Origin of the sequence: Paraburkholderia sp. BR10936 (assembly GCF_040965735.1) — a bacterium.
GTDB lineage: Bacteria > Pseudomonadota > Gammaproteobacteria > Burkholderiales > Burkholderiaceae > Paraburkholderia > Paraburkholderia nodosa_A.
The window spans coordinates 56,839-170,282 of sequence record NZ_JBFRCM010000014.1 but is presented as its reverse complement, the minus strand read 5'-3'; the positions used below and the strand labels follow the sequence as shown (position 1 = coordinate 170,282).

Annotated in this window: 100 protein-coding genes and 2 pseudogenes (1 of these 102 running past the window's edge); 47 read left to right on the top strand and 55 right to left on the bottom strand. The window is 64.1% G+C overall.

What is annotated here, in order from left to right; genetic code table 11:
* Window positions 1-99 precede the first annotated feature (99 nt).
* Window positions 100-984 (top strand): oxaloacetate decarboxylase, encoded by an 885-nt coding sequence (locus tag AB4Y36_RS27015; RefSeq protein WP_368684619.1) that lies wholly within the window; start codon window positions 100-102, stop codon window positions 982-984.
* Window positions 985-1,027: 43 nt separating this feature from the next.
* Entirely contained in the window at window positions 1,028-2,353 is a 1,326-nt protein-coding gene (locus tag AB4Y36_RS27010) for an MFS transporter (RefSeq protein ID WP_368684618.1), read from the top strand.
* A gap of 6 nt (window positions 2,354-2,359) precedes the next feature.
* Here the strand turns inward: AB4Y36_RS27010 and AB4Y36_RS27005 are convergent, their stop codons facing one another.
* The gene (locus AB4Y36_RS27005; protein WP_342948761.1) at window positions 2,360-3,340 is read right to left on the bottom strand and encodes a helix-turn-helix domain-containing GNAT family N-acetyltransferase; all 981 of its coding nucleotides are present in this window, start codon (window positions 3,338-3,340) and stop codon (window positions 2,360-2,362) included.
* A 162-nt stretch (window positions 3,341-3,502) separates the two neighbouring features.
* Between AB4Y36_RS27005 and AB4Y36_RS27000 the strand changes: the two genes are divergently transcribed.
* Entirely contained in the window at window positions 3,503-5,476 is a 1,974-nt protein-coding gene (locus AB4Y36_RS27000; RefSeq protein ID WP_368684617.1) for a potassium transporter Kup, read from the top strand.
* A gap of 21 nt (window positions 5,477-5,497) precedes the next feature.
* On the opposite strand, the gene AB4Y36_RS26995 is transcribed toward AB4Y36_RS27000, so the two are convergent.
* Window positions 5,498-6,052: a type 1 glutamine amidotransferase domain-containing protein gene (locus AB4Y36_RS26995; protein WP_342948876.1), complete on the bottom strand. Its 555-nt coding sequence runs from the start codon at window positions 6,050-6,052 to the stop codon at window positions 5,498-5,500.
* A 222-nt stretch (window positions 6,053-6,274) separates the two neighbouring features.
* Between AB4Y36_RS26995 and AB4Y36_RS26990 the strand changes: the two genes are divergently transcribed.
* Complete coding sequence (locus tag AB4Y36_RS26990; RefSeq protein ID WP_368684616.1) at window positions 6,275-6,655, top strand: hypothetical protein; 381 nt, start codon at window positions 6,275-6,277, stop codon at window positions 6,653-6,655.
* Between the two features lie 117 nt (window positions 6,656-6,772).
* Here AB4Y36_RS26990 and AB4Y36_RS26985 read toward each other — a convergent pair whose 3' ends face one another.
* Together AB4Y36_RS26985 and AB4Y36_RS26980 are read right to left on the bottom strand one after the other, a co-directional pair.
* Complete coding sequence (locus AB4Y36_RS26985; protein WP_368684615.1) at window positions 6,773-8,077, bottom strand: MFS transporter; 1,305 nt, start codon at window positions 8,075-8,077, stop codon at window positions 6,773-6,775.
* Window positions 8,074-9,264, bottom strand: coding sequence for a M20 aminoacylase family protein (locus tag AB4Y36_RS26980; RefSeq protein ID WP_069266669.1), 1,191 nt, complete (start codon window positions 9,262-9,264; stop codon window positions 8,074-8,076). The genes AB4Y36_RS26985 and AB4Y36_RS26980 overlap by 4 nt, the downstream gene beginning before the upstream one ends.
* A gap of 164 nt (window positions 9,265-9,428) precedes the next feature.
* Here AB4Y36_RS26980 and AB4Y36_RS26975 point away from each other — a divergent pair, with 164 nt between their 5' ends.
* The 4 genes from AB4Y36_RS26975 (at window position 9,429) to AB4Y36_RS26960 (ending at window position 11,845) form a co-directional block, all read left to right on the top strand.
* The gene (locus AB4Y36_RS26975) at window positions 9,429-10,382 is read left to right on the top strand and encodes a LysR family transcriptional regulator (RefSeq protein ID WP_256094890.1); all 954 of its coding nucleotides are present in this window, start codon (window positions 9,429-9,431) and stop codon (window positions 10,380-10,382) included.
* Between the two features lie 192 nt (window positions 10,383-10,574).
* The gene (gene tssD / locus AB4Y36_RS26970) at window positions 10,575-11,057 is read left to right on the top strand and encodes a type VI secretion system tube protein TssD (protein ID WP_368684614.1); all 483 of its coding nucleotides are present in this window, start codon (window positions 10,575-10,577) and stop codon (window positions 11,055-11,057) included.
* A gap of 12 nt (window positions 11,058-11,069) precedes the next feature.
* Window positions 11,070-11,552, top strand: coding sequence for a DUF2778 domain-containing protein (locus tag AB4Y36_RS26965; RefSeq protein ID WP_368684613.1), 483 nt, complete (start codon window positions 11,070-11,072; stop codon window positions 11,550-11,552).
* Complete coding sequence (locus tag AB4Y36_RS26960) at window positions 11,549-11,845, top strand: hypothetical protein (RefSeq protein ID WP_368684612.1); 297 nt, start codon at window positions 11,549-11,551, stop codon at window positions 11,843-11,845. Before AB4Y36_RS26965 ends, AB4Y36_RS26960 begins: the two co-directional genes overlap by 4 nt.
* Window positions 11,846-11,926: 81 nt before the next feature.
* Here the strand turns inward: AB4Y36_RS26960 and AB4Y36_RS26955 are convergent, their stop codons facing one another.
* Window positions 11,927-12,634, bottom strand: a complete 708-nt coding sequence (locus AB4Y36_RS26955; protein WP_368684611.1) for a GntR family transcriptional regulator — start codon at window positions 12,632-12,634, stop codon at window positions 11,927-11,929.
* A 163-nt stretch (window positions 12,635-12,797) separates the two neighbouring features.
* Here AB4Y36_RS26955 and AB4Y36_RS26950 point away from each other — a divergent pair, with 163 nt between their 5' ends.
* The 3 genes from AB4Y36_RS26950 to AB4Y36_RS26940 all read left to right on the top strand — a co-directional run bounded on the left by AB4Y36_RS26950 (window position 12,798) and on the right by AB4Y36_RS26940 (window position 18,468).
* Window positions 12,798-14,015: an alanine--glyoxylate aminotransferase family protein gene (locus tag AB4Y36_RS26950; protein WP_368684610.1), complete on the top strand. Its 1,218-nt coding sequence runs from the start codon at window positions 12,798-12,800 to the stop codon at window positions 14,013-14,015.
* 136 nt (window positions 14,016-14,151) lie between these two features.
* Window positions 14,152-15,438 carry an MFS transporter gene (locus AB4Y36_RS26945; protein ID WP_368684609.1) on the top strand — a complete coding sequence of 429 codons (1,287 nt, stop codon included), beginning with the start codon at window positions 14,152-14,154 and terminating at the stop codon, window positions 15,436-15,438.
* 6 nt (window positions 15,439-15,444) lie between these two features.
* Entirely contained in the window at window positions 15,445-18,468 is a 3,024-nt protein-coding gene (locus tag AB4Y36_RS26940) for an FAD-binding and (Fe-S)-binding domain-containing protein (protein WP_368684608.1), read from the top strand.
* Here AB4Y36_RS26940 and AB4Y36_RS26935 read toward each other — a convergent pair.
* Genes AB4Y36_RS26935 through AB4Y36_RS26925 form a run of 3 tightly spaced genes read right to left on the bottom strand, consistent with a single transcriptional unit; the run spans window position 18,465 to window position 22,335 of the window.
* Entirely contained in the window at window positions 18,465-19,559 is a 1,095-nt protein-coding gene (locus AB4Y36_RS26935; RefSeq protein ID WP_069266664.1) for a serine hydrolase, read from the bottom strand. The two genes, AB4Y36_RS26940 and AB4Y36_RS26935, sit on opposite strands and share 4 nt — an antisense overlap.
* 39 nt (window positions 19,560-19,598) lie before the next feature.
* Complete coding sequence (locus AB4Y36_RS26930) at window positions 19,599-20,906, bottom strand: MFS transporter (protein ID WP_069266663.1); 1,308 nt, start codon at window positions 20,904-20,906, stop codon at window positions 19,599-19,601.
* Between the two features lie 10 nt (window positions 20,907-20,916).
* Complete coding sequence (locus tag AB4Y36_RS26925) at window positions 20,917-22,335, bottom strand: M20 family metallopeptidase (protein WP_368684607.1); 1,419 nt, start codon at window positions 22,333-22,335, stop codon at window positions 20,917-20,919.
* Window positions 22,336-22,469: 134 nt separating this feature from the next.
* On the opposite strand from AB4Y36_RS26925, the gene AB4Y36_RS26920 reads away from it, so the two are divergent.
* A complete protein-coding gene (locus tag AB4Y36_RS26920) occupies window positions 22,470-23,378 on the top strand; it encodes a LysR substrate-binding domain-containing protein (RefSeq protein WP_368684606.1) in 909 nt (302 codons plus the stop codon).
* Between the two features lie 6 nt (window positions 23,379-23,384).
* Here the strand turns inward: AB4Y36_RS26920 and AB4Y36_RS26915 are convergent, their stop codons facing one another.
* From AB4Y36_RS26915 to AB4Y36_RS26905, 3 genes are all read right to left on the bottom strand, one after another.
* A complete protein-coding gene (locus AB4Y36_RS26915; RefSeq protein ID WP_368684668.1) occupies window positions 23,385-24,674 on the bottom strand; it encodes a type II toxin-antitoxin system HipA family toxin in 1,290 nt (429 codons plus the stop codon).
* A 38-nt stretch (window positions 24,675-24,712) separates the two neighbouring features.
* Entirely contained in the window at window positions 24,713-25,111 is a 399-nt protein-coding gene (locus tag AB4Y36_RS26910) for a helix-turn-helix transcriptional regulator (RefSeq protein WP_368684605.1), read from the bottom strand.
* A 295-nt stretch (window positions 25,112-25,406) separates the two neighbouring features.
* A complete protein-coding gene (locus AB4Y36_RS26905) occupies window positions 25,407-26,240 on the bottom strand; it encodes an NAD-dependent epimerase/dehydratase family protein (protein ID WP_368684604.1) in 834 nt (277 codons plus the stop codon).
* A 173-nt stretch (window positions 26,241-26,413) separates the two neighbouring features.
* Between AB4Y36_RS26905 and AB4Y36_RS26900 the strand changes: the two genes are divergently transcribed.
* From AB4Y36_RS26900 to AB4Y36_RS26885, 4 genes are all read left to right on the top strand, one after another.
* A complete protein-coding gene (locus tag AB4Y36_RS26900) occupies window positions 26,414-27,406 on the top strand; it encodes a LacI family DNA-binding transcriptional regulator (protein ID WP_069266659.1) in 993 nt (330 codons plus the stop codon).
* A gap of 440 nt (window positions 27,407-27,846) precedes the next feature.
* On the top strand, window positions 27,847-28,806 hold the full coding sequence (locus AB4Y36_RS26895) for a TRAP transporter substrate-binding protein (RefSeq protein WP_368684667.1): 960 nt from the start codon (window positions 27,847-27,849) through the stop codon (window positions 28,804-28,806).
* 78 nt (window positions 28,807-28,884) lie between these two features.
* Window positions 28,885-29,364 carry a TRAP transporter small permease gene (locus AB4Y36_RS26890; protein ID WP_069266657.1) on the top strand — a complete coding sequence of 160 codons (480 nt, stop codon included), beginning with the start codon at window positions 28,885-28,887 and terminating at the stop codon, window positions 29,362-29,364.
* Window positions 29,365-29,371: 7 nt separating this feature from the next.
* Complete coding sequence (locus AB4Y36_RS26885) at window positions 29,372-30,724, top strand: TRAP transporter large permease (protein ID WP_069266656.1); 1,353 nt, start codon at window positions 29,372-29,374, stop codon at window positions 30,722-30,724.
* 68 nt (window positions 30,725-30,792) lie between these two features.
* On the opposite strand, the gene AB4Y36_RS26880 is transcribed toward AB4Y36_RS26885, so the two are convergent.
* Window positions 30,793-31,809 carry an NAD(P)-dependent alcohol dehydrogenase gene (locus AB4Y36_RS26880; protein WP_368604435.1) on the bottom strand — a complete coding sequence of 339 codons (1,017 nt, stop codon included), beginning with the start codon at window positions 31,807-31,809 and terminating at the stop codon, window positions 30,793-30,795.
* 110 nt (window positions 31,810-31,919) lie between these two features.
* Between AB4Y36_RS26880 and AB4Y36_RS26875 the strand changes: the two genes are divergently transcribed.
* Window positions 31,920-32,834 (top strand): LysR family transcriptional regulator, encoded by a 915-nt coding sequence (locus AB4Y36_RS26875; RefSeq protein ID WP_069266654.1) that lies wholly within the window; start codon window positions 31,920-31,922, stop codon window positions 32,832-32,834.
* Between the two features lie 143 nt (window positions 32,835-32,977).
* Here AB4Y36_RS26875 and AB4Y36_RS26870 read toward each other — a convergent pair whose 3' ends face one another.
* Window positions 32,978-34,489 carry a CoA-acylating methylmalonate-semialdehyde dehydrogenase gene (locus AB4Y36_RS26870; RefSeq protein ID WP_368618851.1) on the bottom strand — a complete coding sequence of 504 codons (1,512 nt, stop codon included), beginning with the start codon at window positions 34,487-34,489 and terminating at the stop codon, window positions 32,978-32,980.
* A 185-nt stretch (window positions 34,490-34,674) separates the two neighbouring features.
* Between AB4Y36_RS26870 and AB4Y36_RS26865 the strand changes: the two genes are divergently transcribed.
* Both AB4Y36_RS26865 and AB4Y36_RS26860 read left to right on the top strand, forming a co-directional pair.
* A complete protein-coding gene (locus tag AB4Y36_RS26865; protein ID WP_342948781.1) occupies window positions 34,675-35,616 on the top strand; it encodes a LysR family transcriptional regulator in 942 nt (313 codons plus the stop codon).
* A gap of 110 nt (window positions 35,617-35,726) precedes the next feature.
* Window positions 35,727-36,923, top strand: coding sequence for a phytanoyl-CoA dioxygenase family protein (locus tag AB4Y36_RS26860; protein ID WP_368684603.1), 1,197 nt, complete (start codon window positions 35,727-35,729; stop codon window positions 36,921-36,923).
* A 63-nt stretch (window positions 36,924-36,986) separates the two neighbouring features.
* Here AB4Y36_RS26860 and AB4Y36_RS26855 read toward each other — a convergent pair whose 3' ends face one another.
* Window positions 36,987-37,892 (bottom strand): SDR family oxidoreductase, encoded by a 906-nt coding sequence (locus AB4Y36_RS26855; RefSeq protein ID WP_069266720.1) that lies wholly within the window; start codon window positions 37,890-37,892, stop codon window positions 36,987-36,989.
* A gap of 112 nt (window positions 37,893-38,004) precedes the next feature.
* Here AB4Y36_RS26855 and AB4Y36_RS26850 point away from each other — a divergent pair.
* Both AB4Y36_RS26850 and AB4Y36_RS26845 read left to right on the top strand, forming a co-directional pair.
* Window positions 38,005-38,250, top strand: a pseudogene (locus AB4Y36_RS26850) (transcriptional regulator); the annotation flags it as partial.
* 195 nt (window positions 38,251-38,445) lie between these two features.
* Window positions 38,446-39,927 (top strand): alkaline phosphatase family protein, encoded by a 1,482-nt coding sequence (locus tag AB4Y36_RS26845; protein WP_368684602.1) that lies wholly within the window; start codon window positions 38,446-38,448, stop codon window positions 39,925-39,927.
* Between the two features lie 38 nt (window positions 39,928-39,965).
* Here the strand turns inward: AB4Y36_RS26845 and AB4Y36_RS26840 are convergent, their stop codons facing one another.
* The 4 genes from AB4Y36_RS26840 to AB4Y36_RS26825 form a co-directional block, all read right to left on the bottom strand.
* Complete coding sequence (locus AB4Y36_RS26840; protein WP_083245426.1) at window positions 39,966-40,574, bottom strand: membrane integrity-associated transporter subunit PqiC; 609 nt, start codon at window positions 40,572-40,574, stop codon at window positions 39,966-39,968.
* Complete coding sequence (locus AB4Y36_RS26835; RefSeq protein ID WP_342948784.1) at window positions 40,574-41,872, bottom strand: MlaD family protein; 1,299 nt, start codon at window positions 41,870-41,872, stop codon at window positions 40,574-40,576. The genes AB4Y36_RS26840 and AB4Y36_RS26835 overlap by 1 nt, the downstream gene beginning before the upstream one ends.
* Window positions 41,869-43,074, bottom strand: a complete 1,206-nt coding sequence (locus AB4Y36_RS26830) for a paraquat-inducible protein A (RefSeq protein WP_368684601.1) — start codon at window positions 43,072-43,074, stop codon at window positions 41,869-41,871. The genes AB4Y36_RS26835 and AB4Y36_RS26830 overlap by 4 nt, the downstream gene beginning before the upstream one ends.
* Window positions 43,075-43,175: 101 nt before the next feature.
* Entirely contained in the window at window positions 43,176-43,445 is a 270-nt protein-coding gene (locus AB4Y36_RS26825; RefSeq protein WP_069266645.1) for a CsbD family protein, read from the bottom strand.
* 416 nt (window positions 43,446-43,861) lie between these two features.
* Between AB4Y36_RS26825 and AB4Y36_RS26820 the strand changes: the two genes are divergently transcribed.
* Window positions 43,862-44,110 carry a hypothetical protein gene (locus AB4Y36_RS26820; RefSeq protein WP_069266644.1) on the top strand — a complete coding sequence of 83 codons (249 nt, stop codon included), beginning with the start codon at window positions 43,862-43,864 and terminating at the stop codon, window positions 44,108-44,110.
* Between the two features lie 46 nt (window positions 44,111-44,156).
* On the opposite strand, the gene AB4Y36_RS26815 is transcribed toward AB4Y36_RS26820, so the two are convergent.
* Window positions 44,157-44,621, bottom strand: a complete 465-nt coding sequence (locus tag AB4Y36_RS26815; protein WP_368684666.1) for an LEA type 2 family protein — start codon at window positions 44,619-44,621, stop codon at window positions 44,157-44,159.
* 331 nt (window positions 44,622-44,952) lie between these two features.
* Between AB4Y36_RS26815 and AB4Y36_RS26810 the strand changes: the two are divergent.
* Both AB4Y36_RS26810 and AB4Y36_RS26805 read left to right on the top strand, forming a co-directional pair.
* Window positions 44,953-45,093, top strand: a pseudogene (locus AB4Y36_RS26810) (GGDEF domain-containing protein); the annotation flags it as partial.
* 651 nt (window positions 45,094-45,744) lie between these two features.
* Window positions 45,745-46,524 carry an ABC transporter substrate-binding protein gene (locus tag AB4Y36_RS26805; protein ID WP_069266641.1) on the top strand — a complete coding sequence of 260 codons (780 nt, stop codon included), beginning with the start codon at window positions 45,745-45,747 and terminating at the stop codon, window positions 46,522-46,524.
* Between the two features lie 77 nt (window positions 46,525-46,601).
* On the opposite strand, the gene AB4Y36_RS26800 is transcribed toward AB4Y36_RS26805, so the two are convergent.
* On the bottom strand, window positions 46,602-47,498 hold the full coding sequence (locus tag AB4Y36_RS26800) for an AraC family transcriptional regulator N-terminal domain-containing protein (protein ID WP_368604428.1): 897 nt from the start codon (window positions 47,496-47,498) through the stop codon (window positions 46,602-46,604).
* Between the two features lie 154 nt (window positions 47,499-47,652).
* Here AB4Y36_RS26800 and AB4Y36_RS26795 point away from each other — a divergent pair, with 154 nt between their 5' ends.
* A complete protein-coding gene (locus AB4Y36_RS26795) occupies window positions 47,653-48,432 on the top strand; it encodes an SDR family oxidoreductase (protein ID WP_342948788.1) in 780 nt (259 codons plus the stop codon).
* A gap of 21 nt (window positions 48,433-48,453) precedes the next feature.
* On the opposite strand, the gene AB4Y36_RS26790 is transcribed toward AB4Y36_RS26795, so the two are convergent.
* Window positions 48,454-48,657, bottom strand: coding sequence for a DUF3079 domain-containing protein (locus AB4Y36_RS26790; protein WP_368684600.1), 204 nt, complete (start codon window positions 48,655-48,657; stop codon window positions 48,454-48,456).
* Window positions 48,658-48,889: 232 nt separating this feature from the next.
* Between AB4Y36_RS26790 and AB4Y36_RS26785 the strand changes: the two genes are divergently transcribed.
* The 3 genes from AB4Y36_RS26785 to AB4Y36_RS26775 all read left to right on the top strand — a co-directional run bounded on the left by AB4Y36_RS26785 (window position 48,890) and on the right by AB4Y36_RS26775 (window position 53,053).
* The gene (locus AB4Y36_RS26785; RefSeq protein WP_368684599.1) at window positions 48,890-51,412 is read left to right on the top strand and encodes a penicillin acylase family protein; all 2,523 of its coding nucleotides are present in this window, start codon (window positions 48,890-48,892) and stop codon (window positions 51,410-51,412) included.
* A 265-nt stretch (window positions 51,413-51,677) separates the two neighbouring features.
* A complete protein-coding gene (locus AB4Y36_RS26780) occupies window positions 51,678-52,238 on the top strand; it encodes a hypothetical protein (protein ID WP_368684598.1) in 561 nt (186 codons plus the stop codon).
* 302 nt (window positions 52,239-52,540) lie between these two features.
* On the top strand, window positions 52,541-53,053 hold the full coding sequence (locus tag AB4Y36_RS26775; RefSeq protein ID WP_368684597.1) for a hypothetical protein: 513 nt from the start codon (window positions 52,541-52,543) through the stop codon (window positions 53,051-53,053).
* A 279-nt stretch (window positions 53,054-53,332) separates the two neighbouring features.
* Here AB4Y36_RS26775 and AB4Y36_RS26770 read toward each other — a convergent pair whose 3' ends face one another.
* From AB4Y36_RS26770 to tssJ, 7 genes are all read right to left on the bottom strand, one after another.
* Entirely contained in the window at window positions 53,333-54,232 is a 900-nt protein-coding gene (locus AB4Y36_RS26770) for a transporter substrate-binding domain-containing protein (RefSeq protein WP_368684596.1), read from the bottom strand.
* Window positions 54,225-55,085 (bottom strand): ABC transporter permease, encoded by an 861-nt coding sequence (locus AB4Y36_RS26765; protein WP_256094886.1) that lies wholly within the window; start codon window positions 55,083-55,085, stop codon window positions 54,225-54,227. Before AB4Y36_RS26765 ends, AB4Y36_RS26770 begins: the two co-directional genes overlap by 8 nt.
* On the bottom strand, window positions 55,066-55,914 hold the full coding sequence (locus AB4Y36_RS26760) for an ABC transporter ATP-binding protein (RefSeq protein WP_368684665.1): 849 nt from the start codon (window positions 55,912-55,914) through the stop codon (window positions 55,066-55,068). The genes AB4Y36_RS26765 and AB4Y36_RS26760 overlap by 20 nt, the downstream gene beginning before the upstream one ends.
* 2 nt (window positions 55,915-55,916) lie before the next feature.
* Complete coding sequence (locus AB4Y36_RS26755) at window positions 55,917-57,002, bottom strand: ABC transporter substrate-binding protein (protein WP_368684595.1); 1,086 nt, start codon at window positions 57,000-57,002, stop codon at window positions 55,917-55,919.
* Window positions 57,003-57,236: 234 nt separating this feature from the next.
* On the bottom strand, window positions 57,237-58,019 hold the full coding sequence (gene icmH, locus AB4Y36_RS26750; protein WP_368684594.1) for a type IVB secretion system protein IcmH/DotU: 783 nt from the start codon (window positions 58,017-58,019) through the stop codon (window positions 57,237-57,239).
* Window positions 58,016-59,362 (bottom strand): type VI secretion system baseplate subunit TssK, encoded by a 1,347-nt coding sequence (gene tssK, locus AB4Y36_RS26745; RefSeq protein WP_069266632.1) that lies wholly within the window; start codon window positions 59,360-59,362, stop codon window positions 58,016-58,018. Before tssK ends, icmH begins: the two co-directional genes overlap by 4 nt.
* 114 nt (window positions 59,363-59,476) lie before the next feature.
* Window positions 59,477-60,091: a type VI secretion system lipoprotein TssJ gene (tssJ, locus tag AB4Y36_RS26740; RefSeq protein ID WP_342948796.1), complete on the bottom strand. Its 615-nt coding sequence runs from the start codon at window positions 60,089-60,091 to the stop codon at window positions 59,477-59,479.
* Window positions 60,092-60,445: 354 nt separating this feature from the next.
* On the opposite strand from tssJ, the gene AB4Y36_RS26735 reads away from it, so the two are divergent.
* From AB4Y36_RS26735 to AB4Y36_RS26670, 14 genes are all read left to right on the top strand, one after another.
* The gene (locus tag AB4Y36_RS26735) at window positions 60,446-61,129 is read left to right on the top strand and encodes a tetratricopeptide repeat protein (RefSeq protein ID WP_368684593.1); all 684 of its coding nucleotides are present in this window, start codon (window positions 60,446-60,448) and stop codon (window positions 61,127-61,129) included.
* Window positions 61,130-61,189: 60 nt separating this feature from the next.
* Complete coding sequence (tssB, locus tag AB4Y36_RS26730) at window positions 61,190-61,744, top strand: type VI secretion system contractile sheath small subunit (protein WP_342948797.1); 555 nt, start codon at window positions 61,190-61,192, stop codon at window positions 61,742-61,744.
* Between the two features lie 18 nt (window positions 61,745-61,762).
* Complete coding sequence (tssC, locus tag AB4Y36_RS26725) at window positions 61,763-63,256, top strand: type VI secretion system contractile sheath large subunit (protein ID WP_368684592.1); 1,494 nt, start codon at window positions 61,763-61,765, stop codon at window positions 63,254-63,256.
* Between the two features lie 140 nt (window positions 63,257-63,396).
* Window positions 63,397-63,900 carry a type VI secretion system tube protein Hcp gene (locus tag AB4Y36_RS26720; protein WP_028206760.1) on the top strand — a complete coding sequence of 168 codons (504 nt, stop codon included), beginning with the start codon at window positions 63,397-63,399 and terminating at the stop codon, window positions 63,898-63,900.
* An 81-nt stretch (window positions 63,901-63,981) separates the two neighbouring features.
* A complete protein-coding gene (gene tssE, locus AB4Y36_RS26715; protein WP_069266628.1) occupies window positions 63,982-64,461 on the top strand; it encodes a type VI secretion system baseplate subunit TssE in 480 nt (159 codons plus the stop codon).
* Between the two features lie 69 nt (window positions 64,462-64,530).
* Complete coding sequence (tssF, locus tag AB4Y36_RS26710; protein WP_368684591.1) at window positions 64,531-66,369, top strand: type VI secretion system baseplate subunit TssF; 1,839 nt, start codon at window positions 64,531-64,533, stop codon at window positions 66,367-66,369.
* The gene (tssG, locus tag AB4Y36_RS26705; RefSeq protein WP_368684590.1) at window positions 66,333-67,418 is read left to right on the top strand and encodes a type VI secretion system baseplate subunit TssG; all 1,086 of its coding nucleotides are present in this window, start codon (window positions 66,333-66,335) and stop codon (window positions 67,416-67,418) included. Before tssF ends, tssG begins: the two co-directional genes overlap by 37 nt.
* Window positions 67,419-67,449: 31 nt before the next feature.
* Window positions 67,450-70,110 (top strand): type VI secretion system ATPase TssH, encoded by a 2,661-nt coding sequence (tssH, locus tag AB4Y36_RS26700; protein ID WP_368684589.1) that lies wholly within the window; start codon window positions 67,450-67,452, stop codon window positions 70,108-70,110.
* 69 nt (window positions 70,111-70,179) lie between these two features.
* On the top strand, window positions 70,180-71,301 hold the full coding sequence (gene tssA / locus AB4Y36_RS26695; protein WP_368684588.1) for a type VI secretion system protein TssA: 1,122 nt from the start codon (window positions 70,180-70,182) through the stop codon (window positions 71,299-71,301).
* Between the two features lie 2 nt (window positions 71,302-71,303).
* A complete protein-coding gene (locus AB4Y36_RS26690) occupies window positions 71,304-73,832 on the top strand; it encodes a type VI secretion system Vgr family protein (protein WP_368684587.1) in 2,529 nt (842 codons plus the stop codon).
* A 73-nt stretch (window positions 73,833-73,905) separates the two neighbouring features.
* Complete coding sequence (locus AB4Y36_RS26685) at window positions 73,906-76,836, top strand: hypothetical protein (protein ID WP_368684586.1); 2,931 nt, start codon at window positions 73,906-73,908, stop codon at window positions 76,834-76,836.
* On the top strand, window positions 76,833-77,888 hold the full coding sequence (locus AB4Y36_RS26680; protein WP_368684585.1) for a hypothetical protein: 1,056 nt from the start codon (window positions 76,833-76,835) through the stop codon (window positions 77,886-77,888). Before AB4Y36_RS26685 ends, AB4Y36_RS26680 begins: the two co-directional genes overlap by 4 nt.
* Before the next feature lie 182 nt (window positions 77,889-78,070).
* A complete protein-coding gene (locus tag AB4Y36_RS26675; protein WP_368604414.1) occupies window positions 78,071-78,784 on the top strand; it encodes a hypothetical protein in 714 nt (237 codons plus the stop codon).
* Window positions 78,785-79,254: 470 nt separating this feature from the next.
* Window positions 79,255-79,539, top strand: a complete 285-nt coding sequence (locus tag AB4Y36_RS26670; protein ID WP_368604413.1) for a PAAR domain-containing protein — start codon at window positions 79,255-79,257, stop codon at window positions 79,537-79,539.
* Window positions 79,540-79,581: 42 nt separating this feature from the next.
* On the opposite strand, the gene AB4Y36_RS26665 is transcribed toward AB4Y36_RS26670, so the two are convergent.
* From AB4Y36_RS26665 to AB4Y36_RS26650, 4 genes are all read right to left on the bottom strand, one after another.
* The gene (locus AB4Y36_RS26665; RefSeq protein WP_368684664.1) at window positions 79,582-80,484 is read right to left on the bottom strand and encodes an OmpA family protein; all 903 of its coding nucleotides are present in this window, start codon (window positions 80,482-80,484) and stop codon (window positions 79,582-79,584) included.
* Window positions 80,485-80,512: 28 nt separating this feature from the next.
* Window positions 80,513-81,523 (bottom strand): type VI secretion system-associated protein TagF, encoded by a 1,011-nt coding sequence (gene tagF, locus AB4Y36_RS26660; protein ID WP_342948813.1) that lies wholly within the window; start codon window positions 81,521-81,523, stop codon window positions 80,513-80,515.
* A complete protein-coding gene (tssM, locus tag AB4Y36_RS26655) occupies window positions 81,520-85,365 on the bottom strand; it encodes a type VI secretion system membrane subunit TssM (RefSeq protein ID WP_368684584.1) in 3,846 nt (1,281 codons plus the stop codon). The genes tagF and tssM overlap by 4 nt, the downstream gene beginning before the upstream one ends.
* Before the next feature lie 132 nt (window positions 85,366-85,497).
* On the bottom strand, window positions 85,498-86,355 hold the full coding sequence (locus AB4Y36_RS26650) for a M15 family metallopeptidase (RefSeq protein WP_069266615.1): 858 nt from the start codon (window positions 86,353-86,355) through the stop codon (window positions 85,498-85,500).
* A gap of 144 nt (window positions 86,356-86,499) precedes the next feature.
* On the opposite strand from AB4Y36_RS26650, the gene AB4Y36_RS26645 reads away from it, so the two are divergent.
* Entirely contained in the window at window positions 86,500-87,417 is a 918-nt protein-coding gene (locus tag AB4Y36_RS26645; RefSeq protein WP_368604411.1) for a hypothetical protein, read from the top strand.
* Between the two features lie 39 nt (window positions 87,418-87,456).
* Here AB4Y36_RS26645 and AB4Y36_RS26640 read toward each other — a convergent pair whose 3' ends face one another.
* From AB4Y36_RS26640 to AB4Y36_RS26630, 3 genes are all read right to left on the bottom strand, one after another.
* Entirely contained in the window at window positions 87,457-88,905 is a 1,449-nt protein-coding gene (locus AB4Y36_RS26640; protein ID WP_368684583.1) for a 3-deoxy-D-arabino-heptulosonate 7-phosphate synthase, read from the bottom strand.
* Between the two features lie 65 nt (window positions 88,906-88,970).
* A complete protein-coding gene (locus AB4Y36_RS26635; protein ID WP_069266612.1) occupies window positions 88,971-89,498 on the bottom strand; it encodes a DUF6496 domain-containing protein in 528 nt (175 codons plus the stop codon).
* Between the two features lie 66 nt (window positions 89,499-89,564).
* On the bottom strand, window positions 89,565-90,476 hold the full coding sequence (locus AB4Y36_RS26630; RefSeq protein WP_368684582.1) for a LysR substrate-binding domain-containing protein: 912 nt from the start codon (window positions 90,474-90,476) through the stop codon (window positions 89,565-89,567).
* A 124-nt stretch (window positions 90,477-90,600) separates the two neighbouring features.
* On the opposite strand from AB4Y36_RS26630, the gene AB4Y36_RS26625 reads away from it, so the two are divergent.
* Window positions 90,601-91,536 (top strand): alpha/beta hydrolase, encoded by a 936-nt coding sequence (locus AB4Y36_RS26625; protein WP_368684581.1) that lies wholly within the window; start codon window positions 90,601-90,603, stop codon window positions 91,534-91,536.
* Between the two features lie 7 nt (window positions 91,537-91,543).
* On the opposite strand, the gene AB4Y36_RS26620 is transcribed toward AB4Y36_RS26625, so the two are convergent.
* The 6 genes from AB4Y36_RS26620 to AB4Y36_RS26595 form a co-directional block, all read right to left on the bottom strand.
* Window positions 91,544-93,091 carry a transporter substrate-binding domain-containing protein gene (locus AB4Y36_RS26620; protein ID WP_368684580.1) on the bottom strand — a complete coding sequence of 516 codons (1,548 nt, stop codon included), beginning with the start codon at window positions 93,089-93,091 and terminating at the stop codon, window positions 91,544-91,546.
* Window positions 93,092-93,185: 94 nt separating this feature from the next.
* Complete coding sequence (locus AB4Y36_RS26615; RefSeq protein ID WP_069266608.1) at window positions 93,186-93,566, bottom strand: hypothetical protein; 381 nt, start codon at window positions 93,564-93,566, stop codon at window positions 93,186-93,188.
* Between the two features lie 109 nt (window positions 93,567-93,675).
* Complete coding sequence (locus AB4Y36_RS26610) at window positions 93,676-94,077, bottom strand: hypothetical protein (protein WP_069266716.1); 402 nt, start codon at window positions 94,075-94,077, stop codon at window positions 93,676-93,678.
* A gap of 117 nt (window positions 94,078-94,194) precedes the next feature.
* The gene (locus tag AB4Y36_RS26605) at window positions 94,195-94,458 is read right to left on the bottom strand and encodes a pentapeptide MXKDX repeat protein (RefSeq protein WP_368604406.1); all 264 of its coding nucleotides are present in this window, start codon (window positions 94,456-94,458) and stop codon (window positions 94,195-94,197) included.
* Between the two features lie 105 nt (window positions 94,459-94,563).
* Window positions 94,564-95,340 carry a molybdopterin-dependent oxidoreductase gene (locus tag AB4Y36_RS26600; RefSeq protein WP_069266606.1) on the bottom strand — a complete coding sequence of 259 codons (777 nt, stop codon included), beginning with the start codon at window positions 95,338-95,340 and terminating at the stop codon, window positions 94,564-94,566.
* Between the two features lie 55 nt (window positions 95,341-95,395).
* A complete protein-coding gene (locus tag AB4Y36_RS26595) occupies window positions 95,396-96,034 on the bottom strand; it encodes a cytochrome b/b6 domain-containing protein (protein ID WP_368618883.1) in 639 nt (212 codons plus the stop codon).
* A gap of 420 nt (window positions 96,035-96,454) precedes the next feature.
* Between AB4Y36_RS26595 and AB4Y36_RS26590 the strand changes: the two genes are divergently transcribed.
* On the top strand, window positions 96,455-97,000 hold the full coding sequence (locus AB4Y36_RS26590) for a sigma-70 family RNA polymerase sigma factor (RefSeq protein WP_069266604.1): 546 nt from the start codon (window positions 96,455-96,457) through the stop codon (window positions 96,998-97,000).
* Window positions 96,997-97,638: a DUF1109 domain-containing protein gene (locus AB4Y36_RS26585; protein ID WP_069266603.1), complete on the top strand. Its 642-nt coding sequence runs from the start codon at window positions 96,997-96,999 to the stop codon at window positions 97,636-97,638. Before AB4Y36_RS26590 ends, AB4Y36_RS26585 begins: the two co-directional genes overlap by 4 nt.
* Before the next feature lie 33 nt (window positions 97,639-97,671).
* Here AB4Y36_RS26585 and AB4Y36_RS26580 read toward each other — a convergent pair whose 3' ends face one another.
* The 14 genes from AB4Y36_RS26580 to AB4Y36_RS26515 form a co-directional block, all read right to left on the bottom strand.
* Window positions 97,672-98,979 carry a chloride channel protein gene (locus AB4Y36_RS26580; protein WP_368684579.1) on the bottom strand — a complete coding sequence of 436 codons (1,308 nt, stop codon included), beginning with the start codon at window positions 98,977-98,979 and terminating at the stop codon, window positions 97,672-97,674.
* Window positions 98,980-99,107: 128 nt separating this feature from the next.
* A complete protein-coding gene (locus AB4Y36_RS26575; protein ID WP_069266601.1) occupies window positions 99,108-99,854 on the bottom strand; it encodes a glucose 1-dehydrogenase in 747 nt (248 codons plus the stop codon).
* A gap of 216 nt (window positions 99,855-100,070) precedes the next feature.
* Window positions 100,071-101,066 (bottom strand): aldo/keto reductase, encoded by a 996-nt coding sequence (locus AB4Y36_RS26570; protein WP_069266600.1) that lies wholly within the window; start codon window positions 101,064-101,066, stop codon window positions 100,071-100,073.
* Between the two features lie 218 nt (window positions 101,067-101,284).
* Window positions 101,285-102,097 (bottom strand): hypothetical protein, encoded by an 813-nt coding sequence (locus tag AB4Y36_RS26565; RefSeq protein ID WP_368684578.1) that lies wholly within the window; start codon window positions 102,095-102,097, stop codon window positions 101,285-101,287.
* Window positions 102,098-102,245: 148 nt separating this feature from the next.
* Window positions 102,246-102,539 carry a gamma-butyrobetaine hydroxylase-like domain-containing protein gene (locus AB4Y36_RS26560; protein WP_342948825.1) on the bottom strand — a complete coding sequence of 98 codons (294 nt, stop codon included), beginning with the start codon at window positions 102,537-102,539 and terminating at the stop codon, window positions 102,246-102,248.
* Window positions 102,536-103,531: a HEAT repeat domain-containing protein gene (locus AB4Y36_RS26555; protein ID WP_368684577.1), complete on the bottom strand. Its 996-nt coding sequence runs from the start codon at window positions 103,529-103,531 to the stop codon at window positions 102,536-102,538. Before AB4Y36_RS26555 ends, AB4Y36_RS26560 begins: the two co-directional genes overlap by 4 nt.
* 34 nt (window positions 103,532-103,565) lie before the next feature.
* The gene (locus AB4Y36_RS26550; protein WP_368684663.1) at window positions 103,566-104,336 is read right to left on the bottom strand and encodes an ABC transporter ATP-binding protein; all 771 of its coding nucleotides are present in this window, start codon (window positions 104,334-104,336) and stop codon (window positions 103,566-103,568) included.
* 44 nt (window positions 104,337-104,380) lie between these two features.
* A complete protein-coding gene (locus tag AB4Y36_RS26545; protein ID WP_368684576.1) occupies window positions 104,381-105,241 on the bottom strand; it encodes an ABC transporter permease in 861 nt (286 codons plus the stop codon).
* 49 nt (window positions 105,242-105,290) lie between these two features.
* Complete coding sequence (locus tag AB4Y36_RS26540; RefSeq protein ID WP_368604400.1) at window positions 105,291-106,718, bottom strand: ABC transporter substrate-binding protein; 1,428 nt, start codon at window positions 106,716-106,718, stop codon at window positions 105,291-105,293.
* Window positions 106,719-106,764: 46 nt separating this feature from the next.
* The gene (locus AB4Y36_RS26535; protein ID WP_069266595.1) at window positions 106,765-107,010 is read right to left on the bottom strand and encodes a ferredoxin family protein; all 246 of its coding nucleotides are present in this window, start codon (window positions 107,008-107,010) and stop codon (window positions 106,765-106,767) included.
* Between the two features lie 11 nt (window positions 107,011-107,021).
* Complete coding sequence (locus tag AB4Y36_RS26530) at window positions 107,022-108,761, bottom strand: fumarate reductase/succinate dehydrogenase flavoprotein subunit (protein ID WP_368684575.1); 1,740 nt, start codon at window positions 108,759-108,761, stop codon at window positions 107,022-107,024.
* Complete coding sequence (locus AB4Y36_RS26525; protein ID WP_069266593.1) at window positions 108,758-109,528, bottom strand: GntR family transcriptional regulator; 771 nt, start codon at window positions 109,526-109,528, stop codon at window positions 108,758-108,760. Before AB4Y36_RS26525 ends, AB4Y36_RS26530 begins: the two co-directional genes overlap by 4 nt.
* Window positions 109,529-109,800: 272 nt before the next feature.
* Window positions 109,801-111,159, bottom strand: a complete 1,359-nt coding sequence (gene dctA / locus AB4Y36_RS26520; RefSeq protein WP_083245411.1) for a C4-dicarboxylate transporter DctA — start codon at window positions 111,157-111,159, stop codon at window positions 109,801-109,803.
* 105 nt (window positions 111,160-111,264) lie between these two features.
* Complete coding sequence (locus tag AB4Y36_RS26515) at window positions 111,265-112,431, bottom strand: mandelate racemase/muconate lactonizing enzyme family protein (RefSeq protein ID WP_368684574.1); 1,167 nt, start codon at window positions 112,429-112,431, stop codon at window positions 111,265-111,267.
* A 138-nt stretch (window positions 112,432-112,569) separates the two neighbouring features.
* Here AB4Y36_RS26515 and AB4Y36_RS26510 point away from each other — a divergent pair, with 138 nt between their 5' ends.
* Window positions 112,570-113,444, top strand: the 5' portion of a protein-coding gene (locus tag AB4Y36_RS26510) for a LysR substrate-binding domain-containing protein (RefSeq protein ID WP_069266591.1). 55 nt of this gene lie beyond the right edge of the window; the window shows 875 of its 930 coding nt (coding positions 1-875); its start codon is at window positions 112,570-112,572; its stop codon lies beyond the right edge, outside the window.

Here is a 113,444-nt window from a genome sequence, read left to right as displayed (position 1 = left end):
AAGTATTGTTTTATATGGTTTGCGCCCAGTTTCCGCTGGTTGGCACACATCGTGCAATTGTCTGAGCCATCTCAAAACCCACTGAACGGAGTCATCGCGATGACCACTTCCACGGCAGCACGCCGCGCCGCGTTCCGCGCCAAGGTCAACGAGCGCCGCGGCCTGCTCGTGCCGGGCGCCTTCAACGCCATGAGCGCCCGCGTGATCGAGGACGCCGGCTTCGAAGCGCTCTACCTCACGGGCGCGGGCGTCACCAACATGTCGTTCGGCCTGCCCGATCTCGGCTTCATCGGCTTGAGCGACATTGCAGAGCACACGGCGCACGTGCGCGACGCGGTCAACCTGCCGCTCATCGTCGATGCCGACACGGGCTTCGGCAACGCGCTCAATGTGCGCCAGACCGTGCGCACGCTCGAGCGCAGCGGCGCCGACGCGATCCAGTTCGAAGACCAGGTGATGCCGAAGAAGTGCGGCCACTTCGCTAACAAGGAAGTGATCGGCGCGAGCGAGATGGTGGGCAAGATCCGCGCCGCCGTGGATGCGCGCGAAGATGGCAACCTGCTCATCATGGCGCGCACCGACGCGGCCGCCGTGCACGGCATCGAAGACGCGATCGCGCGCGGCCACGCGTTCATCGAGGCGGGCGCGGACATTCTCTTTATCGAAGCCACGGAAAAGCTCGAAGACATCGAGCGCCTGCCCAAACTCATCGACGCGCCGCAACTCATCAACATCGTGATTGGCGGCAAGACGCCGGTGCAGTCGCGCGAGGCGCTGGCGGGCCTTGGCTATGCGCTGGTGCTGTACGCGAACGCGGCGCTGCAGGGCGCCGTGGTCGGCATGCAGCGCGCTCTCGGGCAATTGCGCACGAACGGCCGGCTCGACGAAGACGCGACGATCGTCGCGCCGTTCGCCGAGCGTCAGCGCCTCGTGAACAAGCCGCTCTTCGACCGGCTCGATCGCGAGTACGCACCGAAGGACTGAACGCCACAGCGCACAATTTGCAAAACAAGAGGAGGAGACACGCATGTCGAACGACACGGATTTCGGAGTCCGAATCGAAAACCAGCCGGCAGAAACAGCACCGATCGCGCGGCCGCGCATCCGTTCGATCGTCGGGGGCCTGGCCGGCAACCTGATCGAGTGGTACGACTTTCTGGCGTACAGCATCTTTTCGATTTACTTCGCGAAGTCGTTTTTCCCGAGCGACAAGCCGACCGTGCAGCTCATGAACACGGCGGCCATCGCGGCCGTGGGTTACGTTGCGAGGCCGCTCGGCAGCTGGCTCGTGGGCTTCTACGCCGACCGCCACGGGCGCAAGTCGGCGCTCACGTGGTCGGTCACGGCCATGTGCATCGGCTCGCTGATGATCGCGCTCACGCCCGGCTACGCGAGCATCGGGGTGTTCGCGCCTGTCGTGCTGATCGCGGCGCGCCTGCTCCAGGGCCTGAGCATGGGCGGCGAGTACGGCACCAGTGCGACTTACCTCAGCGAGATCGCGCCCGCCAACCGGCGCGGCTTCTATCTTGGCTTTTTGCAGGTGAGCGTGGTGGCCGGCCAACTCGTTGCGCTCGCACTCATGCTCGTCATGCAGAACCTGCTGATGACGGCCGGGCAGATCGAGCGTTGGGGCTGGCGCGTGCCGTTTCTGCTGGGTGGCGCGCTCGCGCTGTTCGCGCTTTATATGCGCCGCAACGTGACGGAGACCGAAGCGTTCGAGCGCGGCCGGCGTGAGGCCGGTCCGCCCGTGCTCAAGCAACTGCTGTTGCACTGGCGGCAGATTCTGCTCGCTATCGGCATGACTGTGGGCGGCACGGTGGGCTTCTATACGTTCACGATTTACATGCAGAAGTACCTCGTGAACACCGTGGGCCTTTCGAAGGAGATGTCGACGCTCGTCTCCACCGGCGCGCTGCTGCTGTATATGCCGCTCCAGCCGCTCTTCGGGCTCGCCTCCGACGTGTTCGGCCGCCGCCCGGTGCTGATCTGCTTTGGCCTGTCGACCACGCTGTTTTCCGTGCCGCTTTTCACGGCGCTCAGTCACACGCGGGATCCGCTGGTGGCGTTCCTGCTGTCGTTCGCCGGCCTCGTGATGTTGAGCGGCTTCACCTCGGTGCACATGCTCGCGAAAACGGAGCTGTTCCCCACGCGCATCCGCGCGCTCGCGGTGGGACTGCCGTACGCGCTCACCACGGCGATTCTCGGCGGCACGACGGAGTTTGTCGCGCTGCGCTTCAAGGCGAGCGGCCACGAGCAGTACTTTTACTGGTACGTCACGGCCTGCGCGGCGATTTCGCTGATCGTGTATCTGCGCATGCCGGAAACGCGCGGGCGCCCGGCGAGTTCCGCGTGATGCGAGTCAATCGGCACGGCGCCTCACGAAGCGCTGCTCCGTGACCTTCGTGCCCCACTGGTCGCCTTCGGACGCCTGCGCGAGGTGAAAGCCGAACGACTCGTACAGATGCCGCGCGGCGTCGAGGCCCTTGAAGGTCCACAGGTAGGTCTCGGCGTAGTGCGCATCGACGAACTGCATCGCGTTGGTCATCAACTGCCGGCCGATGCCGGTACCGCGCAGTGAGTCGTCGACGATGAACCAGCGCAGGTGAGCGACACCTGCGTTGCCGCTCTCGTTCCCGTCGATGGCAAGCGAAGCGAGGACGCGATCGCGCTCCACCGCGAGCCAGAGCGCCTTGCCAACGGCTGGCAAGGCGCCGGTGAAGTCGGCGAGTTCCGTGGCCACCTTCTTCTCGAAGTACGAGCCGAAGCCCCAGTTCGCGGCGTAGAACCGCGCGTGCAGGCTCGCAATGTCGCCAATGCAGCCGGGCCGGTAGCCTTCCACGATCTGCACGCCCGCCGCCGGCGCTGTTGCGCGGGTCTCGTTGGGGTTGTCGTGCGCGAGCGCGTCGGCGTAGAGCGCGAGCGCACGCACGAGCGTCTGCTGGTCGGCAGGAACGAGCCTGCGCAGCGCATTGGAAACCTGATCCGTGGCGAAGCGGTCGATCTTCGCGCGCAGCTTCTGGCCTGCCGCGCTCAGGGTCAACTCGGTAGAGCGCGCGTCATCGTCGGCGGTCTTGCGTTTGACGAGACCGGCCGCCTCGAGCCGCGCGACCTGGCGGCTCGTGTTCGACTTGTCGAGCCGCAGGATGTCGCCGAGCGCCCGTGCATTGATGCCCGGCTGCGCGCCGATCTCGATGATGGCGTGTACGGCGGATGGGGCGAGATCGCTGTCGGCGAGCGTGGTGCGCATGAAGCCCAGCTCGCGCACGAGCCGCCGCGAGAACTCGCGCAGTTCGAGGATGGTCGTCTCGCGAGGCTGCGCGGGCACGTCGACAAAATCCATGATGGTCTCCGTTATGGTCTGCATGGTCTTCATGCAAATGGTTGCGACTCGCAACCATCCGGACTCAATATAGGCGTGCCCGACGGATAAGGCAAGTTCGCCACGCGGCCGGGAAATTGACGTTCGACCCTTCCACTGGCTCAGGCGCCAGAGGAACGCCAATTGCGAGAGGTCAAAGCCTCCACCGAACGCCGCGCAGCCATGCTCAAGGAACGCCTCAACCCGTACGGAAACGCGCCCAAAGAGCAGGCGCGCAGGCAGGACGACGACGCCGGCCAGCGCGCACTGGTGCTCGGCTCGCTCGGCGTGGTGTTCGGCGACATCGGCACGAGCCCGATCTACGCGCTGCGCGAAGCCGTGCAGACGGCGCATTCCTCGGCCCAGCCGGTGGTGATGGGCGTGCTCTCCATGATCCTGTGGGCGGTGCTGATCGTGGTCGTGCTCAAGTACGCCTGCTTCGTCATGCGCGCCGACAACGAGGGCGAGGGCGGCATCGTTGCGCTCACGGCGCTGGTGTGCGCCGGATTCGCGAAGGCGGGGCGGCCCGCGCCGCGTCTGCTCGTGCTCGCGGGTCTCGTCGGCGCGGCGATGTTTTACGGCGACTCGATGATCACGCCTGCCATTTCGGTGCTTTCCGCGGTGGAAGGGCTCAAGGAAATCAATCCCGCATTCGACAGCGCCGTGCTGCCGGTTTCATTGGCGATTCTCGTGGCGCTCTTCCTGTTCCAGGCGCGCGGCACCGCCGTGGTCGGGCGCACCTTCGGGCCCGTCATGGCGCTCTGGTTCCTGAGCCTCGGCGCGGTGGGCGTTTATCACATCGCGCTCTATCCGGCGATTCTCGCCGCGGCGTCGCCGGTCTGGGCCGTGCGGCTCGCGCTCGCGCATCCGGGGCTCGCCTTCGGCGTGCTCGCTGCCGTAATTCTTGCGTTGACGGGCGCCGAGGCGCTCTACGCCGACATTGGCCACTTCGGCACGCGCTCCATTCGCATTGCGTTCTTTTGCGTCGTGCTGCCGGCGATCGTCGCGGGCTATTTCGGCCAGGCCGCGACCGTGCTGTTCGAGCCGGGCGGCGCCAGCCAGCCGTTCTTTCGCTCGATGCCGCATTGGGCGCTCATTCCGGCGGTCGGCATCGCCATGCTTGCCACTATCATCGCTTCGCAAGCGGTGATCTCGGGCGCGTTTTCCATGACGAGCCAGGCCATCGAGTTGGGCTTCCTGCCCCGCATGCGCACGATCGAAACCTCGAGCACGCGGCGCGGCCAGATCTACGTTCCGGCAGTCAACGCGGGATTGCTCGTGGCCGTGGTGTTTCTCGTGCTGTTCTTTCGCAGCTCCGAGCGGCTCACGTCCGCGTATGGCCTCGCCGTGGCGATGACGATGGTGACCACGTCGATGCAAATGCTATCTGTATGTCGCGAAGTATGGGGCTGGCCGCGCGCCGCCACATGGCTGGCATGTGTGCCGCTGCTGATCGTGGACGGCATGCTGCTTGCCGCGAGCTTGCCGAAAATTCCCACCGGTGGCTGGTTCCCGGTTTCCGTGGGCGCATTGCTGTTCATCATGATGAGTACCTGGCACCGTGGCCGCGAACTGGAGGCGCGTCATGCGGCACGCGGCGAATCGGTGGACGTCTTTCTGCGTGGTATCTGCACTGCCGATCCGAAGCCGCCGCGCGTGCCGGGCACGGCCGTATACCCGGGCAACGCACCCGGCATGACGCCGGCCGCGCTCGCGAGCAACGTGCGCCACAATCACGTCCTGCATCGCACGGTGATCGTGTTCGCCAATGTTTCGGAGTCCGCACCGCAGGCTGACGATGAAACGCGCATCGAAGCGCGCGACCTCGGCGCGGGTTGCTGGGAGATCGTCGCGCATCATGGCTTCGTCGAGCGGCCCAATTTGCCGCGGCTTTTGGCATCGCTGCAAGGCAGGTTGGGCGATTGGCGTTTCGACCCGCAACAGACCACGTTCTACTTGCCGCGCGACGAGGTGCTGCGCGAGCAAGCCCAGCAGGACGTGAGCCGCTGGCGTGCGCGGCTCTTCGCGTTCATGTCGTACCACTGCACTTCGAGCGCCGAGTATTACGGCCTGGCTCCCGCACATGTGGTCGAGCTGGGCGTGCAGGTGGCGCTGTGAGCGTGACGCCGGCCGGCGCCGTCATGCCGTGCCCGCCGCCGCCGAAAGGGTGGAGATGATCTCGGCGTTGAAGGCAGGTATATCGTCGGGCTTGCGGCTCGTAATGAAGTTGCCGTCGTGGACCATGGTCTCGTCGACCCACTTGCCGCCCGCATTGCGGATATCGTCCTGAAGCGAGGGCCAGCTCGTCATGGTGTGTCCCTTGACGATACCGGCTGAGACCGGCAGCCAACCACCATGGCAGATCACGGCAATCGTCTTATGCGCGTCGTTGGCCGCACGCACGAACGCCTGCGCCTCCGGAATCAGGCGGATGGCATCAGAGTTCACCACGCCGCCGGGCAATACGACCGCGTCGTAGTCATCCGCCTTCGCGCTGCCGAAGGTGCGGTCCACCTTGATCTTGCTGCCCTTGTCGACGTGACGAAAACCCTGAATTTCACCGCTTTTCTGCGATATCACGTCCACGTGCGCCCCCGCTTCCTTCAATGCGCGGCGCGGCTCGGTAAGTTCGACTTCCTCGAATCCGTCCATGGCAAGGATTGCGACCTTGCAGTTGTCGAGCATATTGGCCATTGCGATTTCCTCCTTGAGTGAGACCGTCTGAGACCGTTTGCAACCAATCTCAACTGTAGCAAGACGGATGCCGCGCGGTGCGTGAAACCTCGAATCAGAGCAAACGGCGCGCAGCCGGATTCGATTCTGCGGCGGCATGGCGCTTGCGGAACAACAGTCAGGCGTGGTGCGCCGCCGGTTCGCCACGTAGCAGTTCCATCCACAATCCTCAAGGAGAGCGAAATGAATGGATCGATCAAACAATTGCTGGCTGGGGTCATCCTCGCAACGTGTTCGGCAGCGGCGCTCGCGCAGGGCGCAGGCGGGGGAGCCGGCGGGGGAGCCGGTGGCACCGGCGGCGGTAGCAATGGTGTCGGCGCGGGCGGCGGCACGACGGGCGCGGCGGGCATCAATACGGCGCGTCCGCCGGGCAGCACCGCAGGCACCCGTTATAACAATAGCGGCTATGGCGCGCCCGGCACTACAGCGACCGGCGGCGGCCAGGGAACGGGGACTGGCGCGGCGCCTGCGCCTGCCACGGGAACCCCTCAAAGCATGCCGTATAACAACGACAACGGTAACGGCAATGGCGGGATGAGCACGCAGCCGGGCGGCAGCCAATAAGGGCGCGGTAGGTAGTCAAACTGACTAAAGAAGAAGAATCGGGGTGTAGTGCGAAGGGCGAGCGACGCAGCGTGCGTCGCCCGCCCTTTTTAGGGCTGCATCTTTTCAGGCGAGCGGTCAGTCGATCTGCTTGTTGCCGGTTTCCTCGAACATTGAAACGGCGATGAGCGAAATCAGCACGCAGCCGATCATGTACCACGCGGGCGCCATCTTGTTGCCCGTCACATGGATGAGCCAGCCGGCCACGAGCTGAGCCGTGCCGCCGAACACGGAAACCGCAATCGCGTATGCACTCGACATATAGCCTGCGCGCAGATGTTTCGGAAAGTTTTCCGGCATCAGCGCGTAAGCGGGCGCAGAGCCCATCGTATAGCAGAGCATGAGCACGACGAGCGCGGCGAGCACGACCGGCAGCGACGGAAAGTGCGTCATGAGCCAGAACGCCGGATACAGCAGCAGGATCAACGCGACGCGCCCGATCACCGTGAGCGGCTTGCGGCGGCCCATGCGGTCCGACCACGCGCCGTAGATCGGGCACATCACGAGCGAGATCGTGCTGGACGCCACGCCCGCGAGGATCGACATTTTGGGTGGCAGTCCCAGGTACTGGATGCAGTAGGTCGGCATGTAGTACATCATCACGTAGGTCGAAACCGACATGCCCATGATCGCGAAGATCGTGAGAAACCAGTTGCGCACGTACAGGCCGCGCTTCGGGTCGTCGCGGTCCGCGATCACGCGCTGCGCCGGCGGCTCCTCGCGAATGTGCCGGCGCAGATAGATGCCGACCGGCGCGATGAGCGTGCCGAGCAAGAATGGAATGCGCCATCCCCAGCTATGCATCGTTTCCGCGGAGAGCAGAAAGCCGAGGCTTGCCGCGAGGCCCGAGCCGAGCAGCGCCGCCGCGCCCTGGCTCGCGAGCTGCCAGCTCGCGCGAAACCCGCGGCTTGCCTGGCCGCCCATTTCGAGGAGGGTGGCGGTGGCCGCGCCGAACTCGCCGCCCTGCGCGAAACCCTGGACGAGGCGGGCAACCACGATCAAGAGCGGCGCGGCCAGGCCGATCTGCGCATAGGTTGGTGCAAGACCGATGGACGCGGAACCCACCGCCATCAGCAGGATGGTGAGCGTGAGCGCGGGCTTGCGGCCCGCGCGGTCCGCGTAGCGGCCGAGCACGATGCCGCCGAGCGGGCGCATCACGAAACCCACGGCGAACACCGCGAACGCGAGCAAGAGCGACGTGACCTGGCTGTCGGCCGGAAAGAACTGATGGCCGATCGTGAGCGCGAAATAGCTATAGACCGTGAAGTCGAAGAATTCGAGCAGGTTGCCGATCACCGCCGCGAGAACGATCTTGCGCTGGTAGCCCGGTGAGAGCGGCGCTTCTTCGGCTGTTTCCAGAAGCGGTTCGGTGGCGGCGTTCATGCACGCTCCTTGCTGAGGAAGCGTTCGACGAGGCGCGTCCAGAACGCTGCGCCAATGGTCAGATTGTCGTCGTTGAAGTCGTAGCGCGCGTTGTGCAGCATCGGGCGGCCTTCGCCATTGCCAAGGCGTACGAAACAACCGGGCCGCTGCTGCAGGTAGTACGCGAAGTCCTCGCTGCCGGCGATCGGCGGGAAGGGCGCGATGACGTGCTCCGGCCCGACCAGTTCCTCGGCGACCTGGCGTGCGAATTCGGTTTCGGCTTCGCTGTTGATCAGCACCGGATAACCGCGGATGAATTCGATGTCCACCGTCGCACCGTAGCTTTGCGCCTGCGCTTGCACGAGCGCGCGAATGCGTGCCTCGAGCGTCGCGCGCACCTCGGGCGAGAACGAGCGCACGCTCATTTCGAGCACGGCGTCTTCGGGAATCACGTTCGGCGCGTGGCCCGAACGGAACGCGCCGACGGTCACGACCGCGGCTTCGTTGGGGTCGACGTTGCGCGACACTACCGACTGCAGGGCCATCACGATGCTGCTGCCCACGAGCACCGGGTCGACGGCCAGATGCGGGCGCGCCGCGTGGCCGCCCTTGCCGTGAACGCGCAGCTTGACGGTGTCGCACGCGGCCATGAGCGGGCCGGCGCGAAAGCCGAAGGTGCCGGTGGGCACGCCCGGATGATTGTGCAGCCCGAAGATGGCTTCGCAGGGGAAGCGCTCGAACAGGCCGTCGGCGATCATGCGCTCGGCGCCGCTGTCCGAACCGGCTTCCTCGGCGGGCTGAAAAATCAGGTGGACGGTGCCGTCGAAATTGCGCGTTTTCGCGAGCTGGCGCGCGGCGCCGAGCAGCACGGTGGTGTGGCCGTCGTGGCCGCACGCGTGCATCTTGCCCGCGTGGATGCTCGCGTAGTCGAGGCCGGTCAGCTCCTGGACCGGCAGGGCGTCCATGTCGGCGCGCACGCCTACGGTGCGCGTGCTCGTGCCGGCCTTGAGCGCCGCCACGACGCCGTGCCCGCCCACATGGCGCGTGACTTCGTAGCCCCAGGACTCGAGCTTGTCGGCGACGAAACACGACGTGTCGGCTTCCTCGTACGACAGCTCGGGGTGCTTGTGGAGGTGATGACGGATTTCGTCGAGTTCCGATCGGGCTTCGGCCAGGTCGGCGACTTCGCAGTAGTGGTGCTCGCTCACGGGGACTCCCCTTATTGGAATGGGTTTTGGGCAAAAGCCAAAGGCCGAGTATTGCATCGACGAAAAACTCGACCCATGACGGAAAAGCACCGAAAATGTTGACTTATAGTCAACGATAGATTGTCGCGGCGCAGCATGGCAAGGCGCGCGGAAGGAGCAATGCAGTGCGGGGAAAGGCAGATTGGGAAGATGCGGCGCGAGGCGCGATCGACGAGATCGGCGAGCGCCCGCTGCGCTATCTGGCCGAAATCGCAGCCGCAGGCGGCGTGCGCATGGCCGCCGAGGCGCTCGGTATCAACGCCTCGGTCATCAGCAGGCAGGTGGCGGCGCTGGAGCGCCGGTTGCGCTTTCCGCTGATCGAGCGGCGCGGGCGCAGTGTGGCCGTGACCGAGATCGGTCAGGTGCTGGTGGACCACTATCGCGACGGGCAGCGCCGTCAGCGCGATCTGGCCGCGCGCCTGGAGGAGTACCGGCACCTGCGGCGCGGCCGCGTGGCGCTGGGTGTGGGCGAGGGCTTCATCGGCAATCTGATCGCGCGGGCGTTGCAGCGTTTTTCGATGACGTACCCGGACATTCTCGTGGAGATTCGCTCGGGGCCGACGCCGGTCGTGCTGTCGCTCGTGCGCGACGACGTCGTCGATATCGGCCTGTGCACACGCACCTCCGACGACCCTGCCATGCGCATTCATCCCTTCGCGTCGCGGCCGCTCTGCGCGCTCGTCGCACCCTCGCACCGCTTTGCGAAGATGCACAAGGTGGCGCCCGCCGAACTCGCCAGCGAGCGCCTGATCTTCATGACCGAGTCGTTCGGTGTGCAGCACTTCGTGCAGTCGCTGTTCGAAGATGCGCGTCTGAACGTGATGCCGGCGTATCGCGTGGATCTGTTCAACACGGCGCAGACGCTCGCGGCCGCTGGTCTTGGCGTGGCGTTCATGTCGTCGATCACGGCGCGCCGCGGCATCGATCTGGGCGAATTGGTGGCCGTGCCGATCGATCATCCGATCGCGGCGGGCTTTTCGAGCCAGATGGTCACGCGCGTGGGCCGCAGGCTCTCACCTGCTGCCGATCACCTGAGGAAGCAGCTTGCGCAGAGTTTTCTGGAGTCGGCGGCGAAGTAGTGGGGCGATACAAGTGATGCATATCGCATCGTCGCATCCTTTATTACGTAGCATTTTCGGATGAATCCCATATCCCGCCTTCCCGCATGGAGTGAGCATCGCTCGAACGGGTAATCGACTGACCCGTTCAGCTAACCGGCCGAGTTTTCGCGCTGGTTTTCGTTTACTTCATGGTTCTCAAGGAAGGTCAAATTGGCGGTTCCCCTGCATCTCTGGCTAAAGGACGAAGGCGGCGCGGTTATTGTTGGATCCAGCGAGGTTTTTGGAAGAGAAGGGAGTATCGAGGTATTGAGCCTGACACATGGCTTGCATATGCCTTCGGACAGCAACACCGGAAAGCTGATGGGTGCGCGCACGCATCGGCCGCTCATTATCGAAAAGGAAATCGATCGTTCCTCTGCGCTTCTCTATCGTGCGGTTGCATGTGGACTTACCTTGCAGACGGGAGAGCTGAAGTTCTATCGCGCAAATGATGCGGGGATAGAAGAGGCCTATTTCACCGTGTTCATGAGGAATGTAAAGGTAGTCGGGATATCGCCTCGCGTGCCAAATATCAAAGAGGCCGTAAACCAGCATCGTAATCATTTCGAAGTCGTGGAATTCCGCTATGAGGAAATTACCTGGAATTACACGGAAGGGAACATGATTTTCAAAGATTCGTGGAACTACTTCTAACGGGGCGCGAATATGCCGGTAAGGTGTACATTTGCGCTGAATGGCCAAACGACCTCGACGCTGTACTGTTCCGGCTTTGGCCCGGTCGCAGCATACTCCGGGCAGAAGCAGGGGCGAGACAATCCGAACGACACGGCTATGCCCGATATAGGCCCGCTGCCCGCTGGAACATACTATATTCTTGACCGGCAATCGGGCGGACGATTTGGCTGGTTCCGGGACTGGTATGACGCGCACGGGTTCGGTTCGACCGACCATACGAAGTGGTTCATGCTATGGAACGCGCACGGCGGAGACGCGACGATGATTGATGGCATCAAGCGGGGGCACTTCAGGCTGCATCCTGAAGGACCAATGCGGCTGAGTGAAGGCTGTATTACCGTAATTAGCCCGTCCGAGTTCACGAACCTTCGACGATATATTCGTTCGCATCCGGCAGACTTGCTAGTTCCGGGTTCGGCGTTGCATGCTTACGGTACGGTTGACGTTCGATGAAACGATTGGCAGAAATCGTGTGGTTAATTTTCTGTATAGCGTTAGCCATTGCTGGGGCATACTATCTAACCACTTTCTATCTCACCATGCCGACTGACATGCCGTATTGGGTCGATCTGGCAATCCGGTCTGGTTTTAGAATCATCCTGAAAGACAATATGCCGGATCCTGATGATATGGGCGTGATCGCGATGCTGATTTACTTCTCGATATCAATGACTATTTCCGGTATGGTTATCGGGATTGGGGGAAGTCTGATTTGGCGGCGCTTTCTCGCCCCTCGTTTTCGCTAAGGCGCTCAGTCGGAAAGCCCCTCCTTAGCACATCGTTTTGCCCCGCTTCGGCGGGGCTTATCATTTGAGCGTAAAGCCAACCTACTCCTGCACCGACGGCGTATCCCCAATCCGCAACACCGCATCGCGTTTGGCGAGCAAATGCTGCCGCAGTATTGCCGCGAGCCGCTTGCCGTCGCGCGCATCGAGCGCCTCCAGCATTTCGCCGTGCTCGTGAATCGCGCGGTCCCACTTGGCGGTTTCGAAGTTCGAGCGAAACCTTAGCGCCTGCAAGCGGCGATTCACCGCGATATACGTCTGCCGCAGCGCCGAATTGCGCGCCGCTTCGTTGATCTTGTCGTGAATCGCCTGATTGCGGCTGTAGTAACCGGCCAGATCGTTCTGCGCGCGGCAGGCGAGCATCGCGTAGTGCAGCGCCTTGATCTCGGCGATCTCAGCCGCGGTGATCCGCTCGCAAGCCAGTTCGCCTGAAAACGCTTCGAGTCCGCTCATGAGTTCGAAGGTCTCGCGCAGTTCCGCCTCCGACATCTTCGAGACCGAGGCGCCGCGATTCGGGGAAATTTCGATCAGCCCTTCGGACGCGAGCACCTTCAGCGCCTCGCGCAGCGGCGTGCGCGAAATGCCCAGCGTTTCGCACAGCTCGCGCTCGTTGAGCTTGCGCCCGGCCTCGAGCGCGCCTTCCACGATGAACCGCCGCAGATGGTCGACGACGGTGTCATGGAGTTGCTGGCGCGGAATGGGCGGCAGTTCCGGGCTGGTCGCAGAGGGGTTCAGGTTCGGGTTTTGCATGCAAAAGGCATTTCCATCGATTTCCAGCGAATTCTAGCCCAAGGACAGGACCCCAAAGAAGCACACTGTGCCTGGGGTAAACCACATCAGAATTGCCTGTCTGCACATGAGCTGGCTGGATTATAGTTTTTTGAATGCAAAATTCAAAAACAGGAGCGATTGCATGTTGAAGCTCGATTTCCATCCCGCTGGCCGCCATTTCCTGCAGATTCCCGGGCCGAGCCCGGTGCCCGATCGCATCCTGCGCGCGATGAGCTATCCGACCATCGACCATCGCGGCCCCGAGTTTGCCGTGCTCGGGCTCAAGGTGCTGGACGGCATCAAGAAGATCTTCAAGACGCAGCAGCCGGTGGTGATTTACCCGGCCTCCGGCACGGGCGCGTGGGAAGCCGCGCTCACGAACACGCTGAGTCCCGGCGACTCGGTGCTGATGTTTGAGACGGGCCATTTCGCGACGCTATGGAAGCAGATGGCCGAGCGCCTTGGCCTGAAGCCGGAATTTCTCGGCCTGCCCGGCATCGAAGGCTGGCGGCGCGGCGTGCAGGCCGACATGATCGAAAAGCGTTTGCGCGAGGACGCGCAGCACGCCATCAAGGCGGTGTGCGTGGTGCACAACGAGACCTCGACCGGCGTGACCTCGGACATCGCCGCGGTGCGCCGCGCGATCGATGCCGCCGGGCACCCGGCGCTGCTGCTCGTCGACACGATTTCCGGTCTCGCCAGCGCTGACTATCGCCATGACGAATGGGGCGTGGACGTGACCGTCTCCGGCTCGCAGAAGGGTCTCATGCTGCCGCCGGGCATCAGCTTCAACGCGGTTTCGGCGAAGGCGCTGGCCGCGAGCGAGCACGCGAAGCTGCCGCGCAGCTTCTGGGGCTGGGCTGAGATCATCGAGATGAACAAGAGCGGCTACTGGCCGTACACGCCCAACACGAACCTGCTCTACGGCCTTTCCGAAGCGCTCGACATGCTGCAGGACGAAGGGCTCGACAACGTGTTCGCGCGGCATCAGCGGCTGGGCGAGGCGTGCCGGCGCGCGGTGCGAGCGTGGGGCCTCGAGATCCAGTGCGCCGATCCCGCCGTCTACAGTCCCGTGCTCACGGGCGTGATGATGCCCGAAGGCGTGGATGCGGATGCCGTGCGCAAGATCATCTACGAGCGCTTCGATCTCTCGCTCGGCACGGGCCTCGGCAAGGTCAAAGGGCGCATGTTCCGCATCGGGCATCTGGGCGACTGCAACGATCTCACGCTGCTGGCGGCATTGGCCGGCTGCGAGATGGGCCTGCGCATTGCGGGCGTGCCCTTGAGGGACAGCGGCTTGCCAGCCGCGATGGACTATCTCGCGGCGCAACCCAACGTGGTGTCGCTGAAAGCCGCCTGAAACAAGCACTTTTTCACATGCCGCGCACGGGGCGCGGCATGCGAGGCCGATTCCGGGCGATGCGAGATCGTTCCCATGCCGGACGCCACTTCGAGAAGGGCGATGCGGCCGACAGAACCAGCAACGGAGACTGACGATGAAACGGTATCGATTGACGAGCGCGAGCAGCATCGTGCTGATCATGCTCTGCATCATGTACTTCATCACCTACCTCGACCGTGTGAACGTGAGCACGGCGGCGGCGGGCTTCGGCAAGGAGTTCCAGCTTTCGCATACCGAAGTGGGACTGGTTTTTTCGGCGTTTGCGTATCCGTACCTGCTGTTTCAGATCATCGGCGGCTGGGTGAGCGACCGCTTCGGTGCGCGGCGCACGCTGCTTTTCTGCGGTGCGCTGTGGGGCGTGGCCACGGTTCTCACGGGCATGGCGGGCGGCCTCGCCACGCTGCTCGCCGCGCGCCTGTTGCTCGGCTTCGGCGAGGGCGCGACGTTTCCCGCCTCGACCTCGGCCATGTCGCGCTGGGTCGCGAAAGAGCGGCGCGGCTTCGCGCAGGGCATCACGCACTCCGCCTCGCGCATCGGCAATGCCGTGGCGCCAGCGGTGGTCGTGCTGGTGATGGCGCGCTACGGCTGGCGCGAATCGTTTTATGTTTGCGGCGCGCTCAGCCTGCTGTGGGTGGTGGTGTGGGCGTTCACCTTCACCGAACATCCGAAGGATCACCCGCGCATTACCGAGGCCGAGCTCGCGATCCTGCCGCCGCCCAAGCCGCGCGCGACCGGCCTGCCGTGGATGGCGCTCTTCAGGCGCATGATTCCGGTGACGATCGTCTACTTCTGCTACGGCTGGACGCTGTGGCTTTTCCTTAGCTGGATCCCGCAATACTTCCTGCACAACTATCACCTGCAGTTGGGCAAGTCGGCGATCTTCGCCTCGGTGGTGTTCCTCGCGGGCGTGGTAGGCGATACGCTCGGCGGCCTCGTGACCGACTGGCTCTTTCAGCGCACGGGCAACCTCAAGCGCGCGCGCAGCTGGATGGTCTCGGTGTGCATGCTGATCACGCTGATCGTGCTCGTGCCGCTGATGTTCGTGCACGACCCGGTCATTTCCATGGCGTGCCTCGCGGCGGGCTTCTTCTTCGCCGAAATGACGATCGGGCCGATGTGGGCGATTCCCATGGATATCGCGCCGGAATTCTCGGGCACGGCGAGCGGCATGATGAACACGGGCTCGGCGCTGGCCGCGATCATCTCGCCCGTGGTGGGCGGCTTTCTGATCGACCGCTTCGGCAACTGGGACCTGCCGTTCGTGGGCAGCATGGTGCTGATGGGGTGCGGCGTGATCCTCGCGTTCCGCATGCAGCCGGAGAGCCGCTTCGAGCTGGGCACGAAGGCTGACGAACCCGCAGGTTCTCATCAAGGAGTGTGAACGGCGATGGAAGGCGCACGCACCTCGGGCATGCTGGTCAAGCCGGTTCATCTCGTTCCTTCGAGCGCGGGCCACGGCTCGCCGCTCGCGCGGCGTCTGCGTGAAGCACTGCGCGGCGACGTGTGGTTCGACGCCGCAAGCCGCGGCCGTTACGCAACCGACGCCTCGATCTATCAGATCGTGCCCATCGGCGTGGTCGTGCCACGCGATCAGGACGACTTGCGCGCCGCGCTGGAAGTGGCGCGCCTCGCGCATGCTCCCGTGCTGGCGCGCGGCGCGGGTACGAGCCAGTGCGGGCAGACGGTGGGCGAAGCGCTCGTGATCGACACGTCGAAGTGGCTCAACAACATCGTCGAGTTCGACGCCGATGCGCGCATTGTGACGGTCGAACCGGGCGTCGTGCTCGATCATCTGAACGCGTGGCTCAAGCCGCACGGGTTGTGGTTTCCCGTGGATGTGTCGACGGCGGCGCAGTGCACGATCGGCGGCATGGCGGGCAACAACTCGTGCGGCTCGCGTTCGATCGAATACGGCAACATGGTGCACAACGTGCTCGGCATCGACGCGATTCTCGCGGATGGCACCGAAGCGCGCTTCCAGTCGCTGAACATGCCGCACGAAGGCGTGCGGCTGGCGGCGCTGCTCGAAGGCGTACAGCGTATCGCCACGCGCGAGCGCGGCGAGATCGCGGAACGCATGCCGAAGGTGCTGCGCCGTGTGGCCGGCTACAACATCGACCTGTTCGATTGCCAGAACCCGCTCGCCTACACCGACGACGGCGTGGCGAATCTCGCGCATCTGCTCGTGGGCTCCGAAGGCACGCTCGCGTTCAGCCGGCAGATCACGCTGAAGCTCGCGCCGTTGCCAGCGCACAAAACGCTGGGCGTAGTGAGCTTTCCCACCTTCTGGCAAGCGATGGACTCGGCGCAGCACATCGTCAAGCTCAAGCCGACTGCGGTCGAGCTGGTCGATCGCACGATGATCGAACTCGCGCTCGGCAATCCGGGCTTCAAGCCGGTGATCGAAAAGGCGCTGGTGGGCAGGCCCGATGCGATCCTGCTGGTCGAGTTCGCGGGCGACGAGCGTGACGCCCAGCTGCGCCGCCTCGATGACCTGGTCCAGCTGATGGGCGATCAAGGCCTGCGGGACTCGGTCGTGAAGATGACCGATGCGAACGAGCAAAAGGCGCTATGGGAAGTGCGCAAGGCGGGCCTGAACATCATGATGAGCATGAAGGGCGACGGCAAGCCCGTCTCGTTCATCGAGGACTGCGCCGTGCCGCTCGAACATCTCGCGGAGTACACGAGCCGCTTGACCGAAATCTTCCATCGGCACGGCACCGAAGGCACGTGGTACGCGCACGCGAGCGTCGGCACGCTGCACGTGCGGCCGATACTCGACATGCGCCGCGACGGTGCGGCGAAAATGCGCGCGATAGGCGAGCAGGCTGCGGAATTGGTGCGCGAGTACAAGGGTGCGTTTTCGGGCGAGCATGGCGACGGTCTGTGCCGCGGCGAATGGATTGCCTGGCAGTACGGACCGAAGATCAACGCCGCATTCTCGGAAATCAAGCAGCTGTTCGACCCCGAGAACCGTTTCAATCCCGACAAGATCGTGCGGCCGCCGAAAATGGACGACGCGACGCTGTTCCGCTTCGCGCCGGGATATCGCGAGCGCCAGATGCGGCCGATGCTCGACTGGTCGGCGTGGGACGTGGGCCGCGATCCGCTAACCGGCGTGGAAACGCCGCCCGGCAGCGGCGACGACCTGACCGGCGGCCTCGCGAAGGCCGTGGAGATGTGCAACAACAACGGCCACTGCCGCAAGTTCGACGCGGGCACGATGTGCCCGAGCTACCGCGTGACGAAAGACGAGAAGCACGCGACGCGTGGCCGCGCGAATACGTTGCGGCTCGCGATTTCGGGGCAGTTGGGCGAGGACGGACTCGCAAGCGACGACGTCAAGGACACGCTCGACCTGTGCGTATCGTGCAAGGGCTGCAAGCGCGACTGTCCAACCGGCGTGGACATGGCGAAGCTGAAAATCGAGGCGCGCGCTGCATGGAATACGAAGCACGGTCTGAAGCTGCGCGAGAAGATGATTGCCTATTTACCGCGCTATGCGCGACGCGCGGCGCAAGCCGGCGGCCTTGCGGCGGCGGGCGAGCGCATCCCGGTGGTCTCCGCGTGGGCAAAGCGCATGCTCGGCTTCGCGCCGCAACGCTCGCTGCCGCAGTTGCGGCCTTCGTTCCTTGCGGAGGTCGCGGCCGCAAAGCCCGACGCAGCAGCGGCAACGAAGGAAGTGGTGCTGTTCGTCGACACCTTCAACGACAACTTCGAGCCCGAAAACGCCCGCGCCGCGCAACGTGTGCTCGAAGCGGCCGGCTATTTCGTGCACTTCAACGTGCGCGGCGAAGAGCGCCCGCTCTGCTGTGGCCGCACCTTCCTCGCCGCGGGACTGGTCGACGAGGCAAAGCGCGAGGCGCGGCGCCTGCTCGATACGCTGATGCCGTTCGTGGCCCGCGGCGTGTCGATCGTCGGGCTCGAACCTTCGTGCCTGCTCTCGATGCGCGACGAATTCCTGCAATACGGCTACGGCGACGAAGCGCGGGAGTTGTCGGCCGCGGCGTTCCTGTTCGAGGAATTCCTCGTGCGCGAGAAAGGCGCGGGCCGCTTCGATCTGACGTTGCACGAACTCGATGCGCCACGCGCGTGGGTGCACGGCCACTGCCACCAGAAAGCATTCGACGCCTTCCGCCCCGTGCTCACGGTGCTGGGCTGGATTCCGGGCCTCGATGTGAAGCCGATCGAATCGTCATGCTGCGGGATGGCGGGCAGCTTCGGCTACGAAGCGGAGCACTACGAAGCTTCGCTGGCGATGGCCGAGCTGGCGCTGTTGCCCGCCGTGCGCAAGGCGGATCGCGCCGATCTCGTCGTGGCGGATGGCACGAGTTGCCGCCACCAGATCCACGACGGCGCAAACGCCACGGCGCTGCACGTGGCGCGGGTGCTGGAAATGGCGCTGCGCTAGGTCGCCAGCGTCCTCGTGCCCTGGCGCGCGCACACGGCATCCACGGCGTGCAGCATCTTGCCGAAGAACGCATCGGCGAATTGCGAATCGAGCCAGCGCACGATCAGCGCGATCTTGCGCTCGGGCTCGATCCACATGAACGAACTGCCCGCGCCGACGCCAAACCAGCTCGACTCGGGCACGCTCGGGAACATGCGCCGCCCCGTGTTGAGCCACACCAGTGAGCCGTAGAACGGCGCGAGCGGGCAGGGCGTGCGCATACGCGCGATCCATTCGCTCGAGAGTACGCGGCGGCCGGATACGACGCCGTCGTCGAGCAGCATTTGCGCGACCTTCAACTGATCGTTTGCGCTCACCGACATGCCGCCGCCCCAATGCGAGCCGCCCGGCACCGACTGCACGCGTCTGCCGCCCTGGTCGATCCACGCGTCGTCGTAACCGACCCATTGCCAGTTCTCGCTCGCGCCGACGGGCCTCATGATCGTCTCGCGAAAGACTTCGGGTAACGAACGACCGAACAGGCACAGGAGCGCGAACGAAAGCTGGTTGATGCGCACGTCGTTGTATTCCCAATACGTGCCGGGTGCGCGTAACGGGCGCAAGTCGCCTTTTTTCCCGTCGGGCGGCTCGCCGAACGTAACGGCGCGATAGTGATCGGCCTGATCGGTAAGGCCGAAGCACGTGCCTTGCCATTCGCTCGTCTGTTGCAGTAGATGCGTCCACGTGACCTGCGCATTGTGGTCATCGTCGAAGCCGATGCCGGGCGCGCGCACGTGGACGGGCTCGTCGGGATCGGGCAGCAGGCCGCGATCGTGCGCCACGCCCGCGAGCAGCGCCAGATACGTCTTGGCGATGCTGAAGGTCAGATCGGGCCGATCGGGCGCGCCCCATTGCGCGAGCGGGCGCCCGTTCACAGCAACCGCGCCGGACACAGGGCCGCGATCGTGAATGGGGCCCAGCAAGCAGTTCCACGGCGGCGGGTCGTTCACGTGCACGCCGAAGTTGCCATCGGCATTGCGGTCCCATGCCGATTCGTGATCGACGGAAAACTGGATGGCGTCCTGAACTTCCTGCGGCAAATCGTGTTGCATACGTGCGTGTTTCCTGTTGGTGTTCTTGTGCGGGCCGCTTCAACGGGCGTCGAGGCGCATGCAGGCCCAGATCAGCGTAGCGAGGCTCAACACGGCCGCGAACATCAGCCAGAGCCCCGGCGCGAGATTGTTGCCGGTCGCCGCAATGAGCGCGGCCACGGCGAGCGGCGTGAAGCCGCCGAACACGGTCGTGCCGACGTTATAGGCGAGCGCCATGCCCGTGGTGCGCGTGCGTGCGGGGAAGAAGCTGGCCATGAGCGCCGGAATCGAGGCGAAATAGGTGACCTTCAGCACCGCGATCCAGACCACGGCCGCCAGCAGCGAGGGCAGCGAAGGATGGGCGGTGACGAACATGAACGCGGGATAGACGGTGAGCAGGAACAGCACGCCCGCCGCGAACATGATGCGCGTGCGGCCCACCTTGTCCGACCAGTGGCCCACGATCGGCGTGAGCACGATGGCGATCAGGCCGGCCACGAGCGTGGCGATGAAGCCCGATGAAGGTGCGAGGCCGAGCTGCCGCGCGGCATAGGTCGGCATGTAGAGCAGCACGTATTGGGCCGAGGTAGTCAGGATCAGCACGCCGATCGATGCGATCACGCGCGCCTTCTGCGTGGCGAACAGTTCGCGCACGGGCGACTCGGCTTTTTCGATACGCTCGAATTCGGGCGTTTCGTCCATGCGTCGGCGGATATAAAGGCCCACGGGACCGATCAGCACACCGAACAGGAACGGAATGCGCCAGCCCCAGCCTTCGAGCTGCGGCTGCGTGAGCATGCCCGTGAGCACCGCGCCGAACAGGGAGACGAGCAGCGTGCTCGCGCCCTGGCTCGAGAACTGCCAGCTCGACATGAAACCGCTGCGCTGCGGCGCGTGCTCGATCAGGAAGGCAGTGGAACTGCCGAACTCGCCGCCCGCCGAAAAGCCTTGCAGAAGACGCGAGGCAAAAATGCCGATGGGCGCGAGGATGCCGATCGTCGCGTAGGTGGGCATCAGCGCGACCATGCCGGTGCCGATCGTCATCATCGTAATGGAGAGCGTGAGCGACGCCTTGCGGCCCTTGCGGTCGCTGTATGAGCCGAGCACGAGCGCGCCGACCGGCCGCGCGAGGTACGAGAGCGCGAATGTGCCGAGTGTGAGCAGCAGCGACATCGTTGCGTTGTGAACGGGGAAGAAGAGCTTGGAGAGCGTCGAGGCGAAGTAGCCGTACGCCAGCAGGTCGTAGAACTCGAGCGCGTTGCCGATCGAAGTCGCGACGATGAGCCGCGAGACGTTCTTGCCGGACGTGCCTTGAGCAGGCTCTGACCAGGGCTCGCTGCCGTGCGCGGGTAGGGATTCGATGCTCATTGCGACGTCCTCATGCAAGCGTGGTGGGATGCGGTGCGGGGTTGGACGCGCCGGCCTCTCTTGCGCCGAGGTCCCAGAAGAGGCCAGCCATGATGCGCAGCCCGTCGCGCACGACCTGGCCGAGCAGGTGCTCGTTCGGCGCGTGCTGCGAGCAGCCCGGATACGAATGCGGGACCCACAGCGTGGGCATGCCGAGCACCTCGGCGAATACGTCGTTGGGCAGCGTGCCGCCGAGATTCGGCAGCAGCACGGGGTCGGCTCCCGTGGTCTCGCGCAGCGAGCGCAGCGCCCACTGCACCCAGGCGTTGTCGGGATCGACGCGCGTGGCCGGTGCGCCGCGTTCCACTTCGAGTTCGATCATCTCGAAGCCGTGCGCATCGAGGTGCGCGCGCACGATCCGTTCGAGGTCCTGCCAGTTCGTGCCCACGACGAAGCGGATCTGCATGTACGCGATGGCGTGCGGCGGAATCGCGTTCACGGGCTTCTCGGGGTTGCCCGTGCGGAACGCGAGCACTTCCAGATTGTTCCAGCCGAACACGCGCTCGGTGGGCGTGAGGCCCGGCTCGCCGTAGTCGCGATCGACCTCGGGCTCGCCCGGATTGCCGCCCACGCGAATATCGGCGAGCGCGCGGCGCACGGATTCCGGAATCGGCGGCGGGCGCAGGCCATCGACGAGGATCTTGCCGTGCGCATCGACCATGGAAGCGATCGCATTCGCGAGCACGACGCCCGGATTGCGCAGCAGGCCGCCCCAGTTGCCCGAATGATGACTGCCTTCGCGCAGCGTGAGTTCGAGCTTGAAATTGACGAGGCCGCGCGAGCCGAGAAAGATTGTCGGACGGTGCGCGCTCAGGCGCGGTCCGTCGGAGGCGATCAGCACGTCGGCGGCGAGTTCGTCGCGCAACCGCGTGCACAGTTCGTGCAGGCCCGGCGAGCCGACTTCCTCGCCCGTTTCGAACAGCAGCTTGAGGTTGAAGCCGAGTTTGCCGCCGCGCGCGTCGAGCACGGCCTCGAGCGCCGCGAGGTTGATGCTGTGCTGGCCTTTGTTGTCGGCGGTGCCGCGGCCGTACCAGCGCTCGCCGTCGACAGTTACGTCCCATGGCGTGAGGCCCGAGCGCCATTGCGCGTCGTAGCCGCGTACCACGTCGCCGTGGCCGTAGCTGAGCGCGGTGGGCAGCGCATCGTCTTCGTGGCGGTGAGCAATCAGGAACGGGCCCGCGCCGTTGGCGGGATTCTCGACGACCCGGCAGGTGAAACCCCATTGGGTGAGCAGCGGCGTGAGTTCCTCGTCCAGATAGGCGCGCAAACGGCCGCCGCTCTCCGGCTCCTGGCTCTCGGTGCGAAACGCCACGCGGCGGCGCAGGTCGTTCAGGAAGCGGCCTGAATCGTATTGATCGACTGCAGTTTGAATGGCGGTGTCACGGGTCAACGCGCGTCTCCCTCTGTTCGATGGCGTTTGATGACGTCGACCGATCCTGCAACCACCGATATTTCTGCACAATTACAATATTTGTGATCTATCTTTGCCGAAACGGCAAAGCGGACGAGACCGCGCTCATCGACATGGACAACACCGCACTGCGCTATTTTCTGGAAGTGGCCCGCAGCGGCTCGCTGAGCAAGGCGTCCGAGCGGCTCTACGTTGCCGTGTCTGCGCTCAGCCGGCAGATCGCCCGGCTCGAAGAAGAACTCGGCACGCCGTTATTCGAACGGCGCCCGCGCGGCATGGTGCTGAGCGAGGCGGGGCGCATGCTGGCCGAGCACGCGCGGCGCAGCCTGCTCGAAACGGAGCGCGTGGTCGGCGAGATTCGCGGGCTGAGCGAGGGCGGTCGCGCGACTATCCGCGTTGCGAGTTCCGAAGGCCTCGCGCCGGATTTTCTGCCACAGGTATTTGCTCACTTTCTCCGGAGCCATCCGCAAACGCATTTTCAGCTGGACGTGTCCGCGCCTTCTGTTGCAACGCAGCGCGTGCGCGAGGGCACAGCCGATATCGCGCTGTGCTTCAGCGTCGCGCCCGAGAAGGAGATTGCCGTGCACTGTTCGCAGCGCGCGCCGATCTTCGCGCTCATGCGGCGCGATCATCCGCTGGCGGCGCGCGAGTCGCTGTCGTTGCGCGATCTGATCCCCTGGCCGGTCGCCATGAACAGCCAGGGCGTGACGATCCGCCAGCTCCTCGACATCGCGTGCAGCCTCGAAGGGCTGATCTTCGAGCCGGTGTTCGTCAGCAACTATCATGTGGCGTTGCAACGATTCGTACGCCTCACCGATGCCGTGACGTTCACCGGCTTTCTGACCGTGCGAGGCCGTCTCGAGGTGGAGGGGCTGGCCGCCGTGCCGCTCACGAACCCGGAACTGCATCAGCGCACGCTGCAGATCCAGACGATGGCGGGCCGCACGCTGCCGCAAACCATGCAGGCCTTTCTCGACCTGCTCACGCGCGCGATCGACGACGATGAGCTTGCGGGCGGCTGATTTCGCCTACGCGGTAAGCCTCGCGGCGAGCCGGCGCATGCCGGCGAAAACGGCGTCGGCTACATCTGCGGGGAAATCGGCGGGGATCTGCGCCGCGACGGCTTCGATCACGCGCGGCGTTTGCGCTGCCACCTGCGCGAGCATCGCTTCGACATCCGCCGCGGAGAATCCCACGCGCTGGCCTTGCGCGATCCAGTGGCGCGGATAGATCTCCTCGACGCGATAGTGCCGGTTGCGTCCGCGCACGGCCATCGCAAGGCTCACGCGCTGCGGCGCAATATGATTGCGGCCCCGGCCGACGACCGGATGCGCGCTGAGCACGTCGTAGAGCGGCGTGGCGGCGTACTTGCTGCCGGGCAGCAGCGCAATGCTGTAGTTCTTCGCGTGGCCGTCCGTGGCCGCGAGCAGCCAGAAGATGACCTGCGTGACGAAGAAGTTGCGGCGATCGGCCGTGGCCTGCACGGAGCCGTCCAGCACCTGCATGATCGCGTCGATGCCGGGGCCGCCGTCGGCTTCGTATTTGGCGAGCCCGGACGTGCCCGTGGCCTGGCACAGATCCTCCTGCGGCAGGCGCACGATCCACCTGGCGTCGCTCGCAAGACGCCGGTCGAAACGCTCCACGATCAGTGCCTTCGCGTCCTCGAATTGCGCGATTTCGCACGGCGCGACGGGCAAACCGTAGCCCGCGATGATTTGCGTGCACAGCCACTCGTTTTCCACCGAGGTGCGCATGTCGGCGCGCATGTTGCCGACGAGGCCGAGCGGCAGCTTCAGGATGTGCGTGGTCGGCGTGCTGCCCTGCGGAAGCAGCCACTGGCCGCCATGCCGCAGCAGTGCGGTCTTTTCCTGCGCCCCGGCGATCGACAGCCGCAGGCTGTCCACGGCTTCGTGCTCGCCCGCATGCGGCGTGGCGGTGGTTTCGCGCAGCAGTTGCGCGATGTCGCCTTCGCTCAGGGCGCGCCCCTTGATGCTCTTCAGGCCGGTGGGCGCTTCGCCAGCTGGAAGGATCTGCAGCGCGCCCACGCAATCGCGGCCGAGCGCGGCGAGCAGCTCGAACGGCGAGGTGCCGCCGGTCTGGTAGCGCGCGGCGATGCGTCTGCGGATGCGGTCGCTGTCCGGCAGCAGATTGTCGAAATAGTCCGCGACGATCTGGCCGCGGTAGGGCTGGTTGCCGGGCGTGAATGGCAGCGAGAGCGAAAGGGGGCGGCCTTGCTCGTCGTCGAGCCAGCTGTCGAGGTAGACGAGGCGTTCGTTGCCGCGCACGTTCTCCCAGTAGCCCACCGGGAGGCCGTTCATCCACAGGTCGAGCCGGTTGGGCAGGCGGGGGCGTGTGCTCACCAGTCCTCCCTCGGCTTGCGGCGGCCGGCGGACTGGCGCTGCGGCGCGGCCTCCGCCGGCGTGGCGCGGGTGCGTTTGCGGGCGGCCGGGGGTTTGGCCGCGCTCGGCGTCCTGGCTGCAGCCGCAGGTGCTTTGGCCGGGCGGGGCGCGGCTTTCGCCGCGACAGGCGAGGCCTTGGCTTCGGGCGCGCCGAGCTTGATTTCGACGTCGACGAGGCGCAAGACCCGCACGAGCCGCTCGACGCTCGCGGCTTCGGGATTCGCCTCGAACGCGGCATAGCTCTGCTGCGAGATGCCGAGCCGCGCGGCGATGTCTTTCTGGGTGAGGCCGGCCTTCTTGCGGAAGCCGACGAGAATCGGGCGCAGCTGGCTCAGGGTCTTGAGAGGGTAGTCCACGGCAACTCCGGGCGGCGAAATGCCGTTGCAGACGGCCGAGGCAAACGGAAACGCGCGGCGCAGTCGGATACAGTCTATACCCTGTAAAGTAAAAATACAAATCACAGGCTGTAATTTAAAAATACAGTCTGCAAGTTGTATTCGCTGCCGGGCGAGGGCGGCGGTAGGTGCATGACACGCCAGTAAATGTGCAACTAACTGTCAATCGCCGCGCAACCCTGCCCTAGCCGCTTCGCGGCCAGGGCAGTCTGCTTGCAGGCGTCCGGGCCCGTCTTCCCTTTTATCAGGACTCCGATCAGCGTTCGGCGCCATGCATCGGCTCGCCGAGCACGAACGGTCCGCCCTGATACTGCTGCGCAGCGTCGCCGAGCTCGGCGTTCGGCGCGGTCGCCGGGAAGCGCTCGGCGTACGGCGCCGAGCTGTCGCGCGGGCGGTAGCCGAGGAATCCCGCCTTGCCGTTGTCCCACCAGCTCGCCGGATTGTCCGACACGCCATAGACGATCGCATGACCCACGCGGTTGGTGAACAGCGAGCAGCGCACGAGTTCGATGAAGTCGCGATAGCTCAGGAACGTCACGAGCATGCGTGCGTTCTTCGGTTCTTCGAACGACGAACCGATGCGCAGGCAGACCGTCTCCATGCCGAAGCGATCGAAGTAATAGCGCGACAGCGATTCGCCGAAGCATTTCGTCACGCCGTACAGGCTGTCCGGCCGGTGCGCCGCATCGGTATCGAGCACGCTCGTGACGGGATGGAAGCCCGTGACGTGATTGGAGCTGGCGTAGACGATGCGCTTGACGCCGTGCTTGCGCGCGGCTTCATAGAGGTTGTACGTGCCGCGAATGTTGGCTTCGAGTAGATCGTCGAATGGCGCATCGATGGAGATGCCGCCCAGGTGCACGATCGCATCCACGCCCTCCACGAGTTGCATGACCGCCGCGCGATCCGAGAGGTCGACGCGGCGCGTTTCCTCGTGTGCCGCCGCCTCGCCCGGCTCCGTGATGTCGCTGACGCGAACGATCTCGGCCCAGTTCGCGAGCGCGCCGCGCAACTGACGGCCCAGATTGCCGCCCGCGCCGGTAAGAAGAAGGCGGCCGAACGGTTTGGCTACAGGTGGGTGTTGCGACATCAGGGCTCCCTGGAGATATTCTGGTATTGAAAACGCGAGGAAAACGTTTTCCGAATATAGCCATCGGCAGTCGCAGCGTCAATGGAGGAATACCTGCGGCGAATACCGGGGTTCACCCCAGGTCCGTTTCTGCGACAATGCTCGCCGTCGATCCTCCCTCGCGTTGCCGATCTATGAAAAGTGGTTCCCCGACGATTCGCGATGTCGCCGCCATGGCCGGCGTTTCGGTCGCGACGGTATCGAAGTACGTGAACGGCACCCAGCGCTTTTCGCCGGCGGTGGAAGCGAAGGTCAAGGACGCCATCGCGCTGCTCGGCTACCGCTCCAATCCGCTGGCGCGCTCGATGATCACGGGGCGCACGCGCACCATCGGCATCGCCATTCTGGACATCGCGAACCCGCACTTCACGAACGTGGTCAAGGGCGCGAACCGTGTGGCGCTCCAGCACGACTACACGCTGCTTCTCGTGGACGCCGAAGAGAATCTCGCCCGCGAACGCTCCCTCATCGAAGCGCTCGCGCCGCGCGTGGACGGGCTCATCGTCAGCTCGCGGGCTTCCGAGGAAATCGCCCGGTGGACGATGAATCTGGGCAAGCCGGTCGTCATGCTCAGGACCGTGCGCGGGCTCGACATGCCCACCGTCGGTTTCGACAACCGGCTCGCGACGTCTATGCTGGTGCGTCATCTGCTCAATCTCGGGCACCGGCATATCGCCTATCTGGGCTTCGCCGCGGCGACCATCAACGACGAGCGTATTGCCGGCGCCACCGAGGCGCTGGCCGAGGCCGGCCTCACGCTCGATGTTTACGAAACGCACGCGCCGACCGCCCAGGCGGGCGAGCACGCCTGCTCGCGGGTGATGCTCGGCCCGAAACGCCCGCAGGCGGTGATCTGCTACAACGACCTCATTGCGCTCGGCTTCATGAAGGAGGCCAGGTCGCTCGGCTTTCGCGTGCCGCAGGACGTCTCGGTTGCCGGCATCGACAACGTGCCCTATGGCGAATACGTCGAGCCGCGCCTGACCACGATCGACGGGCAGAGCGAGCGCATGGGCGAACTGGCCATGCAAAAGCTCATCGACGTCCTGGCCGGCCGCGCCGATGTCGAGCAGGTCGTGCTCGAACCCCGCCTCGTCGTGCGCGACTCGACCGTCGCCTGTCGCTGATTCCCTGATCGCTGTAGATCCCCCGCGCTGGCCGCCAGACAACGGCCGGCGGCCTTGCCACGCCTGTTTCCGATACGCCAACTGGGCCACGCCAACCCTGCTTCGCTCCGCGTAACTACCTACTAGCCATTTTGAAGGGAACGCATTAAATTTCGAGAAAACGTTTTCCAGAAGTGGCACACGAAGAACAAAAGGAGATCGGAAAATGGCGGAAAACAGGCGCCGGTCGAAGTGCGCTGTGGTCGGGGTGGCGATTGCCGGCGCCCGCCCCCGCCTTTGCGTCGTCCTTCACGCAGGCATCACCCACCACCGGTTCTGAGACACCCGGTTGGCCAGCGAATCAGCCCAAACACGGCTCGAAAACAACTCTTCCATTCTTGGGGCAAGCAATGAAAAAGACCTTTCGCAACTCACAGGGTGCACGCACCGCGAAGACCGCAATGACCGTTCTGGCGGCGGCGCTCGCGCTCATCTCAGGCACCGCGCACGCGCGCGTGTTCCGTGTCGCCGACGTGCACAGCGACACCTTTCCGACCAACATGGCGCTCAAGCACATGGGCGAGGAAATTTCGCAGGCCACGGGCGGCAAGGACTCGATCAAGGTGTTCGGCAACAGCGCACTCGGTTCGGAGAACGATACGATCGATCAGGTGCGTATCGGCGCGCTCGACATGGTGCGCGCCAATGGCGCCGCGTTCAACGAGATCGTGCCGGAATCGATGATTCCTTCGTTACCGTTCCTCTTTCGCGACATCGACCATTTCCGCAAGGTGATGTACGGCCCCGAAGGCCAGAAGATTCTCGACGCGTTCAAGGCCAAGGGCATGATTGCGCTGACGTTCTACGAGAGCGGCGCGCGCTCGATCTACGCGAAGCGTCCGATCAAGTCGCCGGCCGACATGAAGGGCCTGAAGGTGCGCGTGCAGCCGTCTGACCTCATGGTCGACGAAATCAAGGCCATGGGCGGCACGCCCACGCCGATGCCGTTCGCCGAAGTCTATACGGGCTTGAAAACGGGCCTCGTGGATGCAGCGGAAAACAACCTGCCGTCGTACGAGGAAACCAGGCACTACGAAGTGGCGCAGGTGTATTCCGAGACGGACCATGCCATGACCCCGGAGGTGCTGGTGTTCTCGAAGAAGGTATGGGACACGCTCACGCCGCAGGAGCAGGAGATCATCAAGAAGGCCGCAGCCGACTCGGTGCCGTACTACGTGAAGCTCTGGACGGCGCGCGAAGACACGGCGGGCAAGACGGTGGAAAAGGGCGGCGCGACCATCATTCCGGCCGCGCAGGTCGATCGCGCGGCCTTCGTGAAGGCCATGCAGCCGGTCTGGACGAAGTATGAAAAGACGGCCGACATGAAGAAGATCGTGGACGAAATCCAGGCGATTCACTAAAGCCCGGGGCTCCGCGTCACAAGCGGCGCGGAGCCGGAAAAACGCCGTTGTGCAGTGTGTGCCGTGCAAGGATGGATCATGACTTTCCTGAAACTCCCCAACGATTTGCTGTTTCGCCTGCTGACGATCGTTGCCTCGGTTGCGCTCGCCGCGCTGACGGTTCTCGTCTTCTACGGCGTGATCATGCGCTACGTGTTCGAGAGCGCACCCGATTTCGTCGAGCCGATCGCGTTGCTGCTGGTAGTCACGATCGCCATGTTCGGCGCCGCGCTCAAGGTGCGCGAGCGCGGGCATATCGGTCTCGATTCGCTCGTCAAGAAGCTTTCCCCGCGGGGGCAACTGATCGCCGAGGCGTTCCAGCATCTCTGCCTGATCGCGCTCGGCGTGGCGATTTTCTTCGGCTGCCTGCAAATGGCGGACACGACCATGGATGACCACATCGCGATTCTCGGCATACCGGAAGCGGTGCGCTATGTCATACCGGTCGTGGCCGGTACCTGCATCGTGCTGTTCTCGCTCGAGCATCTTCTGGCGCTGTTCGTACGCAAGGCAAAGTAGGGCAAACATGGAACTCGCAATTCTTTCGCTCAGTTTTTTGGTGCTCCTCGCCGTTGGGGTGCCGGTTTCTTTCTCCCTGGGGCTCGCCTGCGTCAGCACGTACCTTTACGAAGGACTGCCGGCCGCGACTGCCATGCAGTCGATGATCTCGGGCATGAACGCGTTTTCGTTTCTCGCGGTACCTTTCTTCATTTTCTCCGGCGAGCTGATGCTGCACGGCGGCATTGCCGACCGCATCCTGCGCTTCGCCCAGGCTGCAGTGGGACATTTCCGTGGCGGACTCGGCATGGCCAATGTCGTCGCGTGCACGCTGTTCGGCGGCGTTTCCGGTTCGCCTTCCGCCGATACGTCGGCGATGGGTGGCGTGGTCATTCCGCTCATGAAGCGCGAAGGCTATAGCGCGGCCTATGCCGTCAACGTGACGACGCACTCGTCGCTGGCGGGCGCGTTGATGCCCACCTCGACCAACATGATCATCTATGCGTTCGCGGCGCAAGGCATTACGGGCACGCTGAACGGCCAGCAGATGAGCGGCGTGTCGATCGGCGACCTGCTTTTCTCGGGCCTGCTGCCGGTGTTGTGGGTCATGGGCTTCGTGCTGATTGCGGCTTACTGGCAGGCGCGCCGCTTCGGCTATCCGCGCAGCGCGGACGGCTCGACCAGGCTGCAGGTGTTTCCCGGCTGGCTCGCCGTGGTGCGGGCGTTCCTCGGCGCGCTGCCTGGGCTGTTCGTGATCGCGATCATTCTCTTCTGCGTGGCGCGGGGCATTGCGACCGCCACCGAAGCGGCCGCGATTGCCGTGGTGTATTCGCTCGCGCTCACCGTGGTCGTGTATCGCTCGATGACAAAGGAGAAGCTGTTCTTCGCCCTCTCGCGTGCGGCCAAGACCACGGGCGTGGTGCTGCTGCTGATCGCGGTGTCGAACATGCTGCGCTATCAGATGGCTTATCTGGAGATTCCGGAGGCCATCGAGCGCGTGCTCGAACATGCCACGACCCTTCCCTGGCTGATGCTTCTCTACATCAACATCATTCAGGTGTTTCTGGGCACGTTCATCGACATGGCGGCGCACATCCTCATCACGACGCCGCTCTTCCTGCCGCTCGCCATGCATAGCGGCGTGGGGCCGGTGCAGTTCGGCATCATGATCCTGCTGAACTGCGCGCTGGGCCTCGTGCATCCGCCAATCGGCTCGGTGCAGTTCATCGGCTGCGCCATCGGCGACGTGTCGATCGGGGAGACGACCAAGGTCGCGTGGCCATACTATCTCGCGATTTTTAGCGCGATCAATCTGGTCACCTACTTTCCGTTCTTCTCGACGTGGCTGCCCAGCGTGATCAACGGGCATCCGGTTTTCTAGAACGACCGGCACAGGAAGAACGGAGCGGGCACCATGCGTGCCCGCTTCGCTTTTCTGCGCACGTGCTCTCAGGCCACGCGTATCACGACCTTGCCGAAATGCTTGCCGGCTTCCAGCCACGCGTAAGCTTCGGGCGCTTCCTCGAAAGCGAACACGCGATCCACCACGGGGCGAATCTGCTGCGCGGCGACGAAACGTGTGAGGTCGTCGAGCATCGTGCGGCTGCCGACCATGATGCCGTGCAGACGCTTGATACCGCCGATCACCGATAGCAACCCCAATTCGGGGCCCGCGAAACTCGTCACGCCGCCGATGATCGAAACGAGCCCGCCCATCTTCGCGGCCGCCACCGAGCGCGGCAGCGTATCGCGTCCGCCCACTTCCACGACGATATCCGCGCCTTCGCCGCCCGTGAGCCGCAGCACTTCGTCCTGCCATTCGGGATGCGAACGATAGTTGATGGTCTCGCTCGCGCCGAGGGTGCGGGCGCGTTCGAGCTTCTCGTCGCTCGAAGAGGTGATGATGGTCCGCAAGCCCGCCGCGTGGGCGAGCTGCAGCCCCCAGATCGACACGCCACCGGTGCCGAGCAGCACCACGGTCGCACCGGGCCGTGCGCCGCCATCGGCGAAGATCGCGTTCCAGGCGGTGATGCCGGCGCACGAGATCGTTGCGGCCTCCTCGTAGCTCAGGTGCGCGGGAATCGAGACGAGCGAGGTTTCCTCAGCGACGAAGCGTTCGGCGAGCACCCCGTCGAATTGCGCACCGGGCGACTCGCGCACTTTCCACGGTGTGGGTGGGCCATCCACCCAATGCGGGAAGTAGGTGTTGATCACGCGGTCGCCGGGCTTGAAGCGCGTGACGGCCGCACCGACTTCGACCACTTCGCCCGCGCCGTCGGCGACGGGCACGAGCGGCGTGTCGCCAAGGCCGAGGTAATCGCCGCGCGCGAACATCAGGTCGCGATAGTTGAGCGAGGCTGCGTGAATCTTCACGACCACGTCATGCGGACCGGGCGCGCGCGGCGTGAAGTCGGTGCGCGCGAGTGCGCCATGGCCGCTGCCGGCCTTCAGTTTCCATGCGTTCATGACTGCTCCAGTACGAGTGGGAGCACCTATGATAGTGTTGCTTGCGAGGCGACATTGGTGAGATTCCGGAGCTTGGTTGTCGCCGCGGTGGATACAAAAGGAGTGGGGATATGAACGATCGCCTGAACGGCGTGGCCGAATTCGTAGACGTGGTGGACGCGGGCAGCTTCTCCGCCGCGGGCGAGCGCCTTGGCGTGACGCGCTCGGCGGTCGCGAAGATCGTCGCGCGGCTCGAACAGCGCCTTGGCGTGCGCCTGCTGCAGCGGACCACGCGCAGCTTGAGCCTCACCGACGAAGGCCACGCGTACTACGAGCAGTGCCGCCGCGTGCTGGGGGAGCTGAGCGCCGTGGAAGCCGCCTTCGATCACGGACGGCGCGAGCCTGCGGGGCGCTTGCGGATCAGCGCGCCGGTGCTGTTCGGACGCCAGTGCGTGGCGCCCGTGGTGCGGCGGCTCGTGGAGGAGCATCCGCGTCTGAATGTCGAACTCTCGTTTAGCGACCGGGTGGCCGATCTCGTCGAGGACGGCTTCGATCTGGCCGTACGCATCGGGACGCTGCCCGATCACGGCACGCTCGTCGCGCGCCGGCTTGGCGTGCAGCGCATGGGGATCTGCGCGTCGTCTGCGTATCTCGCGCAACACGGCAAGCCCGCGGACGTCGCAGCCCTCGCCACTCACACGGGCATCGCCTATGGCCGAGCGGGACAGAGCCCGGCTTGGCGCGTGCGCGGGCCCGGCGGCGAGATCGAGGAATGCCGGCTCGCGTCGCGGCTGTGCTTCGACGACCTGCTGGCGATCGCCGATGCCGCCGCCGCCGGCGCCGGTCTCGCGTGGCTGCCGTGCTGGCTCATGAGCCCGTATTTGAGCGACGGTCGACTCGAACTCGTCATGGACAGCAAGAGCGTGATGGGCGACGAAGTGCACGTCGTGCGGCAGAAGGCGCGTCACATGCCGTCGAAGGTGCGCGTGGCGGTGGATGCGCTCGTCGCGGATATTTCGCGCATGCTCGGCGCGCAACCGGACTGACCGTGCGCAGCGCGTCTCGCACTGCCGACGCGTCATGGCGTCGTGATGATCAGTGACACTTCATCAAAGCATGAATGGCGTCCTTTGATGCGACCGCGAGGCCAGTGTCCACGCCACGCAAACTCACGCAGGCCCGACAACTGTTACTTCGCCACCGGCATCGAAAATTCCGCACCCTTTTCGGTGCTTTCCGGCCAGCGCTGCATGATCGACTTCTGCTTCGTATAGAAGCGCACGCCTTCTTCGCCATACGCGTGCATGTCGCCAAAGAGGCTGCGCTTCCAGCCGCCAAAGCCGTGCCATGCCATCGGCACCGGAATCGGCACGTTGATGCCCACCATGCCCACTTCGATCTGGCGGCCGAACTCGCGCGCCACGTGGCCGTCGCTCGTGAAGCAGGCGACGCCGTTACCGAACTCGTGATCGTTGATGAGTTCCACGGCCTCGGCGAAATCCTTCACGCGCACGCAGGCGAGCACCGGTCCGAAAATTTCTTCCTTGTAGATGCGCATCTCGGGCGTGACGTTGTCGAACAGCGTACCGCCGGTGAAGAAGCCTGCTTCGTGGCCCGGCACCTCGAGGCCGCGTCCGTCCACCACGAGCTTCGCGCCTTCTTCCACACCGCTCGCGATATAGCCTTCGATGCGCTCGAGCGCCTGCTTCGTGACGATCGGGCCCATTTCCGCGTCGGCTTCCATGCCGTTCTTCACGATGAGGCTGCGTGCGCGCTCGGCGAGGCGCGGCACGATCTTGTCGGCCACATCGCCCACCAGCACGGCCACCGAGATCGCCATGCAGCGCTCGCCGGCCGACCCGTAGCCCGCGCCGATCAGCGCGTCCACGGTCTTGTCGAGGTCCGCGTCGGGCATCACGACCATGTGGTTCTTCGCGCCGCCGAGCGCCTGCACGCGCTTGCCGTGCTTCGCACCGGTCTCGTAGATGTAGTTCGCGATCGGCGTGGAGCCCACGAAGCTCACGGCCTTCACGTCGCGGTGCGCGAGCAGGGCGTCGACCACGGCCTTGTCGCCTTGCACGACGTTGAACACGCCGTCGGGCAGGCCGGCTTCCGTGAGCAGACGCGCCATGAAAAGCGAAGCGGAAGGGTCGCGCTCGCTAGGCTTGAGGATGAACGTGCAGCCGGTTGCGAGCGCCACTGGGAACATCCAGCACGGCACCATGCAAGGGAAGTTGAACGGCGTGATGCCCGCCACCACGCCCAGCGGCTGGCGCACGGTCCAGTTGTCCATGCCCGTGGAAACCTGTTCGGTGTAGTCGCCCTTGAGCAGTTGCGGAATGCCGCAGGCGAATTCGATCACGTCGATACCGCGCGCCACTTCGCCCTGCGCGTCGGAGAAGACCTTGCCGTGCTCGGCCGTGATGATCGCCGCGAGTTCGTCCGCGTGACGGTTCATCAGCTCGAGGAACCGCAGCATGACGCGCGCGCGGCGAATGGGCGGCGTGTCGCGCCACTTCGGGAACGCGGCTTTCGCGCTCGCCACGGCGGCGTCCACGTCGGCGACTTCGCCCAGCACGAGGCGGCGCGCGGCGGCGCCGGTCGCGGGGTTGAAGATCGCTTGCGTGCGGTCGCCCGTGCCGCGCTCGGTCTTGCCGCCGATGAAGTGGACTACGTCTGCGGAATCGGTATAGGCCTGCATGTCATCTCCTCGTTAGGTGAGTGCGTGCCGCCAGTCTACGGAGGGTGCGGGGGCGAGGAAAGACGCTGGCGCTGAATTGATTGTTTTCAGCTGTGAACAATCACTGGCGTAGTCTGTGAAAAGTGCGCGAACGGCATGCTAGTATCGACGCGGGATTCACGAGTTTTGACGCGGACTTTTTATCGATGGATACACAGCGAGTCGAAGCACTCTGGACGCATTTACACTGGCTCAATGTGCTGGCCACCCAGGGCAGCTATACCGCGGCGGCGACGCGCCTGGGCGTGAGCAAGGCGGCCGTGAGCCAGCGCATCGCGGAACTGGAGCGCGTGGCGGGCGTGCCGCTTGTGCAGCGCACCACGCGCAGCGTGCGCTTCACGGAGGCGGGGCTGCGGCTCGTGGAGGACACGCGCGCGCAGTTCGACAGCATCGCCGCGAGCTTCGCGAGCGTGCGCGAGATGGCCGACGTCGCCCGCGGCACGGTGCGCGTCACTGCACCGGTCGCCTTCGCGCGCCAGCAACTGGTGCCGCGTCTCGCGCACTTTTCGCGCACGCATCCCGAAGTGCGCGTGCAACTGGAGCTTTCCGACCGGCTCAGCTCGATTGCGACCGAAGGGTTCGATCTCGCGATTCGCCATAGCGCGCAGGTGCCGGAAACCCACGTGGCCTGGAAGCTCTGCGACACGCGCTCGGTCATCGTCGCCACGCGGCCTTACCTCAGGCAGCGAGGCACGCCGCAAACGCCCGCCGATCTGGCGCAGCACGACTGTCTGTTCTATCCGCGCCCGCTGGGGGCGGGCGTGTGGTCGTTCGAGAAAGCCGGCCGCCGCGCGGAAGGCGCGCGCGAGACGGTGACGGTAAACGGCCCGTTCTCGGCGAACAACAGCGAGGCGTTGCGCGACGCGGCGCTGGAACATCTCGGCATCGCGCTGTTGCCCGATTTCAGCGCGCAGGCCGCGCTGCAGGCCGGCAAGCTCGTCGTGCTGCTGCCCAACTGGCGCCCCGTGGGCGCGTTCGCTTCGCAATTGCACGTCGTGCGGCCGTATGGGGCGCAAGTGCCGCGAGCGGTCAAGCACTTTACGGAGTTTCTGCGGCAGACGTTCAAGGATGGCTTTCCGCTGGAGTGAGGTGGCGCACGCAGCCCTGCCGCCGCCTTCCTGATGCGGTTTTGATAGATTTTTGGTATCCACGGCGCCGGGTGCCGACGTTATGCTTGATCCAACACGGAGGCAGACGCATGGACCAGCACGAAATACCGGTGGGGGATTTGGGGCGGCAATGGTACGTCGAACGCGAATGCTCGCTGGACGCCTTCGTGAACCGACTGAGCGACGACGGCAGCCCGTTGCGTTACGCCTGCGATGTGAGGCAGCGCATTCCCGTCTACGACTGCGTGGCGCTCGAAGGCGCGCTGCACGACGCGGCGCGGCGCGCGCAGTTGCAGGCGGAATGGGCGCATGTGCTGCGCGACGGCGCCGGCGTGCTGGTGCTCGAGCGCGCCTACGCGAACACGCAGCCCGTGGACGATGCCACCGCCGTGTTCGAAGCCATCATCCGGGCCGAGCGGGAGCAGGGCACGAGCGGCGCGGACCATTTCGCGAAGGCGGGCGCAAACGACCGCATCTGGAATGCGCAACAGAAGCTGTGCCTCGAAGCGCCTGCCGTGTTCGTCGACTACTTCGCAAATCTGCCGCTCATGGCCGTGTGCGAGGCGTGGCTCGGACCGTGCTATCAGATGACTTCGCAGGTCAACGTGGTGCGGCCGGGCGGCGCGGCACAGGAAGCGCACCGCGACTATCACCTGGGATTCCAGACGATCGAGCAGGCGCAGCGTTATCCGGCGCACGTGCATCATGTATCCGCTTTCCTCACGCTCCAGGGGGCGGTGGCGCACAGCGACATGCCGGTCGAGAGCGGGCCGACGAAACTCCTGCCGTACTCGCAACGCTATGCCGAGGGCTATCTTGCATGGCGGCGAGCCGATTTCCGCGCGTACTTCGAAACGCATTGCGTACAGTTGCCGCTTACCAGGGGCGACGCCCTGTTCTTCAATCCCGCGCTATTTCATGCGGCGGGCGCGAACCGCACCGCCGACGTGCAGCGCATGGCGAATCTGCTGCAGGTTTCGTCGGCAATGGGGCGCGCAATGGAAGCGCTCGACCGTGCGAGCATGTGCGAGGCGATTTATCCTGTGCTGCGCGAGTGGCGCAGGAAGGGCCTGGGCGTTGCAGACGAACTCGCGACAATGGCGGTCATCGCGTCGTGCGCCGAAGGCTATCCGTTTCCCACGAATCTCGACCGGGACCCGCCTCTGGGGGGCCTCGCGCCAGAAAGCCAGCAGGCACTCATGCAGCGCGCGCTGCATGAGGACTGGGAGCCAGGCAGATTCGCCGTGGCGTTGCGCGCGCATGACGCGCGACGCGACCCCGCGTAAGCGCGGCGATGGCGTCGTCGACCACGAGACGGTGAGGTGAGGATATTCAGGATTGCTGCCGGATCAAGTCGACGCTCCCACCTCGGCGAAGCGCGCTTCGTTCAGATCGGCAATCAGCGAGGGACCGGTCGGGCGCCAGCCTAGCCGCGCCTGGGTGAGCGCGCTCGAAGCGGGCATGTCGAGGCCGACGAACATCCCCATCCAGCCGAAATGCGCGGCTGCCTCTTCCGGCGCGATCGAAACGACCGGCAGGCCGAGCCCGCGGCCTAGCGCCTCGGCGATTGCGCGGCTCGTCACGCCTTCTTCGCCAACCGCGTTGTAGCGCGCGCCCGGTTGACCTTTTTCAACGGCGAGCCGATAAAGGCGCACGACGTCGGAGAGGTGGCCGGCCGGCCAGCGGTTCTGACCGTCGCCCACGTAGGCGCAAACGCCTTTCTCGCGGGCGATCGCGACGAGCGGCGTAATGAGCCCCTGCCGGAACGGGTTGTGGACCTGGGGCAGCCGCACCGCGCCTACATTGAGCCCTTGTTCCAACAGTACCTGCCCAGCCAGCTCGGACGCAATACGCGGGTTGGGATGGCCCGGATTGAAGACGTCCTCGCTGGCCAGTTCGCCTGGCTGGGCGTTGCCGATGCCCGTGCCGGACGTGATCAGTAGCGGACGATCCGAGCCGGCGAGGGCGGTGCCGAGCGCCGCAATGGCGCGCTTGTCCTTTTCGCAGTTTTCGACGAAGCGCGAAAAGTCGTGGTCGAAGGCCGTGTGGATCACGGCGTCCGCTTGCTCCGCGCCGCTGCGCAGGCTTGCCGGTTCCTCCAGCGTGCCGCGATGCACGCGTGCACCTGCCCTGGCGAGCGCCTGTGCGCCGGCTTCGGAACGGGTCATGCCGATCACTTCGTGACCGGCTTCGATGAGTTCCGGCACGAGCGCCGAGCCGATGAAGCCGGTCGCGCCAGTTAGAAAAATACGCATGGTCATCTCTCCTGGGTCATGACTGGCGTACTATCTCCAAATTCTCTATACCGTTAAAGTAGTGAGTTCATCATAGTAAGATGACTAACAGGCTTTCCATTCCGATTCATTCGGCAGGCTCGTCGACGAGTTGTGCAGCATGAGCCCCGAGTTCGACGCACTGTGGCGCGAGAACGAAGTGCCGGCACATGCAGAAGCCGACCACGTGAAGCGCTTGCACCATCCCACGCTGGGTCTGATCGCGCTGGAGCAATCGGCGTTTTCCGTCGATGGCCGGCCCGACCTGCACATGATCGCCTACAACCCGGTCGATGCCGGGCAGGCCGAGCGCATCAAGGCGCTCATCGAGCAGTCGTGACCCTGCCGCACGCATCCTGACCTCCCTCGTCCTCCTCTCTCATCGCCACACTCCGAGCGTGTCCTGGCTGCACCACAGCGGGCGCGAGGCTTGCGGGAAAAGGCCGTCCGCTGCTCGCCGTCGCGAGCGCGTTTCGCTTCGCGGCAGCGAGGCACGGGCGGATTGCCAGCGCCGCATCCAAACAGGAGACGTGTCATGGGAGACGACAATAGCCCGCATCACGGATACGACCGGCGCCGCTTTCTTGCCGGCGTAGCGGCGGTTGCCGGCAGCGTTGCATTATCGGGCTGCGGTGGCGGAGGCGGTGACGACCCGGCCGGCCAGAACGGCGACGCGCCCGCGCCCTCGGTCGGCGACGTTCCCTCGCCGGACGGCGCTGACCGTTATAGCTTGCCGCGTCCGGCGTTGCCGAATCCCGCGAGTTCGGGCATCGACTTCATCGTGCTCGTCACGATGGAAAATCGTTCCTTCGACCACTTCCTCGGCTGGGTGCCGGGCGCCGAAGGCATGCCCGCGAACCGGCAGTTCAAGGACGCGTTCGGCGCGACGCAAACGCCGTTTTCGCTCGCAGCGAATTCCGCCTATGGCTACCAGGCGTGCGCGTACCAGGACCCCAATCACAGCTACGACGGCGCGCGTACGCAACTCGCTTCGGGCGCGATGAACGGCTTTCTCCTCACACCCGGCACGAGCCTGCATCGGGGCGACTTGCTGCCCATCGGTTACTACACTTCGGCCGATGTGCAGTTCTTCGACGCGGTCGCGAGCAGTTACACGATCGGCGACTTCTACTTCACCGGCATCCTCACCAGCACGTTTCCCAATCGCCTTTATCTGCACAGCGGCGCCACGGATCGCCTCGACGACAGTATCGACAATTCGACGCTCCCCACGATCTGGGACAGGCTCAGCGCCGCGAATATCGGCTGCAACTACTACTATCACGACGTGCCGTTCACGGCGCTTTACGGCAGGCGCCATGTCGGCATTTCGCGTCCGTTTGCGGATTTTGTCGCGCATGCCGGGACGGGTACGCTGCCGCCGTTCTGCATGGTCGATCCGGCATTCGCGGGCGAGCCGCAAGGCACTTCCGCGGACGATCATCCGCACGCGGACATCCGCAACGGCGAGGCGTTTCTCGGGCAGGTGTACGAAGCGCTGCGCACGAGTCCGACCTGGAACCGCACGCTGATGATCGTCGTGTATGACGAGTGGGGCGGCTTTCTCGAGCACGTGGCGCCGCCCACGAGGCCGATCAGCAAGAACGAGCTCGCGCTCGGCAACGACGGCAAGCTGGGTTTTCGCGTACCGCTCGCGCTGCTGGGGCCGCGCGTTCGCGCGGGCACGGTCACGCGCTATCCGTTCGACCCGAGTTCGATTCACGCGCTGCTGCAATGGCGCTTCGGCTTGCAGCCGCTCGGCGTGCGCAGCAGCGATTCGGCGACGTTCAATCTCGCCTATGCGCTCGATTTCACCGATGCGCCGCGCACAGACGCGCCTGCGTTCACGATTGCCCAAGGCACGTTCGGCGGGGAGTGCTCGGGGATCCCCGGGGTGTCGCCGTCGAATCCGGTGTCGTCGATCGATCAGTCGCAGCTCGCGACCAACCCGAACGTGGACCGCTTCGCGGACCTGCGCGCCAAGGCGGCGTCGTTAGGATTCCAGACGGGAGGTTAGCGATGCGGGGAGGGCCGCCTGTGTCAGCGATCGGCATGTCAGCGCACGGCGATCGATGCGGCGATCCGGTCGGCGAGCTCGCCGAGCACGCGACTGAGCGCAGCGGCTTGCGCGGCCGCATCGTGACCCTCGACCTGTGCGCTTAGCGCCGCCTCCTGGCTCATTGTGGTTCGTGCGGGCTGACCCGCGAGCAGCGTCCACGCCACTTGCAGCGTGAGCGTGCCGCCCGCGCTCGCGTTGCAGTCGAGCACCGTGACGACGAGCGTGCGCGTGCCGGCGGGCGCGGGCGCGTCCGGAAAAACGAATGCGCCGGGCGGCAGGCGCGGCAGCAGGTCCTGCGCGAGCGTGCTGCGCATCATCTGCCCGAGCGGCGCCCCCCAGCGGTCGTTGTCGTCGACGGCGAGCCGGTTGGGCGCGACATGCGTCACCACTTCGGGCCGGTCGAGCACGGCGGGAATATGCACGGCGCCCAGCTGCACCGGCGCCATGGCGGCGGTGGCAAGCGGCGCTTGCGCAGGCGTCGCGTTGAGCGTGACGTAACGCGTGGGTGCGCTGTGGCCACATGCGGTGATCCCGACGCCGATGCCCGCGAGCACGGCCGCATCTAGCAGTCGCGCGATCGAAGCCCGGCTCGCTTGGCGGCGCATCATTGGCTCTCCTCCTGCGCCTTGCCGCGCAGCAGCGCTTCGGGATGCCGGTCGAGATAGTCGGCTAGCGCGCGAACCGAGCGCGCGGTATCCGTCAGCTCGCGCAGCGCGGCGGGCAGGTCGTTCTGGCTCGAGGCGTCGGCGCCCAGCGTGCGATTGGCCGCCGCGACGGTGCGATCGGCTTCGTTCGCCGTCTCGCGCAGCTGCGCGACGAGCGGGCCGATCTTGGGCGACACCTGCGCGAGCGTCTGATCGATTTGCGCAACCGAGCGGTCGATATGCATGAGGCTGTCGCGGATCTGCGGCGAGGCGCTGATGGCGTTCACGTGCGCGGCAATGCTGCGCACTTCGTCGCCCGTTTGCTTGATCGGCAGGTCGTCGATCTTCCGGATCACCTCGCCGGCGCGCGAGGTCATGGTATCGAAATCGGCGGGGGCGACGCTCGGGATCACGGGGAGCCCGCTGTCGGCGGTGAGCGTCGCGCCCGCTGCGCCCGCAACGAAGTCGAGATTGACCTTGCGCGGCCCGACGAGCGGCGGGTCCTGCGAAAGGCGCGCGCGCAGCCCGTCGGCGACGAGGTGATCGAGCATGCCGTCGACGAGCGGCCGCCAGTTGCCGTCCGCGGGCGGCGGTGCGCCGACGATGCCAAGCTGCGACGGGTCCAGCGCGAGTTGAACCGGGGTGCTCAGCGCGCCAGTGCGCACGTCGTAGCTCAGGCGCACGCTCGTGACGGTCCCCACGGGAAAGCCGCGCAGGTCCACTTCCGAGCCGGTCTCCAGGTTGCCGACCGCGCCGTCGAAGCGCACCGCATAGCGCACCATCGGACCGTGTTCGGGCGCAAGCGGTGGCCGGCGATCGCTGCCGTCGAAGTGGTCGGCATGTTTGCCGGGGCCCGGCTCCATGACGATTTCGGGTCCCGAAAGCATGGCCTTCAGCGAGGCAGGGTCGCTCAAATCCACCTTCGCGCCGCGCAGGTAAAACCGCGTGCCCGAGCGCAAATACGGATTCTCCGCCCGGTCGATCCGGAGCTTTGCTTCGACATGCTGACCATCTGGCGCGAGCGACACGTCCGAGACGGCGCCCACTTTCACGCCGTGCAGCGTGACGATCGTGTCGTCGGGCTTCATGCCGTAGGCATTGTCGAACGTCACGACAACCGTCTCGCCGTCATGGACGAGCGCGCGCAGGCCGAGCCATCCCGTCGCGCCGATGGCGGCAATCGGCACGGCCCAGATCCAGCCGGGCCAGGCGCTGCGCCGCACTTCGGCTTGCGTGCGGTGGCGATGCGGGCCGCTCATGGCTTTCTCCGCCTATGCACGTCCCACATCATGCGCGGGTCGAAGCTGCGCGAGGCCAGCATCGTGAAGAAGACGACGAGTGCGAACGCCGTCGCGCCGGTGTCGGGTCTCGCCACCGCCACGCCATCGAAGTGGATCAGCGGCACGAATGCCGCGATCGTGAAGACGTCGACGTTCGACCAGCGGCCCAGTTCGTCGATCCAGCGATAAAGATGGGCCTTGGCGCGCAGGTGCCGGCGCGAATGGCGCAAGACCGAGGTGATGAACCACACCATGCCGCCGAGCTTCGCAAGGGGAATGACGATGCTCGTGCCAATGATCAGGATGCCGAACGGCCATAGTCCGACGTGAAAGAGCTGATAGACGCCGTCGATGATGCGGTGCGAGTCGTAATGCCCGAGTTGCCGCGACATGGTCATCGGATAGAAGTTGGCGGGCACGGTGAGCACGAGCGCCGCGAGCGTGAGCGCGGCCGCGCGCACCACGGCGTCCGGCTTGCGCGCGCGCAGTTTCAGGCCGCAGCGCGGGCACGGCCGGCCTTCATGCGAAATGGGCACGACGAGGTCGCACACGGGGCAGGACAGCGCGCCATGCCCGTGCGGCGCCTGTTGGTCGGGGACGATGGCGCGCCAGACGGTGCGGCGATCGAGCGAGGCGCGCGTGAGCATCGACATGAGCGCGGCAAGGATGAAACAGTAGCCGCCCGCCCCGATCGTTCCCGTGAGGTTCTGCGTGACGCGCGCATAGCCGACGAGGCAACCGGCGAGGTAGACGTCGGGCATGGCCCAGATGTCGAGCGCGATGGACCAGCGAAAGAGCGTGCCGATATGCCTGAATCGCACACCGAAGCCGACAAGTCCCAGCACGATCATGAGCAGGCCGAATCGTACGAACGGCAGCACGATGCCGAATGCGCCGAGCAACAGCGCGAGCGCGAGCCAGCCGTCGCGCCAGATCGACACGATGCCCGACGCGAGAACGGATGAACGATCGGCGCCGAGCATGTGCACCGTCATCAGCGGCGCGAGGTTGGCGGGGAACAGCAGGACGAAGGTCGTGATGGCGCAGGCGAGCGAAGCGGTGATGCTGCGCCCGCTGCGCCGCTCGAGCGGGTAGTGGCAGATCCTGCAGCGCGCGAGCATGCGCGGGCCGAGCGGAGGGATGTCCTCGAGGGCGCCGCATTCGGGACAGCCGATCGTCATGGGCGGAGCTCCTGACTACGCCTCGCGATGACACACGATTCGCATCAGTGAGGCGATTTCACGACCACGCGCATAAAGCGTTCCCGAGCCGGGGTTGGCTTTCAGCCTTCGGATTTATTGCGGTTCAAGACCCATGCCGCGCCGAGCGCGAAGCCGACAGCGGCGGCGAGCCCGAGCGCGGTCATGGGCTTGTCGGCGACGTTGTCGCGTGTTGCGTCGGCCGCATCGTTCAAGGCCTGTTGGGATTTGCCGTACAGCACCTTTGCCTTGCCGGCCAGGCCCATGGCGGGGTCGCGCAGCATGCGGCCGGCCAGGTGCTGCGCTTCTCCCGCGACCTCGTTCGCGATGGCGTGTGCGTGTCTCGTGTCCATGATCGTGCTCCTGTGTGCTCAGGGTGGGTCATTGAGTTTGCGCGCTCCACTTGCGCAATGACGGTGGAGCAACGCGAATGCCCGCAGTGCAGCGATCGATGAAACACGGGCGAATCAGCGCTCGCGCGCAAGCATCAGCGCGGCGGTGAGCTAATCAAGGCCGGTAGGCCTGGCGAGATGCCGATCGAAGCCGGCCTGCGCGTTGCGCTGCACGCCGGGGCGACGCTTTCCGAGGTGAAAGACACGTTGGGCCTGACTTATTTCGATGCCTGAAAAGCGCGGGGCGCAGGAACATGCGATGCGAATATAAAGGTATCCGAAGTCCGATTGGCTGATCATGCCGGCATGCCCGATGCACCGTATCAATGGGGATGCCACGGGTTGGAACATCGGAGTGAGTTGGGAGGGAAACGACGATGCGCAGGAAATCACGCTCATTGCGAGCGATGGCCGATAAATGGCTCTTCTTGCGGCCGGACACGCAAGTGCATGTGACGCGTGTTGCGCAGGGTGCGAGGAAGCATCGGTCGTGCGTCTATGTCAGCGCGGTCGGCGCCGTCGGCGAATCGGGCATGTTCTTCTTTCGTCACGACGACGGCAGTTGGTACATCTTTCCGCCGGACGAAGCGCGTCCGGCGCTCGGCGTCGAGGGCCGTGACGTTTGAGCGCCGAAGCAAGCCGCGACACGCCCGGCCGGCGCGCTGGCGCCGTTCAAGGGCCGAGCAGGCCCTGCGTTGGCAGCGACAGGTTGCCGTGATCGACGAAGCGTGTGCCGCCGCCGATGCCGCCCGCCAGGCGCCCGCGTATTTCGTAGGGAATGTTGCCGGCCTGTGCGCTGCCCGCAAAGGCGAAAGCCTGCCGGACGGCGGAGAGTGCCGGCACGGTCAGCGGCACGATGATCACCGCTTCGCCGAAGCGCGGCACGACGCCGCTTTGATCGCTTACGCCGCTCGCGAACGATTGACCGTTCAGGTCCAGTTGCAGTGACACGCCGCTAAATTCGACCGGCGTGTCGTTGGGATTCTGGATGCGCAACTTCACGTTGAAGCGCATTTCCATCCCCTCGCCCTGGAGTGGCTCCAGCCCCGCCACGTTGACCCGCAGCGGGTCTCCCGTCAACCCCGCGCAGCCGCCAAGCCAGAACAGCACACAAAGCAAGGCGCAAACAAGTCGCATTGAGCGCCTGACGTCAGGTGCTGGCATGGCGAGTACCTCGTCTGGAGAGTCCGCGGGTGCCGCTTAGTGTAGCGTCGATCCTTCGCGGATTTCGCGCTATGCGCCCGACTGTTGCCGGCCCCCGAGTTTCGATTCGCGTGTTCGAGCGGGCGAAGTCGACCGGATCGATCCGGATTGCATGGATTCGGGCCAAACCTGGGATACGATGCGTCCCCGACGCTTAAGCAATATGCGCCACACGCGGCCTGGATTCTTTCAATCTGCTTTCGCTGGTCGTCGTGCTGCTCCTGCGGGGCACGCGCCAGTTTTTTGGCATGCGTGCCGTGTGGCGGTGCAGCCGTCGCCCTCGAACGTGGTGCTGCTCGGCCTCGCGATCGTCACGTTGCCTTGCATGTCGATCGGCATGGTGATGCTCGCTCACGACCGGATACCTGGGCGCATGGAAAAACTCGCGACGATCGACGAACTGACGGCGCCTCGGTCGACTTCAGCCGCGAGGTGCAGACCGTCCTCTATTCGCGCAACGACGGCGACGTGCAGATCATGGAGGGCCTGCAGGTTCAGCGGTTCGACACCCTCTGCAAGCGCAGTCTGGAAAGCGGGCGGCGCGTGGTCAGCAACGTCAAGGATATCCGGGGCGATTCGCGGGCGGCCTCCGAACTCGGGATTTGCACCTATGCGAGCGCACCGGTCTGCGCGCAAGGCGGCGCCGTCATCGGTACGCTATGCGCCATCAGCCGGAACATCTCGCACAACGCGCCCTGATCCACGACATGACGGAACTGCCCAACCGGCGCGCGCGGCGCTCGACCAGGCGGACCACGAAATGTATCGCGTCAAGCGCTTGCGGCGCGTGGCTCGCGCCGGCAAGAGCAACTGGACATTCGGGTAAGTCTTCGGCTGCCGCTTTCAACCCCCTTTAGGGTCTTCCCTGCCATAGGTGTTTCCGCCTGTTTTTGACGACTCGACGCGCGTATTCTGGACTGCTACCTTGCCGGGCGCAGGTGCACCCGCAGCGTCGATCACGTTTGCGGCGTGCGCCGCGAGGGAATGTCCGCGCCGCAACCATGCGGGCGGTGTTTATGTTCTTGACCACCTTGATATCCAGAACCGAGGGGATCCCATGAAAAAGTTGTTTGCAGCCGTATCTATTGCCTTGATCGCCTCCACGGCCAGCGTCGGCGCCTTTGCGGCGGACACCATTCGCTTCGGTGTCGATGCAAGCTATCCGCCGTTCGAATCGAAAGCGCCGGACGGCAAACTGGTCGGCTTCGACATCGATCTCGGCAACGAGATCTGCCACCGTCTGAATGCCAAATGTGTCTGGATCGAGAACGACTTCGACGGCATGATCCCGGCGCTGAAGGCGCGCAAGTTCGACGGCGTGCTTTCGTCGATGTCCATGACCCCGGCGCGCAAAGAGCAGATCGCGTTCTCGGACAAGCTGTTCAACACGCCGACGCGTCTCGTCGCCAAGACGGGTTCGGGCATCATGCCGACCGCCGAATCGCTCAAGGGTAAGCGCGTGGGCGTGGAGCAGGGCACGATTCAGGAGGCCTACGCAAAGGCGCATTGGGCAACGGCAGGTGTTGAGGTCGTGCCTTACCAGAACCAGGACCAGGTTTATCAGGACCTGCTGGCCGGCCGCGTGGACGCCGCGCTGCAAGACGCCGTGCAGGCCGACGTGGGCTTCCTGAAGACGCCGCGCGGCAAGGGCTACAGCTTCGCGGGCGGCGACCTCGACGATCCGGCAACGCTCGGCAACGGCGCCGGCATCGGCCTGCGCAAGGAAGACGCCGCGCTCAAGACGAAGATCGACGGCGCGATCGCCAGCATCATCAAGGACGGTACGTACAAGAAGATCGAGAAGAAGTACTTCGACTTCGACGTGTATGGCAAGTGATGTGACGCGTCCAGCGTGACGTGTGCACGGCGCGAGAGCGGATGCACCGCTCTCGCGCTGCGTGTCAGCGGAGCGTGCTACGCGGCCTCGCGCAGTGCCTTCGCTTGAGTCGAGTCTTTTTTCGGTGGCGCTCCGAACATTCGCGTGTATTCGCGGCTGAACTGCGAGGCGCTCTCGTATCCCACTTCGAAGGCGGCGGCCTGTACGCTCATCGACAGCGAAAGCAGCAGTCTGCGCGCTTCCAGCAGCCGCAGCTGCTTCTGGTACTGAAGGGGCGGTAGCCCGGTCAGCGCCTTGAACTGCCGGTGGAACGCCGAAGCGCTGAGCTGGGCGACTGCCGCCAGGTCTTCCACCCGCACGGGTTCGGCAAACCGCACACGCAAGTTTTCCACCGCGCGCAGCAGGCTGTGAGAAGGGCTTTCGGTCGACGCCAGCCTCGCGATTTCCGAACCGTTCGGACCGCTTAGCAACCAGTAGCAGATCTCGCGCATCAGCATGGGATACAGCATGCCGATGGCGTCCGGCGTGTCCAGCAGGCGCACGGCGCGCAGCGCGCAATCGGCGAGGGGGCCGTCGAAGTTCGCGACGAACACGCCGCGGCTTGCGTCCGCCGCCGGCACGGGCGCAGGCGACATCTCCTTTGCCACGGCGCGCAACATGGCCAGGTCCAGCTCGAGAATCAGAACCAGGCAAGGCTTGTCCGGGCTCGCCTCGAACACGCGGCCCCGCGACGGCGTTTCCACGCCGACCACGAGCGCTTGACCGGCGCGATACTCCAGTTGTTCCCCGCCAAAACTGGCCCATTTGGCGCCCTGGGCGACGATGCACAAAGCCGGCCGCGCCGAGCGAAACGTGGGCGGCGCGGGATGGTCGGAGCGCAGGATGAGCAGTCCGTCGACAGCGGTGCTGTATGGGCTCGTGCCCGGCTGTGTTTGCGTGTAGCGCAGCAGGGCGGCGGCCAGATCGTTTGTCATGGGGGCTGGATAAGAAACGCGCGACGGAAAGTGCGCGACGGTCCATCTTAGTCAGCGAAGCAGGATTAGGCAAGAATCGGGGAGATTCGGGTATTCACTCGCTGGTGACGTCAGGCGCAGAATCGACGCTATCCAACTCAGCGAGAGGTGCCAAATGGCAACGAACAACGGCAGTCAGTCGGGCCCGAAAATCGCAGTCGTCACCGGAGGCAGCCGTGGGATCGGTCGCGACACGGTGCTGCGGCTGGCAAGCCGCGGCGTCCACACGGTTTTCACCTACAACACCAATCGAGACGAGGCGGAGAAGGTCTCTGCCGAGATCGCGCAAGCGGGCGGCCGGGCGATTGCCCTGCAGTTGAATATCGCGAATTCGGGCGCGTTCGACGACTTCGTCGCGCGCCTGCGAGAGGCGCTTGGGACGCTCAATGCAACGGGCTTCGATTATCTGGTGAACAACGCCGGTATCTCATCGACGGCCACGCTCGCGGCGGGCACCGAAGCGGAGCTCGACGCGCAGTTCGCGGTGCATTTCAAGGGGCCGTTCCTGCTGACGCAAAAGCTGCTGCCGCTCATTCATGACGGCGGCCGGATTGTGAACATCTCCTCGGGCCTTGCGCGCTTCGCGTACCCGGGCCGCTCGATTTATGGCCCGATGAAGGCGGCTGTCGAAGCGCTCACGCGCTATATGGCGCTCGAACTCGCGCCGCGCAGGATCGCGGTCAACGTCGTGGCGCCGGGCGCCATTGCCACCGACTTCAGCGGCGGCATCGTGCGGGACAATCCTGAGGTCAACAAGGCAGTGGCGGAACATACCGCGCTGGGCCGCGTGGGATTACCGACGGACGTGGGGCCCGTGATTGCCGGTCTACTATCGGATGACTTTGGCTGGGTGAACGCGCAACGCATCGAGGTGGCTGGCGGCATTCATATCTGATTGCGCGGTTGATTTCGCGCGTTAAGGCATGACGCTTTTGCCGGACGCGTCGACTTCGATACCCCAGTCGCCCTGTTCGAGCCAGTCGTCGCCGAGCAGTTCGGCCGGATGCTGCGTGCGGCTCTGGCCGTTGCCGCATCGCATGTCGTTGGCCGGGCAGTAGTGGTCGCAGCCCCAGCACAGGCGCTCGGGGCGCAGCGGGTGAATCGGAAACTTCTTTGCCATGATGTCGCCCCCGCGCGATCTCGGACGGAACGCAATATCGAGATTGTGTTCTTTCCGCGGCACGGTGGCAGATGGCAGACTGTCGCGCCCAGGAAGGGCGGTGAAGAGGTAGAAGGCCGCGTCGCTCTCCCTGCGTGTTGTTGCCACAGGGTCATGCTATGGTCGTACGGCGTCCGGCCGATCCGGTCGCCGCGCCTGGAAGCGCTGAACACAACGACCTGCGTGCTCCTCCATGACCCGTTCGAGTCCTTTCCCGCCAAAGCGGCGCCGTGCGTGGCCGCTGATTTTGCTGTGTGCCGTCGTCATCCTCCTGGCTGCCATGGTGCTGGCGGGCTGGCTGGCATTGCGCGGCAGCTTGCCACAGCTGGACGGCACGCGTGCCGTGCCGCTCTCCGCACCGGTAACGATCGGGCGCGATGCGCTCGGCGTGCCGACGGTACAGGGCGGCACGCGTGGCGACGTTGCGTATGCGAGCGGTTTCCTTCACGCGCAGGACCGCTTCTTCCAGATGGATTTGCTGCGCCGGGTCGCCGCTGGCGAAATGGCGTCACTCATCGGCCCGGCGGCGCTGCCGCTGGACCGACGCGACCGGCCCTTGCGCTTTCGCGAGCACGCGCAGGCGGCGCTCGCCGCGCTCTCCGCCGATCAGCGGGAGTTGATCGAGCGCTACACGGCGGGTGTCAACGACGGCCTGCGCTCGCTTCGCGCGCGGCCGTTCGAATACTGGCTGTTGCGCGCGCAACCGGCGCCGTGGCGTCCCGAAGACACAGTGCTCGCGGTCTACGCGATGTACTTCGATCTTCAGTATGACCAGGTGAGGCGCGTACTCTCTCGTGCGGCGTTGCGCGAGCGCGTGCCGGCCGATCTGCTTGCGTTCCTGCTGCCTGAGACGAGCCACTGGGACGCCCCGCTCGACGGGCAGCGCCCATTGGCGCAGCCGCCGGCGGCGCTGCCCGCCGCGCCGCCCTCATGGCTCCCGTCAACGCGGTCCGCCGTCGATGCCGAACCGGAGGCCAACGTACTTGTCGCCGGCCTGCCTGGTTTCGTTAGCGGCTTCGCGGGCGGCGGGAGCGCGGTCGATTCGATGGTCGGCAGCAACGGTTTCGCGGTCGACGGCGCGCACAGCGCACACGGCGGCGCGCTGCTCGCGAGCGACATGCACCTCGGCCTGTCGTTGCCGAACATCTGGTACCGGATCTCGCTCGTCTATCCTGCGCCCGAAGGCGGCGAGCGGCGCATCACGGGCGTCAGCTTGCCGGGTACACCGTTCGTCGTGGCCGGCAGCAACGGCCATATCGCCTGGGGCTTCACGAACAGCTATGGGCGCTTCGTCGATCTGGTCGAACTTCAACGCGATCCGGCCGATCCACTGCGCTACCGCGTCCCGAGCGGCGGATGGGAGCGCGCGCAGGTGATCCACGAGCGGCTCGACGTGAACGGCGGCGCGAGCGTCGATCTGCCGGTCGTACAAACGCGCTGGGGGCCACAGATTGTGGCCGGCGAGCGCGCGTATGCATTGCATTGGGTCGCGCAGGACCCGCAGGCGACCAACATGAACTTCATGCGGCTCGAAGGCATCACGAACGTCGCCGACGCGTTGCATGCCGCGCAGACCTTCGGCATGCCGACGCAGAACTTCATGGTGGCCGACGCGCAAGGCCATATCGGCTGGACGCTCGCCGGGCCGCTGCCGCGCTTCGCGGATGCCACTGCGGACGCTGAAGTGGACGGTCAGGCGGCCGCGCTCGCGAGCATGCCGTACCTCTCCGGGACGTACGCCGGCTGGCAAGGATATCGGACGCCCGATGCGTATCCGGTTCGCGTCGATCCGCCGGCCGGCCGCATCTGGACCGCGAATAACCGTACCCTGCCGCTGGAGGAAGTGACGCAAATTGGCGATGCCGGCACCGATCTCGGCGCGCGCGCCACGCAGATTCGCAACGACCTCCTCGCGCTGCCGCACGCGGGCGAGCGCGACATGCTCGCGGTGCAGACCGACGATCGCGCGTTCTGGATCGAGTACTGGCGACGCGTTGCGCTCGACGCGCTCGATGCACGCGCGCTCGACGGTCATCCTCAACGCGCCGAATTCCAGCGCCTCGTTCAGGCGTGGGATGGCCGCGCCGATGTGAATGCTGTCGGCTACCGGCTGGTGCGCGCGTTCTACGACTCGCTCTACGAAGCATGGTTCGGGGTACTTGACAAGCAGATGGCCGCGATTGCGCCGGACCTCAGCTATCGCGCGGCGAACTCGCGTTTCGAAGCGACGATGGAGACGCTGGCCGACCATCGCGCGTGGATACCGGGAGGCTTCGCGGACTGGCGCGCGTTCATGCTGGACCGCATCGATCACACGATCGCCCGGTTGCCCAAGGGCACCACGCTCGAAGAGGCGCGCTGGGGCGAGCGCAACCGCTCGACCATTGTGCATCCGTTCGCGCGCATGGTGCCGGCATGGCTGCCGTGGGTTCGCGGCTGGCTCAGCGCGCCGCGCGACCCGCTCCCGGGCGACATCAACATGCCGCGCGTGCAGGCCCGGGCATTCGGCGCGTCCGAGCGTTTCGCGGTGTCGCCGGGGCGCGAACAGGACGGCATCTTCGAGATGCCGGGCGGGCAATCGGGCAATCCCATGTCGCCGTATTTCCTCGCGGGGCATGAAACGTGGGTGCATGGCGACGCGGCGCCGTTCCTGCCGGGCGCAGTGGTGCATATGCTGAAGCTCGTACCGGGCAGCGCGCAGCAGGCTGGAAACTGAGGGCTCTCAGCGTCATGGATGTCACGTCCCCCTCGAAATGCGGCGCGCGCGGCGGGTTAGCAGAACTCCGCTGACACCGCTAGAAGCGCTGGCTGATTCTCCCTATATCCGTTGCCCTCCTACCCTTGGCGGGGGGATTGCATCAAGCTTGGCGCGCTTGCGTCGAGGCTTTCGCTCGCCGTGATACACATAAAGCGGAATCGAATAAGGGGACAGCCATGAGATGGATCGATCGCATGACGGTGTTCAAAAAGCTGCTGACAGCATGCATCAGCAGATCGGTTTCGCGCCCGTGCCGGCAGGTGTGGACAACGCCGAACTCGTACGCCGCGCCATTGCGGCGAGTGTCGCGTTGGGAGACAGCGTCGCCGCGCTGATCGATTCGCTGCAACGCGAGGCCAAGAGTGCGCAGACCGAAGCCACGGTGCAATTCCAGCACATGCGCACCCTCATCGTGGCGATGCTGCTCGGTGCGGTCGCGACAGGCGCATTGCTGGCCTGGTTGATTTCGCAGCGGCTTTCGCGCCAGCTGGGCTGCGAGCCGGCTCACGCCATGGAAATCGCGGGCCGTATCGCGGCTGGCGATCTTTCGGTATCCATAGCAACGCATCCTGGCGATACGAGCAGCTTGCTGTACGCGCTCGGCGAGATGCGTGCGCAGCTAACCGGCATCGTCGCCGACGTTCGCGCGGTCGCGCAAATGGACCAGGTCACGCAGCAAAACGCGGCCTTGGTCGAGCAGGCGGCTGCCGCGGCAAGCTCGATGGCCAATCAGGCGGCGCAGTTGCAGCAGGCGGTGTCGGTTTTCAGATTTGCGGGCGCTTGACGTTAAAGCCGATGCCGCAGCGATCGTTGCGGCATCGGAGCGTCATCGGGAAAGACCGCGTGCGTCGACTGGCCAGATCGCTTCCACGCGATCGCCCCGAAAGCAGAGGTCGCGTGTAAACGCCGCTGGCAACCCGTTCGGGGCGTGCAACCATGCTGCCCACCAGTATTGCACACGCCGTGGCCGGCCTCCGCGGAGCGCCGGCTTTTGCCGGTAGGACCAAGGTCTGATTGTCCGCATCCGCCACGGCCGCCATGATCTGCGTGTGTTGCTCGCCAGATTCGCTGCTCAGGGGTGCGTGAATGGGGACTCTGTCCAATTTCGTGAAGCGCGCGTGGCTCGCCGCCGCGGTGCTGCTCGCGGCCGGTTGCGCCCAGCCGTGGCAAAGCATCGAGCCGGGCAGCGACCAGTCTGCGTTGATCGCGCGTCTCGGGCCGCCGCGCGAAACCTATAACCTGCCGGACGGCGGCAAACGTCTCATGTGGCCGACCCAGCCGATGGGGTCGACGAACACCGTCGCCGACATCGACGCGAGCGGGAAGGTCGTGAGTGTGCGTCAGGTCATGCAGGAGAGCGAGTTCTATCGGGCGAAAGTCAACGAGTGGACACGCAACGATGTCCTGATCAATTTCGGCCGGCCCGCGGAGACGGCCTACTTTTCGCGCATGCAGCGGGAAGTCTGGTCCTACCGCTACATCGCGAACAACATCGACTACATGATGTTTCACTTCTACTTCGACGATCAGGGCATCTTGCGGCTCACGCAGAAGACGCCCGACCCAATGCGCGACCGGAACCTGAGGCGCGGGTTCTAGACCGGGTTCCGTTTAGAGGCGTGTGTGCGTAACGCCCAGGATTCGACGACTCTGCACCGCCTCGCGCGTGCGTGGCTATCGACTGCGCTACTCGTGCTGCCTGGCGTCTTGCGCGCCATGGAGTTCAATATCTACTGAAGCTTTGCGCGAGCGCCGCTTTCGTTACCGGCTAAGGGCAGAGCAACGGGCATGGCTTCGAAACTCGCGAAATGCGTGCGGCCACAAGGCGTGCCTGTTGAAAAGCTATCAGCTGCGCGTGGCAGAACTCAGGCGGCGCAGCTAGTGGCAGTACAGGTCGTTTTCCGCGTTGAACATGTCGAACGCGAGGCTGATTGCCTGATCTTTGCGCACGGTCGCCAGCCAGCGGCTGCGTTGCCACTGCGCCACTGTATTGCCGACAAAGACCGCGCTTGCCGCATCGCCCGCGCGCGTGGCGATGAACGCCGCCTGCGCAGCGATGGTTCCGGGTAGCGGGCGATAGTAGGACCAGTCCGCCTGCTTGAGCAGCGCCTCGATCACGAATTCGTCGTCGACAAGGGCGGCGCAATCGCCCGCCTGGAACGCCAGCAGCGCATCGAGCGGCCGGTCGAATCCGCGCAGGTTCGCGTGGTACTCGCGCGCTGCGCGCCGTGCATAAGGGTTGCCTTGCGATGCGCAAATCGCGCGGCCGTTCAGGTCTCGCCATGTCCGCACGTTGCCATGATCCAGCACGAGCGCCATGCCACGGCCGCTCGAATACGAAGCCGGTGCGAACGCGACCCGCGCGTCGGGCGAGAAGTCCAGGCCGGCAATGGCGGCATCGGCTTTGCCCGCCTGCAGCGCGGCACGCGCGGCGGCCGGTTCGGCCAGCAGGAACTGCACAGGCAGCCCTGCGCGGCGAGCGAGGTCCGAAGCGAGCGCCGCCGCGAACGGGTCGGGCGAGCGCAGCGCGCGGTCGACCTTGCCGACATAAAGCGCAGGCGCGGGGCGCGGGGGCACCGCCACGATCAGCACGCCGCGTGCTGCCGCGGCTGCGAAAGGCAGGTCGCTTTCGGCAAGGGCGCGTGGCAACTCGCGGTTCAACGCCCACGCGAGCAGCTCGAGTAATGCGAGCGCTGCGAACGTGGCCGCTAGCGCGGTGGCGGGCCAGCGCAGGCGCCGCGGAATTGCCGAAGCGTCGAGCTCAGCGTTCCTAGCCATTCTGCGCGAGTCCGACGCGCCAGCGCAGCAGTTGCCGTTCGAGTATCGACAGGCCCTGATTGATCAGCAGTCCAAATATGGCGAGCAGCACGATGCCTGCGTACATATCGGGAATCTGAAACGTCTCCTGCGAATTGAGCGTATAGAAGCCGAGCCCCGAACGTGCCCCGATCATTTCTGCCGCCACCAGCGCCGTAATGCTGTAGGCGCCCGCCAGACGCACGCCTGTGAGGATCTGCGGCAACGCAGCCGGCAGCACGACCTTCGTCGCGATAAAGCGCTGCGAGGCGCCCATCGAGCGCGCGCAGTCGATCAGCACGCGCTCGACCTGTTTCACGCCCGCAATGGTGTTGAGCAGCACCGGCCAGAACGCGGCCCACACGACAATGGCGATCTTCGACGACTCGCCGATGCCGAGAAACAACATGAAAACGGGAAAGAGCGCAAACGCCGACACCTGCCGCAGCAGTTGAAAGACAGGATCGACGACGCGTTCGACGCGCTTGAACCATCCCAGCAGGAAGCCGCATGCAATGCCACCGGCCACGGCAAGCAGCAAACCGCTGATGGAGCGCACGGCGCTCGCACCGATATGCGTCCACGCGTCGCCGTTTTCGAAGAGCCGCGCGATGGCGAGGGCGACTTGTGAAGGCGGGCTCAGGTAAGCCGCGTTGACCACGCCGAGCCGGGGCAGCAACTCCCACAACAGGAGGAAGGCGGCGAGCGCGAGGGAGCGCTCCACGCCTACGTATAGGCGCGCGAAAGATGAAGCTGTGCGCGCGCGCTGAACGCTGTGCGAGGATTCGCGGACCGCGCCCGGGTTGGACATCGAGTCAGACATCGAATCGGACATGATCGGCTCCCGTCAATGCATGGGTTTGCGGCTGTGCGTCGAGTCGCGTGTCGAGTTCCGTGCTGAGGCTCGCCCATGCGCGCTGACGCAGCGCGACGAACGCCGCCGAGTGACGCAGCGCGGCGTCGCGCGGGCGCGGCAGGTCGACGTCGATGATCTCTTTCACGCGTCCGGGGCCGCGCCCAAGAATGGCGATGCGATCGGAGAGAAAGATCGCCTCGTCGATGCTGTGCGTGACGAACACGACGGTCGTGGCGCTTTGCTCCCAGATCGCGAGCAGTTCCTGCTGAAGCAATTCGCGCGTCTGTGCGTCGAGCGCGCCGAACGGCTCGTCCATCAGCAGGATCTCGGGGCCATAAGCGAGCGCACGCGCGATGGCCACGCGCTGGCGCATGCCGCCGGAAAGCTGATGCGGATAGTGATCCGCGAATTCCAGCAGGCCCACGAGGCGCAAGAAGCGTTCGGCCTCGCTGCGCCGCTCGACGCGTTTCATGCCGCGAATTTCGAGTCCCGCTTCCACGTTCTTGCGCACGGTGCGCCACGGAAAGAGCGCGTAGCCCTGAAACACGAAGCCGAGCTTTTGCCGCACGGCGCTCACGGGGTCGCCGTCCACGCGAATATCGCCCGAGGTTGGCAGCGTGAGGCCGGCGAGCACGTTGAGGAAGGTCGACTTGCCGCAACCGCTCGGCCCCAAAAGCGCCATGAATTCGCCTTCGCGTACGGCGAGATCGAAGCGTTTGAGGACCGTATGGTGCGTGTCCGTTTGCGCGTTGCTATAGGTGAGGGAGAGATCGCGCGCGACGATCTTCTCGTGTAGCGCAGTTGCCATGCTCACGAGCGTGTTCCGTTCGGCAAGGGCGTCGCGCTGGCCTGGGCCTCGTGCTTCGCGAACGGATTGAAGTCGTTCGTGTAGACATCCTTGACGTTGACCTTGCCCTTCGGAATCTTGCCTGCCGTTTCGAGGATATCGATGTAGTACTGGATGGGCGGCTCCGTGACCACGAGATCCTTCACGTAGGCATAGCGCTCCACGAGCCGAACGTCGATGCCGAGCCGCTCGGCCGTCAGCTTGCGCGCTTCGTCGGGATGCGCATTGACCCAGTTGCCCGCCTTCGCGATGGCCGTGACGAAGTCGCGCACCGCCTGCGGGTGGGCACGGGCAAACGCGCCGTTCACGCTATAGGGCGCCATGCCGCCAAGGCCGTGGTCCTCGTCCCAGTCGCTCCACAGCTTGCGCAGTTGCGGATCGGCCTCCGCCGAGCCGGAAAAGGGCGGATGAATGATCGCGACATCCACGTTCTTCGTGACGAGCGCCTGCTCGGACTGATTGTCGGGCACGACGAGCCAGTTCACCTTCGATACATTCACACCGTGTTGCGCCAGATACTTCTTGGTCACGAACTCCGCGCACGCGCCGAAGCTGTTGAACGCTACCGTTTTGCCCTCGAAGTCCTTCGGACCGAGAATGCCTGAATCCTTGCGCACGAAATACTTCATGTGCGGCGCGTCGGGCAGCGTTTCGCCGCCTGCGGAAATGACCTTGATATCGGCGCCGCTGGCAATCGCGGAAATGACGAGCGGCACCATGCGCGTGCCGAAATCGATATCGCCGGTGCCCACGAGCGGAATGATCTGCGGCGCGGAAATCTTGCCGACATATTTGGGCCGCGTGCTCGTGTTGTCGAAGTAGCCGAGCTTGTCGGCGAGATAGACCAGGTCGAACGCGGGATTGTCGGGGTACTTGAAGTAGGTGATTTGCTGCTGCGCCGGCGCTTGTCGGGTCGTGACAGACGCGTCTTGCGCCTGCTCCCCATGCGGCTTGCAACCGCTCTGGAGTACCAGGACCGCAGCGGCGCACGCGGCAAGCAGAACGGTTCCGGCGGAGCGCCGACGGATTTTCGGGGAGAACGCCTTCATGAGCGGAGACTCGGCAACGAGCAGGGTAGTGGATTGACGATGCTCGATGATTGTCGATCTGCAACGATTCCAGGCAAACCAACGAATTATGATTTGCTTAGTTGTTCGTATCGACAATGCGTCAATCCGGCTACTCTGCAGTTGCTTCGAAATATCCGCTGCGGCGGTGGTTTTGCTTTTTGCGTTGATTGGGTGCGAAAGGGGCGGGCCGCACGCCACGCCCCTTTCGAACGCTCAAGGCAGCGAGATCGTCAAATTTGCCGATTGCGGCCCGAGCTTGATGAGTTGCGTATACGGGGCGAGCATGTGCACCGTGTTGTTGCGCAGCCAGGTGCTGAGGCCGAGCCAGGCGAGCAGACCCACCAGCGCGAACACCGCGCCGATGGACCACAGCGGCACCTCGCGTTTGAGGCGGTGCGCAACCTGATCGGGCAGCGGCCAATGCGGCGCGAAGGCCGCGCGCTTGCCCTTGATATGCGCGATCTCGTCGCCCAGGCGCGCCGTGAGATAGGCGAGCTTTTCCGGCCCTTCGAGAATGTACTTGCCCTGGAATCCGAGCAGCAGGCACATATGGAAGACCTCGAGCGACTGCAGCCGCGGCGCGCCTTGTGCGCGACATTCCTCGAGATACTGGAAGAACTTCTCGCCCGCGAGTTGCTCGCCAAAGAGCGCGAGCTGCAAGGGGCGGCGTTCCCACTCGGCGCGAATACGGAACGACGATGCCAGCACCGATTCGTCGAGTGCGGCGCAGAACGCGAACTTGGCCGCGTACACGTCTTCGGCCGCGACGTTCAGTTTTTTCGCGCCGCGCTCGAAATCGCCCAGAAACTGCTGCACGCGCGCGCCGAATTCGCTGGCGTCGCCGGGCTCGCGGCCGTTCTTCAACAGGAACAGCATGAAGAAGCCGTCGTAGAGCAAATCGAGCAGCGAGCGCACCTGGTAAGCGGGCTCCGCGGCAGGCGCGGGGTGATTCACGGGCGGCGCCGCGTCGCCGAAAAGGGAAGGGGCGTTGCTCATGACGTCACCGCGATCAGTTCGAGTTTGAGATCGTTGATGCCCGAGGGCGCATAGACCATGGCCGACTGCGCCTGCACCATGCGCTCATAAAGCGCGCTACGCGCCTCGAACGCGAAATAGCATGCGCCGGGCCGCACGGGAATGGCGGGCGGCACCTGGGGCGTGTAGACGAGCCGCACGCCCGGCATGGCCGAGAGCACGAGCTTGTCGACGTCGTCGGGCGCGCCGACCTTGAAGCGAGCCGGCACGGCCTCGACGAGGTCGACGGCGGGCATGTCTGCCGAAACCGCGAGATAGAACGTGGTCTTGTCGTCGATCTTGCCCGAATCGAGCCGGCCGATATGGAACGACGGACGCACTTCTTCGAGCGCAATGGCGAAGTATTGCGTGGAGATCACCGTTTCGAGCAGGTCGCGCAGTATCGTATCGAGGCGCGCAAAGCCGGGGCCGGGATCGTCGTGACGGTACGCCGGCAGGTCGGCCAGCGCGTAGCCCTTGGAGAACGTCATGAGCTGGCCCGCGAGGCGCAGCAGCTCGTGAAAGAGCCGCTCAGGGTGAAGCGCCGCATGCTGATAGAGATGTGCGAGCGTGGCGAACGCGCCGCTCGCCGTATGCAGCAGCCAGAACGAGGCGATGTCGCCCGAACGGAACTCGATGATGTTCTTGGTCGGCTCGCGATGAAAGCCGTAGAGCGCATTGACCTTGGCCTGCAGCGCGTCGATGAGGCGGCGCAGGCGCTGGTGCAGGAGCGGCGACGCTTCGATGGCGAGACTCGGCGGCACGAAGCTTTCGTCGACCTCGAATCCCGAAGTCGCAGTGCGCCGCACGCGTGCGACGGGCACCGAGAGCAACTGGTCGCGCGGCTCGCTGTGCGCGATCAGCTTGACGTTCGTTTTCAGGAACGTCACGTCGGCCTGCGCGGCGTCCGTGTAGTGATCGGCTACGCTCGCCTGCTCGCTCACGTAACGCGTGACGAAGCCGTCGTTGCGATCCGGCGCGTAGTTCGTGCCGGTTTCGCGCATCTGGTGCAGCGCCAGGTAGAACGTGAATTCGTTGATGCCCTCGGGCAGCGTGTCGAGCGCCACGGGCGGCGGCAGGTCGTCGGCCTGCGGCGCGCTGTAGAGCGTGCCGTCCGGAAACACGAGCGCGAGTTCGCTCATGCGCAGCATGTTGCTGCCCAGTGCGTCGTGGTCGAGCCGCGCGGTGCGCACGCCCCAGTTGTACGGCGCAATGGCCTGGATCGATTCGAAGAGGCGCGCTTCGTGATAAGCGTCCTGCCGCTGGAAGTGCTGAGGCCTGAGGAACAGGCCTTCTCCCCAAAGCACTTTCGAGGAATAACTCATGTTAAATCGGCTATATGCGTGATTCGGCCCGTGCCGCTCGCGCCGGCGATCGGCGGACTGAAATTGTTAAATATCCCGCTTGCTCGTTACTCTGCCTGGTGCTTTGCCCTTTATTCACCCGCAAGTCACCGACGAAAGCAGATTCAGCTGCTGCGGCGGTAATCCCTGGTCCGGCGAGATCACCGTGCCGCTCGTGACGGTCATTGCGCAGTTATGCAGGCCGACCATTATGCCGGATTTCTCGGATTTCGCAGGATCGAAGGCGAACTTCCAGCGCTGCATGGCCGGATCGCGGAATAGCGCGACGATGCCGAAGGCTTGCGCCTCGCGTGAAACCTTTTCTGTGGCGTTATATCTCTGGCCCGGAATGAGCGTCACTTCGCGCACGCCGAGCAGGTCGCTGCCCAGCGCGCTCTTTTCTTTTGCGGGGTCGGTGAACGTATCGAACGGCGCCTGCTGGAATGACGTAGGGTCCTTCAGCACGTATAGCCGCACGACGAGCGCAAGCGGCTTGCGGTCGGTCGCCGCGTTGAGGTTTTGCGCGGCAAGCAGCGTGATACCGAGGTCGCGCGGGGGTTTCTGGCTGTCCGGCACGTCGGGCTTGCCGATGCCCGCGAGTTGCAAAGCGGCCGACGCCGCACTGCCGAGCGCCGGTACGGCCGCCGCGCAGCCGGCGAGTTGCGCCGCGACGATGAGGATCGATGCGAAACGAATAACACGCGCATTCATTATTTGTTGGCCAGGCGTGAATGCCCGGGGTCCGTTAAGTGATGATATGCGATCCGGATAATGCTATCCGCATAAAGACGCATTTAACCCCGCATGGCGCCGATAAGCGGTTGATTAAGTGATGCGGCAAACTTTTCCGGCTCGCTCGTGTTTTCAATTGCACGAGTGAGAAATTCTTTCCTGTGTGAATTTCTTGTGGCAGTAAACCCCGTGTCAAAGAAGCTATTTAGTGTCGGCGCATTACATTAAGAAGTTGAATTATCAAAATTTGGGCTGTACTATACCCGCGCGCTAGAGCTAAAGCAAAACTCTAGTTCCCTCCCATCGAATTAATAATTACACGCTGGTGAAAGAATGATAAACCGGGTCATTTCAAGGCTCTCCGGGGTGGTGCTGGCATGCGGGGTAATCGCGGGCTGCGCTACGCAGGACCATAATCTCGCGGCATCGCCAGACGCATTCAACAAGGCGCTAGCCGACGCCGATACCGCGGCGAAGGGCGGCGATCAGGATCGCGCGATCGCGCTTTACCAGAAACTCGCCGCTGCGGATCCCACGCGCGAAGAACCGTGGTCGCGCATCGCGCAGATCCAGTTCCAGCAGCAACACTATGGACAAGCCATCGTGGCGGCGCAGGAAGCGCTGCAGCGCGATCAGACCGACCGCGCCGCGAAGAGCGTGCTGGCCGTGGCCGGTTTGCGCGTCGCGACGCAGTCGCTTGGCGAACTGCGCCAGGATGCCTCGCTACAGGGTGATGCGAAGTCCGATGCGCAGGCGCTCGCGAAGCAGTTGCGCGACACGCTCGGCGAGGATTCGCTGTTCCCGCCCGAGCAGGCGGATAAGCCCGCGCTGAAGAAGCGCCGCATCGTTCGCCATGTGCAGAAGCCGGCGGCGAAGCCCGTTGAAACAGCCGAGGCTGCACCGTCCGCGCCCGCAGCCACCGCGGCTGCGGCTCCTGCGCCCGCGCCCGCTAAAGCGGCGCCGGCCAAAGCGGCGGCAAGCGGTGGTGCGTCCGATCCGTTCAGCGCACTGCGCTGAACCGCACGGCGGTGAATTGCTGACAACAGGTCTTGAACGACTCGAACAGGGGAGCCCTCGATGGCCAAGAAAGAAAGTATTCAGAAGCGCTTGCAGAAAGTGCGGCCGCCGCGCGTCCAGTTGACGTACGAAGTCGAACTCGGCGACGCGATTGAGGTGAAGGAACTGCCGTTCGTAGTCGGCGTGATGGGCGATCTCGCGGGTCAGTCGGAAGTCGAACAGCCGCGGCTGCGCGACCGCAAGTTCGTCAATATCGACCGTGACAATTTCGACGACGTCATGAAGGGCATCGAACCGCGCGCGGCGTTCCAGGTCGAGAACCGGTTGAGCGAGGCGGGCGGCAAGTTCGCCGTGGACTTGCGCTTCCGTTCGATGGCCGACTTCAATCCCGACGAAGTCGTCGCGCAGGTCGAGCCGCTGCGTCGTCTGCTCGAGGCGCGCTCGAAGCTCGCGGACCTGCGCAACAAGCTCGCCGGCAACGACAAGCTCGAAGACCTGCTGAGCGAGGTGCTGGCCAATACGCAGCAATTGCAGGCGCTCGCGGGCAACACGGGCGGCGCTGGCGAAGCGGATCGTGGCGAGCGCAACGAATCCGGCGACGGCAACGAGCAATAAGCGCGAGGGGAGATCGACATGAATCAGCAGACTGGCGCAGTTCGCGCACCGGCCCTGGAAGAAGCCAAGGCCGCGCCCTCGTTGCTCGACGAGATCGTCGAAAAGAGCAAGGTGGCCAAATCCGAATCCGAGCACGCTCGCGCGAAAGACCTCATTGGCGAGCTCGTGCATCAGGTGCTGGAAGGCACCGTGATCGTCTCGAGCAATCTTTCCGCGACGATCGATGCCCGCGTGGCCGAACTCGACCGCCTGATCTCGGCGCAGCTGAGTGCCGTGATGCACGCGCCGGAATTCCAGGGGCTCGAAAGCACCTGGCGCGGCCTCAAGTATCTGTGCAAGGAAAGCAATACCGGCTCGACCATCAAGATCAAGGCGCTGCACGCGCCCAAGCGCGACATCGTGCGCGACTTCAAGACCGCCGTCGAATTCGACCAGAGCGCGCTCTTCAAGAAGATCTACGAAGAAGAGTTCGGCACGTTCGGCGGCGCGCCCTTCGGTGCGCTGATCGGCGACTACGAAGTGACGCGCCAGCCCGAAGACATGTATTTCATCGAGCAGATGTCGCATGTCGCGGCGGCGGCGCATGCGCCGTTCGTCGCGTCGGCCTCACCGGAACTGCTCGGGCTCGAGTCTTTCGCCGACCTCGGCAAGCCGCGCGACCTCGGCAAGGTGTTCGACACCGTCGAATACACGAAGTGGAAGTCGTTCCGCGACGCAGAAGATTCGCGCTACGTGGGTCTCACGTTGCCGCGCTTTCTCGGCCGCCTGCCGTTCAATCCGAAGGACGGCGCGACGGCGGAAGGCTTCAATTTCGTCGAAGACGTGGACGGCACGGATCACGCAAAATACCTGTGGTGTAACGCGGCATGGGCCTTTGCGGCGCGTTTGACCGCGGCGTTCGACGACTTCGGCTGGTGCGCGGCGATTCGCGGCGTGGAGGGCGGCGGCCTCGTGGAAGACCTGCCCACGCATACGTTCAAGACCGACGACGGCGAGATCGCGCTGAAATGCCCGACCGAAATCGCCATCACCGACCGGCGCGAAAAGGAACTGAGCGACCTCGGTTTCATTCCGCTCGTCCATTGCAAGAACTCGGACTACGCTGCGTTCTTTGCCGCACAGTCAGTGCAGAAGCCCAAAAAATATAGTACCGACAACGCGAACGCGAATGCCGTGCTTTCGGCGCAGCTGCAATACATCTTCTCGGTGTCGCGCGTGGCGCACTATCTGAAGGCGATGATGCGCGACAAGATCGGCAGCTTCGCGTCCGCGCAGAACGTCGAAGTGTTCCTGAACCGCTGGATTTCGCAGTACGTGCTGCTCGACGACAACGCCTCGCAGGAACAAAAGGCGCAGTTTCCGTTGCGCGAGGCATCGATCCAGGTCAGCGAGATTCCGGGCAAGCCGGGTTCGTACCGGTCGGTCGCGTTCCTGCGGCCGCACTTCCAGCTCGACGAACTGTCGATTTCGCTGCGGCTCGTGGCGGATCTGCCGAAGCCGGCGAATGCATAAAACCGCGCGAGCGCGCAACTGAGTTGAGCAGGAGCGGTCCGCTATCCAGCGGATCGCACCGGGAAGCAACCCGGGGGCATCGCCCTCGGGCCCGCGTTAGCAAACTACCGTAAACCACCACTCTGGGGAGTCGAGGCGTTATGAAGGACATCTATCTAAAATTCGGCAATCCGGCCATCAAGGGCGAGTCGCAGGACAAGGACCATGCTGGCTGGATCGAAATCGATTCGTGGAATCACTCGATTCTGCAGCCGCGTTCGGCAACGGCCTCGACGGCGGGCGGTCACACGGTCGAGCGCTGCGAGCATGCCGACATGCGCTTCCTGAAGGACATCGACGTGGTGAGCCCGCTGCTCTATCAGCACGCTTCGGGCGGCACGACCTTCGACGAAGTCACGATCGACTTCATGCGCTCGGACGGCGAGGGTAACCGCATCAAGTACCTCGAAATCAAGCTCAAATACGTGATCATTTCCAGCATCACGCCGGAAGTGGTCGGCGAAGGGCTGCCCACGGAGCAGTTTTCGCTGAAGTATGCGGCCGTGCAGTGGAAGTACACGCAGCAGAAGATCGGCGGCAACCAGGGCGGCAATGCGCAAGGCGCATGGAGCCTCACGAAGAACGACAAGACCTACGCGGTCTGACGCGGCGTGCGCAGGCGGCGCGCGCGATCGCGTGCAATGCCTGCGCCGGTTTCATCTGGCTGACCGACTCTATTTGAACCGATGAAGCGTTTCGAGCCAGGACTGCTTGACAAGCTCTTCGACGACGATCCGCATTCGCCGGCACCGGCGGCATTGCGGCAGTTCTCGATCGAAGAGCTCAAGGCGACCGTTGCGCGCGATCTGGAGTCGATCCTGAATTCGCGCATCGCGTTCACCGAGCACGAACTCGCGATGTTGCCCGAGTGCCGCCGTTCGATCCTGACCTACGGGCTGAACGATTTCGCTGGCTTGAGCCTCGCGAGTCATTACGACCGCGCGTTCATCTGCAAGTCGATCCAGCAGGCGATCGAGCGGCACGAGCCGCGTTTGCAGCGCGTAACGGTGACGCTCGAACTGAACGAGCGCTCGACCAACGCACTGTACTTCGCGATTCAGGCGTTGTTAGTGGTGCATCCGGCGCAAGAGCCGGTGAGTTTCGACGCGATGCTGCAGCCATCGACGCTGCAGTATTCGGTCACGCGCGCACGCGCAAAAGCATGACGCGGCCGCGACCGGCGGCGCGCGACATGGCATGACACAAAGGTAGTTTTGGGGGGCGGGAGCGTACCGATGGAAGAGCTGTTGCCGTATTACGAGCGCGAATTGTCGTTCCTGCGGCGTTATTCGCGCGAATTCGCCCAGCGCTACCCGAAGATCGCGGCCCGCCTCGCGATGACAGGCGAGCACTGCGAAGACCCGCACGTCGAGCGGATGATCGAATCGTTCGCGTTGCTCGGCGCGCGCATCAACAAGCGACTCGACGACGACTACCCGGAGTTCACCGAGGCGCTGCTGGAGGTGCTCTACCCGCATTATTTGCGCCCATTCCCCTCGTGCTCGATCGCCCAGTTCGGCGCCGCGGGCGCGCTCGGCAATCTCACCGAGCCGGCCGTGATCGAGCGCGGCACGGAACTGAAGTCCCGGCCGATCCGCGGCGTGCAATGCCGCTTTCGCACCGCCTATGACGTGACACTCGCGCCGATCCGCGTTTCGGAGGCGCGCTACGTGCCGGCGGCGATCGCACCGAGCGCGACCGTGCTCCCGCCGAATGCAACCGGCGTCCTGTCGATCACGTTCGAGTCGACGTCGCCGCAGTTCGACCTTTCTGCGTGGAGAAGCGGCGGGCTGCGCACTTACCTGCACGGCGAGCAGTCGTTCATCGCGGCGCTCGGCGATTGCCTCTTCGTGCACGCGATCGCCGCCTACGCCGAGCCCGAACGCAATGGCCGCTGGCGCGCTCTCTCCGCGCTGCCGTTCGCGCAAGCCGGCTTCGACGCGGCTGACGCGCTGATCGACTATCCCGCGAAATCGCACCCTGCGTACCGCTTGCTCACGGAGTATTTTGCGTTTCCGGACAAGTTCGATTTCGTCGACTTCGACCTCGCGGCAATGACCGCCGCGGCGGGCCGCTGCCAGCGACTCACGCTTCATATCGTGCTCAAGGACGTGCGCGGCGACTCGCACGTGGCACGGTTGCTCGACGCACTCGCGGCGCACCATCTGCGGCTTTTCTGCACGCCCGTGGTGAACCTCTTCAAGCAGCACGGCGAGCCGATTCGCCTCGATCATCAGGCGGTCTCGTATCCGGTGGTGGCGGAGGGCCGGCGCGCGTTCGCCTATGAAGTTTATTCGATCGACTCCGTGCAACTGGTGCGGCAACGCGCACACGAAGAAACGGTCGTCGAGTTCCGGCCTTTTTATTCGCTGCGGCATGGGGAATCGATGCGGGCCGGCCACTACTGGTTCGCCCGGCGCGACGAAGCCGTCGCGCAAAAGAGTCCGGGCTACGAAACCGAAATCTCGATCGTCGATATCGACTTCGAAGTCGATACCGAGCAAAACGAAACATTGAGCCTCGATCTGACCTGTACCAACCGCGATTTGCCCACTGCGCTCGCGACCGGGCTCGAAGGCGGCGATCTGTTTCTGGAGGGCGGCGCGATGGCGAGCAGCATCGCGCTCCTGATGCGGCCGACGCCCTGCGTGCGCTTCGAGCGCCGCCAGGCCGCGCACTGGCGGCTCATTTCGCATCTCGCGCTCAATCACGTCTCGCTCGTGAACCACGGCGCCACCACGCTCAAGGAAATGCTCGCGCTCTATGACCTGCGGCGCACGGCGGTTTCGGCGCGGCACGTGGACGGCATCGTCGACGTCGAGCAGCGCGCCGCCGTGCAATGGCTGCCCGGCAAGCCGTTCGCGACCTTTGTGCGCGGCATCGAAATCCGCCTGACCGTCGATGAGGATCACTTCGTCGGCACGAGCCTCGGAACGTTCGTACGCGTCATCGACGTGTTTTTCGGGCTTTACGTGCACATCAACAGCTTCGTGCAACTGGTCGTCGTTTCGCGGCGCACCGGCGAGGAGATCATGCGATGCAGCCCCCGCAGCGGCGAATCGATTCTGGCGTAATCGAGCGGCTGCTCGATGAGCCGCACCGCTTTGGTTTTTTCCAGGCGGTGCGCCTGCTCGAACGCTGGTTCGTCGACAAGGCCGGCGCGCGGCAGCGTGACGTGCTCCCACAGCGTATCGGCTTTCGCAACACGCTGTCGCTCGCGTTTCCTGCCAGCGAGATCGCGGTTGCCGTGTCTTATGACGCGGCTGGCGCGCCGCTGGCCGATGCCGGCCAGCGCACGGCGGCGCTCGATGCAGGCGAACTCGAACGCGTGGATCTCACGCCCGCGTTCTTCGGGCTGCTGGGCGCGCAAGGCGCGCTGCCGCTGAACTACACCGAGCAGATCGTCGCGCGCGAGCAATTGCGGCGCGACCGCGCGGCACGCGAGTTTTTCGACGTGTTTTCGAACCGCGCCACGGCGCTGTTCTATTCGGCGTGGAAAAAGTACCGGCTGCCGTTGCACTACGAACTCGATCGCGACGAACGCTATCTGCCACTGCTGCTCGCGCTTGCGGGCGTGGCCAACGACGCGTCGCGCGAGAGCCTGCAGGAAGGCGGCGGCGCGCTCTTCGACGAGGCGATCGCGGGGCATGCGGTGGCCGCGCGTCATCAGCCAGTTTCCGCCGCGTATCTGCGCCAGACGCTCTCCGACTATTTCGGCGTGCCCGTGCAGGTCGAGCAGTTCGTGGGCAAGTGGTACGACGTGCCGCCCGACCAGCTTTCCATGCTCGGCCAGCGCAACGTGATGCTCGGTGCAACGGCGCTTGCGGGCGAGCGCGTCTGGCAGCGCGACATGCGTGCGCGCCTGGTGATCGGGCCGCTTTCGAAGGCCGACTATGAGGCTTTCCTGCCGGGCGCGGAACACGCGCTCGCGCTCGAACGCATGCTCACGCTGCTCGCGCGCGTGACGCTCGAATACGAGGTGCTGCTGGTGCTGCGCCGCGAGGAAGTCGGGCCGAGCCGCCTGGGCGCCGGCGCGCGTCTGGGCTGGGATGCTTTCCTTTGCACGCACGAAGCCGACCGCGAGCGCCGCGACGCACGCTACGAACTGCACGTCATTCATTGAACACACGAGACCCGAGGCCGGACCGGACGACATGAGCACGCCCCTGAAAACCCTGATCGCGAAGCTGAACACGACTTGCCGGCTGGCTACCGAGCGTGCGGCCAGTGCGTGCCTGTCGCGCGGGCACTACGAAGTGGACCTCGAGCACGTGCTGCTCGCGCTGCTCGAAGAACCGGCCAGCGACCTCGCATGCGTGCTGCGTGCGTCGCGCGTCGATGTGCATGCGCTGCGTGCGGATCTGGAGCGCGAACTGCAACGCCTCAAGATGGGCAATACGCGCACGCCGGTGTTCTCGCCGCATTTGATCGCGCTGTTCGAGCAGGCCTGGCTGATTGCGTCGCTCGACTCGCAGATCGGGCGCATCCGTTCCGGTCATCTGCTGCTCGCGCTGTTGAGCGCGCCCGATCTCGCGCAGTTCGCGCAGCGCATGTCGGCGCGTTTCGCTGAGATTCCTGTCGGCGAACTCAAGCATCGTTTTGATGAGGTGACGCTCGGTTCGGTCGAGGTCGAGCCTGTCGAAGGCGCGGCAGAAGCTGGTGGCGAGGTCGGAAGCGCAACAAGTGTCGCTGCGTCGAAAACGCCTGCTCTCGACACCTACACGACCGACCTGACCCAGCGTGCGCGCGAAGGGTTTGTCGACCCGGTGATCGGGCGCGAAGCGGAGATCCGTCAGACGATCGATATCTTGATGCGCCGCCGCCAGAACAACCCGATCCTCACCGGCGAGCCGGGCGTGGGCAAGACGGCCGTGGTGGAAGGGCTCGCACTGCGCATCGCCGCGGGCGATGTGCCAGAGGCGCTGAGCGGCGTTGCGCTGCGCGTGCTGGACATGGGGTTGCTGCAGGCCGGCGCGAGCGTGAAGGGCGAGTTCGAGAACCGTCTGAAAAGCGTGATCGACGAGGTCAAGAAGAGTGCGCAGCCCATTGTGCTCTTCATCGACGAGGCGCATACGATCATCGGCGCAGGCGGTCAGGCCGGCCAGAACGATGCGGCGAACCTGCTCAAGCCCGCGCTCGCGCGTGGCGAGCTGCGCACGATCGCCGCGACGACGTGGAGCGAGTACAAGCGTTACTTCGAGAAAGATGCGGCACTGGCACGGCGTTTTCAGGTGGTCAAGATCGAGGAGCCCGACGAAACGCTCGCGGCGGCCATGCTGCGCGGCATGGTGGGGCTCATGGAGCGCCACTTCGACGTGCGCATTCTCGACGAGGCGATTACCGAGGCCGTGCGGCTTTCCCACCGGTATATCAGCGCGCGGCAACTGCCCGATAAGGCCGTGAGCGTGCTCGATACCGCGTGCGCCAGAGTGGCGCTCGCGCAGGGCGCGACGCCTGGTGCGATCGATGACGGCAAGAAGCGCATCGAACGTATCGAAGCGGAGATCGCCTCGCTCGAGCGGGAAACCGTGCATGGCGCCGAGCATGAGGGGCGCCTCGTGGCGCTGCGCGAGGCGCGGGACACTGCCGCTCGCGAACTGGCAGAAAGCGAGGCGCGCCACGCCGAGGAGCGCGAACTCGTGGCGCAGATCACGAAACTGCGCGGCCAGATCGACGCGGCGCGCGAAGACAGTACGTCATCCGAACGAATGCGCGAAGCCGATGCCGCGCGCGAATCGTTGCCTCCGCTCATCGCGCGCCTGCACGTGCTGCAGGAGAACGCGCCGATGGTGCCGCTGCAGGTCGACGCACACGTGGTGGCGGAAATCGTCGCGTCATGGACCGGGATTCCGCTGGGCCGCATGGTGAAGGACGAGATCCAGACCATGCTGAATCTTCATCCGCTGCTGGCCGAGCGCGTGATCGGCCAGGATCATGCGCTAGAAGCCATCGCGCAGCGCGTGCGCACGGCGGGCGCGAATCTGGAGGACCCGAACAAGCCACGTGGCGTCTTCATGTTCGTGGGACCGTCCGGCGTGGGCAAGACGGAGACGGCGCTCGCATTGGCCGACATTCTGTACGGTGGCGAACGCAAGCTCATCACCATCAACATGAGCGAGTATCAGGAGGCGCACAGCGTATCGGGCCTGAAGGGCTCGCCGCCCGGCTATGTAGGCTATGGCGAGGGTGGAGTGCTGACCGAGGCAGTGCGCCGGAACCCGTATTCGGTCGTGCTGCTCGATGAAGTGGAAAAGGCCCATCCCGACGTGCTGGAAATGTTCTTTCAGGTTTTCGACAAAGGCACGATGGACGACGCCGAAGGCCGTGCGATCGACTTTCGCAATACGCTCATCATCCTCACGTCGAATGTGGGCTCGACTGCGGTCATGCAGGCCTGCCTGAACAAGTCCGTTGGAGAACTGCCTGACGCTGAAGCGCTGGCAGAGTTGCTGCGCCCGCAACTGTACAAGTCGTTCAAGCCCGCTTTCCTCGGCCGCATGAAAGTCGTGCCGTACTACCCGATTTCCGACGACGTGCTCGCGGAGATCATCGAGCTGAAGCTCGAGCGCATTCGCCGCCGCGTCGAGGCAAACCACGGCGCCACATTCGAATGGGACGAGTCACTCGTCGATGCGGTGCTTGCGCGATGTACCGAAGTCGATTCGGGCGCGCGCAACGTCGATCACATTCTGAACGGCACGCTCTTGCCGGAACTCGCACAGCAGATTCTGGAGCGCATTGCGCAGGGCACGTCGCTCGCGCGCGTGAGCGTGCGCGCCGATGATGCGGGTGAGTTCGAGTATGAGGTGCAATGACCATGACGTTGATATGCGACCCCCATGCTTCGCTCGAAGCCCGACGCCTTAGCCCTTCTGTAGAACGCCATGTCGACTGACACGACCGCGCTGCTAGCGCCCATTAATGAAGCGTCGCCGTGCGGCGCCGACCTGCTGTTTTCGGCGGATTTCGACGCGATCCAGCATGCACGACGCTTCGACGACCCGTCGCTCGACCAGGGCGAGTGGATCACCGAGATCAAGGAAGCCGACTGGCCTTTCGTCGTCGAACGCTGCACGGCGTTGCTGCGCACGCAGACGAAGGACTTGCGGCTCGCCGTGTGGCTCACCGAGGCGCTCGCGATTCAGGAGGGCGTGCCGGGCCTCACGCAGGGCTATGCGCTCCTGAGTGGACTGGTCGAGCAGTTTTGGGAGCAAGTGCATCCGCTACCCGAAGGCGACGATACCGAGTACCGCCTCGGCAATGTCGCGTGGCTTGCGGGCCGCACGGCGGAATTGCTGCGTTCGGTGCCGCTCACGCAGTCGGGGGTGGCTTTCAGCGCGATCGACTGGGATGTCGCGATGCACGTCGCGCAGGCCGTCAAGCGCGATCCGGACCACGCTGACGATATCGCGCGCGGCAAGCCTTCGGTGGAGCAGATCGACGCCTCGAAGCGGGCCACGCCGGCTTCGTTCTATCGAACGTTGCTCACGCAGTTGAAAGCATTCGAAGCCGCTCTCGCTGCGCTCGATATGGTGCTCGAGGCGCGAGCCGGTGATGCGGCGCCGAGCTTCCGGCAAGCGCGCGAGGCCAGCGAGAGCGTGTATGGACTTGCGGAGCGGTTCGCGCGTGACGTGGGCGTGAACCTGAATGCGGAGGCCTTGGAGCCTGCCGTGCAGCCGGCCGCTTCGCCCGTGGCTGTCGAACGCGCGGAACCAAGCTTCAAGACACCTTTGGCCGTTGAGGACACCATGGCGAATCCGATTCGAATGCCGGTACGCGCGTACGCGGGCATACAGAGCCGTGCCGAAGCCGTTGCGCAACTGCGCGCGGTTGCTGTCTTCTTTCGCGAGACCGAACCGCATAGCCCCGCCGCCTATCTCGCGGACAAGGCGGCGGAATGGGCGGAGATGCCGCTGCACAAGTGGCTTTCGACCGTGGTGAAAGACGATGGCACGCTCGCGCAGATTCGCGAGATGCTGGGTGTGAAGACCGATGATGCGGGTTGAGCATGAATCTCACTGAACTTGTGCAGGTCATTCAGGGCGGTCTGATCCAGCAGGACCGCCTGATCAAGGCCGATATTCCGGTCTTGCCGGATAGTGCGCTCGTGCCGCGCAGGGCAGTTCTTTGTTCGGAGCTGGGGCGCGATTTCAGCGGTACGCTCGACCTCGTGTCCACGGCGGGTGACATCGAGCTCAAGAAACTCATCGCGCAACCAATGACGCTGTGGATTCAGCAAGCGGACAAGTCCTATCTCCCGGTCAACGGCTATATTCATACGGCCCGAAGGCTCGGCGCGGACGGCAGCTTCACGAGTTACCAGCTGACCTACGCCTCATGGATGCACTTTCTGCGGTTCCGCAGCGACATGCGGTACTGGCAGGACAAGAGCGCCGACGCCATCATCACGGACGTATTCAACGAGCATCCGCAGGCGCGCGGCCAGTTCCAGTTCGCCTTGAGCAAGCCGCTGCCGCAACGCTCGTATTGTCGGCAGAGCGAAACCGACTGGAACTTTGTTCACCGGCTGATGGAAGAAGAAGGTCTGTTCGGCTTCTGGCGGCAGGCGAAGGACGGCAAGTCACATACCTTGGTGGTGACCGACGACATCCACACACTCGATGAGGTGTCGCCTAATCCGGTTACGTTCTACCGGTCGGGCACTGGCAGCGAAACGGACGCCTTCACGCAGTGGTCGGGCTCGCGGACGTTGCAGAGCACGGCGCATACGACGCGCACGTTCGACTACAAGACGCCGTCGTCCGCGGTCAATCCCAAAGGGACAACGCTGCCGACGATGGCGAACCAGGGGGATTTGCCAGAGCAGGCCGAGGTTTATGAATACACCGGCGCGTACACTTACTTGGACCAGACCCGCGGCGAGCAGCTTTCAAGGGTTCATCTGGAGGAGTGGGAATCGCGGGCCAAGCGCTTCTACGCGGCGGGTGGGGTTCGCGGTATCGATGCGGGACTGCGCTTCGAATTGACCGGTCACCCGGAACACGATCACGATTCGGCGAGCCAGCGAGAATTCGCCGCGATCAACGTGCGCCGGTACATCGAGAACAACCTGCCGCTTTCGGACCACGAAGCGAGCTTTCCCCACAGCCTGCAGAGCGAACTGGCGCGGGCCAAATCCGGGCACACCGGAGAGACTGTGACCCAGGAAGATGGTTCCGCCGGTTTTTATCTGGTGGAGGTCGAGGCGCAACGCGTGACGGTTCCTTATCGCAGCCCGTTCGAGCACAAGAAGCCGGAGATGCACCTGGAGACGGCTATCGTAGTGGGGCCGCAGGGCGAAGAGGTCTACACGGACGAACTGAACCGGGTGAAGGTGATGTTCATCTGGGACCGGCAGAATTCCGGAGATGCGGGTGCTTCGTGTTGGGTGCGGGTCGCGCAGTCGGATACGGGCGGCGGTTACGGGAGCGTTCACGTTCCTCGGGTCGGTGAAGAAGTGCTGATCGGGTATGTGGGCGGAGATTGCGATCGGCCCATCGTCCTGCATCGCGTCTACAACGGGAGTGTCCAGCCGCAGTGGCACAGCAACGGTATTCTCTCGGGCTACCGGTCGAAGGAGTATTCGGGTTCCGGCTTTAATGAAATGGTGCTCGACGATGCGACGGGGCAGAATCGGGCGAGGTTGTTCAGCAGTACGGGGAACAGTGTGCTTCATCTGGGGTATCTGATCGACCAGAGCGGAAATACGCGCGGTTCATACCTTGGATCAGGATTCGATCTGAAGACGGATTCGTACGGTGCGGTGCGTGCTTCGCAGGGGCTGTACGTCACGACGCATCCTAAACAGGCTGGCAGCCAGCAACTGGACGTGAGCGAGGCCAGACAGCAACTCATGGGCGCCAAGAGCGTGGTTGAGTCGATGTCGCAGGCTAGTGAGGCGCATCAGGCGGAGAGTCTCAGTGACGGGCACGATGCGCTCAAGTCCTTTACCGATGCGACACAGAGCAGTGCGCAGGGTGGGGCATCGTCTGGTGGCAGAACGGCTGGAGGTGGCACCGGCAATGCGAACGCGTTCAAGTCGCCCGTCATGCTGGTCGCGAGTCCGTCTGGTATCGCGCTGTCGACGCAGCAGTCAGTGCATTTGGCGAGTGATCAGCAAACTAATTTAGTGAGCGGGAAAAGCACGTTTATTGCCACCGGGAAGTCACTCGTGGCGAGCGTGGCGGAGAAAATAAGTCTCTTCGCGCAGAACGCTGGCATCAAATTGTTTGCTGGCAAGGGCCCCGTGCAGCTGCAAGCGCAGTCGGATGCAATCGAACTGGCGGCGCAGAAAGGGCTGACGGTAATTTCGGCGACCGATATGGTCACAATCTCGGCAAAGACGGGAATTTTGCTGACGAGTGGCGGCGCCTATATCCGGATCGCCGACGGCAATATCCAGGTCCACGCGCCTGGGACGGTCGATGTGAAGGGGACGGCGCACAATTTCTCGGGACCGACGCGCCTGGACACGAACTTCCCGTCATGGGTAGCGGCGGACGGCAAACCAAAGCGTTCTACCTCATTCTCGGGATAAGCGCTTCGTGGAGCGAGCAGGACGCCCTGCGCACCCACGGTGCTTTTATGAGCATAATCAGGAAACCAACAGCATGGCAGCCGACAATGGCGATACGTTGACCCCGGTCTCGCAATGGGCCTATCCCTTTCCACAGAAAAATGCGGCAGGAACAGTGGACCCGGACGCCTATCTGGCCGCACTCCAGGGCAGCGATGGCGCCTTCCCTTTGGGCTTGAACGGTCTATGGCATGGCGGGATTCATCTAGATGAGATCGGCGCGTCGCCGACGGCAGGCGAAAGCGCAATGGACCGCAGCGGCGGCGTACGGTGTATCGCGGACGGTGTGGTCGTGGCTTACCGGCTCGATAGCGACTACCAGCATTTGTCTTATCCAGACAAATCGACGGCGCTATATTCGCGAAGCTTCACCTTGGTCAAACATAGGCTGACCTTGCCCGCGGTGCCGGCGAATGCGCCGAATGCGCCTAACAATGCGTCGCATCCAACTGGCACTCCGTCGCAGACGCCCGCGAACAACCAACCGAACAAGTTGAGCACGGACCCGGCAGATTCGCTGGTCTTTTTCAGCTTATACATGCATTTGGCGCCTTGCACGGTATACAAGCATTCGGAACAGGACAAGAACAAAAAGACCTGGCCGAGTTACTACAACGCCGAACCGCTTTACACCGTCAACGAGAAGCGCGCTACCGATAAGCAAGAGAACGTCAAGGACGGGGAGCCGATCAAAGGCTCGCATGTGCATCGCGACAACCATGGCCATGTGGGCGAGAACATTGGAATTTTGCCGTCGGGCAGCAAAGTTAAACTTCAACGTCTGGCACATGCGCCGAAGAACTGGGGGCGCATTGCCAGCATCGTTTCCGGTGGCATCGTCCCGCTTGTGCCCGGAAAAGAGGCGCCGGCGGATGCGTCGCATGGCTGGGTATTTATCCCGTGGCTCGATGGCGAGATCGATCCTGCGGCCCTCGACAGCGTTTATGTGCTGCCCACGCCGGTACGCATTGGTGCCGGTGACGTGATCGGCTATCTGGGTGAATATCAGAATGTCGAGCATACGTCGACTTTGCCGCCGAGTCCGCAACGTGCGTTGCTGCATGTCGAGGTGTTCGCAGGCGACGATTTACAGGCGTTTTTAGCGCGCAGCCGCGCGCGTGCGGCGCAGTTGACGCAGGAGCCAAAGACACAACTGGTGCTGTCGAAAGGGGCGAATCTGTACGGCTGTAAGACCGATGGCGATTTTACGTTGCCCGCGAACACTGCGGTGACGGTTGCGAAAGACGCACCACAGACGGGCATGTGGACCAAGGTGCAGGCCAAGGCGGCTGGCGCCAACAGCGCAACGGATTACTGGATTTTGCGCAGTGAGCTGGCAAGCAAAGACTCACGACGCGCATGGAATTCCTTTCCGTTGTCGTTGTCGGCGGCGCCCACTGGAAGCAGCGACTACACGCGCGTTGTTAATATCGCCGGTCTGACCGAACATTTGGACGACAAGAAGAGCAAGTGGTACGAGGTCGATGCGGGCGATGCCAGTATGAAGACGGTCAAAGGGTTCGTTTGCGCATCCGGACAGCCGAATGTCTCGCTGCAGAACAAATGGGCATGGGCCGGATTTGAATTGCTGTCGTCGAATCTGACGACAGCCGATATGTACAAACGTTACCTTTACCTGAAAGGCGACAACGCAACTGCAGACGAAAAGAGCGCGTTCGAGGCGAGTTTCAACACGGCGAAAAGCGATGCGCTGATCGCAAAGCTTGATGAGATTCTGACGCCAAGGAGCGACCCGCAAGGCAAGATCGGTGGACGGAGTCTGCTCTCTGCATTGGACCTGAAATGGCGCGCGAGTCGTATCGATCATTTGGTCGTGAAATACGAGAGCGAGTGGGGCGGCCCGATGAGCAAATGGGACGCGCTCGACTCTTTTATGCATGATGGTCTGCCGTATTGGAAGACGGAGAAAGAGCGGATCAAGCTGTTGCAGATGTGGGATGCTTGCCAGGCGGCACTGAATCCCGTGTCGGCACCGAGTGTCTATCATTTGCATCCGGTGGGGATCGTGGGGAATTTCTTCGATCCCGACGCTTGTGCTTGCGGCTGCTGCGTAACGGTGACCGGAACGCGCTTCAAGAAGGATGCGAATACGTATTGGTATGGCCCGCAGCATTCGGGTTCGATCTCGCTGGGCAACTGTCCGGCGTTGGCGACGATGCGGACCAACGGGACCCTAAGCGAGACCGAGGAAAGGATTCTGCGCGCCATGTCGCAGAATGAAGGCAAGGTGGATACGGTTCAAGCGATCGATGTAGCAATCATCAGCGCTGGGGCAATGCAGAAGACCATCCGTGGTTCGGCAAGCCAAGGCGAACTGGCCACCCAGATCGCTGCGTTTCGAGACGCGCATCCTGCTGAGTACCAACGGTATTTTGCTAATTGCGGCTGGACCGTTACCGGTTCGGGCAGCGATGCTTCGCTGGGGTACGCGCATTCGACATTTACGAGTGGCGCCCGGATCATTGGTGACGAGCTTTACACTGCGTTACGGCGCGATTGTTCCATCTCCACTTTTGGCAAGCCGGTCAACTGCCCGCCTGTCGCGTCGATGGCGCACGCTGTGTCGTCACCGCTATACCAAGAGCTGCAAATCAAGGACTTCGTCGATCGGCTTAATCAGGCTATCAACAAGACACCTAGCGGCTACGCTTATCCGATCAAGGATTATCTTCAGTCAGCGCTCGGCCGTGCGACCGTGCTGGATCAGGACGTCAACTGGCCCCGTGCAACACCAGTCAGTATGAAAACTTCGTTGGATCGCTTTTTTCAACACAATCCGCAGGCGTCGCACAATCCGGCAGAATGGGGGGCGAACAGGTCTGCATACGAAACAAGTATCCTGCAAGATTACGGGCCATCGCGCTCTATGGCGCAAGTCAACGGCGAGTCGGTCGCGCCGGGAAGATATCAGCATCTGGTCCAAGCCTTGGGAATGCCATCTTGAGAAAGAAGACTTCAAAATCTATGAAGACAAGTAACCTGCAGTTTCGAATCAGCTTAGTTTGCTTGGATGCTGTTCGTATCGGCACGGGGATTGCCACCGCTTTTCTCCTGACCAACGGCGCTGCTACGCCATCACTTGCCTCCGAAACATCGTCCACATTCCGCTTCGCTCTACCGGGTGGGGCAGCCATTCTTTACGGCAACGCATCGAACCCTCAAGCACCATTGGCCGAGCGGTCCTGGCAACAGGCAGTATTTTATTTCCCGAACGGAGCGACGTTCAGCCTGCTGCCAAGAACTGGCAAAACGAACGCTGGCGGGGCTGCAATTGAACCGCCGAGCGAGAGCGATATTTCGCCGTCCGGCCAATTTGTTGTTATAGGGCGAGTCGAATCGGGGACGGTATCGTCTGGGCCGGGGCAAGCGGAGTCCGTCCTGAGCCGGGAGTACTGTCCTGTCATTGAGATACGCACGGGGTGTATTACCGCCGATCAAACTGGTGCGATATGCGGAGCGGGCTGGCAGGCTGGCCAGCCCGCACAGTGGGGAACGGAGGATCAAACGAACGTGATGCTGAAGCGCGATCGTCCGTCGGCGAGCAGGCTGCTGCGCTTCATCAGCGCCGGTCAGCCGGTACGATTAGTAATCGACGACGATTCCGGTGCGGACAATCTCTTGCGGTGCGATCCGCTGTCGTCCATTAATCGCGAGGCCTATCAAAAGATTGCAACTGCTTTGCATGCCGCAGGCGCGAGCAACGATGCGCGATTGATAGACGCCGCACTGTCGAATGCCAACGACGGCGCGGCACATACGTTAGAGTCTGCAGTCGCGGATGACCGGCACCGTGCGGCGACTGTGTCGGCACATAATGCAACGCTCTATACGGCACCCGATGATAGCCACGCGAGCCGCGCCTATCTAGTCCAGAACGATACGGTGACGGTATTGAAGCAGTCGCCTGCCGGGTGGGCCTATGTCGACTACGTCACAGCTTCCGGCAAGCATCTGGTTCGATGGGTCAAAGCCGACCAACTGTCGATCGAGCCCTGATGTGATCGAATAACTGAATTGAAATGCCGTGACCACTTTTTCGGACGTATCGTGCGTAAGCGATTTATCGGAAAGACGACTCTGTCGCCTGGAAGTGTTGCCGTTTCTTGGATTCTGGCCTCAAGTTGGCATTGGAGCTTCCGCAGCGGCGGCGATGGGGTTCGCAGCGACTTGAAGGCTATATGACTTACGACTATCTGACGAAGGTATCCATAAATCGCCCCGTGACGGCGGAGGAGTGCGCGCGTCGCCTCGATATCCGCAAGCCGGCGGCAAGCGATGCGAAAGACAAGCACATGGTCTTTCGAATGAACAACATCTATTTGGACATTTGCGATACCTCATACCAGCAGGTGGGTTGGGCAACCCTGGCCTTTCTCGTCGGATTTCCCGGATTTGCCTATTTTGGCTGGCAGTTCGTGTTGTTCACTCATAGCAGCGCGATTTTCTGGACACTGGTTGTGCCGTGTGCCATAGGATGCGCGTTTTGTGCCGGCATTTTGCTGAAGGACTGCTTCAACTACCGGCACAAGACAATTCGGTTTAACAGGAAAAACCGGATGGTCTATGCCTTCCGCCATAACGGCAAGAACGGGGTCGTTGCCGTGCCTTGGGACAAAGCTTTCTTCTTCACTGACCGGCAGACGTCTTCGCCGCTCTTCGGCGGTGCGCCAACCGTCCTGAGATGTTTCGTGCTCGCCGAGGACAATAAAACCATCGTCAATACCTTCAGTTTTGGCAAACGTACGGTCAACGGGGGATCGGAGACGTCAGCGTGGGGGCGAACGTTCTTGAGCAACTTCTGGCGAACTTCGAATTCGTTCGAAAGTTTATGGAAGACGGCCCGGAATCGCTTCCACCTATCAAGGAGTACTTGCCCGAAGGACCGTCCTTGAGGGCATCGGCGAGTGTGTTGTTTTCCAATTTCAAGGCCGTTCGCAGGGCAAACGCCGCCCTTTGGCTGCTGGCGACCGTGATCGCGGTTCCAATGTGCCTGATGGTGTTATTGCATTACATTGCGCAACTGACTAGTCGTGAGCCGGTGTGGCCCGAGGACGTACAACGAGCTTCGCTCCCCGGTGAACCGTCTTCGACGGTGACGGCCCAAGTGGCGGGACGCTAAGACTCTGACGCGATGGCATTCGACGGCGACATCCGGGTTAAGACTCAGCGGCCTTTGACTGACAAGGGAGATCGTCAGGAAGGCAAAGTTCGTGGGCAACCTCCAGTCCGTGTTCGCCTGGCTTAGCTGGAAAACGTGCCGTGAGCCGGTTTTGCCAGAAGCCATCCAGCAGTCATCGAAGCTCGACACATTCGTGGCGAGCGCCACTAAAGTCGGATCAGAGAAAAATCTCAGGGAGCAAATATGACTCGCAAATTCATACTGAAAGACGACAAGACCGATCAAAACGGCGTCGTTATGGATGGCATCGAGGGGTCTTCGTTTTCCGGGAGGCCGATGGCCTATATCGGAGCACCGGTCATGTGCCACACCTGCAATACCCAAGGTGTCATCGTGTCGGATGGAACTCCGCACACGCTGACGGTAATGGGAAAACAGGTCGCTCTAGAAGGCGACCTGTGTCAGTGCCACTGTCAACCCCAGCCGAAGCTTGTGGCATCGCAAACCACGGGAACGCTTTCCGCCTGAAGTGATCTGTGGTTGTGATGATAGGCCCGAGGGCCATTCCCCCTACAACCCCGCCCGAAACTCAATCCGCCGATTCCTTGCCCGCCCATCACTCGTATCGTTCGAAGCAATCGGCTGGTCAGGACCCACACCAGTCGCCGTCATCTGTTGCGGCGAGATCCCCTTGCCGACGAGATACCCTTTAACAGCATCGGCACGCGCCTGGCTCAGCGCAATGTTTGAAGTGCGATTACCCGAGTTGTCCGTATGCCCGATGATCGCCACAGTACGCGTATTCATCTTCGCAAGCACGGCCGCCATCTGATCAAGAATCGCCCGGCCTTGCGGCGTGAGCGTCGCACTGCCCGTTTCGAATTCGATCGTGCGATTCGCGAGCGTCTGGTCGAGCAGCCCCTGCTCGGACGCGCTCACACGCAACCCATTGCGGATCGTATAGGTCGGATTGAGCGCGGTGGCCATGTCGCTCGCGATCTGCTGGCGCGTGGCCTCGTTGCCCACCTCGCCGCGCACGTCGATTTGCGTGCCGTCGATCTTCAGCTGTCCTTTATGGATCTGTTTGAGCTGCGCGTTGAGCAGCTTCTGCACGTTATCCGACCAGTTGGGCGGCGTCGCTACGTCGCCCACTTCAATCTGATCCACGACGTTCGCCGCGCCATAGGTCTCGCGCAGACGAGCGAGCACAGCCGCATGCGTGGCTTCGTCGGGCACCTTGCCGCCTGCCACGACCTGGCCGGGCGCCGTATCGACAGGCGCGGGCGTGGACGTGGCGGTCGAGCGGGGAACAGTATCAGCCGTAGAGGCGGCCGGGTTCGCCGCAGGAAGCTCAGTCGTGCTGACCTGCGCGCCGCTGTTGTTCACGGGCGTGACGCGAGCAGGGCTCGCATCGTCGGCCCACGCGTTCGAGCCAGCGAATCCCAACACGCCAGCCGCGAGCGCCGCAGCCATCGCCGTACGCACAGGAACGCGCGCCTGTTTATCCGCGCCGAGCATGCCCAGCCTCCCCAACGAACGCTTCCTGGAACGTGTCGATCGCAAGACGCAGCGACAGTTGCGGCTGATCGAGGTAGCTGACGAGTTTGCTGATGCCATGGTCGCTTTGTGCGTGACCGTCGATCCATTCGGGATCGTCGATATCGATGTTGTGGGCGGCGTAGGTTTGCGGATCAACCACGCTGTGCAGGGTCCGGGCCGATGCGCCGTTGAAGCCGACGATGAGCCGCTCGCGCTGCGCGATGGTGCCGATGAAGATAGCGAGTTCAAAGTCCGCCTTCGAAACGAACGGCGCGATCAGCTCCAGCCAGAATGCGGCCACGAGGCTGCGGTAGAACGGGTCGACCGGCAGCGGCAGCGTGAGGCCGCGCTCCAGATGCGAGGAGCCGCTCGTCATCACTGGTCGCAGCAGCGAGCCGAGCGCGAGCATCGCGCCGCGCAGGCGCACGGGGTGGCCGCTCGCGAGCAGCATCCGCTCGAGGCCTTCGAGCGTCTGGTGTTCGACGAAGTCGTTGAAGGTGCCGTCGTGCGGGTTGCCCACGCCGCCCACATCCACGGGAACCTGGGTTTCGCCGAGCGCATGCAGCGCGCCCGCCGGTTCGCTCGTGCCAAGGAGCGGCTGCATCTGCTGCGCGGCACGCGACCACAGCCGCGCGAAGGCGAGCGGGCTGCGCGCGAGAAAGGCGAGCGGCTGCTCGACTTCGAGCGCGGTGGCCGCGAGAAACGGAAAGCGCCGCGACGACTGGTCCTGGCTCGCCACCATGTGCCCGGCGATCGCGAGTTTGCTCTGCGAGCCGAGAAACGCGAAGTGCATGGGCTGCGCTTCGGCATAGACGATCTTCCACCGCGGATCGTCGGCGAGCAGTTCCATCGCCTGTGCGATCCAGCGGTCCAGTGTCTGCAGCAGCTGCGGATTGTGAGCACTCTTGACGAAGTCGCCGCGCGACGGAATCTTGCCGAAGTACGCGATCTGCGCCTGAACGGACTGCGTCATTGCGCGGTTCCTCCTGTCTGAGTGGGGGCCGCCGCGGCCACGGCGGCGGGCGACGCGCTCGCGCCGGCCGCAGGGTTGGCAGCCGCACTGTTCACTGTCCCGACGCTTGCGATCGAAGAGGGCAGTTGCACGCCGCTCAAACCTTGCTGCTGCGGCGCGTTACTGCTCGCAGCCGTGGGCTGCGAGGTGCTGACGATGCGCATGCTCACCGATACGGTCACGCTGCCTTGCGTCCACGTCAGGTCGAACGTGCCGTCCGGATGGCGCGTGCGCTGTGCCGAGTTGATGAGCTTCTCCAGGCCGTAACGTCCCGGCTCGTTGACGAACTGAATCGTGCGACCGTCGAACGTGGTGGCCGAGAGCGTCGCGCCCGGCGCGCCCTGAGGATTGGGCCAGACGAAGTTCGTCCACTGCGGCGGCGTGTTGCGGTAGCGCAGTTGCTGGCCGTCGATCGCGATCGTGTACTCGGTCGTGCCGCTCGAAGGCTGCGGCAGGATCTGGAACACGGTCTGCGGCTCGGCCGAGCCTTGTCCCGCGCCCGCCGCGCCGCCCGCAAGCGGCGCCACCCAGCGCGCGAAGCCGGTCGTGAAGTCGGGCGTGAGCGTGAGGCCCATGTCGCCCCAGGTGCGTGCGGAGAGCGTGTCGCCGCGGCGCACGGCGAGTGGCCCGAGCGTGGTGCCGACGAACTTCGAAATCGCACCGTCCGGCCCGAACATCTGGGCGATTTCGCTCGCGCCGGCCTCGATCTTCGCGCTCCCCGCAAACGGGTACTTGTTCGCGAGCGAGGCCTGGAACGGTTGGTACACCTGCGCATTCCAAACCTTGTTCACTTCCACGGTCGCAGGCTGGATCACCACGGCGTAGGCCTGCATGAGCGGGCGCACGAGCAGCGGGCGCAGCGCCTTCTTCTGCGCGTCGGTCAAGCCCGTGAGCATCTGCTCGTCGACGAACTTGAGCGAATCGGAAAGTTCGGAGCCGTTGCCGTCCAGCGTTTGCTGCATGAGCTGGCGCGCGCCCGGTCCCGGGTCGCCCTGATTCTTGATGACGTTAAGACGCGTGCGCACCTTCGAGAGCGAGTCCATGTAGCCGCCGAGCAGCGACGCGTTGTCGTGCGTCACGACCATGCGGCCCAGCCCCGCGAATGCCTGGCCGATCGGACCCATCGAAGGCTCGACCGGATTGCCGTTGAGGTCGAGATTGGCCGTGGCAGTGTTGCCCGACATGCGCGAGAACCATTGCCTGACCCATCCCGTCACGCCGCTTTCCGCGCGCTTGATGCTCACGCTCGCGAGCGATGGGTTATCCCACGAGGTCTGGTCGTACGCGGTTTCGAGGATCTTGCGGATCGGCGAATCCTGCGGGTCGCCCAGGCGATTCATCGCATCGACGGCCTGGCCGAACGTGCCGAAGTCCTGCACGGCAATGCCCTGCATGAACTTCTGCCAGTTCTGCGCATACTCGGTCTTGTACATCGACACCAGCGCCTTCTGGATCTGCTCGGGGCTGCCTTCGAGCGTGAGATCGTCTTGCGCCGAGGTGTTGAGCACCCAGTCCTTCGCTTGCAGTTCCTTCGTTGCGGCGTCGCGGATCGCAGGCTGCACGTACTGGAACCACGCCTCGCGCGTGAAGGTGCCGGAAATCGCGTAACTGCCCGCAATCAGCGAGGTATTCGTGTCGCCGACGATGCGCGCAACCGTCATGGGCGCGAAACGCGTGGAGGCGCGCGCCTTGATCTCCTCGTACACGCGCTGACGCGCCGGCATGCCGCGCACCACGTGGCGCAGGTTTTCTCGCGTCTGGTCGACGAGCGCCAGGTTCGCGTCGATCATCGGCCAGTCGTCGTCGGAGACGCGCGCGAGGTAGAACGTGATCATGCGCTCGGCACTCTTGATCATCTCGTCGCGAGGCATGTTGCCGCGATTCGTTTCGAGCCAGCCACGCCAGAAGCGCGCGATCTGGTCGGTCAGGTGCGCGGCCTCGACGTGACGCTTGTCGGAGAGCATCAGGTAGGTCTTGAGCGCGTTGTACGCGTCTTCGACGCTCGTGGGCGAGGCGGCGCTATAGAGGCCGCCCTGGCTGCCGGCCGCCATTGCCGTGTGCGCCGAGACGGGAATCGCACCCGAATCGGGCGTATGCGACATCGGCGCGAGCAGTTCGGGATGCGCGTCCACGTCCTTGAGAAACGAGGCGAGATTCTGCGAGACGGGCGTCAGCATGATCTGCCGTACGCCGCTGTAATACTCTTCGAGCAGATGCTGTTCGAGCCGGTCGCCCTGGTAGAGTCCGAGCGAAACGGCGAGCGGGCGGTCGCGACGGAACTGCTCGAGTTGCTCGATGCGGTCTTCGAGAATGTCCATGGCCTGCAGGCGCGACTGCAGGTCGTTGCGGTTCTGCTGCATGCGCTCGACGTTGTCGAGATCGGCCTGCACGTTCGCCACGAGCTGCTGGTTGCCGATGGTCGACCACGTCCAGCCGCCCAGCGCGAGCGCGAGCACCGCGACGAAGCCGAAGAACGTGGCGTAGCGCATGCGCGTCTTGGCAGGGCTCGCGAACTGCTTCACGGTTTGCCGGTCCGCGAAGATCACTTTCGAGAAGAGATCCCGCAGGAAGAAGCCGTTTTTGGAAAACGCGCTATGCGGCTTGGGCAGCCCCTCGGCGGAGAGCACGAAACGGTTGGCAATGCGCTGCGCGGCGGCGCTGCTGGTTTCGCCTTCCTGCAGCGCGCTCGTGAAATAGAAGCCGCGGAAGATCGGCTTGTACTGGAAAGGGTTGTTCTCGAACAGCGTAGCGAGGAACGCGCGCAACGCCGGCTTGATCGCCGAGAATTCGAGCGGGAAGCTCAGTTGCCCAGGCGAGAGCTGCTTGCCGCGGCTGAGCGACATCTGCGCGATGCTGATTTCCTTGAGGCCTTCGTAAAGCTCTTCGAAGCGCTCGTCGAACAGCGCGACGATATCGCGCTTCTCATCCGGCTCGTAGGGCAGGGTAGCGCCCCACACGCGGTCGTACTCCTGGCGGTCGTTGCTGCTGAAGAATTCGGTGAAGCCGGTAATCAGGTCGGCCTTCGTGAACATCACGTACACGGGCGCAAACACTTCGAGCTTTTCGGTCAGTTCCTGCACGCGCTGGCGCAGATTCTTCGCGAGGTTGATGGCGAACTCGGGGCGGTTGCCCGTGAGTTCCGCGATGCTCGCGGTGACGATGATGCCGTTGATCGGCGCCTTCGGACGATGGCGCTTGAGGAGGCCGAGAAAGCCGAGCCATTCGCTGCGGTCTTCCTCGTGGACCGAATAGCGGCCCGCTGTGTCGAGCAGGATGCCTTCGGTCGTGAAGAACCAGTCGCAGTTGCGCGTGCCGCCAATGCCGTGCACCACGGCGTCGTGCTTGTCGGCGAAGGGGAATTGCAAGCCCGAGTTCAGCACGGCGCTGCTCTTGCCGGCTGCAGGATTGCCGATGACGATGTACCACGGCAACTCATACAGCGCCGAGCCGCCCGAAAGCTGGCCGATCTTCGAGGACTTGATGGTTTTTACGGCGTCGACGAGCCGCGTGCGCAGCACATCCAGCTCCGCCTGCCTGGCAGGGGCGGGTGCGGGCTCCCCGTTATCGGTCTGCGCCTGCTGCTCCAGCATGTCGCCGAGCTTGCGGTTCGCGCGCCGCACGCGCGCGCGGCGCCAGAGCCAGAACACGAGCCAGATCGCGAACAGCGCGCCGAGCACGGCAGCGGGCCAGACCGGGCTGATTTGCAGTGCATCGGCCGCGATGAACAATGCGGCCGCGAGCGCGATCACGCCGACGACAGAGAGCGTGCGCGTGTTTGTCAACACGTTGAAGAAGCGTTGCATAAGCCGTTCAGGTCCTGGTGCCTTGGGTGCTGTTTGTCGTGGTGTGCGGTGTCGTCACGCAGCAAGAGGTTTTGCCGCCCGGCAGAATGAATGAACGCCCCATAAAACTCCCCATTTATTTCCCGCTGCGCCTCATTTAACAATTGCCGGCGCGCGACCCAGAACGAAGCCGGGTTTGTGATATTCGACGTGGCCCAGGTCCATCAATTTCCAGCGCCCGCCCCAGGTCAGGCCAACCTGCTCGGCCACCTGGCCGTATAACTGATAACCCCGCATCGCCCAGGGATCTTTTTCTGAAATGACGAGCTTGCCGTCACGCAGAAATGCGTTATCGGCCGCGAGTCCATATTGGTGATAGCTTTGGAAAGCTGCCGCGTTTGTCACATTACCGCCCATTTGCGCAAGCCTGTTTTGCCGCTCGGGGCTGCGGTAACCTTCCAGTAGTGCCATTTCATAACCGTATTGCTCGCGCATGATCTTGTAGACGAGCAATAGCCGCGTGCGGAAATCCGCATCCAGCAGATTCCAGTCGCGGCTTGCGTCGTGCAGCGCGGGCCGCACCTGCTCGACCTCCTTCGTGGCGAATACCTCGGGAGGCAGCGGCGGCGGTGGAACCAGCTGCTCGCCGTTCAGCAAGGCAGCGATTTTTTCGTCCGGCACCCGGGGCGTGTCATCGTATTGAAATAACTGATGACCGCGCAATGTAATGGCAATGAGCGGCGGCGTCGCAAGAATACCTGCGGTAATGAAAATCAGCAAGCGCCGCCTGATGAGTATATTTTTCATATCGGCCATTCTCGAATGAGAAATTTTTGCCGACTTAAAGAACTGACTACGGGCGTGAGTGGCGCTTGCTGAAGCGCGACGCATAATTAAATTATGCAATTCGAATAACGTGCTGAAAAGCGATGCGCGTACGGCGGGCAGCAGCAAGAGTGCGGCCAGTGGTACGGCAATGGCAAAATAGGCGACGAGAGCAATGGCGACCAAAAGCGAACCCGCGGAGTGGCAATTGTTTTTTGTAATGCTTGATTTTAGAATCAGCGCTGCCCGAAGTTGGGCCGCCTCGTATTATTGCGGTGAAACAGGCTCAATTCAATGAGCACAATGAGCACGATTCCAACGAGACAGTGAATGAGTGCGCCGGACAACTCTACCCCCAAGGCTGCCCCCAGCCTCCTCGCCGACACGCCAGCCAGCGTCCCGGGCGCACAACCGGGCGGCTCGCGCATCCTCGCGAATCTCGAGGGCCGCGTCGTGCCGCCGGCCGCGCCGCCTGGTACAGGTCGGCGTTCGCGCACGCCGATGCTGGTCGGGGCGCTGGCTCTGATCGGCGCCGCCGGTTTCGGCGCCTGGCACGTGGCCGAGCGCAGCGCACCAGCGAACGCCGGGACGCAGGCGGCTGCCACCGCCGTTGCACCGATAGCTGCCCCTGCAGGGGCAGCGCCAACCGTCGCGAACGCGGCGAGCGCGCATGATACGGCGTCGGCTTCGCACGCCGCCACGATCGTGAGCGACGACGAAACTGCCGACAACGCGAAGCCCGCACCTGACGCCGTTGCGTCCGCAACGGTACCCGACGATGGCCGGCTTTCGCGTGCGTTGGCCAATGGCGCGCGCGATGCCGGAGCGAGCGCACCAGCGGGCGGTGCGGCGCCGCAGGCGAGCGCGTCCGTAGACGCGAATCACAAGCATCCGGCCAAGGGCGCCGAAGCCCGCCACGAAGCGAAAAGCGCCGCGCATGCAGGGAGCGCCAAGGGTGAAACGCTGGCGAAGAAGCGACACGATGCGCGGCCAGGCGGCCAGAAGGACGATTCCGATGTCGATCTGCTAGCCGTGCTCGTTGCCCGCACCAAGCCGGGCGATGGCAAGGACGCGTCCGCGCACGCGTCGAAGCCGGCGGCTGGCAAGCTCACGCTCGCGCAGCAAGTCAAGGCGTGCGGAGAACAGGGCTTCTTCGAAGATCAGCTTTGCCGTTGGCGCGTGTGCGACGGGCATTGGGGCAAGGATCCGGCGTGCCCCGCGGCGGCGCGCGCAAGCACGGAGCATTGAGGCGTCAGCGCGCCTCTCTCGAACGCACGCACGCGCACGTCAACAAGGCCGTTCGTTCGCTGTGTACTGTGAACACCCCGGCGAGCACCCCGTTGCATCGCGAATCGTGGCCATCAGGTCATCGGGGTGCACCATCAATTCGCGCACGAGACGCAGCATCGAATACTGGTCGAGCACGGCATGCCAGCGCGACGATTGCGTGAGGTGCTGCCAGACAGCAGCCAGTATTTCCGGATCCGCATGGCGCCCGTCCCACTGGGCGCTGGCGTATTCGAGGCTCGCCGGTGCGGACAAAAGCTGCATACGGCTCGCGGCGTTGAGCATTCGCGAAACGCCGTTGGCGGGCGCGTCGCAGCAATAGAGCACGGCGTTCAGCAAGCCGCACTCGTCGAAGCCTTGCGCGCGTAGCGAGGCGCCGTGCAGTCGCACTGGCCCCTGCTGGGTCTCGAACGTATACACGACGTTTTCTTCAGCGTGCGTGAGCAGGCGCAAACCGCGCATGAGCCGCGGCAGGTCGGTCGTTGCGGATTCGACGGATGCCTTCGCTTCGACGAGCAGGCGCACGTTCCAGACGGGCACGATATCGAAGGTCTTCGCATGCAGCCGCTCGAGCAGGACCACGTCCCATTCCGTTTTGGCGCGCTCGTGCGAACCCGGTATCGAGGCCGGGACGCGCATCGAACTCACGACACGGTACGCGTGCGGGTTCTCCTGCGCCGCGTTGAGCCTTTGAGCCAGAGATTCGAGGGCTTGGATGGCCAGCGCTTCGACAGCCGCGCCGCGTCGCTGCGACGCCCGGCCTTGCGCCACGGCCGCCGGCGTACCCGGCCGCGGACCATACGCATCCAGCAATGATACGTATTGCTGCACGAGTGGGTCGGGCGCCAGGGCTTCGAGCCGGCACAAGCGCGCCAGTGCCGGACTGTTCTGCAGATCGGCCAGCGCGGGTTCGAAAGCCGAGCCCTTCGCAAGCTCCGGCGAAGCGAGAAGGTCTCGCGCGGTTTCATGGAGTCCCGCGTAATGGGCCTCGTGGTGCGCCAATGCCGCGGACGCATGCAGCCGCGCAAGCGCTTCGCGCTGCCAGGCCTCGAGGGCGCGCTGCTGTTTGGCTGGATGCGCGATCGCATTGACCGCAGCATGGATCTGCCGGCGGTCCTGATCGGCCTGGGCCGAAAGCGAGGCAAATTCGCGTACGTGGGGCGCGCGGTGCCGCAGCACCATCGCCTGAAATGCCCGGTCTCCGGAATCGGCGTGCATCGCCTCCGTGATCATGGCCGCGAGCGCGTCGATGAAACGCGGCTTCAGCGTCGCGTCGGGTGCTCCGCCATGTGCGATGGCTTCACGCGCCTGTTCGATGACGCGTGCGAGAGCCGTCGCCGGATTGGCGTGACGAAGCGGCAGCGCCGAAGCCGCGGGCTCTTGCGGCAAGCGATAGCGGCGTGGGACGTCGCGAAGGATCTGTTCGAGCAGCAGAGCGGGTGAGGACATCGGCGATTGTGCAGCACGCGCGTGCGGGGCGATGAGGAAGATAGTCTCATAACCCCGCGCTACCGCTAGTGGCGGGTGTGCTGCGCCCGCGCGGCGCGTGTCTTCGCCGCCTTTTTTGCCGCGGCGGAACGGCCCGCTGCGCCCTTCGTCTGCGCAGCCTTTTTCGCGGCCGCCGACCGGCTGGCCGCGGGGCGGCGCGCCGCCGCGGTCTTCGCCTGTTTCGACGCGGCTTGTGGCGATGCGCCCTCCCGGCTCTCGCCCTTGAGCACTTGCGTCGTCGTGCGCGAGCGTTTGGCCTTCGATTCCGTGCTCGCGCGGCCCGTTTTCTCGCCGCGGCCCGCCGCGCTATCCTTTGCGGCCTTCTTGCGCGTCGCCTCGCTGGTTTTGCCTGGCGCCGGCGGTTTCAGGTCCACACCGGCGCGCCGCGCCTTCGAGAGGCCGATCGCGACAGCCTGCTTCGCGGAACGCACGCCATGCTTGCCTTCGCGAACGCGATCGAACTCCTCCTTCACGAACTCGCCGGCCTGGGTACTTGCAGATTTGCCTGCGCGCTTGTCTGCGCGCGCACGCTCGATCGTTTTCTTCTCGGGCATTTTGGCTCTCCTTAATGAGTGACCCACTTATCGCAGCAAGCACCGTTCCGCACAGGCGCAAAGCCATCAGGCCGCAACGAAAGCCGGCCGCGGAGCAGCCGCGAGGATTTCGGCAACGAAGTCGAGAAACACGCGAGTCTTGTTCGGCAGCCGCCTGCCCGATGGATGCACGCCGTGGACGGGCAACGGCGGCGGCGCGAAATCTTCCAGCACGCTGACGACCTCGCCGCTCGCGATCTCCGCTGCGAAGAGCCAGGCCGGCGCCTGAACCAGGCCCATATGGGCCAGAACGGCAGCGCGAATCTGCTCCGCGTCGCCGGTGCGGAAATTGCCGGACGGAACCTGCAGGCCCGGCCCTTCGACGTTGCCGAAACGCCATGCCCGCGGCTCGTGCAGGGGCGCGAAAACCACACAGGCATGCCGTTCGATCTCTTGTGGCCGTTCCGGGCGCCCATGCTTTTCGAGGTATTGCGGTGTCGCGACGACAACGACCGGACTCGAGGCCAGATGCCTCGAAATCATTGAGGAATCGGCAAGCGGTCCGCTTTTGACCGAAAGATCGAAACCTTCCTCGACGAGATTGACGACTCGCTCCGTTGCGGAAAGGTCCACGTGCACCTGCGGATAGCGGGAGAAAAACACCGGCAGGTGCGGCACGACATACAGCCGGCCAAAGACCGGTGGCACGGTGACGCGGATCAGCCCGCTCGGAGACAGCTGGCCGTGCCCGACGGAGGACTCGAGATCGGCGACGTCGCCAATGATGCGCAAGCCCGCTTCATAGACCGTTTGACCGGTCTCGGTGAGCGTCATGCTGCGCGACGTGCGCCGCACCAGTTGCGCGCCGAGATGACGCTCGAGCGACGCGATCTGCTTGCTGACCGCAGGTTGACCCACGCCGATGTCGCGGGCCGCCGCGGCGAAACTCCCGCTTTCGACGATGCGAATGAAAAGTTTGAGCGCGTCGAGCCGGTCCATTTTCCCTTCCCCAAAACTTCCTGACTGGAATGGATTCTATTCCATCTGACCGTATTCCATGCCCTGAGTGGAATCGATATCGTCATGCCCATCGACAACGCATTCACGCAACGAAGGAGCCATGATGAGCATCGGACAACGCACAAACCTGACCGAAGTGCGGCACAGCCTGAGCGAAGACGACCGCGAGGCGGCGAGGGCCTCGATCGAGCGCACGCAGCGGCTTTTCGACGAATTCGAAGGAACGATGCGCGAGGCGTACGACGCCATGACCGCGCAGACGCCGGTCGCGGACGGCGTCGGCATGGAGAGCATCGCGAACGCGGACGCAACAGGGTGGTGGATTCGGCCGCGCGCCGCGCCTGCCCATCGCGCGATCCTGTTCCTGCACGGCGGGGCCTTTGTGCTCGGCTCTGCATCGGGCTATCGCGGTTTCGCGAGCCAGATCGCGGTGCGCGCCGGTGTCGATACCTTCGTGCTCGACTATCCGCTTGCGCCCGAGCATCCGTTTCCCGCGGCGCACGATGCCGTGCTCGCCGCCCTGCGATGGCTGGCGAACGGCGGCATACGCGAAGTCTCGCTGGTCGGCGACTCCGCGGGCGGCGCCCTTGCACTGGCGGCTCTGGGTGTGGAGGAACCGCGCACGTTGAACATTGCGAGCGTGGCCGCTTTCTCGCCGTGGGTCGATCTGGCGTTGACAGGGCCGTCGTTCATGAGCGATGCGACCCGGGATGCCGTTCTGACGCGGCCGGTGCTCGCCAATGCCGCCGCAGCGTATCTTGGGGCTGGCGATCCCACGGATGGACGCGCGTCGCCGCTGCATGCCATTCCCGGGCGCCTGCCGCCCATCGCGCTCCAGGTGGGCACGGACGAGTTGCTATTCGACGACGCGCGACGTTACGCGGCGGCTGCAGCGGAGCAGGGCGCAACGGTGCGACTGGAAATCTACGAAGGACTGCACCACGTGTTCCAGCGATCCACGCACGAGCTGTCGAGTGCGCGGTATGCGCTGGATGAAGTCGCGAGATTCATCTCGCGGTGCTGGACGCCTGACGCGTAAGTCTGCCTCAGCCCTGCTTGCGCGCCTGCCCGATGGCGCGTTCGCGTGCCGCCTGCGCTTGTTGTACGAGCCGGTAGGCGGCGTAGTACTTGTAGATATTGCGCACGTAAGTGGTCGTCTCGATCCCGATCTTCTCGCCGACCACGATCTCGACGTTGTTGAACCACTTGTCGGGCGAGAGCCCTCGGGCGGCCGCCTCCTTGCGCATCTTCGCGATCCTGGCCGGACCCGCGTTGTAGCTCGCAAACGCGAACAGGGCGCGGTCCGAGTCGGAAAAGTGCGCATCCGGGAAGTAGCGGGACATCAGGAGGTCCAGGTATTTCGCGCCGGCGTGGATGTTCGATTCTGTCACGCGGATGTCACCGACGGCCAGCTCCTTGCCGGTCGCCGGCATGAGCTGCATGATGCCGATCGCGCCAACGTGGCTGCGGGCGCTCTGGTCGAGCTGCGATTCCTGGAACCCTTGCGCGGCAAGCATCAATGGATCGAAGCGATATTGCGCGCCGTACTTCTCGAAGAGACCGACCGTTTGCGTGAAGCGCTTCAGTTCGGCGTCCTCCGTATTGCTGGTGATCTGCTTGACGCGCTGCAGTTCCTGCTGCAGACGCACTTCCGCCACGCTCTGCTTTTTCACGTAGCCAACGTAGAAGTCGGTGATGGCCTGCTGGAGTTTCGGACTCTGCTTGCGGATCGCCCAGCCAATATAGCCGGCGTCACGCACGGCCATGTCGTCATGCACCACGATGCCCGGCAGCACCTGCGCCCAGAATTTCGCCTTCCAGTCGTCGACGACGAGAATCTGGACCAGCCCGACATTGAGCATCTCCATGGCGTCCTCGTCCTCGAGCGCATCGGGCAGCAATACCAGCTTTATCGGCGGTTTGCCTTCTTTTTTGAAGCGCGCGTTCAGGGCGGTCAGACTCTCGAAGTAGCTGCTGCTCGCACGCACGTGCACGGTCTTGCCGCTCAGGTCGTCGAGTTTGGTGAGCGCGGGCGACTTCGGACCGGTGACGACCAGCTCGCGAACCGGCTTGCGGTCGCGCGGCGCGACGAAGTCGACCTGCTTGAGCCGCGTTTCGGTGACGGTCAGATTGCCGGCGGCAATGTCTCCTTTCCCGGCCAGCAGAGCGGGAAGGAGCTGGTCGCGCGTCGTCGGGATGATCACGAGCGTCAAGGGACGCTTGCCGAGGCTGCTCCGGTACGTCTTGTTCAGGTAGCGCTCGAAGTCGCGCATGAGCCCGGCGGTCAGCCCGCGCTCATGACCGAGCTCGTTGAAATAGAGCGTCCTGCTGTATGGCACGAGCACGCGGATCAGCCTGCGGTCGAGCATGGCATCGAAATCGCCGAACTTCGGCTGGATGGCGAGGTTGAGCCGGCGCGTGGCGGTGGGGGTGGGGGCCGCAGGGGGCGATGGCGCACTGGCTGGTGCAGCCGTCGCGGCCTGTGACGCCGCGGCTTGCGCAGGCGTTCCCTGGGCAGCGAGGCAGCCTGTCGGCCGGCTGGCAATACTCGTCCCGAAAGCCAGGATGATCAGCAACGTATGAACAATGCGCATGGTGTCAGGGCCGAGTGTGACGCGCCCTCCCATCATGTCACAACCGCACGATCTGGCTATGGGCCCATGGTCCTATAGCGAAAACGAACAGCCGCTACTTTGGCGATGTCATGACGTCACAGCCGCCGTGCGTGCCAGCGCCTTTCAGGGTGAGCGTAAGCCGGCTGCCGCGGTTCGCCGTGATGATCTGCCCATAGCTCACCGTGGGAATGAACTGGATATCCGGCGCGACCGCTACAGGGGGATTCCTTGCGCCGTCGACGGTCAAGTCGAGTTCCACGGTGACCGTGTCGATTGCGACGCCCATATCCTGCTTGCGCTCGGCCTGTTCCTTCCTGAAATTGCACAGGCCCGTGAGGACCTGCTCGAGGGCGGTCGGAATATCGACCGGCTTGCCCGGTGGGATGGGCGGCGTGTTGCAGCCGACGATCGTGAATGGCAAAGCGCAAAGGACCACGTATCGGCAGGCGCGCATTGGGTTCCCCTTCGATGAGCCAAAGGACGGCTTTGTCGAAGGGTGCCATGCGTGGATGCGCAGTCAATCGGACCTATGGCCTATGCGGAAGCCCGCTTCGCCTCGTGAATCACCCGGTCAGGCGCGTCCATAGCGTTCGTATGCGGCGCGCTCGCTCGTCAAACAGATACGACGCTGCGAGCGCGATCAGGCCAGCGACGACCCCCGTCGCAATGTGTTCGAGAACATGAATGCGATAGTGACTCGTGTGTGCGTAGGCATCGCCGATGATGGTCAGGCAGCCCACCAGCAGCGCGTTGCCATAGCGATTCGCGTACCACTTCGTTGCTGGCGTGAAGGTGAGAAGCACCGCCAGCGCGCCGGTGAACAGTCCTGTTTTGAATGCAATGGTCCAATGGGGCAGGCTCATGATGTTGCCCCAGCTCCCCGGCATGCAGGTCATGCATGCGCTGGTTGGCTGCCAGAAGCGCTGAATGAACAATTTCAGGCGGCGTTGCCATTCGCTTCCCATCACGTACTCCCAGTGCAGGGTGTGCGGCCCCGCGGAAATCGTGCATCGCTTGCGCCTTGTGCTGGGGCGCACGCGATGCGCTCCTGGCAAGCGATGCCGGGAGCGCGTTACGACGGTTCAGTGCGCCATGGCGCCCGATGCCGGATGATCCATGCCCATGGCGTCGGGCTTCATCGGCTTTTTCATCTGATCATGGCTCATCGCGCCGCCTTTGCTCATTGTATCGTGCGCCATGGTGCCTTTGCCCATGGCGTCCTTCTGCATCGAGTCCTTCGACATGGCGTCGTTCGACATCGCGCCGCTTGCCTGCGCGAATGCTCCCGCGCTCATGCTCAACAGGGCGGCCGAGATGGCGATGGCTGCGAATCGGATCGTGTTCATTTGCATTGCTCCTTGCTGGGTGGAAAAAAACGTTGCCCCTTTTGCGGGCGGAAGTGAAACAGAACCGTCGCATGAAGTGGCGTATCAGGCGGCGGCCGGAAGACGTCACGAACCGCCGAACCAGTTGTAGCCCTGGTCGACCCAGTAGCCGCCTGGATACGTATTCGTGACGAAAATCTCGACGATGTGCTTGGGGTTCTTGTAGCCGAGCTTCGTCGGCATGCGCAGCTTCATCGGATAGCCATATTTCGCCGGCAGGCGCTCGCCGTCGTAGTCGAAAGCGAGCAAGGTTTGCGGATGCAGCGCCGTGGCCATGTCGATGCTTTCGTAGTAGTTGTCGGCGCAGCGAAAGCCCACGTATTGCGCGGTGAGATCCGCATCGACCCGGCGCAGGAAATGCGCGAATGGCGTGCCGCCCCAGCGGCCTATCGCGCTCCAGCCTTCGACACAGATGTGCCGTGTGATCTGCTCGGCGTGCGGCAGCGCGTACAACTCGGGCAGCGTCCAGACGCGCTGGCCCTTGACGAGCCCGCTGAGCCTGAGCCGATAGTCGTCGCCATCGACCACGGGCGCTTCGCTTTCGCTATAGAACGCGTTGAAGGGGAAGGGGCGCGTGATCTGGGCTTCGCTGTACGTGGGTGCGAGCCCGGTCGGGTCGAACAGCCATGCCTGCACGCGATCGTTGAGCCGGGAAACGGCGGTGAGGAACGTGTTGACCGAGGCGTCGTCGGTGATCGTGCAGCCTGTCAGCAGCGAGAGGCCGCCGAGCGTGAGCATGCGCTTGCCGAACAGGCGCCGTGACGGCATGTCGAGTTCGCGCCGTGCATCGGCAAGGATCGCTGCGCGGTCGATTGCGATGATCTTGCGGTCGGTCGTGTTCATCGGGAATCCTTATCGATATCGAAGGACGGTATTCAAACAGGATTGGGCGGCGCGTTCAGCGTCCGCGCAGCATGGTGAGCAGCGAGCGCGGCACGAGCGCGACCATCGTCACGTGAACGAGCACGAACGCCGCAAGCACGGACATCGCGCAAAAGTGCACGACGCGCGCGCGGTCGTATCCGCCCATCGACTCGCGCAGCAGCGGAAACTGCACCGACTTCCAGATTGCAAGGCCCGACAGCACGAGGACGACGAGATCGGCGATCGCAATCAGGTAGGCGAGTTTCTGCACGGCGTTGTACTGGCTTAGGTCAGCGTGAGAAAGTCGGCCCATGAGCGCGGCGCGCAGATCGTGCAGCACGGCGCGCGGGCTCAGCGGGAAGAACTTCGTGCGCCAGCGGCCGGTGGCGAGATTCATGGCGAGATAGACGAGGCCGTTGAAAAACAGCAGCCACATTGCCGCGAAATGCCATTGCAGTGCGCCGCCGAGCCAGCCGCCGAGCGTGATCGAGGTGGGAATGACGAAGCCCGCGAACACGGGAGACGCATCGTAAATGCGCCAGCCGGAGAACATCATGACGAGCGCCGCAAGCGCGTTGAGCCAATGCGTGACGCGCAGCCAGAGCGGCTGGATGGCGCGTGGGCGGCGCACGCTGGCTTCGAGTGCGGGCGGTTCACCGATCGACGTGTGCATGGCGATTCCTCGTTAGCGCAGAGTTGACAGTGAATTCGCTGTGGCGCGCGCGCCGGTTACAGCGCGTCGGGAAAAAAACGCGAGACCGGGGGGCGGCTAAAAATAAGTCGCCGAGGCTGTAACCCAACTGGCGCGGCGAACGAACTACCCGCAACGGGCGCACGCGCTCGCGCCAAGCGAAAGAGGCACAAGGTGGGTTTGACTAGCACATGGGCGACGATGACGGAAGGGGCGACGCCCGGCGCGCGCGCCGGGGCAGCGCATGCCGTTGCGGGGCGCGAAGCGTTCGGCTACGCTCACGCGAACGGGCGCGAATATGGCGGTGCTCGTAATAATTTTGAAAGCTCTCCTTCGCAAGACCAGGCGAGCGCCATGCCCACAAGCCCGCTAACCTACCGTCGCGATCATCCAGGACGACCTTTGCACACCGCGGAAACCCGTCTCAAAGCGCTTTTCGTCAGCGGCCTGGAAGGCGACGCGCAAGCGTATCGCGACTTCCTCGAGGAACTCACGCGCCATTTGCGCGGCTACCTGCGCCGGCGCATCCCGCAGTTGCGCGACGACGTCGAGGACCTCGTACAGGAGATCCTGCTGGCGGTCCACAACGCGCGTCACACATGGCGCCCCGACGAACCGCTCACGGCCTGGGTGCACGCGATCGCCCGCTACAAGCTGATGGACTTTTTCCGCTCGCGCGCACGCCGCGACGTGCTCAACGATCCGCTCGAAGATCACACCGATCTCTTCGCCGCGCCCGACGACGAACCCGCGCAGGCGCGCCGAGATATCGGCAAGCTGCTCGAGCAATTGCCCGACAAGCAGCGCCTGCCTATCGTCCACGTGAAGCTCGAAGGGCTTTCGGTCGTGGAGACGGCGAAGCTCACGGGGCTCTCCGAATCGGCGGTCAAGGTGGGCATTCATCGCGGTTTGAAGGCGCTTGCCACGCGCATCAGGGGAGCGCGATGAAAACCGACGATCTGATCAACCTGCTCGCCGCCGGCGATGCGCGCGTGGACCGCAAAGCTGTGCTGCGCCGCTTCGCGCGGGCGCTGGCGCTCGGTTTTGCGGGCTCGGTCGTGCTGATGAGCGTGGTGTTCGGCGTGCGGCACGATCTCATGAGTGTCATGCACACGCCGATCTTCTGGGCGAAGCTCGCGTTCCCGTTGTGTGTCGCGGCCGCCGCCGCGCTCGCGGTCAGCCGCCTCGGGCGGCCGGGCCGGCGCGGCGGCTATGCGTGGGCGCTGGTCGCGCTGCCGTTCGTCGCCGTGCTGGCGGGCGCGTGGCTCGCACTGGGCGACGCGGCGCCCGCGCAACGCATACCGCTCGTGATGGGCCTCACATGGCGCACGTGCCCGTTCAATATCGTGCTGCTTTCGGTGCCCACGTTTGTGGCCGTCTTCTGGGCCGTGCGCGGTCTCGCGCCCACCCGCCTGCGCGCAGCGGGCGCGGCAGCGGGGCTCTTTGCGAGCGCGCTCGCGACCATTGCGTATTGCCTCCATTGCCCGGAGATGAGCCCGGCGTTCTGGAGCGTCTGGTATGTGATCGGCATGTTGCTGCCCGCCGGCATTGGCGCGTGGCTGGGGCCGCGGTTGCTGCGCTGGTAACGGCGCGTGAGGATCGACGCGCGTGAGCGCGCGTCACTGCTTCAGGAAGCGTTGCGCCAGGGCTTCGTACAGTGGCGGCGCGAACAGCTTCGAGACCTGGCTCGACACGAGCGCCGTTGCCATCAACGAGATCACGAGCGCGTGCCCGTCGATCATTTCGATGACGATGACGAACGCCGTGATCGGGCTCTGCGTGACGGCGGCCAGATAGCCGACCATGCCGAGCGCGATCAGCATTGGCAGCTGCATCTGCGCGAACACCATGTGCAGTGCATTGCCGATGCCGGCGCCGATCGCCAGCGACGGCGCAAAGAGGCCGCCCGGCGTGCCCGGCAGGTACGAGCCCACCATCGAGGCCATTTTCAGCACGGGATAGGCGACGCCGAGCTGTGAATGACCCTCGAGCATGCCGCGCGCTTCCGAATAGCCGCTGCCGAACAGGTGGCCGCCGCTCGCCACGCCGATTACGGCGATGAACAAACCGCACAGCGCGCCGAACGCTACGGGCCTGTCCTTTCGGAGAGCGAACAAACGGGCCGGCATCCATCGTTCGGTGTTGAGCAGCAGCCAGCAAAACACACCGCCTGCGAGGCCGGTGATCACGCCGACGAGGATGACGGCGACCGCGAGCAGATCGGGCATATGACTGCCGATGGCGATCGTGCCGAAATAGACATAGTTGCCTTGCAGCGCGAGTGAGACGACGCCGGAAAAGATGATCGCCGTGATGATCACGCCGCTCGTTCGTGCTTCGAAGCTGCGCGTGAGTTCCTCGATGGCGAAGACCACGCCCGCGAGCGGTGCATTAAATGCGGCAGAAAGGCCCGCGGCGGACCCAGCGAGCGCGAGCTTGTATTCGAGGCCGACGCCGTACATGCTGCGCAGTCGCGCCGGGTAGAAACGCCGGAGGCTGTACATGAGCGCCGCGCCCACGTGGATGGTCGGCCCTTCGCGGCCAATCGTGAATCCGCCGACAATGGCGAGAAACGACAGGGCGATCTTGCCGATCAGGATGCGCAGCGTGAGCAGGCGCGGGCCGAATTTGCGCACGTCGTGCAGCGTTGCGATGACTTGCGGGATGCCGCTGCCCTCCGAACCCGGAAACCAGCGGCGCGTGGCCCATACGCAGAACGCACCGATGGCCGGCGTGATGACGAGTGGCAGCCACCGGTTGTGGCCTGTCATCTGCACAAAGAGCGAGTAACCGAAGTCGACGAGCCGCGCATACATGACCGCGACCAGTCCCGTCGCGATGGCGCCGAGCCAGAACACGCCGAAATACAGCCAACGCCGCCGGCTGCGCAGAATCGTGCGGCTGTCTACAAGGTCGGAAACTCGCATGAGGCGGCTTGGCCAAACTCCTCTTTCCGAAGCGTTGCCGGTCGTGCCGCCACCCGGGCGGCACGACCGATCTTCAGGAGATTAGCACGCACGCGTTTTTTCGCGCCAGCCAGTTTCACCCACCTGCCTTAGCGCAGGCCCCCGCTGGCGACGATATGCTCGCCCGTCAACCATTTGGCGTCGTCCGATGCGAGGAACACGACGGCCGAGGCGATATCGTCCGGCTGACCGATGCGTCCGAGCGGCGTCTGGCTGACCGTCTGGCTTTCGAAATCCGATCCGATGACGCCGATCGCGTGCGCGCCTTCTGTCTCGATGATGCCTGGATTGATCGCATTCACGCGGATCTTGCGCGGTCCCAGTTCGCGTGCCAGCACGCCCGTGATCGCATCCACCGCGCCCTTCGTGCCGCTATAGACAGCCGTTCCCGGTGGCGTGACCGTCGTCACGACCGAACTCACGTTCACGATGCTCGCACCCTCGCCAAGATGCTTCACGGCCGCCTGCGTGGTGAGCAGCACGCCGAGCACGTTGATGTCGAACTGCTTGCGGTATTGCGCCTCCGTGAACTCTTCGATTGGCGCGAACTCGTAGACGCCCGAGTTGTTGACAAGGATGTCGAGGCGACCGTAAGTTTCGACGGCCGTGCTGATGATGCCTTGTGCGTCGGACGCCTTCGACACGTCGCCGCCGACGGAAACCGCCTTGCCGCCCGCGGCCGTAATCGCGCTCACGACCGCATCGGCGCCCGCCTTGCTGCTCGCGTAGTTCACGACCACCGAAGCGCCTTCGGCCGCGAGGGCCTTGGCGATCGCAGCGCCAATGCCTTTCGACGCGCCCGTGACGACTGCCACCTTGCCTGCAAGTTTGCCCATCATGTTCTCCTTACCGTATGTCGCAGCATCGAATGGAACCGGCGTCCTGGCTTGTATGAAGCCATCGGCCGGCGACTATTGCGAATCTAAAGGTCCGCGCCGCCGCGATAAAGCGGCCTGGCGCGAATTGACTGGCAGGATCAGCCGAACAATCGGGGCGGAGCAAAATCGGGTAAGCGGGCGCAGAAATTCCTGCGGCCTCGACCGCAAGGGCTTTTACCAGCGCTGGTGGACGTGCGGCGCTATATAGTGTTCGTAAACGTCCCGCACGCGTTGCATCGCCGCGTCGGAGAGCGGCGCGAGGTTTGCCGCCGAGACGTTCGACGCCGCCTGGGCCGCGTTCTTGCTGCCCGGAATGATGACGGAGACAGCGTCTTCCATGAGTATCCAGCGCAGGGCGAGCTGTGCCATCGAGGCGTCCACGGGTACCAGGCCGCGCAGTTCATCGACCGCCTTCAAGGCGACGTCGTACGGCACGCCCGAGAACGTTTCGCCTACGTCGAATGCCTCGCCATGACGATTGAACGCACGGTGGTCGTCCGCCGCAAAAACGGAATCCGCGGACAATTTGCCGGTGAGCATGCCGCTCGCGAGCGGCACTCGCGCGATGACCGCAACATTCTTCTTTAGCGCCTCGCGGAAAAACAGGGCGGCAGGCCGTTGGCGGAACATGTTGTAGATGATCTGCACCGAGACCACATTGGGATATTCGATCGCCTTCAGCGCTTCCTCCACCTTTTCGACCGAAACGCCGTAAAAGCGGATTTTGCCGGCGGCGACGAAGCTGTCCATCGCGTCGAATACCTCGGGGCGGTAGTAGACCTCCGTCGGCGGGCAGTGCAATTGCACGAGGTCGAGCGTGTCGACACCCAGGTTCGAAAGACTCCGGTCGATGAAGCCTTCGAGTTCGCGCTTGTTCAGATAGCCGCTGGTCACATGCGGATCGAGCCGGCGTCCGAGTTTCGTCGCCACGATCGGGCGCTTGCCGCCGCGTTCGCGCAGCACGTCCCGGATAATGCGCTCCGAGCGGCCGTCGCCGTAGACGTCGGCGGTGTCGATGAACGTGACGCCGTTATCGAGCGCGGCGTTCAGCGCGGCTCTGGCGTCGTCTTCGCCGACGCTTCCCCACGAGCCGCCGATTGCCCATGCACCAAAGCCGATCTCGGACACGTTCCAGCCGGTCCGCCCAAATTTTCTCTTCGAAAGCGTCATTTGCGTGCTCCTCCTGTGGTTTGCGCAGTTGTCTGGCAGGCGTTGCAATCGCCTCTGCGCCCGTAGTGTAGCTGGCTGTCAGGAGCAGGTATCCGAGGCGCTGGAACTCAGGGCCACAATCGTGGGAAACCGCGTGTTCACCGCATCGATCGATTCTCAACGGTCCGAATAATCGAGGGGCGGGGCCGACGATCGCGCGCGCCGTCACTGCCTCGACTTCAAATCGGTTTTTCGATCGCTGCCTGGCCGTGCGGCGTCAGCGTTTGTTGCCCGTCCTTGTCGAAGCCGCTATAGGTCCAGTCCAGTTTGCCGGAAGTGGTGGCGACCGAGCGGGTCAGGCCGATGCCGTACTGAGTCAGATACGTTCGACGCGTCTTGTTCTGGACGATACCGTCCTTCGTCTGTTCGCACTCCAGGTCGATCGCTTTGCCGGTGAACGCTGCATTGAACTGGGAAGCCGGATAGTAGCGGCTCGTGTGACAGGTCCACGTGAGCGCCCGGAAGTTGACGATCTGAACCGTCGTGCCGAACTTGAACGTCGTGGTATAGGTTTCGTCTTCCTGCGGCGCGTTGAACGCGAACTGATTGTTGTCGGCGTCGTGCGCGACGAAGGGGATGAACGCCGCCGTCTGCGCGTAGTTCGCCGTTTCCTCTTTCAGGCTGTAAATGTTGAGGTAAGAGAGGCTGAACGTTGCGGCGGCGGGCACACCATTCGCCGAGCTTTCATACACCTGCTGGACCATGCCCGTATCTTGTGCGTTGATCAGCACAGTCTTGAAGTCGCGCTCGATCCCCACCGTGCCAACATGGCCCGTTACCTTGCCGAGCACCGTCAAGACCTTGAAGGGCAGCACGTGCGTGCCCGGTGCCGGCATTTTCTCGCGAACGCTCGTGGGCAAGGAATCCACGGCAAAGTGCGCCGCGAGATAGCCGGGCTTGTCGTTGGCCATATCCTTGACCGGCACGAACTGAACACAACCTGACAATAGCGCAGCGGATGTGAAGGAAGTGCCGACGAGCAGGCGGGTCATTCTGTTTCGCATCTTTTTCTTCGATTCTTTGTCAACGGATCGGGCGCCCGTCAAACGAGCACGGCATGGCATGCTTATCGGCGCGATGCGAGCGTTCTTTAATCGAAGATCGAAGCGAGGCGGGTGGCTGCCAGCTTCAGGGCGCAAGCTAGCGGTCTTCGCCGCGCCCAAGCTGCTCGAGGTAGGTCCATGGATAGATGCCGCGTGCATGGCCGTCGCTGAACGCGAGCTGCACGCCGTAGCCCATCGGCTCGATGCCGATCAGCATCACATCCGCAGCGGCCGCGGGCGCGGCGCCGTCGAGCCGCACGCGCCGGCAGGCTGCGCACGGGCACGCCGCGCGCAGCCGGGCGTGCTTCACACGTTGTGTCTCGCCTGCCGGCCAGCGGAGCGTGAGCGCTCGCGCGACGGCGTCGTTGCGAACCTCGAGCGGCGTTTTCATGGCGCTGCGCCCGCGATCTGGCCGATAGCGATGCGCACGGCCTTGCGCACCTCGGGATCGCGGTCCTGCAGCGCGCTTTGCAGCGCGGGCAAAGACTCGCGCGTGCCCAGTTCGCCGAGCGTGAGCGCCGCTTCCTTGCGCAAGTTGCTGATCGAATGCGTGAGCAGCGTGGCGACGGCGGTGGCCGCTTGCGCATCGCGTAGCTGTCCGAGTGCGCGGGCCGCGCGCAGCCGGACCTGCCAGTAGGCGTCACCGAGCGCTTCGACAAGCGGTGCGAGTGCCGTTGCGGCACGCAGCTTGCCGAGCGTCGTCGCGGCTTCTTCGCGCACCTGCCAGGCGTCGTCGCGCAACGCCGTGAGCAGCGCGTCGAGCGTGGCCTGATCGTCCGGCGATGCGAAGCCGAGCGCGCCAACGGCGGCGCGGCGGACGTCGGGGTGCGCGTCGCCGGCGCCGAGCGCGGCGAGCGCCTTCAGCGCGCGTTCCTCCTTGAGCCAGCCGAGCACGGCGACGGCCTCGAGCCGCACGTCGGCCTCAGTGTCCGCAAGCGCATGCAGCGCGGGCTCGAAGGCATCCGCAAAGCGGAGTTCGCGCAGGCCGCGCAGCGCCGCGCGGCGCACGAACGGTTCGGGCCGCGCGGCCCACCGGCGCAGCACGTGGCCCGACGACTGCGCCTTCAATTCCGAAAGACTTTGCGCCGCGGCTTCGCGCACGTCGTCGTCGGTGTCGAGCAATGCTGCGCAGAGCGCTTCGACGACGTCGTCGTATTCCCACGCGGCCAGCACGGCGGCGGCTTCGCGGCGCACGTCTGGAGCGGGATCGTCGCGCAGCGTGGCCACGAACGCGGGCAGCAGCGCTTCATCTTCGAGATCGGCGAGTTCGAAGAGCGCGATGCGGCGCACGGCGGGATCGGCGTCGGCGAGGCGCGCGAGCAGGGCGCTCGCTTCGGCGCTCGGGTGCTGCGGGTTCGGCAAGGTGGGAGCGGAAACGGTCATGGGAAGGGCAGTGATCTGGTGGGCGCTTGAGGGACTACGCCGCTTCGCGCAGAAACGCGAGGCAGCGGCGCTTGATGTCGATGAAGCCGGCTTCGGTCGTGCTCTCGTCGCTGCGCGGCCGCGCGAGCGGCACTGTGATATCGGCGACGAGGCGCGCGGGTCGTTGCGAGAGCATCAGGATGCGGTCGCCGAGAAACAGCGCTTCGTCGATGTCGTGCGTGACGAACACGACGGTCGTGCGTATCTGCGTCCAGATGTCGAGCAAAAGCGTTTGCATCATGCGGCGCGTTTGGGCGTCGAGTGCGCCGAAGGGCTCGTCCATCAACAAAATGCGCGGACGGTTGATCAGCACGCGCGCGATTTCCACACGCTGCTGCATGCCGCCCGACAGCTGCGCGGGATAGTGCGACTCGAATCCCGCGAGCCCCACCAGCGCGAGCAGTTCGGCCGCTTCGCGCCGACGCTCACTGGCGCCAACGCCCTTCATCTTCAGGCCGAATGCCACGTTGTCGATCACACGCTTCCAGGGAAACAGCGTGTGCTGCTGGAATACGAGGCCGCGCTCCGGATGCGGGCGCTCGACCGCGAGACCGTCGACGGCGATTTCGCCCTGCGTGGACGGGACGTGCCCCGCGATGGCGCCGAGCAGCGTGGACTTTCCGCAGCCGGACGGCCCAAGCACGCACACGAACTCGCCGGGTGCGATCTCGACGTTCAGTGAGTCGAGTGCGGCGAAGCGCGCGTGCGGCGGCCCGACCTCCACGGTCAGCGAACGCACGTTGATGTGCCCCGCCGCGTGGGACACCGGCGCCCTGGCGCGGGCTTCAGGATGGACGGCGGCAGGCGTGTTCACTGGCGCGCTCCCCGCAGGCGGTACCACGGCGTCAGTGCGGTGCCGATGCGTTTGACGAGGAGGCTGCTGCCCATGCCGAGCACGCCGATCAGGGCCATGCCGACCACGATATCCGCGTAGTTCTGGAGCGTATAGGATTCCCAGGTGAAATAGCCTATGCCGTACTGCCCGGCGATCATTTCCGCGGTTACGAGGCAGAACCACGCGGTGCCCATGCCGATGGAAAGACCCGTGAAGATCGCAGGCGCGGCACCCGGCAATACCACTTCTGTATAGAGCGACAGCGAGCCGGTGCCGAGACCCCGCGCGGTGGCGACGAGGCGGGGGTCGACGGCCTCCACGCCGTGGATCGTGTTCAGCAGGATCGGGAACAGCGCACCGATGAACGTGATGAACATCATGCTCAGTTCCGAAGAGGGAAACATCAGGATCGCGAGCGGAATCCACGCGACCGCCGGGATTGGCCGCAGCACTTCGAGCGGCGGCAGGAGCACATCTTCGAGTGCGCGATAGCGGCCGATCGCGAGTCCGAGCCCGACGCCGACCAGGGCCGCCGCGCAGAAGCCGGCCAGCACGCGCGTCAGACTCGCGGCGAGATGCATCGGCAGCTTCGGCGAATGGAGCAGCGCCCATAGCGCGGGAATGGCGTCGGCGGGCGAAGGGACATTCGCGAACGTGACGATGCCAAGCGAGAGCCGGAAATGAACGGCCAACTGCCAGGCAGCCACGAACAGCACGATCGAGCCGGCGCGCCATGCGCGGCGGCGTATCGGTGCGCCGCGCGCTGCGGCTGCAGTCAGTGCCGGTTCCCGGACGGCCTGGCGTTGCCGGGCTGCGAGGTCAAGCGTGGCAGACATGCGGACTCCTCATAAATGGCAAGTGAGCGGGCGGACAGAGCGCGACGCGTTAGCGCGAAGCGAGGGCCTGCTGGGCGCCCGTTTTTGCAGCGGCATAGTCGACGACCGCGCCCGACGTGTGCTGTGCGTAGGCATCCGCGCCTGTCTTCTGCAGGAACGCGGTGACGTCGCCATGCGCGTCGCGTACGTACCAGGCGTCGGAAGCGAAGAGCTTCTGTCCGCTGTCGTGGTCCTGCACGTAGACCGCGCGCACTTTGCTGCCGGACTGTTCGAGTTTCGCGAGCGCTGCGAACCCTTCCGCCGCGTTCGCATAGTTGCGCACGTGTGCCTCGTTGGCGACCCACACCTGTGTGACCGCGAGGAAATCACGAATGGGCTTGCCGGTCAGCGCGTCGTTCGCGGCGAGCGGCTGCCGAGCGTAGTTTTTCAGCGCGGCGTCATAGTCGAGTGCCGACTCCTTGAACGCCTCGCGGATGTAGCGGTCGTCGATGAAGGTGTTCGCATCGAGATTGACATCCGTTTTCTTGAGCAGCTTCAGCGTGTCGATGGCAGTCGCCACGGCCTGGCGGTACTCCGGCTTCCAGGTGAGATCGCGCGTTTGCAGGCCGAGCGGTCCATGATAGAGATAGTCGACGGGCGCCTCGATGCCCGTCACCTTCTCGATCAGCAAACTATATTTTTCGGGATCTTCCGCAATCAGGCGGTTCGCTTCGATTGCCGCGCGCAGATAGGCGACCACCACTTCCGGGTACTTCTGCGCATAAGCGGCATCGACGAGCGCGCCGTGAAAGGTGGGCGCACGGCTTTGGGCGCCGTCGTAGATCTTGCGAGCGATGCCGCGGTACGGGAACAGGTCGGCGAACGGCACGAAGTCGGCGTGGGCGTCGATCTTGCCCGCCTTGAGGGCGCTCCCTGCCACTTCCGGCGCTTGCGTGATGATGTTCACGTCGGTATCCGGGTTCCAGCCTTGCGCTTTGATTGCGCGCAGCAGCATGCCGTGCGACGTCGAGGCGAACGGTACCGAGATCGTCTTGCCCTTGAGGTCGGCAATCGAATGCAGCGGCGAGTTGACGGGCACGACGATGCCGTTGCCGCTGCCATCGGTGCTGCCTTCGAGCACGGTGATGAAGAGGCTCTTTCGGCCCGCTTTCTGGAACGCCGCGCCATTGAGCGAACCCGGGAAATCCGCCATGGCGCCGAAGTCGAGCTTGCCGGCCACCATTTCGTTCGTGAGCGGCGCGCCGGAAGTGAAGTCCTTCCACTGCACGTCGTAGGTGACGTTCGCGTATTTGCCGGTGTGGGGCAGATACTTGTCGAGCAAGTGCAATTCGCGGATCAGGAGGCCACCCGTCGCGCAGTTGATAGTGGTGTCCTGGGTGCCGATCGCGACGCGAATCGTCTCGGCGTGTACGGTGATCGCGGCGCTCAACAGTAGCGGGGCGGCGAAAAGGCGAAGAATCCGTTGGCGTGTTTTCATGATCTGTTTGGCGAGCAATACGGGTACCGTCGTGGGGTGACAGCGGTTAGCGCAACAGGTACGGAATGTCGACCTTGACTGCGCCGGTCGGGCAGTCGCGTTCGCAGGGCATGCAATACCAGCATTCGTCGAATTGCATATAGGCCTTACCCTTGCTCACATCGATTGCGAGCAGGTCGAGCGGGCACACATCCACGCATACCGTGCAGCCTTTGTCGGCGATGCAGCGGTCTTCGTCGATCGTGACGGGCGCACTGCTGCGCTGGAAGATTTCGTGCGGCGTATAGGACATATTCGGATTCCTTAGTGTTCGGCGACGAGTACCGCGGATTCGCGAATGCGTAGCTGATCGTAAGCGCCTCGATCCGCTTGCGCAAGCGGGATGATGTACGGCTCGACCGCGCGCTTTTCGCTTGTCATGCTGCCGGAAGCGTCCTTGCGCAGGTGCGTATGGCAGAACCAATCGGCGTCGTTGCGCTGCGGGTAATCGACCCGGTGGTGATACAGGCCCCAGCGGCTTTCGGTGCGGAACAGTGAGGCGCGCGCCGCCATTTCCGCGCAGTCGCGAATGGCGCGCACCTCGGCGGCGCGCATCAATTCGTGCGCATTGTTGGCCTTGATCGCTTCGATGTCTTCGGCGATCTCGTCGAAGCGCTGCAGGCCGATCTCCATCTTGCGCGTGACCTTGGGCGGCTGAAGATAGTCGTTCACCATGCGGCGCAGCTTGTATTCGACCTGGGCCGGCGCGAGTCCGTTTTCGCGATCGAGCGGCGCGTAGATCCGTGCCCGTTCAGCGGCGATCTGGGCTTCGTCGAGGCTCGCATGCTCGCGGCCCTCCACGTATTCGGCCGCGTTGGCGCCCGCGAACCAGCCGTAGGTGAACGCGCCTAGCATGTAGTTGTGGGGCACGGCGGCCATGTCGCCTGCTGCATAGAGTCCGGGTACGGTCGTCTCCGCGCGCGCATTCACATAGACACCCGACGCGCTATGCCCGCTGCAAAAGCCGATCTCGGAAATATGCATCTCGACCATCTGCTGACGGTAGTCCGTGCCGCGGCCCGCGTGGAACCGGCCGCGGCTCGGGCGCTCGTTGGTGTGCAGGATCTGCTCGATGGTCTGGATCGTTTCCTCGGCAAGATGGTCGAGCTTCAGGAACACGGGGCCGTTTCCGCTCTGCAGCTCCTGGTAGAACTCCCACATCATCTGGCCGCTCCAGTAGTCGCATTCGATGAAGCGCTCGCCCTTGCCGTTCGCGGTGAAGCCGCCGAGCGGCCCGGTGACATATGCACAAGCCGGTCCGTTGTAGTCCTTAATAAGTGGATTGATTTGAAAGCATTCCAGATTCGCGAGGGCAGCGCCCGCGTGGTACGCCATGGCGTAGCCGTCGCCCGCGTTGGTCGGATTCTCGTAAGTGCCCATCAGGTAGCCGGAGGAGGGCAGACCGAGGCGTCCCGCCGCGCCGCAGCACAGGATCACGGCTTTCGCGCGCACCACGTGGAACTGCGCCGTGCGGCAGTCGAAGCCGAGCACGCCGCTTACGCGGCCCTGCGAATCGGTCATGAGCCGCGTGGCGACGATGCGGTTCGTGATCTCGATGCGCGCCCGTTTGAGCTGCCGGTAGAGGATCTTTTTCACGTCGTGTCCTTCGGGCATGGGCAATACGTAAGCGCCCATGTGATGGACCTTCTTCACGGCATAGTCGCCGTTGCCGTCTTTTTCGAACTTCACGCCCCAGCGGTCGAGCTGCTCGATGGTCGTGAAGCTGTGTCGCGCATACGCATAGACGGCCTCCTGGTCGATAATGCCATCGTTGGCGACGGTGATTTCGCGCGTGTACTGCTCGGGTGTGGCGTGGCCGGGAATGATGGCGTTGTTCAAGCCGTCCATGCCCATCGAGATTGCGCCGCTGCGCTTGACATTGGCTTTTTCAAGCAGCAGCACCTTGAGCGCCGGGTTGCGTTCCTTGGCCTTGATTGCAGCCATTGGGCCGGCCGTGCCGCCGCCGACGACCACGATGTCGTATTCGAGCACTTCGGTATTCATAGCGCTTTCCTTCCCCTTGCACGGGTTTTTTGGCGGTCGACGCGCAGCCGGTACTGGAAGGCGTCGCCGCGGAAATACAGGTATTCGTAGTCGATGGGATTGCCGGATGCGTCGTGCGTCAGGCGTTCGATCCGCAGAACGGGGCTGCCGTCTTCCACGCGCAGGGCGCGGGCGATGTCGTCATCGGCGAGAATCGCGTCGATCGACACATCGGCATGACCGAGCGGCACGCCGCAGTCGTTCTCGAGAATCAGGAAAATGTCGCGCGTGGCGAGGTCGGCGTTGGCGAGCCGCTTGCCGAGCGCTTCCGGCACCCACGTGAGTTCTAGCGAAACCGGTTCGCGGTTGAGCATGCGCACGCGATGGATTTCCGCGACCGGCGCGCCTTCCAGAAGATTGAGCCGTTGCGCGACGTGGCGATCGGCCTTGATGATCCTGAAGCTGCGCAACTGGTTGACAATCTCGTAGCCCATCGACGACATCGCTTCCGCGAAGCCTTGCAGCGAGGTTACGTTCTGGAATGCCTTGGGCCTGGAGACGAACGTGCCCTTGCCGTGCAGCCTGAAGACCAGGCCTTCCTTTTGCAGATCGCCTAGTGCCTGGCGCACGGTGATGCGGCTGACGCCGAACAGGGCGCATAGCTCGTGTTCGGAGGGCATCTGGCTGTGCGGCGCATAGGTGCCGTTCAGGATGCGCTCTCGGAGCGTGTCCTTGATCTGGACGTAGAGCGGCTGGGGGGATAGCGCCACCAGATTCGTTCGGGGCATGGTTCGCTTGTCATAACAAGATGGATCTGCAGTCTAGTCAGGGTTCCATCCGCGACAAACTAACGAATTCTGATATGTATTTCTTTGGTGTTTGGTTTGGGTTTGGTTTGGTTTGGGTTTGGTTTGGGTTTGCTTTGTTGTGGTTTTTTGGTGCTATCGCGGAGGGGTTGTGGTTTTTGGCGCTTTGGCTTTTTCTTGTGTTCGCGTCGGGAACCTTACAGGGGCAACCCAGGCATACCGACGCGAAAACAAGGCACCGCAAAGTACTCATTTCACAGATGGTTTTCTACCAGCCCCCTCGAGCCAGAAACCGGCTCGCCGCTGGGCAAAGACAAATCGCCAGCGCCCGACGCGTCCCCACCCTCAATCTCCCCATTCAAAACCGCCCGAGCCCGCGCAACATCCATCGCCCCTTCCCACCTGGCGACCACAATCGTGGCCACGCCATTCCCAATCAAATTGGTCACCGCCCGAGCTTCATTGAGAAACCGATCCACCCCCAACAGCAGCACCAGCCCGGAGACCGGAATCTTATGCATCGAAGCAAGCGTAGCAGCGAGCGCAACAAACCCCGCTCCGGCCACACCAGCAGAACCCTTCGAAGTCAGCAGCAAAACGCTCAGCACGACAAGTTGATCGAACAGCGTGAGATGAATGTTCATCGCCTGGGCCACGAAGAGGGCCGCCATCGTGAGATAGATCGCCGTGCCGTCCGCGTTGAACGTATAGCCGGTCGGCAACACCATGCCGACAACAGGCCGCGAACAGCCGAGGTTCTCCATCTTGACGAGCATCTGCGGCAGCACGGCCTCGGTCGACGCCGTGCCGAACGTGATCAGGATTTCGTCGCGGATATAGCGGAGATACTTCCACAGCGAAAATCCGCAAACGCGCATGACGAGCCCGAGCACCACCACGACGAAGACAATCGACGTCACGTACAGGCAAAGCATCAGCTCGCCAAACGACGCCAGCGTGCCGAGCCCGTACTTCGCGATGGTGAACGCCATGCCGCCAAACGCGCCCACGGGCGCGACATACATGACGATCCGCACGACGCCGAACATGCCCTGCAAGAACATGTCGAGCATATCGACGAGCGGTGCGGTACGCGGGCCGAGCTTCGCCAGCGCAATGGCGAACAGCACCGAGAAAAAGATGATCGGCAAAATTTCGCCGTTCGCAAACGCGCCGACGATGCTGTTCGGCACGATGCTCATGAGGAACCCGAGCGCCGTATGGTCGTGGGCCGCGTGCGCGTAGCTGGCGATCGCCGAGCTGTCGAGGTGCGCCGGATCGATGTTCATGCCGCTGCCCGGCTTGATCACGTTCACGACGACGAGGCCTACGAGAAGCGCAATGGTCGACGCCACCTCGAAGTAGAGCAGCGCCTTCACGCCTACGCGGCCGGCTTCGTGCAGGTCGTTCATCCGGGCAATGCCCACGACGACCGAAGCGAAGATGATCGGCGCGAGCGCCATGCGGATCAGCTTGATGAAGAGGTCGCCAAGCGGCTTGAGATCGGCTCCGATATCCGGATAGAAGTGGCCGACGAGAATGCCCGCCAGGATACCGATCAAGACCTGTATGTAGAGCTTCGAAAGATACTTTTTGAGTTTCGAGGGCCGCATGTCTGTCTCCTGAGCATGGCGCCATGCAGGTAGTTTCGGGCGACCGCCAACCGCCATGCGTGCAGCGGTTGTGTTTCCGGTCGCGCTCTTTTCTTCGCTTCGGCGTCAGGCCGCGATCTTCTTCATTTCCGCAAACAGATCGGCCTTGCCCTCGAAGCCGATGCCGGGCAGGTCGGGCATCGTGATATAGCCGTTGTCGACCTTCACGCCATCGGGGAAGCCGCCATAAGGCTGGAACAGATCGGGATACGACTCGTTGCCGCCAAGCCCGAGGCCCGCCGCGATGTTGAGCGACATCTGATGGCCGCCGTGCGGAATGCAGCGGCTCGCGGACCAGCCGTGCTGATGCAGCATCTCCAGCGTGCGCAGATATTCGACGAGGCCGTAGCTCAACGCGCAGTCGAACTGCAGCCAGTCGCGGTCGGGACGCATGCCGCCGTAGCGCATGAGGTTGCGCGCGTCCTGCATCGAGAACAGATCCTCGCCGGTCGCCATCGGTTTGTCGTAGTAGTTGCGCAGTGTGGCCTGCAATTCGAAGTCGAGCGGATCGCCCGGCTCCTCGTACCAGAACAGATCGTATTGCGAGAGCGCTTTCGCGTACTGGATTGCGGTGTCCAGATCGAAACGGCCGTTGGCGTCGACGGCCAGTTTCTGACCGTCGCCCAGCACGCTCAGGATCGAATCGATGCGGCGCAGGTCCTCGTCGAGCGACGCGCCGCCAATCTTTTTCTTCACGACCGTGTAGCCGCGGTCGATATAGCTGCGCATTTCGTCTTTGAGCTTGTTGTGGTCCTGGCCTGGGTAGTAGTAGCCGCCCGCCGCATAGACGAAGATCTTGCGGTCGGGTTGGCCATTGCCGTAGCGCTCGGCGAGCAGCTGGAAGAGCGGCTTGCCTTCGATCTTCGCCACGGCGTCCCATACCGCCATGTCGATCGTGCCGATCGCCACCGAGCGCTCGCCATGGCCGCCCGGCTTTTCGTTGGTGAACATCGTCGCCCAGATCTTGTGCGGGTCGAGGTTGTCGCCCGCCTCGTTCACGAGCGAGGCGGGATCGGCTTCGAGAATGCGCGGGATGAAGCGCTCGCGCATCAGCGTGCCCTGGCCATAGCGGCCATTCGAGTTGAAGCCATAGCCGATGACGGGCTTGCCGTCGCGGATCACGTCGGTGACCACGGCGACGAGGCTGAGCGTCATCTTGCTGAAGTCGATATAGGCGTTGCGGATCGAGGAACTGATCGGAACGGTTTTTTCGCGGATTTCAACGATTCTCACGGGTGTCTCCTGGTGGCACGGCCAGCATGCGCGGTCGTTCTCGCGGTCGTTCGCGATTCGCTGGCTGTGGGAGACGCTAGGTTATGCGCCCGGATCGGCTCTATGATTCACTTGTTTTCACATCTTTATTAACTCACGGTGAAGAATGACCTGACCTCCTACCTGGCGTTTTTCGTTCTGCTCGGGCGTTACGGAAACCTTTCAAGCGTTGCGCGCGACATGGATATCACGCCGCCGGCGGCGACCAAACGGCTCGCGCAGCTCGAGGCGCGCCTGGGCGTGCGCCTGGTCAACCGGACCACCCGCAGCGTGAGCCTGACCGCCGAGGGCGAGACCTTTCTGCACTACGCGACGCGCATTCTTGCCGAAGTGCAGGAAATGGAAGATGTCGTGTCGTCGAGCCGCTCCGTCACGCGCGGCTTGCTGCGTGTGAACGCGACGCTCGGCTTCGGGCGCACAACGATCGCACCGCTCGTTTCGGAGTTCGCGCGGCGGCATCCGCATGTCGAAGTGCAGCTCGACGTCACCGACCGGCCGATCGATCTCGTCGAAAGCGGCGTGGATCTGGCGATCCGTTTTGGCGAGCTGCCCGACAAGCGGCTCATTGCGCGGCGCATCATGACGAACCGCCGCTTGCTGTGCGCCTCGCCGCGCTATCTGGAGACGCAGGGCACGCCCGCAACGCTGGGCGATCTCGCCAACCATCAATGCATCGTGCATCGACAGAACGACAACGCCTACGGCATATGGCGGCTCGAGCGCGATGGCGAGGCGCATGCGGTGAAGGTGCACGGCATGCTGTCGAGCAACGACGGCGATATCGTGCTCGGCTGGGCGCTCGACGGGCACGGCATTCTGCTGCGCTCGGAGTGGGACCTGGCGAAGTATCTGGAAAGCGGCCGGCTGCGCGTCGTGCTGCCCGAGTTCGTGCAGCCGCTGGCCGATTTGTTCGTGTACTACCCGAACAAGCGCAATCAGTCGGCGCGTGCGCGTGCGTTCATCGATTTTCTGGC

Bases quoted from the DNA above. Each gene is read 5' to 3' on its own strand.
- AB4Y36_RS27015 (WP_368684619.1), top strand. From the start codon at position 100: ATGACCACTTCCACGGCAGCACGCCGCGCCGCGTTCCGCGCCAAGGTC.
- AB4Y36_RS27010 (WP_368684618.1), top strand. From the start codon at position 1,028: ATGTCGAACGACACGGATTTCGGAGTCCGAATCGAAAACCAGCCGGCA.
- AB4Y36_RS27005 (WP_342948761.1), bottom strand. From the start codon at position 3,340: ATGGATTTTGTCGACGTGCCCGCGCAGCCTCGCGAGACGACCATCCTC.
- AB4Y36_RS26995 (WP_342948876.1), bottom strand. From the start codon at position 6,052: ATGGCCAATATGCTCGACAACTGCAAGGTCGCAATCCTTGCCATGGAC.
- AB4Y36_RS26990 (WP_368684616.1), top strand. From the start codon at position 6,275: ATGAATGGATCGATCAAACAATTGCTGGCTGGGGTCATCCTCGCAACG.
- AB4Y36_RS26985 (WP_368684615.1), bottom strand. From the start codon at position 8,077: ATGAACGCCGCCACCGAACCGCTTCTGGAAACAGCCGAAGAAGCGCCG.
- AB4Y36_RS26965 (WP_368684613.1), top strand. From the start codon at position 11,070: ATGCCGGTAAGGTGTACATTTGCGCTGAATGGCCAAACGACCTCGACG.
- AB4Y36_RS26960 (WP_368684612.1), top strand. From the start codon at position 11,549: ATGAAACGATTGGCAGAAATCGTGTGGTTAATTTTCTGTATAGCGTTA.
- AB4Y36_RS26955 (WP_368684611.1), bottom strand. From the start codon at position 12,634: ATGCAAAACCCGAACCTGAACCCCTCTGCGACCAGCCCGGAACTGCCG.
- AB4Y36_RS26950 (WP_368684610.1), top strand. From the start codon at position 12,798: ATGTTGAAGCTCGATTTCCATCCCGCTGGCCGCCATTTCCTGCAGATT.
- AB4Y36_RS26945 (WP_368684609.1), top strand. From the start codon at position 14,152: ATGAAACGGTATCGATTGACGAGCGCGAGCAGCATCGTGCTGATCATG.
- AB4Y36_RS26940 (WP_368684608.1), top strand. From the start codon at position 15,445: ATGGAAGGCGCACGCACCTCGGGCATGCTGGTCAAGCCGGTTCATCTC.
- AB4Y36_RS26935 (WP_069266664.1), bottom strand. From the start codon at position 19,559: ATGCAACACGATTTGCCGCAGGAAGTTCAGGACGCCATCCAGTTTTCC.
- AB4Y36_RS26930 (WP_069266663.1), bottom strand. From the start codon at position 20,906: ATGAGCATCGAATCCCTACCCGCGCACGGCAGCGAGCCCTGGTCAGAG.
- AB4Y36_RS26920 (WP_368684606.1), top strand. From the start codon at position 22,470: ATGGACAACACCGCACTGCGCTATTTTCTGGAAGTGGCCCGCAGCGGC.
- AB4Y36_RS26915 (WP_368684668.1), bottom strand. From the start codon at position 24,674: ATGAACGGCCTCCCGGTGGGCTACTGGGAGAACGTGCGCGGCAACGAA.
- AB4Y36_RS26905 (WP_368684604.1), bottom strand. From the start codon at position 26,240: ATGTCGCAACACCCACCTGTAGCCAAACCGTTCGGCCGCCTTCTTCTT.
- AB4Y36_RS26900 (WP_069266659.1), top strand. From the start codon at position 26,414: ATGAAAAGTGGTTCCCCGACGATTCGCGATGTCGCCGCCATGGCCGGC.
- AB4Y36_RS26895 (WP_368684667.1), top strand. From the start codon at position 27,847: ATGACCGTTCTGGCGGCGGCGCTCGCGCTCATCTCAGGCACCGCGCAC.
- AB4Y36_RS26890 (WP_069266657.1), top strand. From the start codon at position 28,885: ATGACTTTCCTGAAACTCCCCAACGATTTGCTGTTTCGCCTGCTGACG.
- AB4Y36_RS26885 (WP_069266656.1), top strand. From the start codon at position 29,372: ATGGAACTCGCAATTCTTTCGCTCAGTTTTTTGGTGCTCCTCGCCGTT.
- AB4Y36_RS26880 (WP_368604435.1), bottom strand. From the start codon at position 31,809: ATGAACGCATGGAAACTGAAGGCCGGCAGCGGCCATGGCGCACTCGCG.
- AB4Y36_RS26875 (WP_069266654.1), top strand. From the start codon at position 31,920: ATGAACGATCGCCTGAACGGCGTGGCCGAATTCGTAGACGTGGTGGAC.
- AB4Y36_RS26870 (WP_368618851.1), bottom strand. From the start codon at position 34,489: ATGCAGGCCTATACCGATTCCGCAGACGTAGTCCACTTCATCGGCGGC.
- AB4Y36_RS26865 (WP_342948781.1), top strand. From the start codon at position 34,675: ATGGATACACAGCGAGTCGAAGCACTCTGGACGCATTTACACTGGCTC.
- AB4Y36_RS26860 (WP_368684603.1), top strand. From the start codon at position 35,727: ATGGACCAGCACGAAATACCGGTGGGGGATTTGGGGCGGCAATGGTAC.
- AB4Y36_RS26855 (WP_069266720.1), bottom strand. From the start codon at position 37,892: ATGCGTATTTTTCTAACTGGCGCGACCGGCTTCATCGGCTCGGCGCTC.
- AB4Y36_RS26845 (WP_368684602.1), top strand. From the start codon at position 38,446: ATGGGAGACGACAATAGCCCGCATCACGGATACGACCGGCGCCGCTTT.
- AB4Y36_RS26840 (WP_083245426.1), bottom strand. From the start codon at position 40,574: ATGCGCCGCCAAGCGAGCCGGGCTTCGATCGCGCGACTGCTAGATGCG.
- AB4Y36_RS26835 (WP_342948784.1), bottom strand. From the start codon at position 41,872: ATGAGCGGCCCGCATCGCCACCGCACGCAAGCCGAAGTGCGGCGCAGC.
- AB4Y36_RS26830 (WP_368684601.1), bottom strand. From the start codon at position 43,074: ATGACGATCGGCTGTCCCGAATGCGGCGCCCTCGAGGACATCCCTCCG.
- AB4Y36_RS26825 (WP_069266645.1), bottom strand. From the start codon at position 43,445: ATGGACACGAGACACGCACACGCCATCGCGAACGAGGTCGCGGGAGAA.
- AB4Y36_RS26820 (WP_069266644.1), top strand. From the start codon at position 43,862: ATGCGCAGGAAATCACGCTCATTGCGAGCGATGGCCGATAAATGGCTC.
- AB4Y36_RS26815 (WP_368684666.1), bottom strand. From the start codon at position 44,621: ATGCGACTTGTTTGCGCCTTGCTTTGTGTGCTGTTCTGGCTTGGCGGC.
- AB4Y36_RS26805 (WP_069266641.1), top strand. From the start codon at position 45,745: ATGAAAAAGTTGTTTGCAGCCGTATCTATTGCCTTGATCGCCTCCACG.
- AB4Y36_RS26800 (WP_368604428.1), bottom strand. From the start codon at position 47,498: ATGACAAACGATCTGGCCGCCGCCCTGCTGCGCTACACGCAAACACAG.
- AB4Y36_RS26795 (WP_342948788.1), top strand. From the start codon at position 47,653: ATGGCAACGAACAACGGCAGTCAGTCGGGCCCGAAAATCGCAGTCGTC.
- AB4Y36_RS26790 (WP_368684600.1), bottom strand. From the start codon at position 48,657: ATGGCAAAGAAGTTTCCGATTCACCCGCTGCGCCCCGAGCGCCTGTGC.
- AB4Y36_RS26785 (WP_368684599.1), top strand. From the start codon at position 48,890: ATGACCCGTTCGAGTCCTTTCCCGCCAAAGCGGCGCCGTGCGTGGCCG.
- AB4Y36_RS26780 (WP_368684598.1), top strand. From the start codon at position 51,678: ATGCATCAGCAGATCGGTTTCGCGCCCGTGCCGGCAGGTGTGGACAAC.
- AB4Y36_RS26775 (WP_368684597.1), top strand. From the start codon at position 52,541: ATGGGGACTCTGTCCAATTTCGTGAAGCGCGCGTGGCTCGCCGCCGCG.
- AB4Y36_RS26770 (WP_368684596.1), bottom strand. From the start codon at position 54,232: ATGGCTAGGAACGCTGAGCTCGACGCTTCGGCAATTCCGCGGCGCCTG.
- AB4Y36_RS26765 (WP_256094886.1), bottom strand. From the start codon at position 55,085: ATGTCCGATTCGATGTCTGACTCGATGTCCAACCCGGGCGCGGTCCGC.
- AB4Y36_RS26760 (WP_368684665.1), bottom strand. From the start codon at position 55,914: ATGGCAACTGCGCTACACGAGAAGATCGTCGCGCGCGATCTCTCCCTC.
- AB4Y36_RS26755 (WP_368684595.1), bottom strand. From the start codon at position 57,002: ATGAAGGCGTTCTCCCCGAAAATCCGTCGGCGCTCCGCCGGAACCGTT.
- icmH (WP_368684594.1), bottom strand. From the start codon at position 58,019: ATGAGCAACGCCCCTTCCCTTTTCGGCGACGCGGCGCCGCCCGTGAAT.
- tssK (WP_069266632.1), bottom strand. From the start codon at position 59,362: ATGAGTTATTCCTCGAAAGTGCTTTGGGGAGAAGGCCTGTTCCTCAGG.
- tssJ (WP_342948796.1), bottom strand. From the start codon at position 60,091: ATGAATGCGCGTGTTATTCGTTTCGCATCGATCCTCATCGTCGCGGCG.
- AB4Y36_RS26735 (WP_368684593.1), top strand. From the start codon at position 60,446: ATGATAAACCGGGTCATTTCAAGGCTCTCCGGGGTGGTGCTGGCATGC.
- tssB (WP_342948797.1), top strand. From the start codon at position 61,190: ATGGCCAAGAAAGAAAGTATTCAGAAGCGCTTGCAGAAAGTGCGGCCG.
- tssC (WP_368684592.1), top strand. From the start codon at position 61,763: ATGAATCAGCAGACTGGCGCAGTTCGCGCACCGGCCCTGGAAGAAGCC.
- AB4Y36_RS26720 (WP_028206760.1), top strand. From the start codon at position 63,397: ATGAAGGACATCTATCTAAAATTCGGCAATCCGGCCATCAAGGGCGAG.
- tssE (WP_069266628.1), top strand. From the start codon at position 63,982: ATGAAGCGTTTCGAGCCAGGACTGCTTGACAAGCTCTTCGACGACGAT.
- tssF (WP_368684591.1), top strand. From the start codon at position 64,531: ATGGAAGAGCTGTTGCCGTATTACGAGCGCGAATTGTCGTTCCTGCGG.
- tssG (WP_368684590.1), top strand. From the start codon at position 66,333: ATGCAGCCCCCGCAGCGGCGAATCGATTCTGGCGTAATCGAGCGGCTG.
- tssH (WP_368684589.1), top strand. From the start codon at position 67,450: ATGAGCACGCCCCTGAAAACCCTGATCGCGAAGCTGAACACGACTTGC.
- tssA (WP_368684588.1), top strand. From the start codon at position 70,180: ATGTCGACTGACACGACCGCGCTGCTAGCGCCCATTAATGAAGCGTCG.
- AB4Y36_RS26690 (WP_368684587.1), top strand. From the start codon at position 71,304: ATGAATCTCACTGAACTTGTGCAGGTCATTCAGGGCGGTCTGATCCAG.
- AB4Y36_RS26685 (WP_368684586.1), top strand. From the start codon at position 73,906: ATGGCAGCCGACAATGGCGATACGTTGACCCCGGTCTCGCAATGGGCC.
- AB4Y36_RS26675 (WP_368604414.1), top strand. From the start codon at position 78,071: ATGACTTACGACTATCTGACGAAGGTATCCATAAATCGCCCCGTGACG.
- AB4Y36_RS26670 (WP_368604413.1), top strand. From the start codon at position 79,255: ATGACTCGCAAATTCATACTGAAAGACGACAAGACCGATCAAAACGGC.
- AB4Y36_RS26665 (WP_368684664.1), bottom strand. From the start codon at position 80,484: ATGGCTGCGGCGCTCGCGGCTGGCGTGTTGGGATTCGCTGGCTCGAAC.
- tagF (WP_342948813.1), bottom strand. From the start codon at position 81,523: ATGACGCAGTCCGTTCAGGCGCAGATCGCGTACTTCGGCAAGATTCCG.
- tssM (WP_368684584.1), bottom strand. From the start codon at position 85,365: ATGCAACGCTTCTTCAACGTGTTGACAAACACGCGCACGCTCTCTGTC.
- AB4Y36_RS26645 (WP_368604411.1), top strand. From the start codon at position 86,500: ATGAGTGCGCCGGACAACTCTACCCCCAAGGCTGCCCCCAGCCTCCTC.
- AB4Y36_RS26640 (WP_368684583.1), bottom strand. From the start codon at position 88,905: ATGTCCTCACCCGCTCTGCTGCTCGAACAGATCCTTCGCGACGTCCCA.
- AB4Y36_RS26635 (WP_069266612.1), bottom strand. From the start codon at position 89,498: ATGCCCGAGAAGAAAACGATCGAGCGTGCGCGCGCAGACAAGCGCGCA.
- AB4Y36_RS26630 (WP_368684582.1), bottom strand. From the start codon at position 90,476: ATGGACCGGCTCGACGCGCTCAAACTTTTCATTCGCATCGTCGAAAGC.
- AB4Y36_RS26625 (WP_368684581.1), top strand. From the start codon at position 90,601: ATGAGCATCGGACAACGCACAAACCTGACCGAAGTGCGGCACAGCCTG.
- AB4Y36_RS26620 (WP_368684580.1), bottom strand. From the start codon at position 93,091: ATGCGCATTGTTCATACGTTGCTGATCATCCTGGCTTTCGGGACGAGT.
- AB4Y36_RS26615 (WP_069266608.1), bottom strand. From the start codon at position 93,566: ATGCGCGCCTGCCGATACGTGGTCCTTTGCGCTTTGCCATTCACGATC.
- AB4Y36_RS26610 (WP_069266716.1), bottom strand. From the start codon at position 94,077: ATGGGAAGCGAATGGCAACGCCGCCTGAAATTGTTCATTCAGCGCTTC.
- AB4Y36_RS26605 (WP_368604406.1), bottom strand. From the start codon at position 94,458: ATGAACACGATCCGATTCGCAGCCATCGCCATCTCGGCCGCCCTGTTG.
- AB4Y36_RS26600 (WP_069266606.1), bottom strand. From the start codon at position 95,340: ATGAACACGACCGACCGCAAGATCATCGCAATCGACCGCGCAGCGATC.
- AB4Y36_RS26595 (WP_368618883.1), bottom strand. From the start codon at position 96,034: ATGCACACGTCGATCGGTGAACCGCCCGCACTCGAAGCCAGCGTGCGC.
- AB4Y36_RS26585 (WP_069266603.1), top strand. From the start codon at position 96,997: ATGAAAACCGACGATCTGATCAACCTGCTCGCCGCCGGCGATGCGCGC.
- AB4Y36_RS26580 (WP_368684579.1), bottom strand. From the start codon at position 98,979: ATGCGAGTTTCCGACCTTGTAGACAGCCGCACGATTCTGCGCAGCCGG.
- AB4Y36_RS26575 (WP_069266601.1), bottom strand. From the start codon at position 99,854: ATGGGCAAACTTGCAGGCAAGGTGGCAGTCGTCACGGGCGCGTCGAAA.
- AB4Y36_RS26570 (WP_069266600.1), bottom strand. From the start codon at position 101,066: ATGACGCTTTCGAAGAGAAAATTTGGGCGGACCGGCTGGAACGTGTCC.
- AB4Y36_RS26565 (WP_368684578.1), bottom strand. From the start codon at position 102,097: ATGACCCGCCTGCTCGTCGGCACTTCCTTCACATCCGCTGCGCTATTG.
- AB4Y36_RS26560 (WP_342948825.1), bottom strand. From the start codon at position 102,539: ATGAAAACGCCGCTCGAGGTTCGCAACGACGCCGTCGCGCGAGCGCTC.
- AB4Y36_RS26555 (WP_368684577.1), bottom strand. From the start codon at position 103,531: ATGACCGTTTCCGCTCCCACCTTGCCGAACCCGCAGCACCCGAGCGCC.
- AB4Y36_RS26545 (WP_368684576.1), bottom strand. From the start codon at position 105,241: ATGTCTGCCACGCTTGACCTCGCAGCCCGGCAACGCCAGGCCGTCCGG.
- AB4Y36_RS26540 (WP_368604400.1), bottom strand. From the start codon at position 106,718: ATGAAAACACGCCAACGGATTCTTCGCCTTTTCGCCGCCCCGCTACTG.
- AB4Y36_RS26535 (WP_069266595.1), bottom strand. From the start codon at position 107,010: ATGTCCTATACGCCGCACGAAATCTTCCAGCGCAGCAGTGCGCCCGTC.
- AB4Y36_RS26530 (WP_368684575.1), bottom strand. From the start codon at position 108,761: ATGAATACCGAAGTGCTCGAATACGACATCGTGGTCGTCGGCGGCGGC.
- AB4Y36_RS26525 (WP_069266593.1), bottom strand. From the start codon at position 109,528: ATGCCCCGAACGAATCTGGTGGCGCTATCCCCCCAGCCGCTCTACGTC.
- dctA (WP_083245411.1), bottom strand. From the start codon at position 111,159: ATGCGGCCCTCGAAACTCAAAAAGTATCTTTCGAAGCTCTACATACAG.